The sequence below is a fragment of the Kribbella turkmenica genome (assembly GCF_004348725.1).
GTDB lineage: Bacteria > Actinomycetota > Actinomycetes > Propionibacteriales > Kribbellaceae > Kribbella > Kribbella turkmenica.
The window spans coordinates 1-80840 of sequence record NZ_SMKR01000006.1; the positions used below are offsets into that span (position 1 = coordinate 1).

General features: G+C 67.5%; 74 protein-coding genes, 1 tRNA gene and 3 pseudogenes. 40 read left to right on the top strand and 38 right to left on the bottom strand.

The window, feature by feature from the left end:
* Positions 1-57 precede the first annotated feature (57 nt).
* The 4 genes from E1218_RS02355 (at position 58) to E1218_RS02370 (ending at position 4068) form a co-directional block, all read left to right on the top strand.
* Positions 58-133 (top strand) — tRNA-Lys (locus E1218_RS02355).
* Between the two features lie 111 nt (positions 134-244).
* On the top strand, positions 245-1735 hold the full coding sequence (locus E1218_RS02360) for a tyrosine-type recombinase/integrase (RefSeq protein ID WP_132315717.1): 1491 nt from the start codon (positions 245-247) through the stop codon (positions 1733-1735).
* Between the two features lie 146 nt (positions 1736-1881).
* Entirely contained in the window at positions 1882-2547 is a 666-nt protein-coding gene (locus E1218_RS02365; protein WP_132315719.1) for a DUF4145 domain-containing protein, read from the top strand.
* Between the two features lie 246 nt (positions 2548-2793).
* Positions 2794-4068: a transcriptional regulator gene (locus tag E1218_RS02370; RefSeq protein ID WP_132315721.1), complete on the top strand. Its 1275-nt coding sequence runs from the start codon at positions 2794-2796 to the stop codon at positions 4066-4068.
* Here the strand turns inward: E1218_RS02370 and E1218_RS02375 are convergent.
* The 3 genes from E1218_RS02375 to E1218_RS02385 form a co-directional block, all read right to left on the bottom strand.
* Entirely contained in the window at positions 4013-5062 is a 1050-nt protein-coding gene (locus E1218_RS02375; RefSeq protein WP_132315723.1) for a mevalonate kinase family protein, read from the bottom strand. The genes E1218_RS02370 and E1218_RS02375 overlap by 56 nt on opposite strands.
* Entirely contained in the window at positions 5062-6162 is a 1101-nt protein-coding gene (locus E1218_RS02380; RefSeq protein ID WP_202865726.1) for a radical SAM protein, read from the bottom strand. The genes E1218_RS02375 and E1218_RS02380 overlap by 1 nt, the downstream gene beginning before the upstream one ends.
* A gap of 555 nt (positions 6163-6717) precedes the next feature.
* Positions 6718-7410, bottom strand: a complete 693-nt coding sequence (locus E1218_RS02385; protein WP_132315727.1) for a hypothetical protein — start codon at positions 7408-7410, stop codon at positions 6718-6720.
* A gap of 101 nt (positions 7411-7511) precedes the next feature.
* On the opposite strand from E1218_RS02385, the gene E1218_RS02390 reads away from it, so the two are divergent.
* Genes E1218_RS02390 through E1218_RS02400 form a run of 3 tightly spaced genes read left to right on the top strand, consistent with a single transcriptional unit; the run spans position 7512 to position 11576 of the window.
* Positions 7512-8921 carry a ParB N-terminal domain-containing protein gene (locus tag E1218_RS02390; protein WP_202865727.1) on the top strand — a complete coding sequence of 470 codons (1410 nt, stop codon included), beginning with the start codon at positions 7512-7514 and terminating at the stop codon, positions 8919-8921.
* Positions 8918-10741 carry a DEAD/DEAH box helicase gene (locus E1218_RS02395; RefSeq protein ID WP_233711950.1) on the top strand — a complete coding sequence of 608 codons (1824 nt, stop codon included), beginning with the start codon at positions 8918-8920 and terminating at the stop codon, positions 10739-10741. The genes E1218_RS02390 and E1218_RS02395 overlap by 4 nt, the downstream gene beginning before the upstream one ends.
* Positions 10725-11576: a protein NO VEIN domain-containing protein gene (locus tag E1218_RS02400; protein WP_132315729.1), complete on the top strand. Its 852-nt coding sequence runs from the start codon at positions 10725-10727 to the stop codon at positions 11574-11576. Before E1218_RS02395 ends, E1218_RS02400 begins: the two co-directional genes overlap by 17 nt.
* 136 nt (positions 11577-11712) lie before the next feature.
* Here E1218_RS02400 and E1218_RS02405 read toward each other — a convergent pair whose 3' ends face one another.
* Complete coding sequence (locus E1218_RS02405; RefSeq protein ID WP_267900264.1) at positions 11713-12168, bottom strand: very short patch repair endonuclease; 456 nt, start codon at positions 12166-12168, stop codon at positions 11713-11715.
* Between the two features lie 126 nt (positions 12169-12294).
* On the opposite strand from E1218_RS02405, the gene E1218_RS02410 reads away from it, so the two are divergent.
* On the top strand, positions 12295-13281 hold the full coding sequence (locus E1218_RS02410; protein WP_202865728.1) for a DNA cytosine methyltransferase: 987 nt from the start codon (positions 12295-12297) through the stop codon (positions 13279-13281).
* A gap of 3 nt (positions 13282-13284) precedes the next feature.
* Here the strand turns inward: E1218_RS02410 and E1218_RS36500 are convergent, their stop codons facing one another.
* From E1218_RS36500 to E1218_RS02425, 4 genes are all read right to left on the bottom strand, one after another.
* Positions 13285-13791: an NgoMIV family type II restriction endonuclease gene (locus tag E1218_RS36500; RefSeq protein ID WP_325052801.1), complete on the bottom strand. Its 507-nt coding sequence runs from the start codon at positions 13789-13791 to the stop codon at positions 13285-13287.
* Complete coding sequence (locus tag E1218_RS36505; RefSeq protein WP_202865730.1) at positions 13767-14063, bottom strand: PDDEXK family nuclease; 297 nt, start codon at positions 14061-14063, stop codon at positions 13767-13769. Before E1218_RS36505 ends, E1218_RS36500 begins: the two co-directional genes overlap by 25 nt.
* Positions 14060-14902 carry an HNH endonuclease gene (locus tag E1218_RS02420; RefSeq protein ID WP_202865731.1) on the bottom strand — a complete coding sequence of 281 codons (843 nt, stop codon included), beginning with the start codon at positions 14900-14902 and terminating at the stop codon, positions 14060-14062. Before E1218_RS02420 ends, E1218_RS36505 begins: the two co-directional genes overlap by 4 nt.
* A 335-nt stretch (positions 14903-15237) precedes the next feature.
* A complete protein-coding gene (locus tag E1218_RS02425; protein ID WP_132315733.1) occupies positions 15238-15567 on the bottom strand; it encodes a hypothetical protein in 330 nt (109 codons plus the stop codon).
* A gap of 1193 nt (positions 15568-16760) precedes the next feature.
* Between E1218_RS02425 and E1218_RS02430 the strand changes: the two genes are divergently transcribed.
* Positions 16761-17903: a site-specific integrase gene (locus E1218_RS02430; RefSeq protein ID WP_202865732.1), complete on the top strand. Its 1143-nt coding sequence runs from the start codon at positions 16761-16763 to the stop codon at positions 17901-17903.
* 594 nt (positions 17904-18497) lie between these two features.
* Here E1218_RS02430 and E1218_RS38045 read toward each other — a convergent pair.
* From E1218_RS38045 to E1218_RS02460, 6 genes are all read right to left on the bottom strand, one after another.
* Complete coding sequence (locus tag E1218_RS38045; protein WP_407657560.1) at positions 18498-18992, bottom strand: alpha-hydroxy-acid oxidizing protein; 495 nt, start codon at positions 18990-18992, stop codon at positions 18498-18500.
* A 457-nt stretch (positions 18993-19449) separates the two neighbouring features.
* Positions 19450-20145 (bottom strand): haloacid dehalogenase type II, encoded by a 696-nt coding sequence (locus E1218_RS02440; protein ID WP_165949091.1) that lies wholly within the window; start codon positions 20143-20145, stop codon positions 19450-19452.
* A 58-nt stretch (positions 20146-20203) separates the two neighbouring features.
* Positions 20204-20962 carry an SDR family NAD(P)-dependent oxidoreductase gene (locus E1218_RS02445; RefSeq protein WP_132315737.1) on the bottom strand — a complete coding sequence of 253 codons (759 nt, stop codon included), beginning with the start codon at positions 20960-20962 and terminating at the stop codon, positions 20204-20206.
* 1 nt (position 20963) lies between these two features.
* Positions 20964-21371: a GlcG/HbpS family heme-binding protein gene (locus E1218_RS02450; RefSeq protein ID WP_132315739.1), complete on the bottom strand. Its 408-nt coding sequence runs from the start codon at positions 21369-21371 to the stop codon at positions 20964-20966.
* 29 nt (positions 21372-21400) lie between these two features.
* On the bottom strand, positions 21401-23053 hold the full coding sequence (locus tag E1218_RS02455; protein ID WP_132315741.1) for a GMC family oxidoreductase: 1653 nt from the start codon (positions 23051-23053) through the stop codon (positions 21401-21403).
* Positions 23054-23114: 61 nt separating this feature from the next.
* Positions 23115-23783 carry a gluconate 2-dehydrogenase subunit 3 family protein gene (locus E1218_RS02460; protein WP_132315743.1) on the bottom strand — a complete coding sequence of 223 codons (669 nt, stop codon included), beginning with the start codon at positions 23781-23783 and terminating at the stop codon, positions 23115-23117.
* On the opposite strand from E1218_RS02460, the gene E1218_RS02465 reads away from it, so the two are divergent.
* The gene (locus E1218_RS02465; RefSeq protein ID WP_165949092.1) at positions 23765-25519 is read left to right on the top strand and encodes a sigma-54-dependent Fis family transcriptional regulator; all 1755 of its coding nucleotides are present in this window, start codon (positions 23765-23767) and stop codon (positions 25517-25519) included. The genes E1218_RS02460 and E1218_RS02465 overlap by 19 nt on opposite strands.
* Before the next feature lie 279 nt (positions 25520-25798).
* Here E1218_RS02465 and E1218_RS02470 read toward each other — a convergent pair whose 3' ends face one another.
* From E1218_RS02470 to E1218_RS02485, 4 genes are all read right to left on the bottom strand, one after another.
* On the bottom strand, positions 25799-28060 hold the full coding sequence (locus E1218_RS02470; RefSeq protein ID WP_132315747.1) for a DUF6351 family protein: 2262 nt from the start codon (positions 28058-28060) through the stop codon (positions 25799-25801).
* A gap of 106 nt (positions 28061-28166) precedes the next feature.
* Complete coding sequence (locus E1218_RS02475; protein WP_132315749.1) at positions 28167-29504, bottom strand: MFS transporter; 1338 nt, start codon at positions 29502-29504, stop codon at positions 28167-28169.
* A 19-nt stretch (positions 29505-29523) separates the two neighbouring features.
* The gene (locus tag E1218_RS02480) at positions 29524-30744 is read right to left on the bottom strand and encodes a metal-dependent hydrolase family protein (protein WP_132315751.1); all 1221 of its coding nucleotides are present in this window, start codon (positions 30742-30744) and stop codon (positions 29524-29526) included.
* A gap of 27 nt (positions 30745-30771) precedes the next feature.
* On the bottom strand, positions 30772-31926 hold the full coding sequence (locus E1218_RS02485; RefSeq protein WP_132315753.1) for an NAD(P)/FAD-dependent oxidoreductase: 1155 nt from the start codon (positions 31924-31926) through the stop codon (positions 30772-30774).
* 122 nt (positions 31927-32048) lie between these two features.
* Between E1218_RS02485 and E1218_RS02490 the strand changes: the two genes are divergently transcribed.
* The 3 genes from E1218_RS02490 (at position 32049) to infA (ending at position 34989) form a co-directional block, all read left to right on the top strand.
* Complete coding sequence (locus tag E1218_RS02490; RefSeq protein ID WP_132315755.1) at positions 32049-33305, top strand: PucR family transcriptional regulator; 1257 nt, start codon at positions 32049-32051, stop codon at positions 33303-33305.
* 662 nt (positions 33306-33967) lie between these two features.
* On the top strand, positions 33968-34762 hold the full coding sequence (locus tag E1218_RS02495; RefSeq protein ID WP_132315757.1) for a GNAT family N-acetyltransferase: 795 nt from the start codon (positions 33968-33970) through the stop codon (positions 34760-34762).
* A gap of 2 nt (positions 34763-34764) precedes the next feature.
* Positions 34765-34989 carry a translation initiation factor IF-1 gene (infA, locus tag E1218_RS02500; RefSeq protein WP_132315759.1) on the top strand — a complete coding sequence of 75 codons (225 nt, stop codon included), beginning with the start codon at positions 34765-34767 and terminating at the stop codon, positions 34987-34989.
* 189 nt (positions 34990-35178) lie between these two features.
* On the opposite strand, the pseudogene E1218_RS38050 reads toward infA, so the two are convergent.
* From E1218_RS38050 to E1218_RS38060, 4 genes and pseudogenes are all read right to left on the bottom strand, one after another.
* A pseudogene (locus E1218_RS38050) lies at positions 35179-35307 on the bottom strand (hypothetical protein); the annotation flags it as partial.
* A 25-nt stretch (positions 35308-35332) separates the two neighbouring features.
* Positions 35333-35989, bottom strand: a pseudogene (locus E1218_RS38055) (DDE-type integrase/transposase/recombinase); the annotation flags it as partial.
* Between the two features lie 161 nt (positions 35990-36150).
* Positions 36151-36309: a hypothetical protein gene (locus tag E1218_RS36945; RefSeq protein ID WP_233711951.1), complete on the bottom strand. Its 159-nt coding sequence runs from the start codon at positions 36307-36309 to the stop codon at positions 36151-36153.
* A 208-nt stretch (positions 36310-36517) separates the two neighbouring features.
* A pseudogene (locus tag E1218_RS38060) lies at positions 36518-36574 on the bottom strand (hypothetical protein); the annotation flags it as partial.
* A 480-nt stretch (positions 36575-37054) separates the two neighbouring features.
* Here E1218_RS38060 and lanKC point away from each other — a divergent pair.
* The 5 genes from lanKC to E1218_RS02535 all read left to right on the top strand — a co-directional run bounded on the left by lanKC (position 37055) and on the right by E1218_RS02535 (position 45203).
* Positions 37055-39637, top strand: a complete 2583-nt coding sequence (lanKC, locus tag E1218_RS02515) for a class III lanthionine synthetase LanKC (protein ID WP_132315765.1) — start codon at positions 37055-37057, stop codon at positions 39635-39637.
* Positions 39638-39640: 3 nt separating this feature from the next.
* Positions 39641-39781 (top strand): SapB/AmfS family lanthipeptide, encoded by a 141-nt coding sequence (locus E1218_RS02520; protein WP_132315767.1) that lies wholly within the window; start codon positions 39641-39643, stop codon positions 39779-39781.
* Between the two features lie 78 nt (positions 39782-39859).
* Complete coding sequence (locus E1218_RS02525; RefSeq protein ID WP_132315768.1) at positions 39860-41863, top strand: prolyl oligopeptidase family serine peptidase; 2004 nt, start codon at positions 39860-39862, stop codon at positions 41861-41863.
* Positions 41860-43512 (top strand): ABC transporter ATP-binding protein, encoded by a 1653-nt coding sequence (locus tag E1218_RS02530; RefSeq protein WP_132315770.1) that lies wholly within the window; start codon positions 41860-41862, stop codon positions 43510-43512. The genes E1218_RS02525 and E1218_RS02530 overlap by 4 nt, the downstream gene beginning before the upstream one ends.
* Complete coding sequence (locus E1218_RS02535) at positions 43509-45203, top strand: ATP-binding cassette domain-containing protein (protein ID WP_132315772.1); 1695 nt, start codon at positions 43509-43511, stop codon at positions 45201-45203. Before E1218_RS02530 ends, E1218_RS02535 begins: the two co-directional genes overlap by 4 nt.
* Here E1218_RS02535 and E1218_RS02540 read toward each other — a convergent pair.
* The 5 genes from E1218_RS02540 to E1218_RS02560 all read right to left on the bottom strand — a co-directional run bounded on the left by E1218_RS02540 (position 45182) and on the right by E1218_RS02560 (position 49758).
* Positions 45182-45784: a response regulator transcription factor gene (locus E1218_RS02540; protein WP_132315774.1), complete on the bottom strand. Its 603-nt coding sequence runs from the start codon at positions 45782-45784 to the stop codon at positions 45182-45184. The two genes, E1218_RS02535 and E1218_RS02540, sit on opposite strands and share 22 nt — an antisense overlap.
* A 276-nt stretch (positions 45785-46060) precedes the next feature.
* A complete protein-coding gene (locus E1218_RS02545; RefSeq protein ID WP_132315776.1) occupies positions 46061-46642 on the bottom strand; it encodes a sigma-70 family RNA polymerase sigma factor family protein in 582 nt (193 codons plus the stop codon).
* A gap of 7 nt (positions 46643-46649) precedes the next feature.
* Positions 46650-47513, bottom strand: a complete 864-nt coding sequence (locus E1218_RS02550; protein WP_132315778.1) for an RNA polymerase sigma-70 factor — start codon at positions 47511-47513, stop codon at positions 46650-46652.
* A 5-nt stretch (positions 47514-47518) separates the two neighbouring features.
* Positions 47519-49222 (bottom strand): ferritin-like domain-containing protein, encoded by a 1704-nt coding sequence (locus tag E1218_RS02555; protein WP_132315780.1) that lies wholly within the window; start codon positions 49220-49222, stop codon positions 47519-47521.
* A 104-nt stretch (positions 49223-49326) separates the two neighbouring features.
* Positions 49327-49758 carry a cupin domain-containing protein gene (locus tag E1218_RS02560; RefSeq protein ID WP_233711952.1) on the bottom strand — a complete coding sequence of 144 codons (432 nt, stop codon included), beginning with the start codon at positions 49756-49758 and terminating at the stop codon, positions 49327-49329.
* Between the two features lie 123 nt (positions 49759-49881).
* Here E1218_RS02560 and E1218_RS02565 point away from each other — a divergent pair, with 123 nt between their 5' ends.
* From E1218_RS02565 to E1218_RS02575, 3 genes are all read left to right on the top strand, one after another.
* Positions 49882-50592, top strand: coding sequence for an alpha/beta fold hydrolase (locus E1218_RS02565; protein ID WP_132315782.1), 711 nt, complete (start codon positions 49882-49884; stop codon positions 50590-50592).
* 229 nt (positions 50593-50821) lie between these two features.
* Positions 50822-51025, top strand: coding sequence for a sulfur carrier protein ThiS (gene thiS, locus E1218_RS02570; RefSeq protein ID WP_132315784.1), 204 nt, complete (start codon positions 50822-50824; stop codon positions 51023-51025).
* A gap of 4 nt (positions 51026-51029) precedes the next feature.
* Positions 51030-51803, top strand: a complete 774-nt coding sequence (locus E1218_RS02575) for a thiazole synthase (protein ID WP_132315786.1) — start codon at positions 51030-51032, stop codon at positions 51801-51803.
* Position 51804: 1 nt separating this feature from the next.
* On the opposite strand, the gene E1218_RS02580 is transcribed toward E1218_RS02575, so the two are convergent.
* Together E1218_RS02580 and E1218_RS02585 are read right to left on the bottom strand one after the other, a co-directional pair.
* A complete protein-coding gene (locus E1218_RS02580) occupies positions 51805-52650 on the bottom strand; it encodes an NmrA/HSCARG family protein (RefSeq protein WP_132315788.1) in 846 nt (281 codons plus the stop codon).
* A 20-nt stretch (positions 52651-52670) separates the two neighbouring features.
* Positions 52671-54560 (bottom strand): DUF6807 family protein, encoded by a 1890-nt coding sequence (locus tag E1218_RS02585; protein WP_132315790.1) that lies wholly within the window; start codon positions 54558-54560, stop codon positions 52671-52673.
* 29 nt (positions 54561-54589) lie between these two features.
* Here E1218_RS02585 and E1218_RS02590 point away from each other — a divergent pair, with 29 nt between their 5' ends.
* Positions 54590-55171 (top strand): RidA family protein, encoded by a 582-nt coding sequence (locus E1218_RS02590; protein ID WP_233711953.1) that lies wholly within the window; start codon positions 54590-54592, stop codon positions 55169-55171.
* Here E1218_RS02590 and E1218_RS02595 read toward each other — a convergent pair.
* Positions 55080-55952 carry a serine hydrolase gene (locus E1218_RS02595; protein WP_132315792.1) on the bottom strand — a complete coding sequence of 291 codons (873 nt, stop codon included), beginning with the start codon at positions 55950-55952 and terminating at the stop codon, positions 55080-55082. The genes E1218_RS02590 and E1218_RS02595 overlap by 92 nt on opposite strands.
* Positions 55949-56830 carry a LysR family transcriptional regulator gene (locus tag E1218_RS02600; RefSeq protein ID WP_132315794.1) on the bottom strand — a complete coding sequence of 294 codons (882 nt, stop codon included), beginning with the start codon at positions 56828-56830 and terminating at the stop codon, positions 55949-55951. The genes E1218_RS02595 and E1218_RS02600 overlap by 4 nt, the downstream gene beginning before the upstream one ends.
* A 117-nt stretch (positions 56831-56947) precedes the next feature.
* On the opposite strand from E1218_RS02600, the gene E1218_RS02605 reads away from it, so the two are divergent.
* Complete coding sequence (locus tag E1218_RS02605) at positions 56948-57886, top strand: MBL fold metallo-hydrolase (RefSeq protein WP_233711954.1); 939 nt, start codon at positions 56948-56950, stop codon at positions 57884-57886.
* Here E1218_RS02605 and E1218_RS02610 read toward each other — a convergent pair.
* Together E1218_RS02610 and pdxR are read right to left on the bottom strand one after the other, a co-directional pair.
* A complete protein-coding gene (locus tag E1218_RS02610; protein ID WP_202865735.1) occupies positions 57876-58619 on the bottom strand; it encodes a GNAT family N-acetyltransferase in 744 nt (247 codons plus the stop codon). The genes E1218_RS02605 and E1218_RS02610 overlap by 11 nt on opposite strands.
* A gap of 48 nt (positions 58620-58667) precedes the next feature.
* Positions 58668-60074 (bottom strand): MocR-like pyridoxine biosynthesis transcription factor PdxR, encoded by a 1407-nt coding sequence (gene pdxR / locus E1218_RS02615; protein WP_132315796.1) that lies wholly within the window; start codon positions 60072-60074, stop codon positions 58668-58670.
* A gap of 73 nt (positions 60075-60147) precedes the next feature.
* Between pdxR and E1218_RS02620 the strand changes: the two genes are divergently transcribed.
* Positions 60148-61440: an FAD-binding oxidoreductase gene (locus E1218_RS02620; protein ID WP_132315798.1), complete on the top strand. Its 1293-nt coding sequence runs from the start codon at positions 60148-60150 to the stop codon at positions 61438-61440.
* Positions 61437-61940, top strand: coding sequence for a tetratricopeptide repeat protein (locus E1218_RS02625; protein WP_233711955.1), 504 nt, complete (start codon positions 61437-61439; stop codon positions 61938-61940). Before E1218_RS02620 ends, E1218_RS02625 begins: the two co-directional genes overlap by 4 nt.
* 1 nt (position 61941) lies before the next feature.
* On the opposite strand, the gene E1218_RS02630 is transcribed toward E1218_RS02625, so the two are convergent.
* Together E1218_RS02630 and E1218_RS35865 are read right to left on the bottom strand one after the other, a co-directional pair.
* Entirely contained in the window at positions 61942-62415 is a 474-nt protein-coding gene (locus tag E1218_RS02630; protein WP_132315800.1) for a rhodanese-like domain-containing protein, read from the bottom strand.
* 93 nt (positions 62416-62508) lie between these two features.
* Positions 62509-62676 carry a hypothetical protein gene (locus E1218_RS35865; protein ID WP_165949093.1) on the bottom strand — a complete coding sequence of 56 codons (168 nt, stop codon included), beginning with the start codon at positions 62674-62676 and terminating at the stop codon, positions 62509-62511.
* 131 nt (positions 62677-62807) lie between these two features.
* On the opposite strand from E1218_RS35865, the gene E1218_RS02635 reads away from it, so the two are divergent.
* The 3 genes from E1218_RS02635 to E1218_RS02645 all read left to right on the top strand — a co-directional run bounded on the left by E1218_RS02635 (position 62808) and on the right by E1218_RS02645 (position 65653).
* The gene (locus E1218_RS02635) at positions 62808-63524 is read left to right on the top strand and encodes a GAF and ANTAR domain-containing protein (protein ID WP_132315802.1); all 717 of its coding nucleotides are present in this window, start codon (positions 62808-62810) and stop codon (positions 63522-63524) included.
* A gap of 272 nt (positions 63525-63796) precedes the next feature.
* Positions 63797-64942, top strand: coding sequence for an ROK family transcriptional regulator (locus tag E1218_RS02640; RefSeq protein WP_132315804.1), 1146 nt, complete (start codon positions 63797-63799; stop codon positions 64940-64942).
* A gap of 36 nt (positions 64943-64978) precedes the next feature.
* On the top strand, positions 64979-65653 hold the full coding sequence (locus E1218_RS02645; RefSeq protein ID WP_132315806.1) for a GNAT family N-acetyltransferase: 675 nt from the start codon (positions 64979-64981) through the stop codon (positions 65651-65653).
* Here E1218_RS02645 and E1218_RS02650 read toward each other — a convergent pair.
* Complete coding sequence (locus E1218_RS02650; RefSeq protein ID WP_132315808.1) at positions 65597-66139, bottom strand: CGNR zinc finger domain-containing protein; 543 nt, start codon at positions 66137-66139, stop codon at positions 65597-65599. The genes E1218_RS02645 and E1218_RS02650 overlap by 57 nt on opposite strands.
* 148 nt (positions 66140-66287) lie before the next feature.
* Here E1218_RS02650 and alr point away from each other — a divergent pair, with 148 nt between their 5' ends.
* The 9 genes from alr (at position 66288) to fdhD (ending at position 76331) form a co-directional block, all read left to right on the top strand.
* Positions 66288-67445, top strand: coding sequence for an alanine racemase (alr, locus tag E1218_RS02655; RefSeq protein ID WP_202865736.1), 1158 nt, complete (start codon positions 66288-66290; stop codon positions 67443-67445).
* Positions 67442-68407, top strand: coding sequence for a D-alanine--D-alanine ligase family protein (locus tag E1218_RS02660; protein ID WP_132315810.1), 966 nt, complete (start codon positions 67442-67444; stop codon positions 68405-68407). Before alr ends, E1218_RS02660 begins: the two co-directional genes overlap by 4 nt.
* A complete protein-coding gene (locus tag E1218_RS02665) occupies positions 68404-69105 on the top strand; it encodes a M15 family metallopeptidase (RefSeq protein ID WP_132315812.1) in 702 nt (233 codons plus the stop codon). Before E1218_RS02660 ends, E1218_RS02665 begins: the two co-directional genes overlap by 4 nt.
* 95 nt (positions 69106-69200) lie before the next feature.
* On the top strand, positions 69201-69695 hold the full coding sequence (locus E1218_RS02670) for an NAD(P)H-dependent oxidoreductase subunit E (protein ID WP_165949094.1): 495 nt from the start codon (positions 69201-69203) through the stop codon (positions 69693-69695).
* Positions 69692-71212: a formate dehydrogenase beta subunit gene (locus tag E1218_RS02675; protein WP_132315814.1), complete on the top strand. Its 1521-nt coding sequence runs from the start codon at positions 69692-69694 to the stop codon at positions 71210-71212. The genes E1218_RS02670 and E1218_RS02675 overlap by 4 nt, the downstream gene beginning before the upstream one ends.
* 76 nt (positions 71213-71288) lie before the next feature.
* Positions 71289-74102, top strand: a complete 2814-nt coding sequence (gene fdhF / locus E1218_RS02680; protein ID WP_132315816.1) for a formate dehydrogenase subunit alpha — start codon at positions 71289-71291, stop codon at positions 74100-74102.
* Positions 74099-74317 carry a formate dehydrogenase subunit delta gene (locus E1218_RS02685; RefSeq protein ID WP_132315818.1) on the top strand — a complete coding sequence of 73 codons (219 nt, stop codon included), beginning with the start codon at positions 74099-74101 and terminating at the stop codon, positions 74315-74317. Before fdhF ends, E1218_RS02685 begins: the two co-directional genes overlap by 4 nt.
* The gene (locus E1218_RS02690) at positions 74314-75516 is read left to right on the top strand and encodes a molybdopterin molybdotransferase MoeA (RefSeq protein WP_165949095.1); all 1203 of its coding nucleotides are present in this window, start codon (positions 74314-74316) and stop codon (positions 75514-75516) included. Before E1218_RS02685 ends, E1218_RS02690 begins: the two co-directional genes overlap by 4 nt.
* Positions 75504-76331 carry a formate dehydrogenase accessory sulfurtransferase FdhD gene (fdhD, locus tag E1218_RS02695; RefSeq protein WP_132315822.1) on the top strand — a complete coding sequence of 276 codons (828 nt, stop codon included), beginning with the start codon at positions 75504-75506 and terminating at the stop codon, positions 76329-76331. The genes E1218_RS02690 and fdhD overlap by 13 nt, the downstream gene beginning before the upstream one ends.
* Here fdhD and E1218_RS02700 read toward each other — a convergent pair.
* Both E1218_RS02700 and E1218_RS02705 read right to left on the bottom strand, forming a co-directional pair.
* Positions 76328-76759: a MerR family transcriptional regulator gene (locus E1218_RS02700; protein ID WP_132315824.1), complete on the bottom strand. Its 432-nt coding sequence runs from the start codon at positions 76757-76759 to the stop codon at positions 76328-76330. The genes fdhD and E1218_RS02700 overlap by 4 nt on opposite strands.
* Positions 76760-76801: 42 nt before the next feature.
* Positions 76802-77836 carry an aminotransferase class V-fold PLP-dependent enzyme gene (locus tag E1218_RS02705; RefSeq protein ID WP_233711956.1) on the bottom strand — a complete coding sequence of 345 codons (1035 nt, stop codon included), beginning with the start codon at positions 77834-77836 and terminating at the stop codon, positions 76802-76804.
* 85 nt (positions 77837-77921) lie between these two features.
* On the opposite strand from E1218_RS02705, the gene E1218_RS02710 reads away from it, so the two are divergent.
* From E1218_RS02710 to E1218_RS02720, 3 genes are all read left to right on the top strand, one after another.
* Positions 77922-78965: an aldo/keto reductase gene (locus E1218_RS02710; RefSeq protein WP_132315828.1), complete on the top strand. Its 1044-nt coding sequence runs from the start codon at positions 77922-77924 to the stop codon at positions 78963-78965.
* A 128-nt stretch (positions 78966-79093) separates the two neighbouring features.
* The gene (locus E1218_RS02715) at positions 79094-79243 is read left to right on the top strand and encodes a hypothetical protein (RefSeq protein WP_202865737.1); all 150 of its coding nucleotides are present in this window, start codon (positions 79094-79096) and stop codon (positions 79241-79243) included.
* Positions 79244-79619: 376 nt separating this feature from the next.
* Positions 79620-80624 (top strand): LacI family DNA-binding transcriptional regulator, encoded by a 1005-nt coding sequence (locus tag E1218_RS02720; RefSeq protein WP_233711957.1) that lies wholly within the window; start codon positions 79620-79622, stop codon positions 80622-80624.
* The last annotated feature ends 216 nt before the right edge of the window (positions 80625-80840 follow it).

Consider the following 80840-nt stretch of genomic DNA (forward strand, 5'->3'; position numbering starts at 1 on the left):
CCCCACCCCCAAACCCCTGGACAAACCTGACACACTGTTCCCCTCACCCTCGTGAGAGGGCCTCTAGCTCAACTGGCAGAGCAGCGGACTTTTAATCCGCGGGTTGTGGGTTCGAGTCCCACGGGGCCTACCAGCCGGAATCGCCTTTGAAATAAGGCGATTCCGTGCCAGGCTAGGACCGTCGACACCTGTCGCTTCAGTTTCCGTGGGATCAAACGTGGTGCGAGTCGCTAGACTTGGGGCCATGGCAAAGGCCCCGAAGAGGCGCCAGCGCGCCCGCGGCTCTGTGGAGGAGCTGCCTAGCGGCGCGCTCCGAGTTGTCGTCTACGCCGGCATCGACCCGGTGACGAAACGCCGCCACTACCTCCGAGAGACGATCCCCGCGAACACGCCGAAGGCGGCAGAAGAGGCCGAACGCGCCATCCGGCGACTCCAGAGCCAGGTCGACGAACGGCGGCAGCCTCGGACCAACGCGAGCCTGAGCCAACTGATCGAGCGCCACCTGGAGCTTGCCGAGCTGGACGAGACCACCCGGCGCACCTACCGCGGGTACGTGCGGAACCACATCGAACCGCTGATCGGCCACGTCAAGGTCGGCGCAGTCGACGCCGATGTCCTCGACTCCTACTACGCCGAACTCCGTCGTTGTCGTCATCATTGCGATCGAAGGCCTTTCACTGAGCACCGCACCAAAACCCAGCACGAGTGCGACCAGCGCTGCCGTTCCCATGAGTGTCGCCCGCTCGGCGCGTCCACAGTTCGTCAGATTCACTTCATTCTGAGCGGCGCCTTTCGGCAAGCCGTTCGGTGGAAGTGGGTATCGGTCAACCCGATGCCCACCGGCAAGCCCCCATCTGCGCCAAAGCCCAATCCCCGGCCCCCGACCGCCGATGAGGCCGCCCGAATCCTCGGCGAAGCCTTCACCGATCCGGCATGGGGCACCTTTGTCTGGCTTGCGATGGTCACCGGCGCCCGGCGCGGCGAGTTGTGCGCTCTCCGCTGGTCCAAGTTCGACCTCGACCAGGGCACCATCGTCATCGACACCAGCGTGGCCCAGAACAGCAGCAAGAAGTGGCTCAAGGACACTAAGACGCACCAACAGCGCCGACTAACGCTGGACACTGAGACCGTCGTCCTGCTGCGTCAGCACCGGCGATCCTGCGACGAAACCGCCGCCAAGCTAGAGACCAAGCTCTGCCCGGACGCCTTCGTGTTCTCCCTGTCCCCCGACAACAGCGAACACCTGGTGCCTGACAGCGTCTCACAGCGCTACAGCAAGCTAGCGGCGCGCCTAGGTATTGATACTCACCTGCACAATCTCCGCCACTACTCGGCTACCGAACTCATCGCCGCCGGAGTCGACATCCGAACCGTCGCCGGCCGCCTGGGGCATGGTGGCGGCGGCACCACAACACTCCGCGTCTACACCGCCTTCGTATCCGAGGCCGACCAGCGAGCCGCAAGAGCGCTCTTCGACCGCCTCCCAAACCGCCCAGAACAGCCCACCGAACGTGAGCGAATCCTTCGAAACCCGCGTGCGCCCTACGAAGCCATCGCGGGCAAGCTAAGCGCCGCCATCGAGTCCGGGCTGCTGCCACCGGGCACCTCACTGCCACCTACGAAGCAGATGGCCGAACAACATGGTGTCTCGCAGGGAACGATCCGCCGCGCTCTCGACCTGCTGCGGACGTGGGACCTCCTCGACGAGTTCCGGCGAATCAACACCGCGAGGTAGCGCGTTCTGCCGCTCACCACGGCGGCGGCATCGCTGACTCAGGGTTCATCGCCGTTCTTTGCAGGCAGGTCGCCCTCGGCTCGGTACTGGCAGCGCTGGATGAATTGCAGCGATACTTGTCCGAGCAAAACCGATGGGGGAGACAGATGACCGATCCGTGGGGGAGCACGCCGCCCAAGCTTCTTGTGTGGTGCACGGACTGCGAGAAGACCGTGCACGCTACCCAGCGCGGCGTGGTGAGCAAGTGGCACGAAGACCAAGGCATCTCGGTCGATACGAAACTGGTGTCGTGCGATGTATGTGATCGTGCCCTGTTATTTGGCCAAGTCGACTGGGGAGACGGTTATGACGAGCCCGTCCGGTGGTGGCCCGACGCCGACCGACCTCTTAATCCTGTGATCCCTGAAGCGCTCCGAAATGAACACGACGAAGCTCGACGCTGTTATTTGGCGAAGGCGTACACCGCCACGGTGGTGATGATCCGAAGGACTCTTGAGGGAGTTTGCGCTAGCCACGGCGTCAACGAGCGTACACTGGTGAAAAGCTTAGACAAGCTGCGAGATGACGGCCGTTTGGACGCTCGCCTCTACGACTGGGCGACGGAGCTACGCCTACTCGGCAACGATGGCGCGCACTACAGCGGCAATCCCGTGAGCCGCGAGTTCGCTCGGGATGCGCTCGACTTTGGTGAAGCCATGCTGGACTACATGTACGTGCTCACTGCGCGTTTCGAGGGTTTCAAGCTACGCCGCCAGGCGGACAGGCAGCAGCACAACCAGGCGAGCACACCTGTCATGTCGCCTGAGAGCTGACAATCCGAGGTCAGCGCGGCGCCCTTCAAGCGTCGGGTAGTCGCGCTATTCCTCGCGCCAATGCGGAACTGGTCCTCACGAGGACGTGCTCGAGTAGCGCCGCGGTTTCTGGTTATTCGACAGCCCCTGCGTCATGACACCTCGCTCGCCGGTAAGCATCTCGAGTTGAAGGTCACCGCTGATGCTCGCCGGACTAAGTCTCGTGAGGCACACTACGCCCATGGTTCGGTGTGGAAGGGGGAACGAATGAGTGCCGATGTCGCGGGGGTAGTTGTCGGTCTCATAGCGCTGGTTGTCGGGGCTATCGGGGCCTTCGCCGCCTTGAGATCCAACTGGTTCGAGAGCACCGCACAGAGTCAGGAAGAATTCCGTGACGTTCGTCGCCAACTGAAGGAGCATCGGCCAGCCTTGGTGGAACTTGCCGCCAAGCTACATACTTCGACGGCCAACGGACCGACGACCGTACCGCGTACGCATCTGCTGACGGACCCGCAGTGGATGCCTGACCGACCTGTTCCACTCGACGCTGTGAGGCTCAGTTGGGTCGGTGGCCGTGTCGGGCGAGCACCGCAAAAGATTCTTCGGGCAGCCCGCAGGGTTCTGCCCGTATCGACCGGCCGCCGCCGTTTCGACAGCTACAGCAACGCACTCGGTGCCCTAGCGCGGCCGACATTGTTCTTTGATAACCCAACCTTCAGCCTCGTGGCCTCGGACTGGACTGACCCCGCATCACCTCAGCTGAGTTTCTCTGAGTGTCGTTACTTTCCAACAATCGACATAGCCGAAGCGTTGTGTCATGAGTTGGCCTCCGTGGCGATCTCTGGTCCAGACGGGGAGGTTCTGCAGCCCAGCTGGCGCTCGATGCCACTGCGTCGCGCGATGCGCTCACGATTGCTGGACCCGACTTTGCGGCCAATCTCGATCGCGGTCAGTACGCTACTGATTCGGCGCAAGCCCGATGGAAACGCTGAGTTCTTTCTCAATCTGCGCGATGCTGAGGCGACCGTCACCTATGCTGGCGCGTATATGGTCGTCCCCACCGGCGTATTTCAGCCAGGCAGCAAGTCGCCAGCGGCGTTGCGCGAAGACTTTGACCTATGGCGAACGATCATGCGTGAGTTCAGCGAGGAGGTGCTAGGCAATCCGGAAGCCGATGGCACGCTAGGGATGACAGTGGACTACGCAAACGAGAGCCCGTACGTCGAGCTCGACCAAGCGCGCTTGGCTGGCGAGATTCGCCCGTACTACCTCGGCTTCGGGCTGGACGCCGTGGAGTTATGGGCGCACGTACTGACTGCCGTTGTGGTGGACGATGCGGCCTTCGGTCGCATCGCGCCAACGCTGGTGGAGAAAAACGCAGAAGGCATCATGATCGGGCACGTACGCACGAAAGCAGGGATCCGGGGCATCCCGCTGTCAAAGGACCAGGTGGACTTCTATCTGTCCGCTGGGATGATGAGTTCACCTAGCGCCGCGTGCCTCGCGCTTGCCTGGCAGCATCGCAGCCTTCTGCTGAGCTGACCACGAGACCGTCATCATCGATCAGGGTTCGATGAATTGCAACCGGAAGGTCGCGCAGTGCGATGACGATCCCGTCGGCGCCGTCTGGGTCCGCAAGAACTATGACACATCCACCGGCGCCAGTTCCGGTCAGCTTGGCACCATAGGCGCCGCGGGACAGAGATCGTTGAACAGTCTCGTCGATCAGATCAGTCGAAACATGTAACCGATCCCGCAGCAGACTTTGACACGCCGTGAACAGTTCACCGAGTCGGTAAGGTGCTGGTCTCGAGCCAGCCAGCAGGTGGCGCATCTCGGCGACCAACGCGGTGGTCTCGTCCACATAAGTGAGCATGTCGGGCTCGTGTGCCGCCCATCGTAGCCGCTTAGTTGCAATTACATCCTTGGTTCGACGCTTGGTGAGCGTGTCAACGATGATGAGTTCCGAATTTGCAGGCATAGCCAGCTGCTCAATCACCGCCGGCGGATCAGCAGTGCAGTCGAGATACTGCACACCGCCTAGAGCGCATCCATAGAAGTCCATCTGCCCCGCCCCCGTCCCCAACTGCTCCATCTCGGTAGCGAATGCGGCCTCGATGACCTGATGATTGTCGAGGGGGCGACAGAACACCTCGTTCAGCGCGGCGACGACAGAGACAACCACGGCGGCGCTGCTGCTCAGGCCCGCCCCCGGCGGCACGGTTGAGCGCACGGCTACGTTCAGCCCATCCAACCGAAGTCCTGTGGTTCGCCGGAAAACAGCTGCGGCAGCGCGAATATGACTAAACGCCTCCGTTGGATCGTTGTGGTCCAAAGCATCTATCGCGACGAGCTTGCGGCGGCTATACGGTGCGCCCGTGCTCAGCCCAAGATGGCGCGGCTTCTCGCGCCGACACACGGCGGCCTCGGCGCGAAGCCCAATTGCGGCAAGGATCGATGGCCCCGTTGTCCAATCCAGATCTTCCCCTGCAAGGCAGATCCGACCGGGACATGAAGCCGTCATCTCCTTGAGCATCAGATGAACAGATCCTCGTCAGTCTGGTCTACCGGCGCCAGCATGGGCATGCCTGCGCCGCTGATCCGGAGGAGTTCTAGGTTGGACTCGTGCCGAATGCAATGGAACTCGCAGTCCGTTCTGGGATCGATTCGTCGCAGCGCCTCGCGTCGCTGGGGTCCTCGCCACAACGTGTTGAAGTCAGTGTTAGTCGGATCGCCGTACCGCGCTCGAGCGTTTCCCCTGTGGTAGGGGCAGACATACGCCCCTGATGGTGTCAATAGCGTGCGCAACTCCAGGGTCGGGCACCAATCGTACTCTTTGAGTTGCGTTGTGGGACCGCCCGACAAGACGACGTCCAGATTGTTGGGCTTCAGCACCGCAAAGGTCTCCGATTGCAGCGCATCGATCCGACCTAATTGCTCGTGCAATTGGCCGACGAGTTTCTCATCCTGGGCGATGATGTAGTGCCCCATGTCGTACTCCGGCTTGACTTCGAAGTAGTCACAACCGATGTCGGCCGCGAGACGCGCAGCGGACTCAACCTCATCGAAGTTCGACTCTACGACCCGCCCAGCCATGTCTCGTCGCGACATCAACAGATAGGAGAATCCGAGCTTGCCGCGCTTCCGCCCGGCGAGCAGCCGCATGTTAGCCACCACCTGCTCGAATTTGGCGCCACCGGACCGAGCCGGACGGAACCGGGCGGAGGTCGAGGAACTGGCGGCATCGACTGAGACTCTGGTCCAGGTGACCTTCTCCGCCAAAACGTCCAGGCATCGGTCAATTGTCGTTCCGTTGGTAGTCAGCCCGACTTGAACGTCAGCTTCAGCCAAAGTTTTGATCACCTGCGGTGTGGCGGGATGAAGCAGTGGTTCTCCCCCGCCGATCAGAATCACTGCGCGAACACCGACGGCAGCCAGCTCCTCGGCGAGTGTGGTTAGACGGTCGCGGGTGAACCTGGCCTTGTTTAGAAGCGGACTACTGATGCACTCCGGACACGCGAGGTCGCAGAAGCTTGTCGGATCTAGCTCGACCACAATCGGCGCCGAAGGCGACTGTCCTCTCGCAAGGGCAGCCAACGCTGGCTGCACCCCCACCTGTCGAAGCTTGCCGGTCAAGTCAAGCGGTCCATGGTTCATTCTACGATCCCCTCCCTAGAGCGCACTTCAGGGTACGGCAGCAGTCACGTTCTGCAGCTCCTTCAGCGCGTCGCCCCGCGGCGTCTCCCTATCAATGGTTCGCTTCAACAGGGACCCGCGGACGGTTGCCACATGCCGCCTGTCGGAACCGAACCAACGACATTCTCATTACGAGGAGGAAGGTCACCGTCACATCTGCCGTCTTCAGGCGTGATTCGTTGCAAGGAACCTATCTCCGGTGCCCGTATTTCTCATCCGTATCTGGCAGTTCGCTCCACGAATGGCTCCACGCCGCCGCTACAACTCCCCCGTCCGCTGGCCCAACTCCGACCCACGATCAGGGGCGGTCTGCACCGCCGCCGGCGTCAACCCCGACCACCACCGGGTCTGGGTGCACGAGGGAACCTCCGCTCTGGTCGTCAGAGATGTGGAGATCGCAGGGCTCCTATTAGCCGCCGCGGCTCATGCTGACCGCCACGTCAGTGGCGAGCGTCTCGCTATGGCCGACGCACGGCACCGAGATCGGGTCAAGCGTCAGGAGATACCCAAGTCTTTGATGATCTGCTCCTTGGACTCCGTGGGCATGCGCCTGTAGGTGGTCCAGGCTCGATCGAGTGGTGTGGGCCCTCGATGGCCTCGCCGTATCCACCGGTAGATCCGGTCCTGGTCGACCTTGTCGAGGTTCCGGATGTCTGAGAGCAGTCTGCCGATGTCGGCACGGTCTGATCGCTCGGTTCCGGCGCGGCAGAATTTGCATAGCGTGACCAACTGCTCGGCATCTGTCCCGTCCGGCAGAGCAACGGTACGCAACGTGACCGAGAGAACGGCGGTCTGGTGGGGTGCCTCGGGGTAGGGCTCGCCGCCGGCAATGCCGCAGTTGGAGCACTGATAGTTATCGGCCGCGAGCGTGGCCTGGCGCTGCTTAGCCGAGACCGTCGTGATCGCGGCCTCGCGGCGGGCGTTGCTGTCCCACACTGCTGTGCCTATTTTGACGAGGCGCTGCTCCCCGGATGCCAGTGAGGCGTCGTCGGTGTTGGTGTGGATTACCCATCCGTAGTCGCGGAGATCGCGGATCCGCCGGTCGGCTTGGGATATCCCTGGGAACGCCTGCCGTACCTGTTCCTTGGTGAAGACCCCTCCCTCGCCCACTTCGGCGGCGAGCCAGAGCGCGCCCTTGATCATCGTGCCCGCCTTCAGTGCGGGGTCGTCCCATCGAGGAACAGTCACGGTAGCTCCGCTAACGCTGGCTGGGGGTCATGGGTTCTCACTGTTCGTGATCGCTGGCAAGATTACACGGGACTCCGAAGGAATCGGGGGAAGGGGCTGGCGTGACTACCAAGAGCGACGTGCCGCCGCAGGGCGAGCAGATTCATTCGATGGTGAAGGAGCGGCTGGAGGAGGCGAGCAAGGCCAACGGGGAGAAGCTCACGATCGAGTGGCGGGGCGAGCAGCGGCATCTCTATGTGATCTCCATGCCGGTCGATCTCCTGTTCTACAACCCGGACACGCACCGGATTCGGGCGCAACGATCGCTCGATCCGGAGCGCGACCGCGGGCTCGACGAAGACCCGTGGAGCCCCGCGAGCCAGGACTACCTTGACCGGCTGCTGAAGTCCCAGCCTTCGGACCCGGACAAGATCGATCCAGATTTCGAGGCGTTGCGGGACAACCTTGAAACTTTCGGCCAGATGACACCTGGCCTGATCACCGTGTTCGGTGTGCTGGTCAACGGGAACACCCGGTGCGCTGCGTTGCGCGAGCTCGGTGAGAAGTACATCCGGGTCGCCGTCCTGCCCGAGACCTCGACGTGGGATGACATCAGCACCGTCGAGCTGGCGCTGCAGCTCCGCAAGGAGCACAAGCGGGACTACTCCTACATCAACAGGCTGATTGCCATCGACGAGCAGCTGAAGCTGGGACGGCGCCCTGAAGACATCGCCAGAGACTTCCACATCAAGACCGCGACTCTTGAGCAGGACCGCTGGGTCCACACCATCATCAGGGACGCGATCGCGCGCAGCCAGACCGATGATGGTGCCGCTCTGCGCATGGTGGACTTCGAGGATCATCAGGAGAAGCTGCGGGAGCTGTATCGGGCTTATACGAAGACTGCGGCGAGCGACCGGGATGAAGCCGAAGCGCTGAAGGAGTCGCGGCTGGCGATGATCGTTCTGGGCTACGCCAAGACTGATGTCCGGCTGGCTCAGGCGGACTTCCACACCAAGTACCTGGATCCGAAGCTCCCGGAAGCCATCAAGCCATCGGTAACGTCGGCAAGCGCGGTCGCCGTTCCCGGCTTAGGGGACCTGACCGTTCCCGAGACGGCGCCAACAGCGAAGGTCAACAAGGCGCTTACGGATTCGCTGCTGAAGGCGAAGGCCCAAAGCCAGCAAGGGCATGCGGATCAAGCCACGGTTGCCGCGGCCTCTGACGCGCTGATGCAAGCAAAGGACGCCTTCGACCGCGCACTTACCCCCGCAGGCCGCGATGTCCGCCTGCAGCAGCGCCGGCTTGCCGCGCCCGAACGGCTGTCGGACGCATGCGATGACATCGAACTTTGCGCCGGCGAGCTGGCACAGGCTCGGGCCACGCGGGCGCTAGACGAGGCGGCGTTCGACGACGCCGTGCTGCGTCTGCGTGAGGTTATGCGCAAGCTGGCGAGGGAGGCGGCCCGGACATTCATCGAGCCCGGTGATGGAGTCGCCTGGCTCCTCGACACGGTCGAGGACCATTCGTGACATCTCCGAGCTTGCAGCTCGCGCTGGGCGATGATGCCGTGACGGCGCGGCTGCGTGCGAGAGCGGGCCGGGAGGAGGACCTCCACAGGCTCGCCACCCGGTTCCGTACGGCGCGTTTCCGGACGTACGGAACCGTCGACGTAGCGATCGAAGATCTCCTGCTGAATCTTGCGGAACTGACGGCCTGGCCTGAGCCGGAAACGGTGAGGTGGGATCCCGAGCTCGCCGCGCTCGCACTGGACACCACCATGGATGCGCGATCCGTTGGGAGCCGACTTGAGGGCCAGGCGATCCCCGAGAGCGCCGAAGTATCACCTGATGATGTACCAAGCGTCCTCGGATCGGGCTGGGTAGGGCCGCTCACCGCATTCCAGCGCCGGGACATCGCGAAGCTTCTCTCGCTCCGCCATGGCGCGAACTTCTCCGTGCCGGGTGCCGGCAAGACCCGCGTCGGCCTGGCCATCTTCCACGCGCTGCGCCAGGCAGGTCAGGTGAACAGGCTGCTGATCGTCGGCCCGAAGTCCTGCTATGAGGCTTGGCAGGAAGAGAACCAGCTCTGCCTCGCCGATCCCCTTCATATGGAAGTACTCGGCTCCGGCATCGATCCGGCCGCGAACGCACTTCTTGTGAACTACGAGCGTCTTCAAGGCTCACTCAATGGACTGGCGCGCTGGCTGACAGCTCAGCCCTCCATGCTCATCCTTGACGAGGCGCACCGGATGAAGCTGGGGACTGAGGGCGTGTACGGCGCCGCCTGCATGGCGCTCGGCCCCAGGGCGCGCCGGCGGCTGATCCTGACCGGCACACCGGCTCCGAATGGCGCCAGGGACCTCGAGAACCTGCTCGGCTTTGTCTGGCCTGGGTATGGACGCCAAGCCGTTGTGAGAGCTGTTGCCGGGGGCAATCTCGCGCATGCAAGTGAGGTGCTGCGCCCGCTGTTCACCCGCACAACGAAGGGCGAGCTCCAGCTTCCGCCTGTCACGGTCACGCAGCGCCTTCTCGATATGCCGCCACTACACCAAGAACTCTACGAAGCCCTGATAGGGCTGTACTCCGCCCGGGCAGCCACGTCACAGGACGATCTGGAGGCCATCGGCCGGATCGTCGTCTATCTGCTCATGGCCGCGATCAGTCCCGCGTTGCTCGCCGTCGGGACGACCAGGTACGAGCCACTGGCCTACCAGGTCCCGCCGCTTGCCATTCCGGAAGGCTCGCCGCTGCTCGACCTCATGCGTGACCTCCCGAGCTACGAGATGTCACCGAAGTATCGCGAGACGCTCGCAATCGTGGCGGAGAATGCAGCCGCTGGGCGCAAGACCCTGGTCTGGTCAACCTTCATCCGAAGCGTCGCCACCCTCGAGGTGATCCTGAAGGAGTTCCAGCCTGCCGTCGTCCATGGCGGCACGGAGGACCGCGAGGATCAGATCGCGCGGTTCCGCACCGACCCAGACTGCCTGGTGCTGTTGTCGAATCCCGCGACACTCGGAGAAGGGATCAGCCTGCATCACGAATGTCATGACGCCGTCTACGTCGACCGCGACTTCGCCGCCGGGCGGTTCCTGCAAAGCCTGGACCGCATCCACCGTCTCGGCCTGAGCCCCGACACTCAAACCAAGATCACGGTGCTGACCAGTACAGGCACCATCGACGAGATCGTGAACCAGCGCCTGGAGATGAAGCTCCAGTTCATGGGGCGCATCCTGGATGACCCAGCAGTCCAGCAGCTGGCCGACCTTGACGAGGAGCCAGCCATCGGGGCCGGGCTCGACCAGCGGGACATGCAGGCACTGATGGGGCACCTTCGTGCCAATTCCACCTGAACCCGTCCTGAGGGCCGCAGCACGCTGGCTCGAACATCTCCCGGCATCCGACCTTGCCCGTACCCGCGCTCTCTTCACAACACACAGCGGCTTCACCGACATCACACCGACTCAGTACGCCGCAGCACTGGACTGGCTGAAGGACGGCGGGCTACTCAGCACCGCCGGGACACGAAGCTCACAACGAGCTTCGCTGTTCGAAGCCGCGGTCTTGGAGAGTCTCTGGTTCAGGGACGCCGACGCTCTGATCAGCTCCCCCGAGGCGCTGCCAGACGACGCTCTGCGGGCCGCGGAGGCTCTTAGCATCGGGCCAGAGGCCGCCCACGCGGTTATCCGGGCCGCATGGGGAAAGGTGGACACAGCCGAACGAGCTCGGCTTGGGGCTGCAGGTGAAGAAGCTCTTGTCGAACTGCTGTCGTCAATCGCGGGTGTGTCCGTCGTTCACGTTGCCAAGGAATCTGACGGCTTCGGTTACGACATCCAGCTCACAACGGACGCGCAGACCGTCCACTTGGAGGTCAAGACGACAACACGCCGCGGGAACCTGAGGATCTACCTGTCCCGTAACGAATACGACACCATGCTTCGCGATAGAGCCTGGACCCTTGTCGCCGTGCGGCTGACCGAGGAACTCAAGCTTGCCGCCCTTGCCACTATCAACCGGGACTGGGTACATGGCGTCGCCCCAGTCGACAGCGCACCAGGCGCCCGGTGGGAAAGTGTCCGGCTCGATGTTCCGCCGGACGTCTTGACCGCCGGCGTGCCGAGACTAATCGACGCGATCCCTCCGCCGCTCGATCCGCTGCTGCTCGGCAAGCCGGCCTGGCCGGGGTGAGATCCTACGGAAATGCGATCTGCCGGCGTCTCGATGCTTGGCTGAATCGGCCTGCCTCGCCACGGACGGCCGCGACATGGCTTCCCGTGGTTTGTACCCATTGGCCTGGCTCCGGAGGCTTACACTCCGTTTCGTACTATCGTGCTCGCCTGACCGCCTCGAGTACTCTCTCGGCCGCGTCGGCGACGGAATCGTGTTCCCAGATCCGGACGACGGTCCATCCGGCCTCGGTCAGAGCCGTCGTGTACATCTCGTCCCGCGCAAGGTTCCGCTCTAACTTCGGTCCCCAGTACCCAGCGTTGCGTGTGGGTGGCCGCCCATGCTCAGGGCAGCAGTGCCAGAAGCAGCCATCGACGAAGACTGCTACGCGGGTCCGGGTGAACACGATGTCGGGCCGCGGCTTGATCGTGCCGAGATCGATGCGCAGATCCTTCCGGAACCGCAGCCCGGCGCGATGCAGCGCCGACCGCAATGCCAGCTCAGGCTTGGTGTCCGTACGGCGGATGGCTGCCATGTTGCGGGACCGGCCCGGGGTCGGTGGAAGGAGCTGTGGTTCTCGTCTCCGCAGGTCATCGACCTCCGGCTTCGACACGCTTCGCAAAATGTCGGCGCCTCCCGCAATGGTGGGGGTTCATGGGAGAAGATGCCTTACGGCTAACCTTCCCCGAGCAGTATCGCTCGCCCTCATGCTACGTACGCCCGGACGGATTGGAGCACCGTGACCGACCTCACGACCCTGGAGATTTGTGCCGGCGCGGGCGGGCAGGCGATCGGTCTAGAACTGGCTGGCTTTGGCCACTCGCTGGCTGTGGAGATTGACCCGGACGCCTGCGAGACGCTCCGACTGAACCGGCCGGAGTGGAAGATCCATGAGGGCGACGTGCGCGAGGTGAACGGCCGCGACTATCGCGGGATCGACCTGTTGGCTGGCGGTGTTCCTTGCCCGCCGTTCAGCATCGCGGGCAAGCAGCTCGGCGCCGATGATGAGCGCGACCTCTTCCCGGAGGCCATCCGCCTTGTACGGGAGGCCAAGCCGACCGCGGTCATGCTGGAGAATGTGAAGGGCCTGGCGACTGCGAAGTTCGCCACATACCGTGAGTCGATCTTGGAGTCCCTGAGCAAGCTCGGATACGCATCCGACTGGCAGGTGCTCAATGCGTCGGAGTACGGAGTTCCGCAGCTGCGGCCACGCTTCATCCTCGTCGCCATCCTGAAGAAGTACGCCGACAACTGGCACTGGCCGGAGCCTGTTGGAACTCCGCCGACGGTCGGTGAGGCGCTGCTCCCGCTTATGCAGAAGGACGGTTGGCAGGGCGCCCGGCTGTGGGCGAAGAAGGCCAATGGGATCGGTCCGACCCTGGTAGGTGGCTCCCGAAAGCATGGCGGCCCTGATCTTGGTCCCACCCGTGCGCGTGCTGCGTGGCTTGAGCTCGGCGTGGACGGCAAGGGTCTTGCTAACGAGGGTCCGACAAGTGAGACCCCGGTTGACCACATCCCGCGGCTGACGTTGCCGATGGCCGCGCTGATCCAGGGCTTTCCGGCCGACTGGCAGTTCTTTGGCCGGAAGACCGCGGCGTATCGGCAGATTGGCAACGCGTTCCCGCCGCCAGTCGCGAAGGCCGTTGGCGTCAGCATCCGCAGGGCCATAGGCGCTGTCGATCAGTTGTCGGCTGCTGCTCCGGTTCAGCGACTCATGGCGGTCTAGGACCTACCAGTACCGCAAGGCCGCGCTGAGAGTGTTGTAGTCGCGCAGCCGTCCCTGGTCGACGACTTCGCCCCAAGCTTCCTGCTGGCCAGTGTTCTTCGACGCGCTCACAGCTGCGGCGAGTTCGTCAAAGGCGACGTGGTACATGGCATCGACCTCACCGGTCCCTCGGGCGATGCTTGCGAGGCGCGTTGGAAGCGGTTCGGCGGTAACGGTGATCAGGTGTGGCTGCCTTCCGCGGCGGTGGCGAACCATCTGGCCAAACTCGTGCCGGATGTTTTGGATCCGGTCCGACCTGATCGTCCACTTGCAGGACACCGCGGCATGCATCCAGGGCTGTGTCGAGGCGGTAGGGGTTCCGACGAGGCCGACGACCACGTCCGGCTTGATCAGGTAGTCCCGGCCCACGGTGACCCGGAGGTTCGGGTTCTTGTCCATGACGCTGTCCAGCGCCGTGAGATGCGCGTATTGGGCGTAGTCGGTGATTAGCGCTCCCGTCTGACCTCCCAGAGTCGTGAGGGGTCGAGGACGGGGAGCTCCTGGGCCAGCGCAGACCTAACGGAATCCTCCAGGTGTGCGCCGGGGTTCGCAGGCGGCTGAGCGGTAGGGATGCCGCCGAGGTTTGGATTCGGGATGCCGAGGCTGGTCAGCATCGCGGCCGCGAGAGTCAAGGACTCCAGGTTGTCCACATCTGCGACGTTGGGCACCCACGCCAACTTCGCCTTGTTCTTGGTGCTGGCTTTCCAGCCGAGCAAACTCGACGCGAACTTGGGCGCGGTCATGCGGTGCCGTCGGTCTTTGCTGCCTTGTTCGCGCGCTCGCGGCGGCGGATCTCGGCGCTGATGCTTCCTTCGGGCCACGGTTCCCAATGCGTGCACTTGTAGTACGTCCTTACCCGCGCACCTTCGTTGTAGCGCTTCTCCACGGATATCTCCCAGTCGAGCGTGCGGAACTCCCGCGTTCTCTTCTGGTAGTCCTCCTGATAGGCCGCAGCGCTTGCCACGATACCGATCAGCTCGGTCGGCACCCATTGTCCCTGCAGCGCCTTGAGCAACTCGCCGATGCGGCGGTGCACTTCCTCGTGGCCGATCGCGGCGCGGATCTCGTCTGCATGCCCGCTATAGGACTGATACCAGGACCGCTTCCCACCGTTGCATTGTTCGCATAGTGGCTGGAGATTCTCCGGCTCGTCTCCGCCGCCCCAGTCTCTTGGAACCTTGTGGTCAACCACCAGGACGACGCCGTGATCGAGCGGCGTCCTTCCACACTGGGCACACCGTTGGGGAGCGAGAATCTGCGCACGAAGCTTGTCGCTGATCCGCGGCCCGGGATGGCGCGGACCGCCGGGGCGCCAGCCCTTCAGGTGATACCTGAATTCCTTGCCGTCACGGATTGCGGGAACGTCAAGGCCACATTCCCGGAGGACCCGAACCCGCCTGTTGACGTGGGTGGCGTGCCTCCCGGCCTGCGAGGCAGCAAACGCCTCGATCTCGGCCATTGTCGGCGGGTGTTGCCGACGGCGGAACAGAAACCCGTAGATCCGTTGCTCCACCGTGCCCGGCACGAGGGCGCGGAGTTCTTCACTGTCGGGCTCCGGCAGGCGCCACTCCTCGCCATTCACTCTGCGCAAGGTAGCCGGCACCCGGGCTCGGTGACGAGCCTAGATCGGTGACAGGCGCGCAAGATGCCGGCCGCCAGGGGATGCGGCAGCCGGGGGCGTAGCCGCTCCCTCAGCGCAAGCCAGTTACTGCCGGTCTATCCGGCCAACGACGCCGGTCGTACCCTGAAGTCCCGTGTAGGCGATCAGAGCCCGGCGGATTACGTCGGAGAGACTCTCTCCGTTCTCGGCAGCCCTGGCTTGGGCAGCCTCCCATAGGTCGTCGGACACCCGAACCGCCCGGACCTTCGTTGCCGACCTGTCACCCTTGCGTGGGTCTGACTGCTCCAGGGCCGACATCATTCCTGTTCGTTCTCGTCTGCGTCGAACCAGACCCACCCGGTGAGGTCGTAGAGAGGCGTGCCATCAGCGGACTCTCCCGCGCGTGGGAACTCCTCGGGCTCGTCGTCGTCGTTCCGCAGGTAGATCAGGGAGTCACCGACCTCGGTCACGTATCCCCAGGTGCCGTTGGGGTCATTACGGCGCCAGGCATAGAGGAAGTCACCGAGCGCGTCGGCGGTCGCAAGCGGCCGAAGCCAGCCGTTCCACCGCTCGTCAAGGACGCGCTCAGCCTTGAGCGCGAGCTCGGGCGTGATGTTCTCCGGTGCGCTGTCGAGGTAGACGTCCATAGGGGCAAGGTTACGCGTGGTCATTACGGTGGCCTCTCCGCTCAAACGGTGTATATACACCAAAGCCTAGCTGGTGTATATACACCAGTCAATAGCGGGGTGCCTGCAGACCGGGCAGGTGAGCGCCTCCCGCCACGTGCCCGAGCCACGCCGAAGGCATGGAAATTGTCGGCGGCCGCTGGGATCGTGTTGTGGTATGGAGCTGACTGGCCGGGATTTCGACCGGATACCGCGGGAGAACCTGCATGTGCCGGTGCGCGAGTTCGCCCGGCTGTGGTTGACGGCTGAGCGGCGCGGTGACGCGCTGTCGGCTGAAGGCCGAGGCGACTGGTACCTAGCAGGCGTGCAGGTGACGTGCCGTTGGCTGGCGTGTGCGTTCGTGACGTTCAACTATCCCACCGGGGCGGTCCGGCAGCGGGCGCGCGCTCCGATCACCGGGAGCACTAGGAAGGCGTACGAGGAGCTGATCGCGCGGGAGACTGAGGCCGCGGAGCGTGCAGTTGCTCGCGGTGGGCACCCTGTTAGGAGCGGCCTGTGGCATGCTTGCCGAGCCAGTCTGAGGTCTGAGCGACGCACGAGCGCCTGTACTTGGTAGGCAAGTGCAGGGTGCCCGCCGGGATGACGCCGCAGGCCGGCCGGAGGGAAGACGGGTTATGTCGCGGAGTCACTGCTGACCACGAATCTCGTGCATGGCCAGGCGATAACCTCTTCAATCGTGAGCTGTCCGTCCTTTACTCCGCTCAATCAACAGAAGATGATGACTATGCAAGATCACCAATGCGCGGCCTGGTTGGGTGAATCCGCAGGTCATGGGTAGATTTGGCAATTGATGGCAAACGATGAGTGCATTCTTGTCAGACTCCGCGGGTTGTGGGTTCGAGTCCCACGGGGCCTACCAGCCAGAGAATGGTCTCTGACCTGCATGAACAGGTTGGAGGCCATCCTGTTAGAGCCTCTATCACTAGTTCGAACTCGCCTGATGACACGGTTCTGACGTAGACGGGCCTAGGATCGGGCTGATGGCCAAGGCGAACGGTCGTAACTAGCGCGACCGCGGCGGTGTGGATGTGCTGCCGAGCGGCGCCATCCGAGTGCGCGTGTACGCCGGCATAGACCCGGTGTCGAAGCGCCGTCGCGACCTGACGGGGTCATCCCACCCGGCCCGGACGCCGCGATCTCGCCGAGGAACACGAGTGCGGCTGCTGAACCAGGTGTACGAGCGCCGCAACCCACGCACCAAAGCAACTGTGAACCAGCTGCTCGACAATCACCTGTCCGAAGCCGATCTCGAGTTCAGCACTCTCGACGGCTACAACGGCTACGCCGACAAGCAGATCCGTCCTCTCCTTGGCGGCCTGAAGGTCGGCGCCCTCGATGTCGGCGTAATGGACTACCGGTACGCCGAGCTCCGCCGTTGCCGCGACCACTGCAAGAACACCAAAGGTGAGGTCGACCCAGAACCACCCGCGAGCACGCATGCGATGAGCGATGCAGACCACACACCTGCAAGCCGCTCGCAGCTTCAACGATCCGTCAGATTCACTGCATCCTCTACGGCGCTCTGCGACGCGCGGTGCGCCCGAAGTGGGTCACAACCAATCGATCGCCGACGCAGAGCCGCCCGCGGCTCCGAAGGGCAACCCCGCGCCCATCTACGCCGGAGCAGGCTGCCCGCATCATCAACGAGGCCTTCAAAGACCCAGACTGGGAACCCTCATCTGGCTGACCATGATCACGGGCCAACGCCGCGACGAACTCTGCGCAATCCGCTGGCATCACGTCGACTGGACAACGCCGTCCTTCATCTCGAGAAAGCCATCGGCCAGCGCAGTGGAAGGAAATGGGCGAAGGACACCAAGGCCCACCAGGACCGCCGCATCACCCTCGACCCCGATACCACCGAGCTCCTCCGCGAGCACAAGGCCCGCTCGACCGCCCGCGCCGAGCAGCTCCAAATCGAGCTCGCAGACGACTCATTCGCCTTCTCACTCGCCCCGGACCGATCCACCCACCTGATCCCTGACTCCGTCACCCAGCGCTACAGCAAGCTGGCCAGTCGCCTCAGGATCAAGACCACGCTTCACAAGCTTTGCCACTGCTCCGCCACCGAGCTGATCGCCGCAGGCGTTGACATCCGAACCGTCGCCGGCCGCCTAGGCCACGGCGGCGGCGGAACTACCCCATGCGCGCCTACACCGTCCGGGTCTCCGAATCCGACCAGCGCGCCGCTGGCACGCTCGCCTCCCGCATTCCCAGTCGGCCAAGGGTCGCAGACGCGGCAACCATCGCCATCACCGATCCTGGCCCCACGAGTCCCTACGAGAAGCTCGCCGTAGGCCTCCGAGCCCGGATCATCCAAGGCGAGCTCCGCCCAGGCCGACCTATCCCGTCCTCAGGGAACTCGCCGCCCACGGCACCTCAGTCTCAACGGCCCAACGCGCAGGAGAACTCCTCGCCGAGTGGGGCCTCGTCGAACTCATCTCCGGCTGTCGCACCCTCGTCAAGAACGTCATGCGGCCACAGAACCGATTGTCGCAACGCCAGCCATCGGCAGCAGCGAGAAAGCTCATGTGCCCGAGGGACGGCGTCGAACACTGACCTCGAGGTCCGCCGCCTTCGCGAGTTGATCGCGAGGTTCCGCGCCGAAGCCCACCCCGATAACACGACCGATCTCCGCCGTCCGATCGCCCGCGTCGGGCCGTCTGCGTCACCCTCGCGCCCTCTGGCTTTGCTGGCCAGTCCCAGGCTTCGGCCACCGTGCCTCGGCGGCTCGACGCAAGAGGTGGAGAAACGCCGCGAGGCCGAGGACATAGAACACCGAGGTAAGAAGTCCAGCGACAGCGAACGCGAGGTGCTTCTCAGGAATCCAGCGGGCCGCTGACGCTGCCCCTGGAACGACGGCCAGCGCCACGAGGTTGAGTGTGCCGTGCTCACTTGGCGTGAGGGCATAATCGGATGGCTGCTGCGCTCGTGCGGTGAGGCCGACGAGCAGGTATCCAGCGAGGGCGCCAACCACAAATAGCCATACTGCTAGTGGAGACGGCTTTGGCCAGTGGCTCGTAATCGTCGCCAGCACTCCGCCGACCGATAGCGTGAAGCCCTGTGGAACGCCCAACTGGCGGGCGACTCCCTTGATGTCGCCGAGCATCTGGACTCCTATCCGTGCCGTGCCTGAACCACGGCGCTCTCATCGAGTTCGAACACTGAGGGCTACCCCGGGAGCGCGAGGAGGCTGCCGGTGTCGGCGACAAGATTCGCAGGCACTCGCGTCCGTCGACCATCAGTCCGTAGACGTGCAGCCGCCCAACGAACACGGCATCTGCGCCGACGGCAATGGTCTTGTTGACGTCGGAGCATCGTTTGATGCCACCGTTCAAATGGACAGGGACGTCCGCTCCGACGAAGCCTTGCAATGACGGGAGCACGCAGAGCGGGCACAGACGCTGACGCCCTCGTCCTAACCTAGGCGGTCGGGGACTTCGATCGGGGCCGGGTCAGCGTTGGCGAACCAGGTGTTGCCGCCTGATATGGCCGTGTATCGACCGGCCAATTCGATGCTGTACACGACCGGGCGGTTCGGAGTAGTCCGCGTCACAGAACCGGAGTGCGCGCCCGAGTCGCGGACTCTCCGATTCGCATGGAGAGTGGCTCCACCAGTACAACCGCCACTTCCCCACTCAGCCCTCGGCGGCCACTTACCATCCGCTTAACCAATCTGCCTGGACATGGCACCTGAGCCTCGATCGACGGTGGCGGCTTCGACCCCCGGCCACCACGGCTGAGGAATCCCACGTGAACTGGCGGCGCAGGAGTGGTGGTGCACCGCCCGGTGTCCGGGTCCCTATTTCACCCAAGAGTTTGGCCATCTCGAGAATCTCTGAATCAGAGAGACTCCTTATCGATAACGTCGCGCAGTTCGGTGAGCGAACTGACAGTCGTCAACGGGTGCTCGTCGAGGCCGTCGAATGGGCCGCCGGATCGATTGACCCATGCGGTGGCAAGGCCCGCCGCATGGGCACCGTCGATGTCGAAAGCGTTGCACGAGACCAGTCGAACAGATGCGACATCGGCGTCCAGTGTTTCGACGAGATGGTGGTAGACGATCGCCGCCGGTTTGAAAGCGCGCACTGGGTCGATGCTGACCCAACTGTCCAAGTCCTTGCCCAACCCGCTGTTGGCCAAGCAGTTGCCGATCATGTCCGGGCTGCCGTTGGAGAAAACGACCAGCCTGTGCCCCGCTGCTCTGAGGTCCCGCAGTGCTGGGGCGGCATCCTCGAACGGCTGCAGGTGATCGTACAGCGCGGTCAGGTCGGCGTGTTGCTCGGGAGACAGGCTGACGTCGCAGGCTGCGGCAGCGAACCGTAAGGCCTGTTCAGTCGCCCACCGGAAGTCACGGTACCGATCCATCACTGTGGCCCGGAACGAGTACTCGACCTGCTTCTGCCGCCACAGGCCGGCGATCGCCCGGCCGTCGCCACCCGGGAGCATCCGATCGAGTTCCGCTGCGATCGCGATCGGATCGACGAGTGTGCCGTACAAGTCGAAGGCCAGCACCGACGGTCTGGTCGACGAGGTCACACCGCACCTCCTGCAAATGATTGCTGCCCGCAGCGACGGCCGAGTCCATGCTGCAGGCTCATGAGGTGATCCCGCCGTCGACGATGAGGGCCTGCCCCGTCATGTACGACGCGGCATCCGAGGCCAGGAAGGCTAGTGCCTCGGCCATCTCCGACGGCCGCCCCTGCCGTGCGAGCGGAACCTCGGCCGCCACCATTGCCTGGTGAGCCGCTTCGCCGCCCATGAAGGTGACGACCGGATCGTTGAAGGGAGTGTCGACCCACCCAGGGCACAGGCACAGCACCCGGATGTTGTCGGCGGCAACCTCGACGGCCAGCGTCCGGGTGAACGACACGATGGCGCCTTTGGAGGCCGAGTAGGCGGTCAGGCCACTGATGCCCTTCAGTGCCGCAATGGAGGCGACCGACACGAACTGTCCGCCGCCCGCCGCCCGCAGATGCGGTACCGCGTATTTCGCCGTCAGGAACACCGATCGCACGTTCACCGCGAACTGCTGGTCCCAGGAATCCGGATCGGTCTCCGCGACCGGGGCCGAGCGCTGGATTCCAGCCACGTTGATCACCGTGTCGAGTCCGCCCATCGCGTGCGCCGCGGTATTGATCAAATTCTCGACCGACTTCGCGTCGGACACGTCGGCCCACAGGGCCGATGCCTTGCCACCTGCCGATCCGATCTGCTCCGCCGCGGCGCTGATGCCGTCGCCGTTGACATCGGCCAGCACGACCTGCGCGCCTTCGCTAGCCAGCAGCTTCGCGGTTCCCTCCCCGATTCCCGAGGCAGCACCGGTGACGATCGCCCGACGTCCCGTGTACCGCACGTCAGCCTACCCACGTCGCGGCCGCTGCCTTGGCGACGGCGTCGTCCTGGTCGGGTGATCCACCTGCAGCGCCGACGGCTCCGACGAGGGTGTCGCCGTCGAGCAGCGGTACTCCGCCGCCGAACGGGATGAACGGGCGACCATCGGCGCCGCTGAGACCATAGAAGGGTCCGCCCGGCTGGACCAGTGCGGACAGGTCCGCGGTCGGCATCTTAAGTGATCCCGCCGTATATGCCTTGGCCTGCGACACCTCCAGGCTCGCCAGTATCGCGCCGTCGCTGCGCCCGAAGGCCAACAGGTTCCGTCCGGAATCGACCACGGCCACACTCGATGGAGAGCCCATCTCAGCCGCTGCCTGGATGCCTGCGGCAACGATGGCTGCCGCCTGTGCGTAGTCCAATTGAGTCATCTGCGCTCCTCGACTGCTAATTCGTCCGGTCACAGCGCCGGCGAGAGTTCCTTGGTCTGGGTCTTGGTCTGGGACAGGATCTGCCGGTGGTTGCGTTTGATGTATTCCGCGCACCGCACGGCCAGAGCGCCGATCGTGCTAGTCGGGTTGACCGCGGCACCGGTGGTCAGCGAACTGCCGTCCACGATGAACAGGTTCGGGACCTCCCACGACTGGTTGTATGCGTTCACGACCGAGTCGTCTGGCGTGTTACCCATCCGGCAGGTCCCCATCAGATGCCACGCAGGAGGCGGATGCATCGGTCCCGTGATGTTTGTTTCGGTGGCGCCCGCGGCCTCGGCGGCCTCCTTCAGCCGCTCGGTGCCAAAGGTGGCCAGAGAGATGTCGTTCTCGCCCAGGCTGTACTCGATGTGGGCGGCGGGCAAACCGCTGGAGTCGATCGCGCTCGGGTCCAGCGTGACCCGGTTCTCCGGTCGGGGAATGTCGTCGCCCTGCATGAACGAGACCACATGGTGGCCGAAGTGCTTGTTGAACGAAGGGCGGTGAGCCGCACCCCAGGGATCCGGAGCGGCGGTGTGGGTACCCATCGCACTATAGGCCGCGCCGAAGCTGCCCAGCGTCAGGAAGGTCATACCGTTGACGAAGTCATGGGAGGCATCGGTGTCGTAGAACTGCTGCGAATGCACCGAGCAGCCGACCGCACCCTTGTAGCCCTCGATCGGATCCTCGAACCACATGTCGGCGAACGACCAGGTGTGATGCATCAAGTGTGTTCCGACCATTCCGTTGGAATTGCACAGCCCGTCGGGATGCCCCTTCTGGGCAGACATCAGCAGCAGGCGCGGAGAACCCACGCCGTTCGCAGCCAGCACGACCAGGTCCGCCTTGATTTCGTGCCGGGCACCGGTGAGCCGGTCGATGTAGATCGCACCAGTCGCCCTGCCGTTGCGGGTGGTGATCGACTCGACGCGGGCGAAGGTCCGCAGGTCGACGCCGTTCCGCAACGCCTTCGGCCAGTATGCGACATCGGCAGAACCGAGCGAGCCCCGTGGGCAGCCACTCAGGCAGTTGCCACAGGAGTTGCAGCTGAACCGGCCGTCCTGGCCGCGGGTCAGGATCGCGTTCTCCGTCGGCCACCATTGCCAGCCGAGCCGCTGCCAGGCCTCCGCCATCCGGCGACCGCCCTTGCCGGGTTTGATCGGCGGTCCACCCGGGGCCGGCCGGGGCGGATACATCGGATCGCCGGCCAGCCCGGAGATCCCGACCTCCGCGTCGTTGATGTCGTAGTACGGCGCCAGGTCCTCATAACTGATCGGCCAGTCGATCGTGCCACCGACACCGTGCTCGGTACCCTTCCGGAAGTCGACCGGCTTGTACCGGAACCAGTGCCCCGCGTAATGGACGGTGCTGCCACCGACGACGTTCATCAGACGCGGGCTGGTCAGGCCGGTGATCGGATAGTCCTCGGGGTTCTGCCGCAGGTTCGGATCGAACGCCCACGACCGGTACTTCTCGATTTCCCACTCGTCGTGGAAATGAGGAAACTGGGTAGGATGGACCCAGTCGCCTTGTTCCAGGCAGGTGACGCGGATTCCGGCGTCGCTGAGTCGCTTGCTCACCGCCGCGCCACCCATCCCGGAACCGATCACCAGAACGTCGGTGGTGTTGTCGAATGTGGTCATCAGTGCGATTCCTCCGTGCGTAGTCGTGGCGTGACAGCGAACTGGCTGGGTGCGATGGCTGTCACGGGCGTGCCTTCACCGTGGTCCGGACAACGTCAGTTGTGCGGATGTACGAGCCGACACCGGGCGGAATCAGGTCGTCCCAGTCGGCCGTGGTCTGGTCGTAGCCCCGTGGCAGCGGAGCCCCGTGATAGTCACGCCCTGCCGGCAGAGACCGCAGGGCGACCAGTACAGCTGGCCGTGAGTAATAGCCGCCGTACGTCAACGCCCGCAACTGCCCGAAGAAGTCGGGCTCGTCGCGCTCCAAGTTCGCCAACTGGTTGACCCGGCCGGCGGAGTTCGCCGCCAGGAAGTCATCAGCCAAGGCGTCCACCGCGGCCTTGAACTCTGTCTCGCGAGCGTAGGGGAAGCGGTTAACGACAATGTCCGCAGGAGTGACGTAGCGGGTGAAGAACTCCTCGACGACCCCCACCGAACTGGGCGCCGGGAATCCGTCGCCCGCGGGAATCAGTTCGTCCGCGATCGCCCCAAGCGCCGCGATCTGCCGATCCGTGAACACCACTGGAACCGGATTTCCGCCCAGTTGAGAACTGTCGGCGCGGAACCGGTCCCGCGGATCTTCCAACGGAATGACGACACTAGCCATGAGGACCTCCTGCACAGGATGACAACCAAGTTTCGGCAAGTTTGCCGTCAAATGACCCGCGGTAAGTGTTCCGATCAGGAACACTCGCCGAGACTGCGAAGCGTCACCGACCAGCGGTCCCAGTTGCAGCTGTTGACGCCGGCACGGGTCATCGACACCCTCTAGCTATGGCTTCTGACGTCGTAGCCGATCTTCGGCACCTGCGCCCGGAAATCGCTCTGTCCTGGCAACGGTCTCTGCTATGCGGCTTGACACCTGACGAGCCGAGGGAGCCCGCGACCATCCCGGAGATCGACCGCAGCAGCCGACTGCTCGACGCTGCGCGACCAATACTCGAGCAACTGGCCGACGACCTGTCGGGCACCGACTTCTGCCTGCTGCTCGCTAACCGCAACGCGTGCATCGTCGATCGCTACTCCAGCGGGCCGGGCATCGCCCGGCAACTCGACGGAATCGGTGCCGTCGTCGGCAGACCGTTCACCGAGGAGCTGACCGGCACCAACTCGATCGGCACCGCCCTCGAACTGCGGCACGGGGTTGCCGTCAACGGCAAAGAACACTTCATCGCCGCGATGAAACGGTTCAGCTGCTACGGCCAGCCCATCCTGCATCCGATCACCCGACGGGTCGAGGCGATCCTCGAGATCACCAGCCCCGTTCAAATCGCGCCCCGGCTCTGGATCCCGATAATCAATCGCGCGGCGAAGGACATCGAGCACCGCCTTCGAGCTGGGGCACGGCTGGCTGAGCAACGGATGCTCGCCGCGTACGAGGAGGCTTGTGGACGGGGCCGCCGGCCCGTGGTCGTCCTCGGCGACAACCTAGTGCTGGCCAACCCAGCGGCGGTCGACCTGCTGCACATCGCCGACCACGCGCTGTTGCGAGAGATGGCCGCTCAGCCGGGCGCGGCACCCCGCTGGGAGCAGAACATCCTGCTCGAGTCCGGTCTCAGGTCCGCCGTCACGTTCGAACGGATCCCGGACAGCAACGGCGCCGGCCTCTTTGACATCACTGTGCTGGATCGTCCACGCCTCCCGGTACCGCGGCTTGCCGGCGTCAGCGGACCCAGCGAGGCCCTGTCCGACCAGTTGGCGAACTGGAGGGTCCGACGCGCGCCCCTCGTGATCGCCGGCGAAGCCGGCACCGGTCGTACGACCGTTGCCCGCCAGTTGGCCGGCTCGTTGCCGATGGCTACCGTCGACCCGATCACCCTGGCCAAGGAGACAGCCGCCGGCGAGCCGACATGGCCATCGCCGGGGACTTTGCTCGTCGTCGACGGAGTCGGAACACTTCCCGACGACGTCGCCAGCCGGCTCCGTCGGCTGCTACGTGATACCCAGACCTGGTTCGCGCTCATCAGCTCGCCACTGGTGTCTATGACCGGTCCCAACGCCGAGCTCGTGTCCCTCTGCTTGAACCGCGTACAACTGCAGCCGTTGCGCTATCAGCAGGAAGACTTCACACAGATCGTGAACGAGATACTCAGGCGCCTCGCGCCGGGCCGTACGGCAGGGCTCGACGGCCGCACCTGGAACGCACTGCGAGGACAGCCCTGGCCTGGCAACTATCGAGAGCTAACTGATGTCCTGCACTTTGCGCTGAACCATAACCCAGCCGGCCCGCTTCGGCCTGAGGATCTTCCCCCAGCCTACCGGCGGGTCCACTCGAAGCACCAGCTGACACATCTGGAACAGGTCGAACGGGACACGATCCTGCGGATGCTCGAGGATCTCCAAGGCAACAAGGCGAGAACCGCGCACGCGCTTGGAATCGGCCGGACGACGCTGTACCGCCGACTCCGCGAACTCGGCATCGACTGAAGTGCCGCGCTCGTCACGCACCTTCCGTGCCTGGCAAAAATGGAAAGGGGCTGTGCAGTGCGGTTGCGGCCGGAGGCCACGCACGTCACGAGGGACGCGCAAAACCTCGTCGTTCCGCCCCTCCGATGCGAGCCTGCCGTGCTGATCGACGGCCCAGACATGAAGCTTGGGTCATCCCATCGAAGTCACGTCAGGCGCGGCCTGCGTGATCCTAAAGTGTTCCTCCGGTCGACGCTCCGATTGCGACGTCGACCGGAGGAACGCACGCTAGGCAAGCGGCTAGCGCTTCACCGGCACCGAGTGCGGCGGCGGCCCAAGCCGTTCACCTCCCACGACCTGGGAATACGTCAGCCATGATCCTTGCGGCTTCTGCTGCTGCACGCCGGGATTGTCCCAGTCGCACACCCCGGTCGGGAAAGCGGCACGAAGCGTCTCCTTCTGACTGGCGGTGAACGTCACGCCACCGTAGTCGCGCCAGTTGAGTGCCTTGAGCTGACACTTGAAGATGTCGTTTGTCAGCGGCCTGCCAGCGACGAGACGGGGATCCGCGTAGTCTGGAAGGTCACATGCTTCCGTCTGCTTCCCGGCAACCCAGCAACTGTCCCTGGCTTGAACTGGTTTGTTCCGTACAACCTTGACATTCATTGAAGCGTGGCTGGTATCGACTTCAATCGCGCTGAGCCACTCGTCCATGGTGGATAAAGCCGCGGCCCATACCTCGACTTGGATGCCTTCGCGCCGGGCCTCGGACACAGCGAGTTTCCATATTGCATGATTGTCCGCGCGGCGATTCGCAGCGATGATCCGAGCACGTGTTACCTGCGAATATATCGAGACATGGAGGCCGTCATTGAGAGCAAGTGGCATGTCGATAATCGGAAGATCTGTGAGATGGGAGCCATGGACGACCCGTCCGGACCTGTACGCATTCCTCAAGCCGGCGAGGTCAGCTTGCATTCGCTGCGTTGTCCGTCTGTAATCGATGTCACGCCCGCCAACCTTGGCGTTGAGATCAACGAACTGCTGTGGCGTAATCTTGCCATCGATCAGGGCATGCAGGCCGTACTGAAGTCCGACGCTGTCGAATGGACGGTTGGCGAAGCCGTCTGAGGCTCGATATCCGAACACTCGCGCCTGGAAGTCCTGTACGGTACACCGCACACCAGCGGGATTGGTCAGCGGGTCGTAGGCCCAGTCCGGTTCACCTGGGCTTCCAGTGCAGGCTTCGGTCGGGTCCCACCATCGAATAGGGCTGGCACCTTGTGTTTGGCTCGGTCCGTCAGCCTCATCGGTCATTCCCAATTGGGCCATAGTTTCGCAAGCTGGACCGCCCATACCGTGTACTGCGCGCTTCTGGTCCGCATCTTGCCACAGATGAGGTGACGTTCTTGCGAAATACTCAGCCAGGATATGGCAGTCGACAAAATAGCCGTCGATCGTCCACATATCGGGAAAGCTCGCGAACGGAATGATGCCATCAAACAGTCCTGGGTAGTTTGCTGCAATCAGGTATGACAGCATCGAGCCACCCGAGCCGCCTAGGCCAACAGTAAAGCGCACAGGCCCGTACGTCTCGGCCATATGCTCCTTGACCATCATCACAGTCTCGGCTCCAACAACATCATTGCAGTTGTTCCCGAGGGTCGTCAGCGTCGACGCGCCAACTGCGAAGCCTTTGCCTAACGTCAAATCGCGCGCCTGCCCGTTGGGAACGTTCAGCACGTCCATGATTCCCAGTCCGCGTTGTTCATGATCAGGTCCGCAGCCACCGCCCATCGGCCAGTACAACTTGCCGTTCCAGGCCTGCTGCGCGGACACTGAGCTCGAGGATTCTCTAGGATCGAAGAGGACGGCGATGTCGTAGATGCCCCGATTGATAACGCCTCGCTCGCGGCGTACGACATACGGCACTGTCAGGCCCTTGTCCGTCGTGGTCTTGGCGACATCCGGAGCCGGGTTGGCGGGGTCATAGGGTTGAAGTGCAGTCTTAGTTGGATCAGTTGACTTGTAGAAGAACTCGAAGCGTGTGGGTGCGTCGCAGCCCGGGCCAGTCGCAGCACCCAGTCCAAAGTGCTCGGTGCCGCAGATCCACGGCTGCACCTGCGGCCCGGAGAAGATCGGGCCCTGGGCGGAGTGATTCGTGATCGTGAGTTTTGCGCCTCGCTGGCTATTACCTCGCGCGCCCCTGGCGATGAGTTCGTTCTTGCCGTCGCGAAGTCCTGTTACGAGGCCTACGTATCGGTTGCCTGGCTGCCGAGCGAACGCGTCGGTGACGTCTTCTCCGTTGAGCGACATCCTCACGCGTCCAGAGTCGCTGTGGCTCTGCACATTGACCTCGACCAGAGCGTTTCCGCCGGACACCAGGTCTGCCCGATTCGAGAGCACGGTGATTACGGGCGTGACGCCGCCGGCCGCGCTGGTCTGCGTAATGACCACTGGCGCGGCCACCGTCAGCAGGGCTACGGCGGCGATTCGCCGACGAGTGCGCCGATGGTGGCCGGTGGGTGGTCCTGAGCTTGACGTGCCCATGTTTTTAGACACGGGAGCCTCCCTTTCAAGGTTTCAGCAGTGCTGACTGGTGCTCGCCGACCAGTGCGCGCTATTGCGCGCTGCTGGCGCGTTTGACTATTACCGCTAAAGTCGAAACTCAGGCGGGATCGCTCTCCGGCGCGGCAAGGCGTCCACTCGAGGTGCGTTCCGCGGCTGGCTGTTCCCGGGTCTCGGGCAATGCGACCAGGATGGCCACGAGGGCGATGGCGGCGATCGCGGTGATATAGACCGCAGGTGCGATATGTGCACCACTCCACTCAACGAGCGCGGCGCCGACCAGTGGGGCTGTGCCGCCGAAGACCATGTAGGCGGCGTTGTAGCCGACTGCCGAGCCGGCGTAGCGCACGGCGGCCGGGAACAGTTCCATGATGGCGGGCATCATGACCCCGGCGAGCATGGCGTAGGGGCCCACGAGCAGCAACTGTCCGGCCAGCGCCCCGGTCAGGCCGCCGCCGACGTCGACGACGAGGAAAGCGGGAATCGTCAGGATGACGCCTAACGTGGCGGCCACCGTGATGACGGGCTTGCGGCCGACGCTGTCGCTGATTCTGCCAGCCGCCGCACCGAGCATGGCACCGACCAGCAGCGCGACGCCCGCAGCGATTAGAGCGGTCCGCCGCGGCAGTCCTACGGTTTCGGTCAAGTAGATAGGCAGATAGCCGAGGATGCTGTGCGCCGCCAGGCCGGTGTAGGCGAAGACACAGAAGATGAGGAGAAGCTGCCCCGGGTAGTGACGGAAGGCGGCCCGAAGCGGACTTTGCTTAACTTCTCGGCGGGCCTTGAGGTCGCGGAACACGGGGGTCTCGTCGAGCCGAAGTCTGAGATACAGGCCAACCAGTGCTACGAGTCCGCCGATGAGGAACGGCACTCTCCACGCCCATGCGGCATACTCGTCGGGGAATGCTGTCGCGAGCGCGAGGATGGTGAGTGCGGCGGCTCCCGCGCCGACGAGCGAGAACATGCTCACGCCTGATACCCAGAGTCCGCGCCGGTTGGCTGAGACATGTTCAGCGACGAAGGTTGCCACGCCGGTAAACTCTCCACCGGCTGAGAATCCTTGCGCAAGCCGTGCGATGATAAGCAGCGTGGGTGCCAGGATGCCGATTTGGTTGTACGAAGGCAGCAAGCCGATAGCTGCTGTGGCACTTGCCATGACGAGAATGACGATTGCCAATGTGTTTCGGCGTCCGATGCGGTCGCCGATACTGCCGAAGAATGCGCCACCTAGCGGCCGGAAGAAGAACGCCACGCCGTAAACGGCAAGCGTTGCCATCAGCGCAGTTGTGCGGTTGCCGGCCGGGAAGAAGTGTGTCGCCAGAACCGTTGCGGAAAAGCCGTAGATGACGAAGTCGAACCATTCAACAAAGTTCCCGACGCCACTCGCCGCGACAACGCGCCGGCTCTGGTTCGCCGTGGTTTGCGATTCAGCCGCCATGATAATCGCTCCTCTGTCGTCACGCCTCTAGGATGTTTTTCTCGATTGCGCCAGCCTTCATGACCAGCGCAATCCGGTTTGGGTCGTTGAGGGCCCTCGGGTTGTCGAGCGGATCTTCGTTCACGACGATGAGGTCCGCTAATTTGCCTGTTTGCACCGATCCGGTCTGGTGCTCGATGCGAAGTACTCTGGCGTTGTCGAATGTGGCCGTACGGATCGCCTGCATCGGTCCGACGATGTCGGCGACGAGCGCTACCTCAAGTCCGTAGTCTTTCTGGTTCGGTCCGATGAGGTCAGCGCCGCAGCCGACGAGGACGCCGGCGGCGTGTGCGACCTTGATCGCCCTGCTCATGCCCTCCTTCACGCCAGCGATGCGGTCGATAACCTCGGTAGGGAGGAAGTCCGCGTTGTTCCGATAGGTTTCGGCCACCGTCAGTGTGGGAACGACCGCGGCTCCCGATTCAGCAATGGCGGCTGCGGCTTCATCGTCTAGTGCGGTGACGTGTTCGAAGCACTCAACGCCGGCCTCGAGACCGCGATAAATTCCCTCGTTGTTGTGCGTGTGCACGGTCACGTACGTATGGCGGGCTCGTGCCTCCTGCACCGCCGCCGAGATCTCCTCGACGGTCAACTGACTGTCCTCCAAAGAATCCGTAAGTGAAGTGACTCCGCCGGACACGCAGAGCTTCAGAAACTTTGCGCCACGCTTGAATGCAAGGCGGGCTGCCGCGCGGACCTCATCCGGCCCTGTGACAACGTGACTGAATCTGGCGAGACCGGGAACGCCCTGATGGTGCACACATGGATCCATCACCCACTCGGGTCGAAACTCCGTGTGACCGCCGAGCTGCACGATGAGCGGTCCGCTTGGGATGATTCGTGGCCCACGAGCGATGCCCTGACTGATTGCCATCGGCACGCCACCGTCGAGACCACCCGTGTCCCTGCACGTCGTGATTCCAAGCTCAAGGGCGCGGCGGCAGTGCTCGAAGGTCCATGCCGCAATCACTGCCGCAGGCACCGTGTCCTCTTGCAGTAGTGCTACGCCTCCCAGATGGCTGTGCGCGTTGATGATCCCGGGCATAAGCGTGCGTCCCTGCAGATCGACAACGGCATCATCCCGGTGAGGCATCACATCCAGTCCGGTGATCCTGTTGTCGTCGACGCGTACCGACGCGTCATCCCGTGGATCGCGGCCCGTGCCGTCGATCAGGCGGGCATGCACGAATACCGTCGCCATGAGTGATCCCTCCTCAACCGGTCCGCGTTAGCCAAGGATGCGTGCGGACCCGTACCTGCTGACGAGTGGCTGACCGCCGCATCGAAAGCGATCTGGGTGGAACTGCGCCAGGCTCGGGTCCGGGTTTTCACCCAGCACAAGTCGGGCGACGTGGGCACCCATCGCGAGCGCGAGTTTGAACCCATGACCGCTGCTGCCAGCGTTGACGTAGACCTGGTCTGCGACCTCCCCGATCACTGGCTGCCAGTCGGGGCTGACGTCGTACAGGCTGGCCCATCCTCCGCGCAAGGTTGCGTTGCCGACGCCCGACAGTCGACGCTCGAAGGTCTCGGCAAGCTCCGCGACCTCACCGTCGCCGACTCCGGCAACCGGCTCGTCGGGGTCTGCCGACGGACCAGGCTTGAGAGATCCAAGGAGGAACTGATCGCCGGTCTCGGGCTTCACGTAGTAGCCCCCGAGCATGTCAACGAACACAAATGGGAGCGTTACCTGCGCCGGTAGGCCGCATTGCGCCACGATGTGCCGTTCGACGGTGAGCGGCAACTCAACCCCGATCGAGGACATGATGCCAGCTGTCCACGGCCCGGCCGCAACCAGCAGCCGCTCGACGACATCCTGTCCGGACTCATGTAGCACCTTGACTCGCGCGCCCGGACTGACCGACAAGACACGCGTCCGGGACCACACCGCTGCGCCCGATCTTCTGGCGGCGGCGAGGAGACCTTGAGTGGTGGCCACAGGATCGGCATAGCCAGCATTCGGCTCCCACACCACTGCTGAGCCATCAGAAAGATCAAGACCTGGAGCCAGACGAACTAATTCCTGCCCGGTCAAGATCTCGACACGGGTCCCGCCAGCTGCCAGGGCGCGAACAGTTTCATCAACCACGGAAACATCGTCCAGCGGGTGGACGTACAACGCTCCCGTCCTGCGAAAGTCCGCCTGCTCACCGTCGGTGAGCGCTGCGAACTCTGAGAAGGCGAGCAGACTGTCTCGTGCAACCTCGGCAAGGAACGAGTTGGTGTAATAGGCGCGACAAACGGCGCTGGACAAGCCCGTCGGACCGCCGGCCGGGGCCGCGCGCTCGTACACGACCACGCGGTGGCCGGCCTTCGCCATGTGGAACGCCGCGCTCGCGCCATGTACTCCGGCGCCGACGATCCCAACGTCATAGTGAGCCATGTGGCTACCTCCTTGTCATATGACGCTAGGCCGGACAGCCCAGGCACAGCCACCTACCACAGGAGGAACATTGTGCGTATCCTTCATAAAAATGTCGGCCAAGTCGTGGCGGGATACAGTCGATGAGCGTCCAGCTACAGAGCATCGTGGAGAAACTCGCTGCGCAGCTAAACCGGGCTGTAGCGATCGACGATCCCCACCTACGCCTGCTCGCGCACAGCCCTCACGATGAGCCAGTTGATCAGGTGCGAATCGACTCAGTCATGCACCGCCGAGTCCCGGACGAGGTCACCAGGTATGTCCTGTCCCTCGGGATCGACAAGGCCGCAGGAGCGGTCCGGCTACCCGCGAATCCTGCACTGGGTATGTGGTCACGCGTATGCGTGCCGATCCGAGGCCAGGATCTGCTGCTCGGGTACCTCTTCTTCATCGACAGCGACGACCTGTGCTCTGCCGACGACCTTGCCCTCGCCGAGTCTGCGGCGCACATGGCCGGCTTAGTTCTCTATCAGGAACGGTTGCTCGCAGAGGTCGAGCACGCGAGGGAGCGTGAGCTCGGCCAAGACCTACTTAATGGAGACCTCCAACTTCGCCAGAGTGCGGCAGCTGAACTAATCGAGCGCGGATTCTTCGCCCGTGACACAACCGCCACGGTCATGGTCGTCCAAGCAGAGACTCCATCCAACGGCCATCAGGTCACTTCCGCCACAGACCTCCACCTCGCAATTGCCTCCGCCCTCGAAGACGCAAGGCAGAACATGCCGCACCGCAAAGGCCTCCACATCGCCCGCCCGGGCCACGGCGTTGTCATCGTCGACACCAGCACAGGAGGTATGCGTAGCACCCAAGTCGCCAGCCTTGCCGAGCATCTACGAGCGAGTTTGATACGACGCCTCGCCAGCGCCGGAGGCGGGCCACGCGTCGTCGTCGGCATCGGCGAACCACATGACTCGCTCGTAGAAGCCGAGGGGTCCTACAGTCAAGCCCTCGCCGCCGCACGAGTGTCTTCGATCATCCCGTCACTCGGCGACCTAACTTCATGGGCCGGGCTTGGAATCTACCAAGTGCTGTCCAGGATGCCTGTCGAGGAACTCACAGCGGATGTCCTACATACTGGGGTTAAACGCCTGCTCGCTGAGGCCCGCCACCGACCCTTGCTTGAAACAGTCGAGGTATATCTCGACAACGCTGGAGATTCACTCAGAACTGCGGAGAAATTGTCGATTCATCGCACGAGCCTTTACTACCGCCTAGAGAAGGCGGCGTCGGTGGCGGGTGTCGACCTACGCAATGGTCATGACAGACTCGCGCTGCATCTCAGCCTGAAGGTCGCGCGCCTGTGCGGAGCGCTCGAGCCTCCTCGCACCCAAGCCCGCTAACGTTCGAGCCCGCCCTCTCTACATCTCGCTGGATCGATCAACCGGTCCGAGGTCCCCCGGGATCGAGAATCGAACCGATGGCCTTCTCATTACGAGGAGGAATCCGTTGTCGCATCGGCTCTCTACCAGCGATTCTCGTAACACGGCCGCTCGCGGCGCACGCGAGATTCCCCATGAGTTTCGACGATTTTGTGCACGAGTGATGCCACGGTAGTCGGTCTCGAGGTGCGACACGTCCTAACCCATCTGATCGTCGCGCGCCGAACCGCGCTCCAGCAGTTGGTCGGCCGAGACGGTCGCGCGGACGGAGCCGACTCGACGCGGCGGTCGGCCACCGAGCCTCCTGCGCGCAAGGACTATCACTGCCGCGCCGGATCTGCCGCTGATTCGGGTCCATTGCACCGTCTGTTCGACATCACCGCGGCGTCGAGGCGCTAGTTCCGCACCTCACTGCAACAACGTTCGAGAGACTGCAAAACCATTGGCTGATGGCGTGGGTGGGCTGCTACCGTGTCGTGGTCCGTAACGTCACGCTTGGAGGTGAGAACCCATGAACGCTGTGGTGCAGTGGGTGCTCCCCCTCTCGTGGTCATGGGCGGGCGATTGACGTAGGTGTCGCCGGGAGCGCCTCGAGACGTCGGCACTCCCGAAGGGAAACACCTATGAACTCTTTGCCTTCCCGTCCGGGCCTCGGCGCCCACGCGGTGACGATTTCACGCGTCGCGGACAATCAGTGGCACGCGATCGAGAACGATCTGGTGGTCGGACGCGGTCACGCCTCGCGGCGGCTCGACGGCCGGATCTTCCTCAGCATCGACACGTGGCGCGACGAGGTCTTCGATCAGCTCGCCGCCGCGATGCTGGCCGACCAGCGGGCACCGCGGTACACGGTGGTCGACGAGACCGATCGCGACCTCGCGGCCAGTTGGGTACGCGCGGGGTTCGCGACGTGGCGTCGCGAGACGGAGTACGTCGTACGCACGGAATTCCCGACGGCGGCCGCGCCTGATGGGGTGGTGATCGCGACCGGCGATCAGGTGGCCAAGGCTCCGCTGCGTGAGCTGGACCTGGCGATTCGCGCCGAGGTCGAATCCACCGTCGGTTGGTACACGATGCCCGCGGAGGTGCTGCCTTGGCAGGGCGGAACGATGCCGATCGACCCGTCCAAGTATACGGTCGCGATGCAGGGCGATCGGTACGTCGGTTTGGTCCGAGTAGCGATGATGACCCGGCGCCCGCGTATCGGACTGATCGCAGTCCTGGCGGCCGAGCAACGGCGCGGCATCGGCCGGGCGTTGCTGAGTCAGCTACTGGCCGGGTTGCACCGCTGCGGTTACGAGGCGGCCACGACGGAGGTCGACGAGACCAACAAGGCCGCGACGGCGCTGTTCGAGGGGCTCGGCGGGCGCCGTACGGGCAGCAGTCTGGAACTCATCCATCGGCCGGGAAAGGCCTGACGATGCCCAGATCAGCAGGCGGAATCGAAGTCGAGGGCACCGTCATCGAGTGCCTCCGCAACGCCAACTTCCGGGTCGAACTCACCAACGGCCACCAGGTCCTCGCCCACATCAGCGGGAAGATCCGGAAGAACTACATCAAGATCCTCCCCGAGGACCGCGTCCTCGTAGAGCTCAGCCCCTATGACCTGGACCGAGGCCGGATCATCTTCCGCTACCGCACCTGACCGCAGGGTGACCACGCCGGTGTGGTCGACGCGGTCGGTGCCGACGCGGTGATGGGCCTCGCCAGTCCGGTCGGTGGTCGAGGTGGCCTTTGGGCGGGCGGTGTAGGCGGTGCCCGGGGTGCAGCGGTGCGGCAGGGACCGGTGCGGGCGATGCTGGTTGTACTCGGCGACGAAGGCGTCGAGCAGGACCTGAAGTTCGGCGAGCGTGACCGGCTGGACGGGCTGGGCGCGCAGCCACCGCTTCAGCGTCTGCTGGAACCGCTCCCACCTTCCCGCAGGTGGTCGGGTGGTTCGGCCGCGAGTTCTTCTGGGTGATATTCAGGCGGCGTAGCTCAGTCTCCAGGCCGTTGCGGCCGCCCTTCCCGCCCGACGATCTCGTCGTGTAGACCATCCCGTCGTCGGTCAAGGTGGAGGCCGGGATCCCGTACCGGGCAACGGTTTCGCGGAACGTCGAGACCACAATCTGCCCGGTGATCCGCCGAGGCGCGGTGACGTGCAGGGCCAGACGGGAGTGGTCGTCCAGCCAGCTGATGATATCCACCTCGCCCGCATCGGCGAGCCGGGAGTGGGTGAAGTCGGACTGCCAGCACTCGTTCGGCTGGTCGGCGGCGAACCGCAGGTACGACGATCTGGGCCGCTTCCCGGGGTCCGGGGTCACGGCGGCGTGCCGGGTCAGGATCCGGTGGATCGTGGCCCGCGACAGCTTGACCTGGTGGTGGTGTTGCAGGTGTGAGCCGATCGTGTCCGCCCCGGCGTCCAAGCCCTGCTCGGCCAGCCGTTTACGCAGCGCCAGCACCAACTCGACCGTCTCCATCGGTGTAGCCCGCGGTGAGGACTTCGGCCGCCGGCTGCGCGGCTCGAACGCCGCCTCACCCTCGGTCCGGTAACGCGCGAGTAGCTCGTACAGCCACGACCGGGCAACGCCGTACTCGGCAACCACCTCGGCAACGGACCGCTTCTCCACCGTGATCGCGGTGATCACCAACCGGGCCTTCGACATGCCCGAGCATCAACACCCCGTCCGGCATCTCCTGAGACATCAGTCCGGTATGTCCTGAGACACCCGTCCGGCATGTCTTGAGCCACAACACTGCCGGGGCACGATGTGATCTGTCAGGAGATCGGCGACAGCTGAACCCACGGTTGTGGGTTCAGCTGTTGTTATTTCGGGGTGTTGGTGCCGCGGGGTTGATAGTCGCGGTTGGGGTCGAGGGTGAGTTCGCGGAGGAGTTCACCGGTGGTGGCGTTGACCACCCGGATGTTTAGGTCCTGGGCGAGCAGGATGACGCGGGTTCCGGTGTCGGTTCGGCCGATGCCCATGTGGTGGAGTCGGCCGGCGTGTCGCAGGGTGATGCAGCCGGTCCGATCGATGTGGTCGTGCCGGATCCGGTCGTGGGTGTCGGGCCGCGGGTGCCGGCCGGGAGTGCCTGGGCAGGGTGGCGTAGATCGTGGCGATGGTCGCGCGATGCGGCAGAGACCGGTGCGGTCGGTGCTGGTTGTAGGTGGCGGCGAAGGTGTCGAGCAGGACCTGAAGCTCGGCCGGGGTGGCGGGCTGGGTGGACTGGGCGCGCAGCCAGTTCTTCATCGTCTGCTGGAAGCGCTCCACTTTCCCAAGTGGTGGGGTGGTTGGGGCGGGAGTTCTTCTGGAGGATGTGGAGGCGAAGTAACTCGGCTCCGAAGCCGTTGCGGCCGCCTTTCCCGCCGAACAGCCCGGTGTGAACACATGCCGTTGAGTTCCTAAGAGATGTCAAGCGGCTCCGGGGCGGTTGCCGTGGGTGGTGGTCGGGCCGGTTGATGGAGCACCTCGTGACTCCTTGCTTCGCCGGCCCGTCCCCGCCGCGGTGGTTGTTGTCGTACTGCCCGACGCTTGCTTCCGTCGGCCGTCGGAGGGGTGGCGGCATGAAGCGGTGGTTACGGAGCGTTAGTTGCGTTGGTGCAGAGGTGACGATCGCGTTGATTCGGAAACGCGTTTCTCATTGGTGAGTGATGACGTCATTCACTGACGGCGTGGGCGGCCCGGCGATCAGGATGTTCGCGAGGCGTTCGATGAACGGGGGCGGGCGGTATGGAGCGGTACGAGCTTTACTGTCTCGCCGACCGGCACTTCTACGAGACCCCCGCGAACCGCGGTGGTGAGGACCCCGACTTCGCGATCGGCTCCCGGCCGCTGCCCGACGGCTGGGAGCACGACCCCGGCGAGGTCTGGATGCACTACGCGCCGCGCGGCGTCGACTTGCCCCTGCAGGGCTGGAAGATCCACGTCTCGTCCTGCCTGGAGGATGCCGAGCGAACGCTCGAGGCGGTCTGGGACTACTGCGTTCCGCGCGGCGTCGCGTTCAAGTTCCTGCGCAGCACCTCCGTCGCGATCATGATGAACTCCAAGGCCGCCTTCCGCGGATCGAGCGGCAAGCTCGTCACCATCTATCCGTCGGACGAAGACCGGCTCGAGCTGGTGCTGAAGGAACTGGCGGAGATCCTCGACGGCGTCCAGGGCCCCTACATTCTCAGTGATCTCCGGTACGGCGAAGGCCCGCTCTTCGTCCGGTACGGCGCCTTCGCCGAGCAGCACTGTCTGTCGGACACCGGCGAACGGGTGCTTGCCCTCGCGAATGCCGACGGCCGGCTGGTTCCCGATGTCCGCGGCCCGGTCTTCTCGATGCCGGCCTGGGTGTCACTGCCCTCGTTCCTCGAACAGCACCTGGCCGCGCGCAACGCGGTGACGACCAACGACATGGCTTACGACATCGAGAACGTAATCCACTTCTCCAACGGCGGCGGCGTGTATCTCGGCCACCACCGGGAGACGGATGTCCGAGTCGTCCTGAAGGAGGGCCGGCCGTTCGCCGGGCTCGACGAGGCCGGCCGGGACGCGGTCGCACGGATGCAGCACGAGCGGGACATCCTGGGCCGGCTGGCGGGGCTGGACGTCGTACCAGAGGTGCACGACTACTTCGTTCTGGGCGGACACCACTTCCTGGTGCAGGAGTTCATCGATTCGAATCCACTCCAGCGCCTGCTGGTCAGGCGTTACCCGCTGACTCGGCCGGACCCGTCGCCCGAGGCACTTGGAGACTACGCGGAGTGGGCGCTCGGCATGCTGGCCAGGGTCGAGGCAGCGGTTCGGGCGCTGCACGAGCGCGGTGTGGTGTTCGGCGATCTGCACCCCGACAACATCCTCATCGACGCGAACAACCGGCTGGCGCTCATCGACTTCGAGGTGGCCACCCTCGCGGAGCAGCGAGCCCGGTCGGTTCTGGCGCATCCGGGGTACCTGGCACCTCCCGGCCGCCGGGGTGTCGACGTCGATCTGTATGCGCTTGCCTGCCTCTGCCTCGGGTTGTTCGCTCCGCAGACGACAATGCTGCTGCAGCTCCACCCGGGTAAGGTCCGGCACCTCGGCGAGCTCATCACCGACACCTTTCCGGTGCCAAAGGCAACCATCGACGCGGCCGTCCGCACCATTGCCGGGGGCAACCAGGACACGGAGCTCGACGCGATCCCACTCCCCGGCCGCGACTCCTGGCAGGACGTGCGCGCCGCGCTCACCCGGGCGATCGTCGCCAGCGCGACCCCGGAGCGCGACGACCGGTTGTTCCCGGGCGACATCGCTCAGTTCCAGCCCGGCGGCGGCGTCAGCCTCGCGTACGGCGCGGCCGGCGTGCTGTACGCCCTCCACCGCACCGGCGCCGGCCGCTTCCCGGAGTACGACGACTGGCTCCGCAGGCACGCCCTGGATCCGGTGAAGGGGATCGGTTTGTACGACGGCCTGCACGGCGTCGCGCACGTCCTGGACGAACTGGGCTACCACCAGGATGCGCTGGATGTGATGGACCGCTGTGTCGCGGATCCGCTCGAGTCCTGTGAGCTCGGACTCCACTCCGGCCTGGCCGGGATCGCGCTCAATCTGCTGCACTTCGCCGGCGAGCCAGGCTTGCAGACGGCGGCGGCCCGGGTCATCGACGTGGTGGCCGACCGGCTCGGTGGCCCGGACGACGTCCCCGAGATCAGCGGTGAAGGGCATCCGCGGGCGGGCTTGATGTTCGGCTCGTCCGGGGCCGCGCTGCTCTTCCTGACCGCCTACGAGCAATTCGGAGACACCGGCTTGCTGGACCTCGCGGCGACCGCACTCCAGCAGGACCTGCGCCGCTGCGTCAGCGACCCGTCCGGGACCTTGCAGGTCAATCAGGGCTGGCGGACGTTGCCCTACCTCGAGGAAGGTTCGGCCGGCGTCGCGCTCGTGCTGGACCGCTATCTGCGACACCGCCCGGACGACGAACTCGCCGAGGCGCTGGCCGGACTCCGACGGGTCAACCACTCCCGGTACTTCGTTCAGCCCGGACTCTTCATGGGCCGGGCCGGCCTGATCGCCTCGGCCGCGATGCAGGCGGGTACGCCGGGACACCCCGACCCGGTCGTCTCCGCCCTGATTCGCGGACTGGACTGGCACGCCCTGCCGTACCGGGGCGGCCTCGCGTTCCCGGGCAATCAGCTGCTTCGCCTGTCGATGGACCTGGCGACCGGTACGGCCGGCGTACTGCTGGCCTTGGGCACGGCGCTGCACGACCAGTCCGTTGCCCTCCCCTTTCTCGGACCCCCGACCGCGGCGGGTCGTCCGACCATCCCTACCAGTGAACGGAAGGAGGTGTAAAACATGGCGCTTCTCGACCTTCAGGGGCTCGAGGCCCCCGGCGGGGGTCACGGCGGCGGCCACCACGGTGGCGGCAGCGGGCTGACGCTGCTCACGTGCGGTTCGCAGTCCCCCAGCAACCTCAGCGTGGCTCTTTGTCACTGACACGCAGGCAGGTTCCACGATCCTGGGCGGGATGAAGTCGTCCCGCCCAGGATCCCATCGCCGGGAAGGAGGGCCTGGGTGCAGGGGCTCGACATCAGATATCCCGAGGCCGTCCGGACGCCCGTCGTCGACCAGCTTCACGGGCACACGGTCGCCGATCCCTATCGCTGGCTGGAAGACGCGGCTGATCCGCGGACCGTCGCCTGGCAGGCGGCGCAGAACCAGCTGTGGCTTCGGCATGCCGCCGAACTGCCGCGGCGCTCGCGGTTCCGGAGCCGGGTCACGGAGTTCAGCCGCGCCGGAATCGAGACTCCGCCGCTGTGGCGTGGCGGACGCCGGTTCTTCCTGCGCCGATCCGCTCCCCAGGATCACCCGGTGCTGTACGTCGCCGAGCCGGAACAGGCCCTGATCGACCCGGTGCTTCTCGATCCGACCGGCGGGACGACGCTGGACGCATGGCAGCCGTCTCCGGACGGCCGGCTGCTGGCCTTCCAGCTCTCACGCGGCGGCACCGAGGAGTCCAGTCTCTACGTGATGGACACCGAGACCGGCCAGGTGATGGACGGCCCGCTCGACGGCTGCCGGTATTCCCCCGTGGCCTGGCTACCCGGCGGACAGGCCTTCTACTTCGTCCGCGACCGTCAGGTCCGACTGCACCGACTAGGCCAGGCCGACGAAGTACCGGTGATGACCGACGAGGCGTCGTACGGGCTGGAGCTGAGCGCCGACGGCCGATGGCTGACGATCTCCGCCGCACATGGTCCGAGCAACGATCTCTGGCTCGCCGACCTGTCCGACCCGGAGAATCCCGAGCTGACCGTCGCACAACGCGGTGTGGACGCGCGCAGCGGTTTGATCGTCGGCCGGGACGGGCGCCTGTACGCCGTCACCACGCTGGGAGCGCCCGCGGGCAGGATCTGTGTCGGCGATCCGAACCGGCCCGCACCCGAGGAGTGGCGGGAGCTGGTGCCCGAGGATCCAGGAGCACCACTCAGCGAGTTGGCCGTCCTCGACGGACCTGCGCTGTCCCGGCCGCTGCTCGTGGTCGCCCGGACCCGGCACGCGCTCGGCGAGCTCGCGCTCCACGACCTCCGGACCGGCAAGCGGGTCGGCGACGTGCCGCTGCCCGGGCCCGGCTCGGTCGGCTCGCTGACCACTCGCCCCGACGGTGGTCACGAGGTCTGGTTCAGCTTCACCGGTAGCGTGACTCCGGCGACGGTGCATCGGTACGACGCGCTGACCGGCGAGACCACCGTGTGGGCCGATCCTCCCGGCGCTGTCGATCTACCCGAGGTCACGTCGCGGCAGGTGGTGTACCGCTCTGCCGACGGTACGCCGGTCCGGATGCTCGTCATCGCACCACCCGGCCCGCGCGGACCGCGACCGACGATCCTCTACGGTTACGGCGGCTTCGGCCAGCCGCTCACCCCGACGTACTCCTCCTTCACCCTCGCCTGGGTCGAGGCCGGCGGGGTCTTCGTCACCAGCAACCTGCGCGGCGGCGGCGAGGAAGGTGAGCGGTGGCACCGGGCCGGACGACTGCGTAACAAGCAGAACACCTTCGACGACTTCATCGCTGCGGCCGAGACACTCATCGCCGACGGCTGGACGACGCCGGATCAGCTCGGTATCTGCGGTGAGTCGAACGGTGGCCTGCTGGTGGGTGCCGCCGTGACCCAGCGGCCGGAGTTGTTCGCCGCGGCCGTCTGCTCGGCACCGGTGCTGGACATGCTTCGCTACCAGTACTCCGGCCTCGGCGCATCGTGGATCCCGGAGTACGGCTCCAGCGCCGATCCGGACCAACTCGAGTACCTGCTGGCCTATTCGCCGTACCACCGGGTGTGCGAGGGCATCGACTATCCCGCGGTCCTGTTCACCGTCTTCGGCGGTGACACCCGGGTCGACCCGCTGCACGCGCGCAAGATGTGCGCCGCACTCCAGCACGCGACGACCGGATCACAGCCGATCCTGTTCCGGCGGGAGGAGAACACCGGGCACAGCACGTCCGCGGTGAGTCGTGGCGTCGAGCTCACGGCCGACATGCTCGCCTTTCTCGCCGCTCACACCGGGTTGTCGACGTGACGACGTTCGGCGCTGTGGTCCGGCACGGCCGCGGCTGGCTTCCGCTCATCGGGCTGGCTGCCCTGCTCGACAGCGCCGTCACACTCGCGCTGCCGACCGTGCTCGGCCGGTCCGTGGATGCCATTGCCTCGGGCAATGACTCCGAACGCTGGCTGGGACTGGCGGCCGGGCTCATCCTGCTCGGCGTGGTCTGCGCCCTGGTCGACGTTCTCGCCAGTACGACGTGCGTCGCGGGAACCACCGCGTGGCTCCGGCACCGGCTGGTCCGGCGCGTTCTCGAAGGCGGGCCGGAAGGGGTACGCCGGTTCGACACAGGCGACCTCGTCAGCCGGGTGTCGGGCAGCGCGAGCGACGCGGCCCAGGCCGGACCGGCAACCGTGACCGCCGTCGCGGCAGTCATTCCCCCGGTCGGAAGCCTCGTCCTGCTGGCGTTGATCGATCCCTGGCTGGCGGCCGCGTTCCTCGCCGGCGTCCTGCTGGTGATCGCGGTGCTGTGGGTGTTCGCCCGCCGAACCACTGAGATCAGCCTCGCCTACCAGGAAACACAGGGGCGGATCGCGGCGCTGCTGACCGAGGCTCTTGCCGGGATCCGTACCATCGCGGCCGCCGGGACTGCCGGCCAGGAGGAACGCCGGGTGCTGGGGCTGCTGCCGGAACTGCACCGGCAGGGCCTGTTGACCTGGCACGTCCTGGCCCGCTCCGGCGCCCAGGCGGCGATCGTCGGGCCGCTGGTCCTGGTCGCAGTACTGGCCATCGGCGGCCTGCAGCTCGTCGACGGCCGGATCACCGCCGGCGAGCTGTTCGCTGCCGCGCAGTACGCCGTGATCGGCGCGGGTCTCGGCAGTCTGACCGGCCTCCTGGGCGAGCTCGCCCGGGCCCGGGCCGGCATCCGGCGCAGCGCCGAGGTGCTGGCTGTCAATCCAGTTGCCTATGGCATTCTTTCGCTTCCGCCAGGACCAGGGCGCCTGGTGTACGACGACGTCAGCGTCGTCGTGGACGGTGTGCCGCTGCTCGATCACGTCGACCTGAACCTTCCCGGTGGAGCGACCGTCGCCGTGGTCGGACCCAGCGGCGCGGGCAAGTCGGTGCTGGCAGCTCTGGCAGGGCGGCTGCGTGATCCGGACTCGGGTCTGGTGCTGCTCGACGGCGTACCGCTGCAGGCGGTGCGGCGGTCCGTACTGCGCCGGGCGGTCGGCTGTGCCTTCGAGCGCCCCGTGCTGGTCGGTAGGACGGTGTCCGAGTCCATCTCGGGCGGGCGGATCGCACCGGTCGAAGTACTCGCGGCCGCCCGGGCCACCCACGCGCACGACTATGCCAGCCGGTTGCCGCAGGGCTACCACACGCCGTTGCCCGAGGCGCCGATGTCCGGCGGGGAGGCACAGCGGCTCGGGCTGGCGCGCGCCTGGCACACCGGTCGGCTGCTGGTGCTGGACGACGCCACCTCGAGTCTCGACACCGCCACCGAGCGGCAGATCAGCCGGACACTGACCGAGGACCGCCACCGCCGTACCCGGCTGATCGTCACCCATCGCGCGTCCACGGCCGCTCGCGCGGATCTGGTGGTCTGGCTCGACCGCGGCCGGGTTCGCGCGGTCGGACCCCATCAGCGGTTGTGGCAGGACCCGTCGTACCGGGAGATCTTCGGATGAGGCGCGAACTCGGGTTCGGGGTGGCCGCCCTGCGGCGGCGGCCGGCGCTGGAGTTCGCCGCCTGGTCCCTCCCGGAGATCCTGCCGACCGCGGTCTACGGGATCGCGGTCGCCCACGCGACGGACGCGTTCCTCGCCGGCCGGGGGGCGACGGGACTTGCCTGGCTGGGTGGCCTGGTGGCGGCTGCGTGTCTCGGAGCCGTCGGCGCCCGGCAGGCGTACCGGCGGCTCGGTGACCTGGTCGAGCCGTTCCGGGACGAACTGGTCCGCCGGGTGGTGAGCGGTGCGCTGCGCAACGCCGGCCGGATCGACGGAGCGGTGTCGCGGCTGAACCGGCAGGTCGAGATCGTCCGGGACACGTTCGCCGGACTGATCGTGGTGACCCGGACGTTCACCATCACCGTGGTCGGTGTCGTGACCGGTCTGCTGTCGCTCGACCCCTTGATCGCGGCACTCGTCGTTCCGCCGTTCCTGCTCGGCTTCGCCGCGTCGCTGGCCATCCTCGGCCTGGCGGCCGACCGGATGAAGGCCTCCTTGTCCGCCGACGAGCAACTGGCGACGTCGGCGGGTACGGCGTTCGCTGCGGTTCGGGACGTCACCGCGACCGGTGCCGAGGACTTCACCGCGAACCTGGTCGGTGAACCGGTCGAGGCGCACGCGGCGGCCGAGCGAGCGCTGGCCAGGGTCGCCGCGCTCCGGACTCTCTGCTTCGCCGTCGGCGGATGGCTGCCCCTGCTGATCCTGCTCGCGGCGGGTCCATGGCTGGTCGGACGCGGCGTGAGCACCGGCACCCTGCTCGGCGGGTTGACCTACGTATTGCTGGGCCTGCAGCCGGCGCTGAGCACTGTCATGTCCGCACTCGGGGACGGCGGACTCCGGTACGTCGTCACCCTCGGTCGCATCCTGGACACCGGAGCTCCGGCCGAGCGGCCCGCGTCGATCTGCCTGCCTCGCGGCCACCAGGTGAGGCTGCACAAGGTCTCCTTCGCGTACGGCCCCCAGGCGGAGCCGGTGCTGCGGTCGCTGGATCTCGTCGTACCGGAAGGTGACCACCTCACCGTCGTCGGTCCGAGCGGCATCGGGAAGTCGACTCTCGCCGCACTCGTCTGCGGGATGTTCCCGCCGACCGAGGGAAGGCTGCTCGTCGGTCGCGTTTCACCGCATGAACTGTCCCCCGAGCAGCTGGCGCGGACGCGTGTACTGATCCCCCAGGAGGCGTATGTCTTCTCGGGCACGGTCCTCGACAACCTCTCCTACCTCGCTCCGGAGGCTCCGGTCGCTCACGTGAATCGGGCGATCGAGGCTGTCGGGGCCGAAGCGCTGGTCGCGCGGCTCGGGGGGCCGAAGGCGTCGATCCGGCCCGGCCAGCTCTCGGCCGGTGAGCGGCAGCTGATCGCCCTGGTCCGGTCCTATCTGTCGCCGGCACCGCTGGCCGTGCTCGACGAGGCCACCTGTCACCTGGATCCCGAGGCCGAGCGGCGCGCCGAGGAAGCATTCTCGGCCCGGCCCGGAACACTGATCGTCGTCGCGCACCGGATCAGCTCGGCGTTGAGAGCACGCCGGATCCTGGTCCTGGACGGGAACGAGGCCATGGTCGGGCGGCACACGACCTTGGTGCGCGAGTCACCGCTGTACCGGGACCTCCTCGGTCACTGGCAACCGCGACCCGATCAGATCCAGCCTGCCTCCTGAGCCTTCCGGACCGCCTCGATCCGGCTGCGCGCCTCGGTCTTCGTCAGGATGTGCGACAGGTAGTTCCGGACCGTTCCCGCGGTCAGGTTGAGCCGTCGCGCGATCTCCTGGGCGGTCGCGCCCGTCGTCACCAGCCGCAGCACCTCGCACTCCCGCTCGGTGAGCGGATTCTTGACCGCTCGCAGGGCAGCCACGGCAACCCCCGCATCGATCACTGCCGCGCCCTGCGCCAGCTGCCTGACAGCCTCCGCCAGATCGGCGGGCGACGCGTCGGTGGCGATGAACCCGACCCGCGGTGCCAGCCGGACAAGCGCGAGACTGGCCCCGTTGAGCAGGTTGCGGTCGATCAGGATCAGGATGCCGGGCTCGCGCAACTGACTGCACAACTCCTCGATCCTGATCTTTCCGTCCAGCATCGGATCGAGCACGACCACATGCGGCCGCGTCCTGTCCACCGCGGGCAGGACGTCGTCGGCCGTCTCGACCTCCGCCAGCACCTTCAGATCAGCTTCTTGTGACAGCACCGCGGCAAGCGCCCCTCGTACCAACGCGCCGTGATGCCCGAGCACGACTCGGATCACGCCCCTGCCCCCCAGGTATCGCGACACCTCTTCGGAGACTCCCCAGTCACGAAAAGTACCAGGAACCCCCTCCCGGTGACGCTTAGTGTGGATCGTCCAGGTGGGTTTGTCACGCCCTCACTTTCCTCGACATCGGATATCCGGGCCGAAGGAGCGGTGCGCCACCTCCGGATCGTCCTCCGGAGATCGGGGGGGCCGTCGCCCGAGACGGGGCGGGACACCCCCGGGCGGGCGGTCAGCGCAGCGCTCGGGCTCGGGCCGGTGGACCGCTGCCGGCTACGCGACGACCACCCGGTGCCATGGAGTCAGCTTCGACGGATTGAGGACGATGTAGATCGTCTCGATCTCGGTCGGGGTCGTGGTCAGGGTGATGACGGCGACGGCTCTGGCGGCCTGACGGAGGATCAGGCCGGGGTGCCCGTTGACCGGTTCGGTGCTCAGGTGGGTGCCGGGGTGGCGGGTCAGCAGGGTCGCGGCGTGAGTGGCTACCTGGTCGGCGCCCTGCATCGGGTGCGGCGTGGTTCTCAGATGGCCACCGGTGTCGGTGATCAGGGTGACGTCGCCGGCCAGAGTCGCGCGCAACCCGGGTACGTCGCCAAGAGTGCAGGCCAGCGCGAAGCGGTGGACCAACGGGTTCACCGGTTCGAGGCCGACGAGCTCGATCGTGCTGGCCAGCTGCGTCAGCCAGGAGCGTGGTTCGACCTCGTCTCGTTCGGCCGGCGCGAGGGCATACCAGCGGCGGTACGTCTCCTGGACCACCCGCTCGGCGGTGGCCGGTGACCCGAACCTCCACTGGGCGATCTCGAGGAGGTGCTCGCGTTCCTCGAGGAGCTCGGCCAGCGATGCGGTGACTTCCATGGTGTTCTCAGTTCTCGAAGGCGGCGAGCTTGGCCGGGTTCAGCTGCCAGAGCACTTGCTCGATGCCGGCGGCCGACGCGTTCACGGTGAGCAGCGCGAAGGCGACGCCGTCGCGGCGCAGGACCGCGACCGCCTGGCCGTTCGCCGTTCCCAGCTCGACGTCGGCACCTTCCCAGAAGCGGTCGGCGAACGCCTTGTGGTACTTCGCCACCCGCTCCATCCCCACCACCGGGAACCGGGACGCGCGGACGGCGCCACCCCCGTCGGAGTAGCTGATCGCGTCCTCGGCCAGCAACTGCTCGAGCGCCTCCAGGTCGCCGGACCGGGCCGCGGTGACGAACGCGCTCAACAGCTCCCGCCGCTCCTGGCCGGTGACCGGGTTGTGGCGTTCGGCAACGATTCGCTTGCGCGCCCGGCTGACCAGCTGCCGGGTCGCGGTCTCGGAGGACCCGATGATCTCGGCGATCTGGCCGTACGGGTAGTCGAACGCCTCCCGCAGGATGTACGCCGCCCGCTCGGTGGGCGACAGCCGTTCCAGGATCAGCAGTACGGCGAACTCCAGCGCCTCGTTGCGTTCGGCGCCGAGCGTCGGATCGGCGCTGGTGTCGACCGGCTCCGGCAGCCACGGCCCGATGTACGTCTCCCGCCGTACCCGGGCGGACTGCATGGTGTTGATCGCCAGCCGGGTGATCGCCGTCGCCAGGTAGGCCGCCGGGTTCGACACCGCGGCCCGGTCGGCGGTCTGCCACTTCAGCCAGACGTCCTGCACCAGGTCCTCGGCCTCGGAAGCACTGCCGAGCATCCGGTACGCGATGCCGAACAGCCGTGGCCGCACCTCGGCGAAAACGGCCGCCGCCTGCTCCAACTCCATCGAGGTCATTCTTCGCGGAACTTGATCTCGCGGTGCGTGCCGTCGCACAGCGGCTTGTTCGACGAGTGACCGCATCGGCACAGCGTCACCCGGTTACGGGTCTCCTGCACCTGTCCGTCGGGCCGGTGCACCGGCAGCCCACCGGTGACCCACAGGGCACTCGCCTGCCCGTCCTCCTCCTCGAGAACCGAGATCGCTCGCGGCAGATCCGGCTCGATCGTCTCCCCGCCACGGCTGAGCGCGTAGCTGTACGACCCCGAGGGGCAGTGATCGATCCGTCCCATGACGTCGGAGCGTACGTCGCTGTCCCCGGTGTCGGCGAGCATCTTGGCGATCGGCCGGGTCCGCCCGATGCAGAACGCCGCGTGGATGCACAGCTCGCCGACGCGTTGCGCCGAGATTCCGGTCCCCTCGTGCACGTGCTGCATCTCCCGGTACGGCGGCATCGGCGCGGACTCCTTGCCGTCGAAGCCGACGACCGCATGGGTCCCGTCGCAGAACGGCTTCGAGCCGGACCGGCCGCACCGGCACAGCGCGTACGTCTCCTCGGTCTCGAGCTGCGGCCCGGTTCGCCAGGTGAGCGAGTCGTTCTCCGCGGACACGACCTTGTACTTGCGACGCAGCGGCACCCGGCCGTAGACGATGTACGGGCCGCTCGGCAGGACGGCGACGCGCTGGCCCGAGCCGACCGCCCATTGCCGGGCCGTCGGCGCGACGTAGTCGAAGGTCGGACCAGCCGTGAAGCCCTCCCCGTCGGCCATCTGCATCAGCTCCGAAACCTGGGCCTTGAGCGCGTACATGGTCCCGGTGGCCGCGGACAACATCCGCGGGCTGCCGTTGAACGCCTGCTCGAGCAGATGCAGCACAGCGCAGTACGTGTGGTTGAACTCCTCCTGCGCGACGCGGATCGGGTGGCCCTCCGGGTGGTCGGTCAGCCGCGGGTTCGGCCGCATCGGCCGTACGCCGTTCGGGTCGAAGCCGATAGCCTCGCCGGTCGGACCGGACTCGGGGGTGTCACCGCGCCGGTACCGGCGACCGAGCTTGAGCTCCTGGAACCGGTAGTAGTGCGCGACCTCGTCACGGTCCGGGTGGAACATGTCCGCATCCCCGTCCCACACCTCGCCGCGCGCCGTACCCTCACCCTGTTCGACGATCTCCTCGAGGGCCTCGAGCGCGGAGGCGAGGCTGTCGACCACGATCAGCCGCCCGCCGCTGTGCCGGAAGTGGGCGTTGCTCACCTGCCGGAAAGGGTCGCCGCTGAAGACCGCCTCCTCGCCCAACGACGAGCACAGCGACCGCAGCCCGTGCTCGACGGCGTCGTAGAACTGCCCGATCGTGTCGTAGTTGTCGTCCTCCGGCGGCGCGCCCGGGAGAGCGGGGCGTTCGATCGCGAGGAACAGCTCCAGCGTCTCCGGACCGAACGGCGCCAGCGACAGTTCGATCCCGCCGTGCGGCATCCGGCGCGGGTGCGGCGGCAGCATCTCCGGGGTGTCGAGGCGCGGGCGGCCGCCGACGGCGTTCAGGAGGTTCGCCGCGAGCGCGAGGTGCAGCATCTCCTCGGAGAAGACGCTGCTGACGACCTGGACGGCCTCCGGGTTCCGCTCCGGGTCGAGCGAGTAGAGCGCGCACGAGTACGGCGGCAGCGTCGCGTGCTCCAGTTCGAGCGCCCACTGCAGATGTTCACGGAGGCTCTCCAGCGTCCACGTCATGCTTGTCTCCCCGATCCGGTCGCAGGTACCAGTTGCATCGACAGCTGTTCGTCGCCGGACTCGGCCGCCATCGCCGCAGCGGTCATCACGGTTCCAGCGGGCGATCAGGAGCGCGGCGCGCGGCGATCCTTGCGCTGGGCAAGTTCCTCCTCGGGCACCAGGGTGAACATCTCCTGGTCCGGTGCGCAGAGCATCGTCACCGTGAAGCGCAGGGGGACGTCGTCGCGGTTGTTGCCGTCCTGGTAGTGGATGACGTCACCTCCGGGCTCCCAGAACACGTCGCCCGCCGTGAACACCCGCTCCGGCTCGCCTTCGAGCTCGAACCGCATCTCCCCTTCCAGCACGTAGCCGAAGGCCGGTCCGGAGTGCCGGTGCGGTGGCGCGCCGGGATCGCCCGGCGGGTACTCGATCACCACCGTCATCGCGTGCGCACCCTCCGGGACGAACGGGGGCGTCACCTCCTGCAGCACCGTGAGTGCTGTCTGCCAAGCCGTCGACCTGGTCTCCATGGCGAACCCTTCCGTCGTCGCTGCCATCCACTCGCCAGCTAAGACAGCGCAGTACCCCGCCCTGTGACAGCCGCGACACCGCCATCCGGTCACAAACGCGCAAGCTGCCAGGTCTGAGTAGGCGACATCCGTTTCCCGAAGGAGTTCCGCATGAACGACCGAAGTCCTGTCGTCGTCCTCGTCCACGGCGCGTTCGCCGACGCCAGCAGCTGGAACGGCGTGGCCGAGCGACTGCTGGAGCGATCGATCGACGTGGTCGCCGTCGCCAACCCGCTGCGCGGCCTGAGCACCGACGCGTCCTACGTTCGCGACGTCGTCGCCGGAATCGGCCGCCCCGTCCTGCTGGTCGGTCACTCGTACGGCGGCATGGTCATCACCCAGGCCGGGGCCGACAACGAGAACGTGGTCGGCCTGGTCTACGTCGACGCCTTCGCCCCGGACCACGGCGAGAACGCGTTCCAGCTCTCGCTCCAGTTCCCCGGCAGCACGCTCGGTGACGCGCTGAACGCCTACCCGGTCGCGGGCGGCAACGAGTTCGCCATCCGGACGGACGACTTCCAGCAGCAGTTCTGCGCCGACGTCCCGGCCGCCGAGGCCGCCCTGATGGCCGTGACCCAGCGTCCGGTCACCGAGGCCGCGCTGACCGAGGGCCTGCCGGCCCAGACCCCGGCCTGGAAGTCGCTGCCGTCCTGGTTCGTCTACAGCGACGGCGACCGCAACATCCCGGTCGAGCTGCACCGGTGGCTCGCCGAGCGGGCCGGCGCGAAGGGCCGCAAGGAGATCGCGGGCGCGTCCCACGCCCTCAGCGTCTCCGAGCCGGCCGCGGTCACCGCGACCATCCTCGAGGCGCTCGGCAGCTAGTGCGGGGGACTCGAACCCACCGAACCCCTGCCGGACCCCTCGGCAAGCGCCCCGGCAGGGGTTCGGTGACCTCTGTCCGTGGACACCGCGGTCGCGGTGGTTGATCGCATCGGTTAAGGTCGAAAATGAGCCGCGGGAGCTCACGGCAAGTGGGCTGAGAGGGCGACTGACGAGAGCGTCGCCGACCGCTGAACCTGACTCGGGTAATTCCGGCGTAGGGAGGAAGCGCATGTACGACGTGTGGGTCAACGGCACCGCGACGACCGTGCCGCCGAACCGGTCGGTCGCCGACCTGGTGCGGGAGTACTCCGACCGCGAGACCGGGATCGCGGTCGCGGTCAACCAGACCGTGCTCACCCGGGCCGAGTGGGCCGGCACCGTGCTCACGGACGGCGACCGGGTGGAGATCGTCAGTGCGGTGCAGGGAGGCTGACGACATGGACGATCCACTGGAGCTCGGCGGCCGGACGTACTCGTCCCGCCTCATCATGGGGACCGGCGGGGCCGCGAACCTCGAGGTGATGGACGAGGCGTTGGTTGCCTCAGGCACCCAATTGACCACGGTCGCGATGCGCCGGCTGGGCACCGGCCACGAGGGCTCGATCCTCGACGTGCTGAAGAAGCACGGCATCGACGTCCTGCCGAACACAGCCGGCTGTCACACCGCCGCCGAGGCCGTGCTGACCGCGAAGCTGGCCCGGGAGGCGCTGGAGACCGACCTGATCAAGGTCGAGGTGGTCGCCGACGACCACCTGCTGATGCCGGATCCGATCGAGTTGCTGGACGCCGTGGACGCGCTGGTCGCGGACGGTTTCACCGTGTTGCCGTACACGAACGACGACCCGATCCTGGCGCGCCGGCTGGAGCAGGCCGGGTGCGCCGCGGTGATGCCGCTGGCGGCCCCGATCGGGTCCGCGCTCGGCATCCGCAACCCGCACAACCTGGCCCTGATCGCCGAGGCCGCGAACGTCCCGGTGATCGTCGACGCCGGCATCGGTACGGCGAGCGACGCCGCGCTGGCCATGGAGCTCGGCTGCGCCGCCGTCATGCTCGCGACACCGGTGACCCGGGCCGAGAAGCCCGCGCTGATGGCCGCCGCCATGCGCGATGCGGTCACCGCCGGCCGGGCCGCCCGGTTGGCCGGCCGGGTCCCCCGGCGCTACCACTCGGCGCTGGCGTCCTCCCCGGTCACCGGCCTGCCGTCGTTCTGACTCACGCGAGGAACTCCTCGACCGTGGTGACGCGACCGAGGATCTTCGCCGTGGCCGTCGGATCGGCCGAGACCGGGTTCGTCGCCAGCCAGCGCCACATGGTGGTCAGGTCCTTGCCGACGAAGCGCTCGAAAAGCCGGACCGGCATCGGGAAACCGCGCGGCGACCGGCCTTTCACCGCGCTCCAGGCTCGGCGCAACTCGTCGATCGAGCGGTACTCCGCCGCCAGCGGGAGCTCCGCACCGACGTACCCGGCGGGTTCGGCGAAGACCCGGGCCGCGATCGCGCCGAGGTCGTCGGCGGCCACCCACGGGATCAGCGTGTGCTCACCGGCCAGCTTCGGCATCAGGTGCCAGGTCGACACAGGTGGGTAGAAGTCCTTGTCGGTCATCAGTTCCATGAACGCCATCGGCCGGAGCACGGTCAACGGAACGTCCTGCGAGCGCAGATAGTCGGCGACGAGCAGTTTCGCCTCCCACGAGTCGACGCCGGTGCCGCGCAGACCCGGTCCCGCCGAGCCGTAGACGACGTGCTGCACACCGGTGGCTCTGGCTGCGTCCGCGACGTTCTTGCCCTGCCTGACCTCACCTTCGTGCCCGGCGATCATTGGGTTCTGCACGCTGTAGACGCCGTACGCGCCTGCGAAGACCTCGAGCAGCGAGTCGGGGTCGGCCATGTCGCACTGCGCAACCTCGGCGCCGGCGGTCCGGAGAGCGTCGCTGGCTGCTGAGGTCGGCGTCCGCGTCAGGGCGCGGACACGCCGACCGTCGGCGAGCAGGTGCCGGGCGACCGCGCCGCCCTGACGTCCTGTGGCCCCCAGCACCGCGATGACCCCGCTGTGTTCCATTCCGCGCTCCTTACGGCAGGCTAGGGCCGCCGGAGTCTCGCGGCCAGATCTGAGGCCTCGGTGGGGTTGATCGAACGGTCCAGGAGCAGAGCGGTGAGGGACAGCGACAGGGTCTGATCGGGTTGGAGAGCCAGGGCGCTCTTCCAGGCCAGGGCCGGGCCGGCGCCCACGTACTCGGCGGCGCGAAGGAACCACGGCCGGACGATGTTGCGTTGGACCAGGAGCAGCGTGGTGACAGCGCCGGCGTGCTGCTGGACGAAGGCGAGCCACGGGCTGAGCGAACCGTAGGCGGCGTCGGCGCCCTCGCCCCGCTCGCTCAGTACGACGGTGGCCTCAGCGCACCGGAGTCGCCAGAAGAGGCCGCCGTACCCGGCGCCGGGGCGGCCCACAGTGGCCGGGCTGTCGATGCGGATCGGGCCGTAGCGGGCGGTGAGCACGCTGTCCCAGTCGAGCCGCCAGCCACCCTCGGCCAGCGAGCCGCTGAGGCGCCGGCGTTCGAGCACTTGCGGCCGGCCCTGCTCGTCGTACCAGGTGATGTCGTCGGTGAGTGAGTTGCCTGGCTCGCCGTCGACGGTGACGCTGCGACTGCGTTGCTGGCCGTGGTTCGTCAGGAGCGTCGGACCGCGGCCCGGGAGGAACGTCCGGCCGCCCCAGTGCGACGTTCCGTTGACTGCGGCGACGGCGAGCGAGGCTCCGTAGTGGTGCCGGTGGTCGACCGGGCTCACCTCGGTGAGCGGGTGTCCGCCCAGTGTGCGCACGGGATGCAGGTACGGCCGCGGTGAGTGCACCTGCGGCATCCGGCGCCCGAACTCGTAGTGCGCGAGCAGCCCGGCCTCCGACCGCAGTACGAACGTCTCCCCCTGCTGCTGCCAGCGGATCGGCCCCACCGGCGCATCGCCCCGGGTCGCCTGCGGAACGGGCCCGGTGCTGGCCCGCAAGGCCAGTCTCAGGTCCGGTACCTCGCCCACGTCGCTCGCTGACCCGGCGATCTGCGAGTGCAGCAGCCGCCAGGCCAGCTCGCCCAGCCCCTGCTGCGGCACCCGTACCGTCGTCAGCGACGGTACGGCGAACCGCGACAACCCGATGTCGTCCATCCCCGCGACCGACAGGTCGGCCGGTACGGCGACGCCGACCTCGTTCAGCCGGGCCAGCAGACCGAACGCGACCAGGTCGTTGAACGCGACCACCGCCGTGGCGTCCGACTCGAGCACGCGCTCGACCGCGGCGTACCCGTCCTCGATCGACGAACCGCACTCCAGCCGGACGATCTCCAGCCCGGGGATCTCCCGCTCGGCGGTCGCCAGCGAGCAGAGGCGGTCCGTGTTCGACGCGCTGCCCGGCGGGCCGGCCAGGTAGGCGAACCGGCGATGGCCGAGTCCGACCAGGTGATCGACCACGATCCGGATCGCGCGGCCGAAGTCGACAGCGACCGACGCGACGTCCGGCGGCCCCGGGCGGTTGACCAGGATGACCGGCTCCACCTCCGGCAGCAGGTCGAGCAGGCGGTCCTCGGCCAGCCGGGGCGAGACCATGATGAGCGCGTCGCACCGGCGCCGGGCCTCCACCGCGATGTCCGCCTCGGCCAGCGGGTCCTCGTCGGTCTCGGCGACCAGGACCTGGTAGCCGGCCGCGGCCGAGGCGTTCGTGATCCCGCGCATGATCTGCTGGAACAACGGGTTGCCGAGGTCCGGGACCACCAGCGCGACCATGTTCGTCCGGCCGAGGGACAGGTTGCGGGCCAGGTCGCTCGGCCGGTAGTTCAGCCGGTCGGCGGCGGCCCGGACCCGTTCGGCGATCTCGGGCGCGACCGTGGCGGCGCCGTTCATCACCCGCGACACGGTCGCCCGCGACACGTCCGCCGCCCGCGCGACATCGGCGATCGTGATCGAGCCCTTCGGTGACCTGCCCATCGAACTCCCATCGGGAAACCGCCTTCCGAATGGTAGTCGGAGCCCGCCGCCCGGGCACCATCTCTTCGCGGAAGGCCCGGCCGCGGAGGGAGAATGAGCCGACGACGATCCGGGAGGAACTCTTGAGCAAGCTTTCACACCCCACGCCCGAAGGTGTCGCGGCGGGCAACGGGTACAGCCATGTGGTGACCGGGCCAGGACAGTGGGTGGCGATCGCCGGGCAGGCCGCCTTGGATGCCGATGGCAACTTCGTCGGGGCCGGCGACCCGGCGGCGCAGGCGCGCCAGGTGTTCGCGAACCTGGACAGCTGCCTGCGCGCCGCCGGCGCCACCTTCGCCGACGTGGTCAAGCTGAACTTCTACGTCACCGACATCGCCCACCTGCCGGCGATCCGGACGGCGCGGACGAGTACGTCGACACCGCCACCCCGCCCGCCAGCACCGCGGTCCAGGTCGTCGCCCTGTTCAAACCCGAGGCGTTGCTCGAGATCGAGGCGTACGCCGTCGTCCAGCGGACCGCCTAACGCAGCAGATCGACCGCCGCCCGGGCCGCTTCGCCGATGGCCGCGTCGACCCGGGGCTGGCGGAAGTCACCGCGAGCGGCCAGCGTGAAGACCGCGATCGCGAACGCGGCGCCGCCGGGAAGCGTGACCACCCCGACCTCGTGGCGCAGCGCTCCGAAGGTGCCGGTCTTCCCGGCGACGCGAACTCCGTCGTGCGGGAAGCCGGACGCCATCCGGTGCTGGAAGATCTGCCGGTGCATCGTCGCCTGCACGAACTCCGTCTGCCCGGCCGACAGCAACTCGCCCGCCCACAACCGCCGGAGCAGCAGCGTCATGTCCCGCGGAGTGCTCGCCGACGCGTTCGCCGCCTCATAGACACCCACCGGGTCCGTCCGGTCGTTGTCGGCGAGAACGGCGAGCGCCGCATCCGGGTCGTCCAGGCCCGTCCGCCGCTGCAGGTCCCGCAGGTTCGCCGCGGTCCCCCGCCGTACCCACGTCCGGTGCAGGCCGAAGGATTCGAGCAGGTCCGCCAGCCGCCGCAGCCCGACCAACCCCAGCAGTGCGTCGGCGGAGGCGTTGTCCGACACCGTCATCATCGACACGGCCAGGTCCCGCAGGGACATCGTCACCGGATCCGCCAGAACCGAGAGCCCGGTCGGCCCGGCCGTCCGTTCCGACGGATCCAAGGTCAGTCGCTCGAGCGGGTCGAGCTCCCCCAGGTCCACCAGCCGGCAGAACCCGGCCAGCAACGGCAGCTTGTACACCGACGCCATCGGTACGACGCCGTCCGCGTCCACCTCGACCGTGTCCGACGGCGAGTCGAACGCGACCGCGTGCAGCCAGCCGCGTACGCCGGCGTCCTCGAAGACCGCCCGGATCCGCGCGTTCACGACACCACCAGCGCGTTCGTCAGTTGCGCCATCACGTCGGCCGGCCGCAGGAACGGCGTACGCGTCCTGGACCAGACCAGCCGCAACCGGACCGGCAACGGATCGTCGACCAGGCGGTGCCGCCCTACCCCTGGTGCCGCCAGCGCAGGATCCGCGGTCACCACGATCGCCTGCCCCGCGGCTGCCATCGCGAGCCCGGCCCGCTCGTCGGTGACCACGACGGTCCCGCCGTCCGGCCGATGCAGCGCCAACGTGTCCAGGAACAGGTCGCGAGCCGCCGGCGCCTCCGCCCGCGGCCGGACGGCGACCGGCACCCCGCTGAGCTGCCGCAACTTCACCTCGCCGCCGTCATCGGGCACGAGCGCGGTCGGGACCAGCGCATACGTCGGCAGCAACGTGACCGCGCCCGCCTCGAGCCCGTCGAGGACGGCGGGATGCAGTACGACGGCGAGCGTCAGCCGGCCCGCGGACACCTGACCGACCAGCGAGCTCGTCGGCGCGGACACCACCGTCACCCGGCTGCCCGGGATCGCCGCACCACAGGCCGCCGCCACGGCGGCACCAGCGGACGACGGCACCTCCGGCGCCAGCCCGAGCCGGATCTCCGGGCCCTCCGGATCGCGGGCGACGGCGGCCTGGTGCAACTCCTCGATCGAGCTCAGCGCACGGCGCGCGTACGGCAGCAGCGCCGCCCCGGCCGGAGTCAGCTCGACCCGGCCCTGCCCGCGCTCGAACAGCTTGGCGCCGACCAGCGCCTCGAGCCGCCGCAGCCCCTGCGACAGCGGCGGCTGGGTGATCCCGACGACTCGGGCGGCGTCGCCGAAGTGCTGCTCCTCGGCCAGCGCGATGAAGATCTGCAGGTGCCGCTCAGTCAGCATGACGCTGCTGACCTGCAGTGATATGTCGCGGCAATCGACTCATGCCCGAGAGCATATTCGACACCACGCAACCGGCTCGCCTTGACTGGGTGCTCCGGTACGACGAGAGGAGACGGCGTGAAAGTGAGTCGGAGAGGAATCATCACGGGGGCGGCGGCGGCCGGTGCCGCCGGAGTCGTCGGGGTGGCGACCCGCGGCGAGGCGGCGATCGCGGAGGAGACCGCCACGGCAGCATCCCAGGAACGGCAGGGCGTCCAGCTGACCTGGTTCGGAACGCACGCGTGGCAGGTCCGGTCGGGGAAGAACATCGTCCTGACCGATCCGTGGATCACCCGGTTCAAGACCGGCACGTTCACCCCCGAAGGCGCCGACCCCAAGGCCGAACTGGTCATCAAGCCGGACGTCATCGACCGCTACATCTCCACGGCCGACGCGATCCTGGTGCATCACGGGCACTACGACCACATGGCCGACGTACCGTACGTCGCCAGGAAGACACAGGCGACCGTGCTCGGCACCGAGTCGCACGTCAACATGCTGAAGGCCATGCGGACCCCGGCGAACCTGCTGTCACCCGTGCGCGGCGGCGAGTACCTCCCGTTCGAGGGGTTCACCGTCGAGGTCTTCCCGTCGCTGCACTCCTGCGGCGGCCGGCACCACACCTACGCGTACCCGGGCTACCGGCTCGACGGCGTACCGCCGCGGCCGCGGGTGATCGAGGACCTACTCGAGGGCGGGACGCTCGCGTACGTGATCACCATCGGCGGTGTCCGGATCCTCAGCCTGAGCACGGCGAACTTCGACCCGAACGCCCTGCGCGACCTGCAGGTGGACGTCGTCCTCGCCGCCCCGGGCGGCGAACCCGGCATCACCGACCGACTGCTGCGCACGATCAAGCCGGTGCGCACGGTCATCGCCACCCACTGGGACGACTTCGACCTGCCGCTGGACGAGCCGGGAGTGCCTTGGACCGACCTGACCAAGCTGCGCACCTCGGTCGAGAGGGCCGGCGCGGAGTTCGTCGTCCTGGACCATCTGGAAAAGCTCAGCCTTTGACGCGGTAGTGGTACCGCGAGACGGTCAGGAAGCCGAGCCGGTCGTACAGGGCCCGGGCCGGCTCGTTGGCCACGACCACCTGCAGGAACGTCCGCCGGACTCCCAGAGTGGTTGCCTGCTGCAACAACGCGCGCATGACCGCCTGGGCGAGCCCCTGCCGGCGGTAGCGCTCGTCGACGGCGAGGCAGTACAGCCCGGCCCAGTCGTCGACGAGCGCCAGCCGGCCGATCGCCTTGACCGGACCGGTCGACGGGACGGTGGCGTAGAGGGCGCGGCTGCGATCGAGGATCTCCCGGGCGGTCGCCTGCTCGTCCGCGCCACCGTGCCCGTCGATCCGCCACCAGGCATCCATCCAGGCGTCGTCGGGCGCGGAGGAAATATTCACCTCGACCGGCCCGTCGGGCAACCGGTCGAGCAGGTCGGCCACCTCGGCGCACTGCACCAGCGTCGGTGCCTGCACCGCATAGCCCCGGGCTTCCAGCCGCTCGTCCAGGTCAGCGGGCTGGACCGCCGGACTGATGTGGAAGCTCGGCGTGATGCCGTGCGCCTGGTACAGGTTCTCCACGTAGTCCAAGGCTCGTTCGAGGTCGAACGGCGCGCTCGCCGGCAGCACGGAGTTGGCTCGCTTGGTGACGCCGCGGTTGCGGCGGAGGACCCAGCCGTCGAGCTCGGTCTTGGCCTCGGCGGGCCAGCCCTGGTTCATCAAGCTGTCGATGCGAGCTGCGCTGATCACTCCACCCAGCGTAGAAGCAAGCGAATCAACTTGCAAGCAGATGGATGTTTATTCACTCACGCCGGATACCGCGGCCGCGAGCAGGTCGATGCCCTCGACAACGGCCTTCACAGTCAGACTGCCGTAGCCGAAGACCAGCCCGGACCGTCCCTTGCCGTCCATCCAGTACGGCGCCAGCCCGTAGACCCCGAGCCCACGCTCCAGCGCCGCCGCGGTCACCGCGCTCTCGGACAGGCCCGGCGGCAGCCAGGTCATCACATGCAGGCCGGCCGACACCCCGACCGGGACCAGCTCCGGCAGCCGCACCGCCATCCGGTCGACCAGCGTGTCCCGGATCAGCCGGTACTGCGGCCGCATCCGGCGCAGATGGCGGTCGAACTCACCCCGCGCGACGAAGTCCGCGAACGCCAACTGCTCCAGCACCGGCGACCCGCGATCGTCCATCAGCTTCGCCTCGGACATGGCCTCGACCAGCCGCGGCGGCAGGATCAGCCACCCGAGCCGCAAGCCCGGAGCCAGCGTCTTGCTCGCGGTCCCGGCGTACGCGACCCGGTCCGGTGACAGTCCCTGCATCGCGCCGATCGGCTCCCGGTCGTACCGGTACTCCGCGTCGTAGTCGTCCTCGATCACCAGTGCGTCCCGCCGCGCCGCCCACGCCACCAGCGCCGCCCGGGTCTCCGGCGACGCCACCGCCCCGGTGGGGAACTGGTGCGCGGCCGTGACCAGGACGAGGTCCGCCCCGGACTGCTCGAGCGCGTCGACATCGATCCCGGTCTCCAGCACGGGTACGCCGACTACCTCCAGCCCGGCCGCCACGGCGACCTCTCGGAGCTCGTTGTCCGACGGGTCCTCGACCGCGAGCCGCCGGTAGCCCTGCTTGGCGAGGACCTGCAGCAGCAACCGCGATCCCTGGGCGAAACCGTTGCAGATCAGCATGTTCTCGGGTCGTGCCGCCGTACCGCGGACCCGGTTCAGGTAGTCCGCCAGCGCGTGCCGGAGCTCGAGCGCGCCGCGGCCGTCGAGGTAGGCGAGGCTGAGGTGCGGCATCTCGTTCAGCACCTTGCGGAGGGACCGCATCCAGGCAGCGCGCGGGAACTGGGAGACGTCCGGCTTGCTGTACTTGAAGTCGATCCGGAGCGAAACCGCGGTGGTGCGAGCGGTCGCCGAGGCCTCGGCCACGGCGACGTCGGCGACCTGGGTGTAGCCGCCGCCCCGGCTGACCAGATAGCCCTCGGCCACGAGTTGCTGGTAGGCCTCGACCACCACGCCGCGGGACAGGCCGAGGTCCGCGGCGAGCGCGCGGGTCGACGGCATCACCGTGTCGGCGCGCATCAGGCCCTGCCGGATCCGGTCCCGGATCGCCTTCTCCAACTGCTGGTGCAAGGGCACGCCGGCGTCCCGCCGGAGCTCCACCAGCAGCTCGCCGGCGCCAGAACTGGTCCTGGTTCGGCTCACGCAACTGGACCTTATCGGAGTACCGCTGCGCTGTCAGGGTGATGGAGAGCCCGAATGGACAAGGAGCGGAACGATGAACAAGCTGCTGCAGGCCGGGGACGCCGGCTACGACGAGGCCCGGTCCGTCTGGAACGCGATGGTCGACTGCCACCCGGCCGCGATCGCGCGCTGCCACGACACCGCGGACGTCGTCGCCGCGGTCCGGTTCGCCCGGGAGACCGGTCTGGAGATCGGCGTCCGATGCGGCGGCCACAGTATCGCCGGCCACGCCGTTCCCGACGGTGGCCTGATGATCGACCTCACCCCGATGAACGCGGTCCGCGTGGCGCCGGAGCGGAAGCGGGCGTACGTGCAGGGAGGTGCGTTGCTGGGCGAGCTCGACAAGGCGGCCCAGCGCTACGGCCTGGCGACGACCGCGGGAAACGTCTCGCACACCGGCGTCGGCGGCCTGACGCTCGGCGGCGGGATGGGCTGGCTGGCCCGGCAGTTCGGGCTGGCCTGCGACAACGTGGTGTCGTACGAGCTGGTCACCGCGGACGGTGACGTCGTCCGGGCGAGCGCCGACGAGAACTCCGAGCTGTTCTGGGGTCTGCGCGGTGGAGGCGGGAACTTCGGCATCGTCACGTCGTTCGAGTTCCGGCTGCACCACATCGGCACCCGGGCCCTGGTGGCCGAGTTCAGGTATCCGTCCGCGGCCGGCTTCGACGTACTGCGGGCCTGGCGTGAGCTCAGCACGACCGCGCCGCGGGAGGCGACGTTCACCGCGAGCATCACGGCCGACGCCGTCACCGTCGGATACGTGTGGGTCGGCGACGGCGGCTACGAGTTGCTGGACGCCTTCCAGGCCCTGGGTCCGGCCGACGAGTACGTCGAGGAGATGCCCTACCTGACCCTGCAGAGCCGCGACGACAGCGTGCAGGGTCACCGCTACCGCCGCTACTGGAAGGGCCACTACTTCAAGTCGCTGCCCGACGACGCGATCCACGCCCTGCTGCGCACTCCCGGTGTGTCCGCCAGCCTGCAGGCGTACGGCGGCGCGATCGCCGACGTGGCCGACGACGACGCGGCCTTCAGCCACCGGGACACGCAGTTCGAGTTCGTCACCGCCACCCGCTGGGAAGACCCGGCCGAGGACCCGACGCGGATCGCCCGGCTGCGCGACTACGCCGCCACCCTGGCGCCGTACGCCGGCGGCGCCTACCTCAACGTCCTCAACGGCGACTCCATCGACCGCGCGTTCCCCCCGGCCAAACTCGCCCGCCTGACCGCCCTCAAGACCCAGTACGACCCCCACAACACCTTTCACCTCAACCAGAACATCCGGCCCGCCGGGTCGGCCGCTGTGGTCGGCATGATGGGTGGGTGACGACAACTGAGCTGACGGCGGAGTTGCGGGCAGCGATCGAGGAGGGGTTCGCGCGGCGGGACCGGGCGAACATGCAGCCGACGATCGACTTCTTCGAGAAACTGCTGGCCGACCATCCGGACTACCCGTACGTGCTCTACCAGGTCGGCGGCTCCTATGACACTGCCGGCCAGGAGGAACAGGCGGTCGCGTACTACGAGCGCGCGCTGCCCGGCCTGACCGGTGAAACCCGGCGCAAGTGCCTGCTCCAGTACGGCAGTACCCTGCGGAACCTGGACCGCTTCGACGAGTCGCTGGCGGTGTTCAAGGCGGCCTGCGCCGAGTTCCCGGAGTCGGACTCGCTGCGCGTCTTCAAGTCGCTCACGCTGCACGCGGCCGGCCACAAGGACAAGGCCCTGGCCACCCTGCTGCTGGTCGTCGCCGACCGTCTCGGGACCCCGGAGATCAAGCGCTACGAGGCCGCCATCCGCGGCAACGCCGAGGAGCTCGCCAACCTCTGAGTCAGCAGGCGCAGGCGATCCCGCGCGGGGCGGTCAGCGGGTCGGCCGGCCCGCGTTCGACGCCGTCGGCGGTCTCCACCGGCAGCCCCTCGCGGTGCCAGTACTCGAAGCCGCCGATCATCTCCTTGACCGGGTAGCCGAGCCGGGCGAACTCGAGCGCGGCCTTAGTCGCGCCGTTGCACCCCGGCCCCCAGCAGTACGTGACCACCGTCGTGCCCGGCGGTACGACGGTCGCCGCGCGGGCCTCGATCTCCCGGGTCGGCAGATGGATCGCGCCGGGTACGTGACCCTGGTCCCAGCTCTCCTGGCTCCGGCTGTCGACCAGCACCCAGCCGGCCACGCCGGCGCCGATGTCGGCAGCCACGTCGGAGACGTCGGCCTCGAAGGACAACCGGCCGGCGAAGTGCGCGACGGCCGCGTCCCGCCCGGCGGCGGGGGTCTGCAGAACAGCCGAGGTATGCAGGTCAACGGACATCCAGGGCTCCTTGTCGGTCAGCGGAGCCACCAGCGTCCGGCATCCCGTCACCGCGCGAAAGTGGCAGAAATGCCCTGGTGCAACAAGATGCAGTCACGCCTTCATCGTGGCCCGTGCCTGAGCCACAGGAGCGCGGCCCAGGATGGCCGCGGCCAGCTCCGCGGAGCTGCCCGCCTGGGTCCGGAGAAAGGCACGCACGGGTGCCGCGAACTCCCGCCGCCAGCTGGTCCGGCCGCTCAGCAGCGCGGAGAAGTCCGCCATGGCCTCACTGTATCGTTCTGGGTTCCGGGACCCAGAAATCGGCGGGCGATCCGGCTAACAGTTTGAGGGGTGCGGGCTGCATTATGTCTCCTGAGGATCACTCCAGCCACGGGGTGCCCGATGGCTCGAGCATGACTGGAGTCCCCTTGACCGAGCAAGACCTCGCCGCGACGTCAGCCGACGCCTTCGCTCGGCTGGCGATCGAGATGCACGACGCACCAGGAGTGGAGGAGACGATCGACGCGGTCGTCCAGTTCGCTCTCCAGGCGCTGAACTGCAGCTACGCCGGCGTCGCCCTGTACACCCGTGGCTCCCAGCCCGAGGTCGCCGCCACCACCGATCCGGTGGTCGACGACGTGTACTCCCTGCAGATCAACAGTCAGAACGGCCCGCTGGTCACCGCCCTGCGGGACCGCGCGACCGTCCTGATCCGCGACACCCTGACCGACGACCGCTGGCCGGAGTGGGCCGAGAAGGTCGCCGCGCTCGGTGTCCGCAGCGTGCTCGACGTCCCGCTGACCACCGGCGACGGGAACCGCTCGACGGTCGGCGTCCTCGGCCTCTACAGCCCGATCCCGGACGCCTTCGGCGAGGACGACGAGGCCATCGCGCACATCCTCGCCCGGCACGCCTCGGTCGCGGTCGCCGCCGCCCGGCACGAGGAGACGATGGCCCAGGCCGTCGACGCCCGCAAGCTCGTCGGCCAGGCGATGGGCATCCTGATGGAACGCTTCGACGTCGACGGCGACCGCGCCTTCGCCATCCTCAAGCGCTATTCGCAGGACACCAACACCAAGCTCCGCGACGTCGCCCAGCAACTCATCGACACCCGCAAACTCCCGCACTGACACCGCCTGGTCGTGTCCGGCGGCCCGCCGGACACGTTGAAACGTTCCGAAAATATAGGAAAACAGCGACCGCCTTTCAGGTGTCGCGGGTGCATACTTCAAGAAGAATTGGGTACTTCGCCCGCACTTGGTCCGCGCTGGCGCGCGTTCCGGACACCTGCGGACCGTGGGGTTGAACTCGACGCCGGGGCTTGTGCGGCCAGAACCGCGGACCGGGTCACGTCCCGGCGTCCAACCCGCCCTGCACGACGACCACCGTTTACCCTGGGCGCGTGGGTGAATGGCGACCATTGACGGGTCCGTCTCGGCAGGTGGCGCTGGAGATCCTGCTGGACGGGCCGCTGTCGCGCGCCGAACTCTCCCGCCGGGTGGGACTGTCGCCGGGCAGTCTGACCCGGCTGACGAAGCCGCTGGTGGAGTCCGGGCTGCTCGTGGAGGTCTCGGCCGGCCCGACGGACGCCCGCGTCGGCCGGCCGTCGCAACCGCTCGACCTCGACCCTGCCGCCCATCACTTCGTCGGCGTCAAACTCACCGGGGACTCCGCGATCGGCGTACTGACGACGCTGCGAGCCGAGGTGATCGCGCGCATCGAGAGCCCGCTGACCGACCACACGCCGTCGGCCGTCGCCGCGCTCGTACTCGAGTTGGCCGACGACCTCGCCGCCCGGACACCCGGGCAGCGCCCGGTCAGCGGTCTCGGCGTGACCGTGGGCGGCCGGGTCTCCGGCAGTTCCGAGGTCCGGTGGGGTCCGTACCTGGACTGGGTCGACGTCCCGCTCGGTGAACTGCTCGCGGCCGGCACCGACGTTCCGGTGGTGGTCGCGAACGATCTCGACGCGCTGACCGAGGCGACCCACTGGTTCGGCGCCGGCCGCGGCGCCGAACGCTTCGTGCTGCTGACGATCGGAGTCGGGATCGGCTACGGGCTCGTGGTCCACAACCGGACGGTCGACAGCCCCGACACCAGCATCGGCCTGATCGGCCACCATCCCCTGGTGACGGACGGGCCGCGCTGCGACCGCGGCCACCGCGGGTGCGCGATGAGCCTGCTGACCGTCGGCGCCATCACCGAGCAGGTCGGCGGCGCGCTCGGCCGCCCGGTCGACTACGAGGAGTGCCTCGACCTCGCCGCGAAGGGGGACGTCGCGGCCCAGCAGGTCGTGGGCCGGGCCGGCCGCGCGCTAGGCCGGCTGATCGCGGCGGCCGCGAACTTCACCATGCCCGAGCTCGTCGTCCTCGGCGGCGAAGGGGTCCGGCTGGCCGAGGTCGCCCACGACGAGCTGCGCGCCGGCCTGCACGCCGACCGGCACCCGTCGGGCGCGGAACTGCCGATGGTCCGCCAGCCCGCGGACTTCGGCGAGTGGGCTCGCGGCGCGGCGGTGGTCGCCATCCAGACGTTCGTACTCGGCAGACAGTAACCGGCTAATCTGATTTGAACAGTTACACTCGACGGCATGGACGAGCTGTTGAGGCGCTGGGTCGAGGGAGGGCGGCTGTGCCGGGGGCTGGCTCCGGCGATCGAGTACGGCGACGCGCTGGCCGTCACCCTCGGACTGCCGGGACGCGAGCGGGAGCTGTTCGCTCTGACGGACGAGTCCGCGGTGGTGGACCGACTGGCGGCCGGGACGGACCAGGACGTCTGGCTGACGGTGACCACACAGGACGGCGACACGATGGCGCGCCGGTTGACGGACGCCGGGCTGGAGCCGTTCGCGGAGCACAGGCAATTGATGTCGATCGACCTGGAGATTCATCCTCGGCCGTCGCCGGCGTACGCGGTCGAGGTCGAGTCGCGGGGACCGCTGGAGTACGTACGAATCCTCGCCTCGGATGGCGAGGTCGCCGCTCACGGGATGGCGGCGGTCGTCGGTGGTGACGCGGTCATGCATGACATCCAGACCGATCCGGCGTACCGGCGGCGCGGGCTCGGCAGTGTGGTGATGGGCGCGCTCAGCCGGCGGGCGGTGGAACGAGGCGCGTCGGCCGGGCTGCTGATGGCGAGCGCGGAGGGCGGCTACCTCTACACCAAGCTCGGCTGGTTGCCAGAAGCAACCATGGTGACTGCGAAGCGGTCAGGTGCTGCGGGCGCGGTGGGCAGCGACCTTGGTGCGGTTCTGGCAGGCGGTTGAACAGAAGCGCTGGCTGCGGTTCCGGGTCGCGTCGAGGAACAGGTCCTCGCACCGGGCGGCCTCGCAGCGGCGGAGGCGATGGACGTCGCCGCTGCCGAGCAGCATCGCGGTCGCGGTCGCGAACTCCGCGATCCACCCGGTCGCCACACCCGGGTCACCGAAGTGCAGGTGCCAGGGAGCATCCTCGTGCCGGGTCAGTTGTGGCGCCGCCTTCGTGCTCCTGAGCAGCGCGTTGACCACCTCGACCGCCGCGTCGACGTCACCGGCCGGCAGGCAGCTGAGAGCGTCGTACAACCGTCGGCCGCCGGGGGCGTACGCCTCGACCTCCACACCGACCGCCTGCCTGGTGGTCAGTCGCAGCACGTCCTGCACGGCGGTCACGGTCGGCTCCGGGGAACGACGGCCATGGCGCCAGGCGGACCCGAAGGTGTTGGCCAGTGCGATCGCCGCCACGAGCGAGGCCTTCAGATGGTTCGTGGCTTCCACCTGTCCAGTATGCCGTGGAAAGTTCGCCGGGCCGGACGATTTCGTTCCTGTGGATGAGCGGAGTCATACCAGGGTCGTAGCCGCGGTCCGGAAACATCGGCCTTCGAACCGATGAGCCGGATGTTTGCCGGAAACAACAATAACGGCCATGAACCCGGTGCAGAGCCCGTCCCGCCATCGTACGGTGGCCGACAAGTCGCCCGGCGCGTCCGTTGCCGGTCTGGCCGAGGCCGTCGTCGACCTCTCGGCGGTGCGCGACAACGTCCGCACCTTCCGCCGCCTGGTCCCGCAGGGGATTGTCGCCGTGGTCAAGGCCGATGCCTTCGGCCACGGCGCCGTACCGGTCGCCCGCGCCGCCGTCGAGGCCGGCGCGACCTGGCTGGGCGTCGCGCGGGCCGAGGAAGCGCTGCAACTGCGCGCGGCCGGGCTGACGGCCCCGATCCTCACCTGGTTGTACGACGCCGCCGAACTCATGCTCCTCGGCGATGTCGACGTGGACGTGAGCGTCTCGACGGTCGCGGAACTGCAGCGCGTGGTGTCCAATCCCTCGGTCCGGCGCGTGCAGCTCAAACTCGACACCGGATTGCACCGGTCCGGCAGTCCGCCTGATCGGTGGGTCGAGCTCACCCGCGCCGCCGCGCATTGCGAGGCCCTCGGCGCGGTCACGGTCCGCGGCATCTGGTCGCATCTCTCGCACGGTGTCTCCCCGGATGCCGCCCAGAGCACTCAACAGCTACAACTCCTCCGTGCTGGCGTGGCCCTGGCCCGACGAGCTGGCTTGCGGCCGAGCGTCGTCCATCTGGCCAACTCCGCCGGGGCGATCACGCTGGACGCGCCCGACTGCGAGCTGGTCCGGATCGGGGCCGGGCTGTACGGGATCGACGAACTGGGCATCGGGCTGCGGCCGGCCATGCGGCTGATGACCAAGCTGACCCAGGTACGGCGGATCCGCGCAGGTGAGGGGGTTTCGTACGGGCACGACTTCGTCGCGGAGCGGGACACGACGGTGGCCCTGGTGCCCCTCGGCTACGCCGACGGCATCCCGCGGATCGTGTCCGGACAGGCGAGCGTGCTGTGCCGGGGAGTCCGGATGCCGGTGATCGGCCGGATCGCCATGGACCAGTTCGTCGTGGACGCCGGCGACCTGCCGGTCGAGCCGGGTGAGCCGGTCACCCTCTTCGGCGACGGCTCCCGCGGGGAACCGACCTGCGCGGACTGGGCCGAGTGGGCCGGCACCATCCCCCACGAGGTCTACTGCGGCATCGGGACCCGAGTACCCCGCCGCTACGAGGAGGCAGCCCGGTGAAGGTGGCGGTCGTGATGGGTGGCGCCGGACCCGAGCACCAGGTGTCGCTGGCCAGCGGTCGCGGGATCGTCAAGGCGATCGGTCTCCTCGGACACACCGCGATCCCGTTGCAGATCGATGCTGACGGCAACTGGGTCGACGGCCAGCACGAGGCGATCGAGATCCTCCAGGCCTGCGACGTCACCGTCCCGGCTGTCCACGGGGAGGGCGGTGAGGACGGCACGCTGCAGGGCTTCCTGCAGCAGTTGAAGGTCCCGTACGTCGGCAGCGGGGTGGCGGCCAGCGCGGTCGGACTCGACAAGCACCTCACCAAAGCCGTGCTGAGAGCCCACGGCATCGCGGTCGCCCCGGGGATCACGCTGGCCGGGCCGGACCTGTCGGACACCGAGGTCGCGATGCAGAAGCTGAAGGCGGCCGGTCTGGGCTTCCCGGTCTTCGTGAAACCCGGCAACGGCGGGTCGAGCTTCGGCGTGGCCCGGGCGACCGACCTGCCGTCGTTGACGCAGGCGATCGCCGATGCCGCCGTACTCGATCCGCACGTGCTGGTGGAGCGGGAGATGGTCGGCCGGGAGATCGACCTCGCGGTGCTCGAGTTCCCGGACGGGCGGGTCGACACCGCGCCCGCCCTGGAGATCCACAGCGATCCGGGACAGCCGTTCTTCAACGCGACCGCGAAGTACGGCAGCAATGCCACCCGGTTCGTCGTCCCGGCTCCGCTGGAGCCGGCGCTCGCCGAGCGCCTGCGGCGGACGGCGATCGAGGTCTTCGCAGTACTCGGTTGCGAAGGCCTGGCCCGGGTCGACTTCTTCGTCCCACCGGACGGCGATCCGGTGGTCAACGAGATCAACACCTTTCCCGGGTTCACGCCCGCGTCCCAGTTCCCGCGGATGTGGGCAGCGGCCGGGTTGAGCTACGCCGAGGTGGTCGACACCCTGCTCCGGACGGCGGTGGCCCGCGGATGACCGTGCTGCTGAGCGACGAGCGGATCACCCGGATCCCGGTGATCGAGCGCGGCGAGCCGATGGTCGACCTCTGCACCCGTGGCATCTCGACGCCGGATCGGCAGTTCGCCCGGGAAAGCGTCGCGGACCGGCTCGCGATCGCCGACGCCTTCCTGCCGGCCGGCGTTCGCCTGCACGTCGTGGAGGGCCTCCGCCCGATCGAGACGCAGCACGCGATCTACCGCGGCTACCGGGCAGAGCTCGAGCGCCTGCACCCGGGCAGCTCCGACCACGAGCTGGACGAGCTCGCGAGCCGGTTCGTCTCTCCGGTCGAGGTCGCGCCGCACGTCGCCGGGGCCGCCGTCGACCTGACATTGATCGGCGCCCACGGCCCCCTCGACCTCGGTACGCCGATCGACGCCACCCCCGAGCAGAGCAACGGCGCCTGCTTCTTCGACGCGACCAACCTCAGCCAGGAAGCCCGGACGAACCGCTCCCTGCTGGCCGACGTCCTCACCGCCGCCGGGCTGGTGAACTATCCGACCGAGTGGTGGCACTGGTCCTTCGGCGACCGCTACTGGGCCCACCTGGAAACCCGCGACCACGCGATCTACGGCCCCGCGGGCGCCGGGACCGCCTTCTCTGCGGCGCGGCCTACTTGTTCCCCGGCTGACCAGGCGGTCATGCCTGGACGGGAGATCTCGAAGGCCAGGCAGTAGTCCGGTCTCGGCCGGCACCGTTGATAGACGCCGTCTATCAGGTCATAGGCAGCATTGCTTTGACCCTGCGGCATTGGCGACGGAATGTTGTATACATGACGAGTGAGGTCGTGGCCACAGCCTCCGTCCCGGTTCCCGGGCGGGCCCAGCGAGTGCTTGAGATAGCCACCGAGCTACGGGGGCTGCGGGGATCGCTGATCCCGATCCTGCACGCGATCCAGGAGGACCTGGGGTACGTCGACCAGGGCGACATCCCGGTCGTCGCCGACGTCCTGAACATCGCCGTGGCCGAGGTCCACGGCGTGGTCACGTTCTACAAGGACTTCCGCCGTACGCCGGCTGGACGGACCACCGTGGCGATCTGCCAGGCGGAGGCGTGCCGGTCGGTCGGCGCGGTCGCGCTGGCCGACCACGCCAAGCGCAGTACCGGCTGTGGTTTCGGCGAGACCAGCGCGGACGGGCGGCTGACGCTGGACGAGGTGTTCTGCTTCGGCAACTGCGCCCTCGGCCCGGCGGTGCAGGTCGGTGACAAGTTGCACGGACGGGTGACTCCGGCCCGGCTCGACGCGATCCTCGGGGAGGCTCGATGACGAAGGTCTACGTTCCGACGGACGCGGCGGCGCGATCGGTCGGCGCCGACGAGGTCGCCGAGCGGATCACCGCGATCGCCGGGGTGGAGGTCGTCCGCACCGGCTCCCGCGGCATGCTCTGGCTGGAGCCGATGGTCGAGGTCGAGACGCCGGAGGGCCGCGTCGGCTACGGACCGGTCGCCCCCGAGGACGTCGACGGGCTGGTCGCGGCCGGCATGCTCCGCGGCGAGGTCCGCGACATCGGCGCGTGCCTCGGGCTCGTCGAGGAGTTGCCGTGGATGAAGCGGCAGCAGCGGCTCACGTTCGCGCGGGTCGGCGTGGTCGATCCGCTCTCGGCCGGCGACTACACCGCGCACGGCGGGATCGCGGGCCTGAGGCGAGCACTTTCACTGACCCCGGCCGAGGTCGTGGAGACCGTGGTCGACTCCGGACTGAGGGGTCGCGGGGGCGCCGGTTTCCCGACCGGCATCAAGTGGCGGACTGTGCTCGGTGCGCAGTCGGACCTGAAGTTCGTCTGCTGCAACGCCGACGAGGGCGACTCGGGCACGTTCGCGGACCGGATGCTGATCGAGGGCGACCCGTTCACGCTGATCGAGGGGATGACGATCGCGGCGTACGCGGTCGGCGCGACCGAAGGCTACGTCTACCTGCGGTCGGAGTATCCGGACGCGGTCGCGACCCTGAAGGAGGCGATCGAGATCGCCCGCGTCGAGGGCTGGCTCGGCGCCGACGTCCTCGGCTCCGGGTTCACCTTCGACCTGCACGTGCGCGTCGGCGCCGGCGCGTACATCTGTGGTGAAGAGACCTCGATGCTGGAGAGTCTCGAAGGCAAGCGAGGTACGGTGCGCGCGAAGCCGCCGATCCCTGCACTGGAGGGGCTTTTCGGCCGGCCGACCGTGGTCAACAACGTGCTGTCGCTGGCCACGGTTCCGACCATTCTCGCGCACGGCGCCGAGGCTTACGCGGCGTACGGCGTCGGCCGCTCGCTGGGCACCAGCGTGTTCCAGCTCGGCGGCAACGTCGCCCGCGGCGGGATCGTGGAGACCGCGTTCGGCATCACCCTCGGCGAACTGGTGAACGACTTCGGCGGCGGCACGTCGTCGGGACGCCCGGTGCGGGCCGCCCAGGTGGGCGGCCCGCTCGGCGCGTACCTCCCGGTCGAGCAGTTCGACCTGCCGATGGACTACGAGGCGTTCGCGGCCGCCGGCGCGATGGTCGGGCACGGCGGGATCGTGGTGTTCGACGAGACCGTGGACATGGCCTCGATGGCCCGGTTCGCGTTCGAGTTCTGCGCGGCCGAGTCGTGCGGCAAGTGCACGCCGTGCCGGGTCGGCGCGGTCCGCGGGGTGGAGACGATCGACCGGATCGTGGCCGGTGACGACCGGCAGAAGAACCTCGTGCTGCTCGACGACCTGTGCGAGTTGATGACCGACGGCTCGCTCTGCGCGATGGGTGGGCTGACCCCCATGCCCGTCCGCAGTGCCGTCCGCCACTTCGGAGAGGACTTCACCACATGAACGAGCGAAGCGAATTCATCATCGAACACAGCCGCCGTTGCGCCTCATCCGCGCCCGGAGCGAAGCGAGGACGCGGATGAGCTTGCTCAAGGAACCCGACTTCGGCACGCCAGCCCGCCCCGGCGAGGCCACAGTCACGGTCACCGTCGACGGGGTCGGTGTCGCTGTCCCACCCGGGACGTCGGTGATGCGCGCGGCCAAGGAGGCCGGGCTGGACATTCCCAAACTGTGCGCGACGGACAGTCTCGAGGCCTTCGGTTCCTGCCGGTTGTGCGTCGTCGAGATCGACGGCGTCCGCGGTACGCCGGCCTCGTGTACGACGCCGGTCGCGGACGGGATGGTGGTCCGGACCCAGAACGAGCGGCTCGGCAGACTGCGCCGCGGCGTGATGGAGCTGTACATCTCCGACCACCCGCTCGACTGCCTGACCTGCTCGGCCAACGGCGACTGCGAACTGCAGGACATGGCCGGCGTCACCGGTCTTCGCGAGGTCCGCTACGGCTCCGGCGTCGAGGCCGGCGCCAACCACCTGGACGCGCCAACGGACACCTCCAACCCGTACTTCGACTTCGAGGCGTCGAAGTGCATCGCGTGTTCACGGTGCGTCCGGGCCTGTGACGAAGTACAGGGGACGCTGGCACTGACCATCGAGGGCCGTGGCTTCGACTCCAAGGTCGCCGCCGGTGCCGGGGTGTCGTTCTTCGAGTCCGACTGCGTCTCGTGCGGCGCGTGTGTACAGGCGTGCCCGACCGCGACGCTGCAGGAGAAGTCGGTCATCGAGCTCGGCATGCCGACCCGGTCGGTCGTCACGACCTGCGCGTACTGCGGTGTCGGCTGCTCGTTCAAGGCCGAGTTGCGCGGTGACGAACTGGTCCGGATGGTGCCGTACAAGAACGGCGGCGCGAACGAGGGCCACTCGTGCGTGAAGGGCCGGTTCGCCTTCGGGTACGCCAGCCACCCCGACCGCGTGCTCGAGCCGATGGTGCGCGACACCACCGCGGACGAGTGGCGGACGGTCTCCTGGGACGAGGCGATCGGCTTCACCGCCCGCCGGCTCCGGGAGATCCAGGCCGAGCACGGACAGGGCTCGATCGGCGCAATCACCTCGTCGCGGACCACGAACGAGGAGGTGTACGCCGTCCAGAAGATGGTCCGCGCGGTGTTCGGCAACAACAACGTCGACACCTGCGCCCGGGTCTGCCACTCGCCGACCGGGTACGGCCTGAAACAGACCTTCGGCGAGTCCGCCGGCACCCAGGACTTCAAGTCGGTCGAGGAGGCCGACGTGATCTTGGTGATCGGCGCCAACCCGACCGACGGGCACCCGGTGTTCGCGTCCCGGATGAAGAAGCGGCTCCGCCAGGGCGCCAAGCTGATCGTCGCCGACCCGCGCCGGATCGACCTGGTCCGCTCGCCGCACATCGAGGCCGCCCACCACCTGCAACTGGCGCCGGGGACGAACGTCGCGATCATCAATGCGATCGCCCACGTGGTGGTCACCGAGGACCTGGTCGACCGCGAGTTCGTCGCCGAGCGGTGCGAGGACTTCGAGGCCTGGGAGTCGTTCATCGCGCAGCCCGAGCACAGCCCGGAGGCGGTCGCCGGGATCACCGGCGTACCGGCCGAGGAGATCCGCGCGGCGGCCCGGCTGTACGCCACCGGCGGCAACGCCGCGATCTACTACGGACTCGGCGTCACCGAGCACAGCCAGGGCTCGACCATGGTGATGGGGATGGCGAACCTCGCGATGGCCACCGGCAACATCGGCCGGCGCGGCGTCGGGGTGAACCCGCTGCGCGGCCAGAACAACGTCCAGGGCTCGTGCGACATGGGCTCGTTCCCGCACGAACTGCCCGGCTACCGCCACGTCTCGGACGACGGTGTCCGCGAGGTCTACGAGCAGCTGTGGGGTACGCCGCTGCTGAACGAGCCCGGTCTGCGGATCCCGAACATGTTCGACGCGGCGATCGACGGTTCGTTCAAGGCGCTGTTCGTGCAGGGCGAGGACATCGCCCAGTCCGACCCGAACACCCAGCACGTGTTCGCGGCGCTCGGTGCGCTGGACCTGCTCGTCGTCCAGGACCTGTTCGTCAACGAGACGGCGAAGTTCGCGCACGTGCTGCTGCCCGGTACGTCGTTCCTGGAGAAGGACGGCACGTTCACGAACGCCGAGCGCCGGATCAACCGGGTCCGCCCGGTGATGGCGCCGAAGACCGGCAAGCAGGAGTGGCAGATCGTCTGTGAGATCGCCCAGCAGATGGGCTACCCGATGCACTACGATTCGGCGAGCCAGATCATGGACGAGATCGCGCTGACCACCCCGACGTTCATGGGGGTGTCGTTCGACAAGCTCGACACGGTGGGCTCCGTCCAGTGGCCGTGCAACCTCGAGCACCCGGACGGGACGCCGATCATGCACTCCGACGAGTTCACCCGGGGCAAGGGCAGGTTCATGGAGACCGTGTACGTGCCGACCAGTGAGCGGTCGACGCGGAAGTTCCCGCTGATCCTGACCACCGGCCGGATCCTGTCGCAGTACAACGTCGGTGCGCAGACCCGGCGAACCGCGAACGTCGCCTGGCACCCCGAGGACGTCCTCGAGCTGCACCCGCACGACGCCGAGGTCCGCGGCATCGAGGACGGCGACGCGGTCGCGCTGTCGAGCCGGGTCGGCCGGACGGCGCTGCGGGCGAAGCTGTCCGACCGGATGCCGGTCGGAGTCTGCTACACCACGTTCCACCACCCGGTGAGCGGGGCGAACGTGGTCACCACGGACAATTCAGATTGGGCGACGAACTGCCCGGAGTACAAGGTCACCGCCGTCCAGGTCGATCTGCTGACACAGCCGACGGCGACCACCGCCGAGCGGGAGCCGGTGGTCGCCCGATGAGCGGCACGGTTCCGCCGTACGTGCGGCTGGCGAACGAGATTGCGGTCCAGTTCGCGCACCGGCAGCCGGCGGACGCGGCCACCGCGATCGCGAACCACATGAAGGCCGCGTGGGACCCGCGGATGAAGAAGGCCCTGATCGCCCATGTCGAGGCCGGTGCCGAGGACCTCGACCCGGCCGCGGCGCTGGCCGCCCGGCAGCTGGCGGCCACGTGACCCAACCGCACGACGTCCCACGGCACGCGGAAGCCGTGTTGCCGTGGGACGTCGCCCGGGAGTTGGCGCATGCGGCGACCACACCCCTGAAGCCCGTGTCCCGCACACTGGCCGAAGCGGAGGGCGCCGTACTGGCCACGCCGCTCGTCTCCCCCGGTGCGGTGCCTCCGGTCGACCGGTCCGCGATGGACGGGTACGCCGTACGTGGTGCGGGGCCGTGGCGACTGGTAGGCCACGTTGGTGCGGCCTCACGCGCCCCGGTGGAGTTGGCCGACGGCGAGGCCTGCAGCGTCACCACCGGAGCCGCGGTGCCGATCGGGGCGACCTCAGTGGTGCGGGACGAGGACGCCACGCTCGTCGGTGAGCTCCTGCAGGGTCGGGGGGAGCCTGGGCGGCATATCAGACGGGCCGGCGAGGAGTGTCGGGCCGGCGAGCAACTGCTGCCTGCCGGTGTCGTCGTGGACCCACCGGTTCTGGGCGCGGCGGCGTCGGTCGGTCTCAACCGGCTCACCGTCGTACCGCGGCCGCGGGTGGCGGCGATCGTCACCGGCGACGAGTTGGTGCATCGGGGTCCGTCCGGACCGGGGCGCGTACGTGACGCCATCGGACCGATGCTGCCCGGCCTGGTCACGCGGACCGGCGCGCTCGCCGCACCGGTCACGCATCTCGCCGACGATCGGGCAGCGCTGGTCGACGCACTGCTGTCGGCGGATGCGGAGCTCATTCTGATCTCCGGTTCGTCGGCGTCCGGGCCGGCGGATCATCTGCGCCCGGCCCTGTTCGCGCTCGGCGCCGAGCTGATCGTCGACGGGGTCGCCTGCCGGCCCGGTCACCCACAGGCTCTCGCGCGGTTCGCCGACGGGCGGCTCGTGGTCGGGCTGCCCGGCAACCCGTTCGCCGCGCTGGCCGCGTTCCTGACAGTGGGCGTGGCCGCGATCCGGCGGATGCGCGGCCTTCCCCTTCCTGCGCTGACGGTTGCGCCGGTTCCCGGTGGGTTGCCATGTCATCCGCGCAGTACACGACTCGTCCCCGTCCGGGTCACCACGCAAGGCGCCGTACCGCTGGGGCACGGTGGGTCCGCGATGCTGCGTGGAGTCGCGGCCGCCGATGCGCTGGCCGTGGTCGATCCCGGTCCGGCCGAGGCGATCGCCGCCCGGCTGCTGCCACTCGATCCAGGAGCGCGACCATGGGGCGTCTGATCGCACGTCGTCCGGTACTGCGGCTCGGCCCGGACGGCGATCGCTCCCGGCCGGACTCGATCGCGGTCGAGGAACCACTCGAGCTGCGCGTGGACGGCAAGCCGCTCGCGGTCACCATGCGGACGCCGGGCCACGACGTCGAGCTGGCACACGGGTTCCTGCACACCGAAGGCGTGATCGGCGGCGTCGACGACATCCACGACGCCCGGTACTGCGACTCCCGCGACGACGAGGGCCGGAACACGTACAACGTCCTCGACGTCGGCCTCGCACGAGGGGTGCCGCCACCGGTCACCGGGGTCGAGCGGAACTTCTACACCACGTCGTCCTGCGGTGTCTGCGGGAAGGCGTCATTGGACGCCGTACGACTGAAAACGCGGTACTCCCCGGCGGACGACCCGGTCCGCGTGCCGTTCGACGTACTGGCCGGTCTGCCCGACGCGCTCCGGGAGAGGCAGCAGGTATTCGACCGCACCGGTGGTCTGCACGCCGCCGGGCTCTTCACCGCCGCCGGTGAGTTGCTGGTCGTCCGCGAGGACGTCGGCCGCCACAACGCCGTCGACAAGGTCGTCGGCTGGGCAGTCCTCGCCGGTCACGTCCCGGCCCGCTCCTGCATCCTGATCGTCTCCGGCCGTACGTCGTTCGAGCTCGCCCAGAAGGCGGTCATGGCAGGCATCCCCGTCCTCGGCGCGGTCTCGGCCCCGTCCTCCCTCGCCGTCGACCTGGCCCACGAGTCCGGCCTGACCCTCGCCGGCTTCATCCGCAACGCGACCATGAACGTCTACACCCACCCCGAGCGGATCGTGCTGACCTAAAACGCGGCCGAGGTGTCCGTTGGGGTGGAGGGGGCCGCCCAGAGGCAGTCGGCGGTGCCTTCGGCGAGGCGTTGCTGGTAAAGGTCGACCTTGTGGGTGATGACGTTCAGGCACTCGTTGAGTTCCTGAATCTGGGCGGTGACGCGGTCCTGGTGGCTGCGGAGGAGAGCCAGCCGGTCCTGCTCGTTGCCGGGACCTTGCCGGACCAGGTCGGTGTACTTTCGGATGGTGTCCAGCGGCATCCCGGACGACCGGAACCTGATGCACATGGCGAGCCAGTCGACGTCGTCCTCGGTGTAGACGCGGCGGCCGTTCGGCTCCCGCCGGACCGGATCCGCGAGCAGCCCCTCGCGCTCGTAGAACCGGAGGGCGTGCACGCTCAACCCGGTCCGCTCCGCCACCTGCCCGATGCTCAGTCCCGTGCTCATAGGCGGCACCTTAGCCCGGACCTAGACCACCCTCTAGCCGTTTTACAGCAGAGGTTTGAGGGCCGCGAGCGCCTGATGTACGTCGGCCCGCGTCGTGTAGACGTGGAACGACGCCCGCAGCTTGCCGTCCCGGACAGCGGCCCGGATCCCCGCGGCGGCGAACGCCTCCTGCGCGCCGGCCAGCGTGGTGCTGACGATCGCCGAGTTCGACGGCGGCATGCCGAGTCCGGCGCGGAACTCGTTCGCGAGGTCCAGGTTGTGGCGGTTGATCGTCTCGACGCCGATCTGCTCGACCAGCTCGAGTGCCGGCGCCGCGCCGACGAAGCAGAACCACGCCGGCGACTGGTCGAATCGCCGGGCACCGTCTGCGAGCTCCATCCGGGTCCCGTAGTACGAGCTGTGCACGTCCGCGGCGGCGTACCAGCCGGCGGCCGACGGGCGGCAGAGCTCCTGCAGACGCGGCGAGAGGTACCCGAGGGTGGCCCCCCGGGGCGACATCAGCCACTTGTAGGTGTGCGCGACCAGGACGTCGATGCCGTCCACGGTCAGCGGCAGCCAGCCGAGCGCCTGACTGGCGTCGATCACCACCAGCGCACCAATTTCCTTGCTAGCGGCAACAACCGCGGCGAGGTCGAGGACGGCGCCGGTCGACGACTGGACCGCGCTGACCGCGACCAGGTCGATCCCCGGCCGGATCGCCGCGACCAGCTCCTCCCCCGGAACGCCGGCCACCTCGACGCCACGGTCCGCGTGCGCCATCCACGGGAACACGTTCGAGGTGAACTCGACGTCGTCGGTCAGCACCTTCGCGCCGTCCGGCAACGCGGTCGCGACCGGAGCCAGCGCCGCGGAGACCGTGCTGCCGACGAACACGTCGGCCGCGTCGGCACCGATCAGCCGGGCGAACGACTCCCGGCTGCGGGTCGTCGACTCGTCCCACGGCTCCCAGCTCGTCGCGCCGACCCGCCAGTCGGACAGCGCGGCCTGCAACGCCTCCCAGGCGGGCCGCGGCGGCAGCCCGTACGACGCGGTGTTCAACCAGCCCGGCTCCGGGTTCCACAGCTCTGCGAACTCCACGGCCTCCACCCTACGGCGGGCTTGACCTAGACAGCGCTCCAGCTCCTAGCGTTCCTGGCATCAGCCACGCCGAAGGAGCTTGTACATGCGTTACCGCACGCTGGGTGGGACCGGGATCGAGGTCAGCGCGCACTGCCTCGGGACGATGATGTTCGGCGCGGTCGGCAACCCCGACCATGACGACAGCATCCGCATCATCCACGCCGCCCTCGACCAGGGCATCAACTTCGTCGACACCGCGGACATGTACTCCCGCGGCGAGTCCGAGGAGATCGTCGGCAAGGCGCTGAAGGGCCGCCGCGACGACGTCGTCCTCGCCACCAAGGTGCACTTCCCGCTCGAGGACGGCACCCGCAACCGCAGCGGCAACTCGCGCCGGTGGATCGTCCAGGAGGTGGAGAACAGTCTGCGCCGGCTCGGCACGGACTGGATCGACCTGTACCAGATCCACCGGCCGGACTACAGCACGGACATCGAGGAGACCCTGTGGGTGCTGACCGACCTGGTCAGCCAGGGAAAGATCCGCGCGTTCGGGTCGTCGACGTTCCCGGCCGAGGACATCATGAACGCGCACCACGTCGCCGAACGGCGCGGCTACGGCAGGTTCCGGACCGAGCAGCCGCCGTACTCGCTGATCAGCCGCGGGATCGAGCGGTCGCTGTTGCCGACGACCCAGCGGCTCGGGATGGGCGTGCTCACGTGGAGTCCGCTGGCGTCGGGATTCCTGTCGGGCAAGGTGCGCAAGGACCGGCAGGTCGACCTGACCACGGGCCGTGCGGCACTGACGCCGTTCCGGTTCGACCCGTCGATCCCCGGGAACGCGGCGAAGTTCGACGCGGTCGAGCGATTGATCGAGGTGGCCGACAGCATCGGCCGCACGCTGCCCGAGCTCGCGGTGGCCTTCGCCGGCACGCATCCCGGGGTGACCTCGGTGATCAGCGGACCGCGCACGATGGAACACCTCGACGGCCTGCTGAAGGGCGCCGACCTGACGCTGGACGACGCCGCCCTGGACCGGATCGACGAGATCGTTCCTCCGGGCACCGACCTCTACCCGCCGGACGGCGCCTGGCGTCCGCCGTCCCTCGTGGATCCGACGCTGCGTCGTCGTCCGGCCGCGGACCGCTGACGCTACCGCCGGACTTTTCAGTCGTTGCAGATCGGGCACCGGGAGGTCGATCTGCAACGAAAGAAGTGAGGACGATGGGACTGCCGCAGTCCATCCGCAACGCAGCGGAACCCTGGACAGCGAAGGAAGTGAGCAAGCTGAAGGAGCTGGCCGCCGACAACCTGCCACCGTCGGTGATCAGCATGCGCCTCGGCCGCCCGGAAGCGGCGATCCTGAGCAAGGCCCTGCAGGCCGGTATCAGGCTGATGCCACTGAACCGCCCGCCGTACGGCGCTTAGCCGCGTCGCAGCGGGACCGGTGCGACCGCACCGGCGACGGTGCAGCTCAGCGCCGACACACAGCCAGGATCGTCGCCGGGGGCACGTGGTCGACGGCGACGGCACCTGCGACGGCACCTGCAACGGCACCGGGGGCAAGGCGATCGACAGCAGCGCACGCTGCGTGCCGAACATCGCTCCGTGACTCGCCGGATCGGCCCACCGCTGGAGGGCCGTCGCCTCGACCGCGGAGTACGGTCCCCAGACCGCAAGGCCCAGGTTCGACTCAGACGTGAGTCAGTCATCTGACTCGCTCATACTACTCCGCCGGCCCGGGCGTGTCGCCGGGTGCACTACGGTGTTGAGGACCAGATCCGGTGAGTCGGGGGGTGATGCCGTGGCAGTGACGATGCGGGACGTGGCCCGGCACGCCGGGGTGTCGCCGAAGACCGTGTCCAACGTGATGAACGGCTATCCGTACATCCGCGAGGAGACCCGGACGAAGGTGCTCGCCTCGATCGATGCCCTCGGCTACCAGATGAACATCTCCGCCCGGAACCTGAAGTCCGGCCGGACCGGCATCATCGGCCTGGCCGTCCCCGAGCTGAGCAACCCGTACTTCGCCGAGCTCGCGGACGCGGCGATCGCGGCCGCGAGCGAGCACGGCCTGACCGTGATGATCGAGACCACGAACGCCGACCGCGAACGCGAGCTGACCGCCCTCGCCCGGCCGCGCGGCCACCTGGTCGACGGACTCCTCTACAGCCCGCTCGGCCTCGGCCCCGAGGACGTCGACCAGCTCCGCACGCCGACGCCGATGGTGCTGCTCGGCGAGCGGATCTTCCACGGCCCGGTCGACCACGTGATCATCGACAACGTCGAGGGCACCAAAGCGGTCGTCCGGCACGTGCTGGACGAGGGTCGCCGCCGGATCGCGGTCATCGGCATCCGGCCCGGCGAGCTGGTCGGCACCGCCGCCATCCGGTACGCCGCCTACGCCGAGACGCTGGCGGAGTACGGCGTACCGGTGCCGGACAAGCTGGCCGTGTCGGGCGGGCAGTGGCACCGGTCGAGCGGAGCGGACTCGCTCGAGGAGCTGCTGGCGACCGGGCTGGAGTTCGACGCCGTGTTCGCGCTCAACGACACGCTGGCACTCGGCGCGGTGCGGGCGCTGACCGCCCGCGGCATCCGGATCCCGGACGACGTCGCGGTCGCGGGCTTCGACAACATCGACGAGGCCAGCTACAGCAGCCCGACCCTGACCACGGTGGACCCGAACCGGGTCCACATCGCCCGGACGGCGGTCGAACTGCTGGTCCGGCGGATGGCCGGCGACGTGTCCGAGCACCAGGAGATCGTCGCGCCGTACGAGCTGCACGTCCGCGAGTCCACCGTCGGTTGACGGTCACCCAAAGCCACCGCCGGTGAGGGGTTGACGGTCCAGGACCGCCCGGGCATCATCTCTACACCGATGTAGTACACCGATGTAAAAGCATGCGCCGAGTGCCTCGACCCCCCGGCCGGCGCGGCGCTGACGCACGCCCGAAACCGTGCTCCACCCCCCGCCAGGAGGACACGCTGATGCTTGATCGACCCCCTCCCGTCTCCCGCCGAGCGG

Excerpts from the sequence above, each read along its gene's own strand:
- E1218_RS02360 (WP_132315717.1), top strand. The coding sequence starts at position 245 with ATGGCAAAGGCCCCGAAGAGGCGCCAGCGCGCCCGCGGCTCTGTGGAG.
- E1218_RS02365 (WP_132315719.1), top strand. The coding sequence starts at position 1,882 with ATGACCGATCCGTGGGGGAGCACGCCGCCCAAGCTTCTTGTGTGGTGC.
- E1218_RS02370 (WP_132315721.1), top strand. The coding sequence starts at position 2,794 with ATGAGTGCCGATGTCGCGGGGGTAGTTGTCGGTCTCATAGCGCTGGTT.
- E1218_RS02375 (WP_132315723.1), bottom strand. The coding sequence starts at position 5,062 with ATGCTCAAGGAGATGACGGCTTCATGTCCCGGTCGGATCTGCCTTGCA.
- E1218_RS36505 (WP_202865730.1), bottom strand. The coding sequence starts at position 14,063 with ATGACCGCGCCCAAGTTCGCGTCGAGTTTGCTCGGCTGGAAAGCCAGC.
- E1218_RS02425 (WP_132315733.1), bottom strand. The coding sequence starts at position 15,567 with ATGGACGTCTACCTCGACAGCGCACCGGAGAACATCACGCCCGAGCTC.
- E1218_RS02450 (WP_132315739.1), bottom strand. The coding sequence starts at position 21,371 with ATGACTCAATTGGACTACGCACAGGCGGCAGCCATCGTTGCCGCAGGC.
- E1218_RS02455 (WP_132315741.1), bottom strand. The coding sequence starts at position 23,053 with ATGACCACATTCGACAACACCACCGACGTTCTGGTGATCGGTTCCGGG.
- E1218_RS02475 (WP_132315749.1), bottom strand. The coding sequence starts at position 29,504 with ATGGCGGCTGAATCGCAAACCACGGCGAACCAGAGCCGGCGCGTTGTC.
- E1218_RS02480 (WP_132315751.1), bottom strand. The coding sequence starts at position 30,744 with ATGGCGACGGTATTCGTGCATGCCCGCCTGATCGACGGCACGGGCCGC.
- E1218_RS02485 (WP_132315753.1), bottom strand. The coding sequence starts at position 31,926 with ATGGCTCACTATGACGTTGGGATCGTCGGCGCCGGAGTACATGGCGCG.
- E1218_RS02490 (WP_132315755.1), top strand. The coding sequence starts at position 32,049 with ATGAGCGTCCAGCTACAGAGCATCGTGGAGAAACTCGCTGCGCAGCTA.
- E1218_RS02495 (WP_132315757.1), top strand. The coding sequence starts at position 33,968 with ATGAACTCTTTGCCTTCCCGTCCGGGCCTCGGCGCCCACGCGGTGACG.
- infA (WP_132315759.1), top strand. The coding sequence starts at position 34,765 with ATGCCCAGATCAGCAGGCGGAATCGAAGTCGAGGGCACCGTCATCGAG.
- E1218_RS36945 (WP_233711951.1), bottom strand. The coding sequence starts at position 36,309 with ATGGGCATCGGCCGAACCGACACCGGAACCCGCGTCATCCTGCTCGCC.
- lanKC (WP_132315765.1), top strand. The coding sequence starts at position 37,055 with ATGGAGCGGTACGAGCTTTACTGTCTCGCCGACCGGCACTTCTACGAG.
- E1218_RS02520 (WP_132315767.1), top strand. The coding sequence starts at position 39,641 with ATGGCGCTTCTCGACCTTCAGGGGCTCGAGGCCCCCGGCGGGGGTCAC.
- E1218_RS02535 (WP_132315772.1), top strand. The coding sequence starts at position 43,509 with ATGAGGCGCGAACTCGGGTTCGGGGTGGCCGCCCTGCGGCGGCGGCCG.
- E1218_RS02545 (WP_132315776.1), bottom strand. The coding sequence starts at position 46,642 with ATGGAAGTCACCGCATCGCTGGCCGAGCTCCTCGAGGAACGCGAGCAC.
- E1218_RS02550 (WP_132315778.1), bottom strand. The coding sequence starts at position 47,513 with ATGGAGTTGGAGCAGGCGGCGGCCGTTTTCGCCGAGGTGCGGCCACGG.
- E1218_RS02555 (WP_132315780.1), bottom strand. The coding sequence starts at position 49,222 with ATGACGTGGACGCTGGAGAGCCTCCGTGAACATCTGCAGTGGGCGCTC.
- E1218_RS02560 (WP_233711952.1), bottom strand. The coding sequence starts at position 49,758 with ATGGCAGCGACGACGGAAGGGTTCGCCATGGAGACCAGGTCGACGGCT.
- E1218_RS02565 (WP_132315782.1), top strand. The coding sequence starts at position 49,882 with ATGAACGACCGAAGTCCTGTCGTCGTCCTCGTCCACGGCGCGTTCGCC.
- thiS (WP_132315784.1), top strand. The coding sequence starts at position 50,822 with ATGTACGACGTGTGGGTCAACGGCACCGCGACGACCGTGCCGCCGAAC.
- E1218_RS02575 (WP_132315786.1), top strand. The coding sequence starts at position 51,030 with ATGGACGATCCACTGGAGCTCGGCGGCCGGACGTACTCGTCCCGCCTC.
- E1218_RS02580 (WP_132315788.1), bottom strand. The coding sequence starts at position 52,650 with ATGGAACACAGCGGGGTCATCGCGGTGCTGGGGGCCACAGGACGTCAG.
- E1218_RS02585 (WP_132315790.1), bottom strand. The coding sequence starts at position 54,560 with ATGGGCAGGTCACCGAAGGGCTCGATCACGATCGCCGATGTCGCGCGG.
- E1218_RS02590 (WP_233711953.1), top strand. The coding sequence starts at position 54,590 with ATGGTAGTCGGAGCCCGCCGCCCGGGCACCATCTCTTCGCGGAAGGCC.
- E1218_RS02600 (WP_132315794.1), bottom strand. The coding sequence starts at position 56,830 with ATGCTGACTGAGCGGCACCTGCAGATCTTCATCGCGCTGGCCGAGGAG.
- E1218_RS02620 (WP_132315798.1), top strand. The coding sequence starts at position 60,148 with ATGAACAAGCTGCTGCAGGCCGGGGACGCCGGCTACGACGAGGCCCGG.
- E1218_RS02630 (WP_132315800.1), bottom strand. The coding sequence starts at position 62,415 with ATGTCCGTTGACCTGCATACCTCGGCTGTTCTGCAGACCCCCGCCGCC.
- E1218_RS35865 (WP_165949093.1), bottom strand. The coding sequence starts at position 62,676 with ATGGCGGACTTCTCCGCGCTGCTGAGCGGCCGGACCAGCTGGCGGCGG.
- E1218_RS02635 (WP_132315802.1), top strand. The coding sequence starts at position 62,808 with ATGACTGGAGTCCCCTTGACCGAGCAAGACCTCGCCGCGACGTCAGCC.
- E1218_RS02645 (WP_132315806.1), top strand. The coding sequence starts at position 64,979 with ATGGACGAGCTGTTGAGGCGCTGGGTCGAGGGAGGGCGGCTGTGCCGG.
- alr (WP_202865736.1), top strand. The coding sequence starts at position 66,288 with ATGAACCCGGTGCAGAGCCCGTCCCGCCATCGTACGGTGGCCGACAAG.
- E1218_RS02665 (WP_132315812.1), top strand. The coding sequence starts at position 68,404 with ATGACCGTGCTGCTGAGCGACGAGCGGATCACCCGGATCCCGGTGATC.
- E1218_RS02670 (WP_165949094.1), top strand. The coding sequence starts at position 69,201 with ATGACGAGTGAGGTCGTGGCCACAGCCTCCGTCCCGGTTCCCGGGCGG.
- E1218_RS02675 (WP_132315814.1), top strand. The coding sequence starts at position 69,692 with ATGACGAAGGTCTACGTTCCGACGGACGCGGCGGCGCGATCGGTCGGC.
- fdhF (WP_132315816.1), top strand. The coding sequence starts at position 71,289 with ATGAGCTTGCTCAAGGAACCCGACTTCGGCACGCCAGCCCGCCCCGGC.
- E1218_RS02685 (WP_132315818.1), top strand. The coding sequence starts at position 74,099 with ATGAGCGGCACGGTTCCGCCGTACGTGCGGCTGGCGAACGAGATTGCG.
- fdhD (WP_132315822.1), top strand. The coding sequence starts at position 75,504 with ATGGGGCGTCTGATCGCACGTCGTCCGGTACTGCGGCTCGGCCCGGAC.
- E1218_RS02700 (WP_132315824.1), bottom strand. The coding sequence starts at position 76,759 with ATGAGCACGGGACTGAGCATCGGGCAGGTGGCGGAGCGGACCGGGTTG.
- E1218_RS02710 (WP_132315828.1), top strand. The coding sequence starts at position 77,922 with ATGCGTTACCGCACGCTGGGTGGGACCGGGATCGAGGTCAGCGCGCAC.